Origin of the sequence: Spirosoma validum (assembly GCF_014699035.1) — a bacterium.
Lineage (GTDB): Bacteria > Bacteroidota > Bacteroidia > Cytophagales > Spirosomataceae > Spirosoma > Spirosoma validum.
Genome location: NZ_JACXAA010000008.1, coordinates 230,686 through 346,028 on the forward strand (window position 1 = coordinate 230,686; position 115,343 = coordinate 346,028).

Consider the following 115,343-nt stretch of genomic DNA (forward strand, 5'->3'; position numbering starts at 1 on the left):
ACGGGTCGGCCGGAGTGTCACAGATCAGGTCACCGGCGATCTCGCAATTGGCCCCCGGCCCTCGCGTGACTAATTCATCGGTTATGACAGTCCCATTAGAGGGTCCGAGTGTATGGAACAGGCCAAAGTTGTGCCCCAACTCGTGGGGGATCGTGTAATTGCCAACAATGGTATCGCTGGCACTCTGCGCATAGGTTTGAATAAACGATCGGGTCGACTGCAGGTTGTTTGCCGGATAATAGGCGTAGCCGCCATATCCCCCCTGTATATTATTAACGTAATACTGGTTCATGGCCTGGTGACTGTCGTGGCTATCCACTAAAGGTCCTTCTCCAAATGGGAAGCTGTTATACAATCCGTCATCATCTACATAATCGGGGGTAGTACCAGCAAAATAAAACTGAATACCTATGTTGTTCAGCAGATAATATCGATTCGTAGCGGCCAGTACCTGATTGATGCTGGTCAATGTGTAGCCGTCTGTGCCGTTACTCCGGCGAATGATATGGGGACGAATCGGCACATACGTAATCGTTGTAAAAGCGGTCTGGGTGGCCATCTTTCTTTTTAGAGCCAGAATCGCCTGTTGCTTAAGCGCGTTGGCCTGTGCGGACGTCAGGTCCTTTATGCCGCAAAAGGGTTGATCGGGTCTGAAAGATTGTTGACCCTTTACCAGCAGGTAGTTACTCAGCAGAATAGCGAGGGTATAAAAAATCTTGTTCATTTTGGTGAATAGAAAATGTGAATCCAGTAGCGTATACTCATCAAAGCGTGAAGTCGTTTATTCGGCTTATTTTATTGCCGATAGAATTGACGTTTAAAAGAAGTTGTGGCTGAACGCATTCATCACGGGTCGGGAGATACAGGTAGTGTTTAAGCGTAAAAAGCAACAGGGTAATGAAATAAAAAAACCTGGCTTATTGAGCCAGGTTCCTAAGATAAAGTATCAAGTGAGGGTTTATGCAGATTTAAATTGCATTGTCTCAAAAGTGAAAGGAATAGTCCCCAATCTCATAAAAACGGGTTCCAAGATGACAAAAATGAATAAGAACTGGAGCGCTGAAGAATAGGTTTTGAAAAAGAAATAAGACCTCGAAGCAGTCTTATTTCTTAAATGCCAGTGCTTTCACAGGTTGAATCCGGCTAATGATGATTGTAGGAATCCAAAGAACCAACGCGATGATGAGCACCGTCGCTGCGTTCAGAATGAGAATCGTTGGCCAATCCCAGGTAATGGGCACGTAGTTCATGAAGTAGTTTTTAGGGTCGAGTGGAATCAGCTTGAACTTATCTTGAATGAAGCACACCCCTAAGCCCACTACGTTGCCAATGAGCAAGCCCCAGCCAACCATGTTCAACCCAACTACGACGAACAGACGTTGAATAAGCGGATTCGGACTGCCGATGGCTTTCAGTAAACCGATCATAGGCGTCCGTTCGATGATCAGCACCAGTAGCACGGAAACCATATTAAACGAGGCCACAAAACCAATCAGGCTGAGCAGAATCACCATGTTCCGATCAAGCAGCACCATCCAGTCGAACAGGGGTCGGTATTGATCGGTTACGCGGGTCAGCCGCATATCGGGCGACATGACATCGAACACCTTGTCTGCCGTTGTTTCAACCTTATTGAAATCTTTTACGAAAATTTCGTAGGTACCAACCGAATCGATACCCCAACGGTTCAGCCGCTGTATCAGGCGAATATCACCCAGGGCAATGGTCTTATCCACTTCTTCAAGTCCCGTATCGTAAATACCCACTACGGTCATTTTTCGGGCACGGGGTGGATTGCCCAGAAAATAAAGTGGGATGCTTTCGCCCACTTTTACCTTCAATTGATTCGCCATGTACTGACTCAGCAGCAGTTGGGTTGACCCATTCCCCGTATCGGCTCCTACGGTGGGCACCGTTCCAGCTACGAGCGATTCGCGTAGTAAATTCCAGTTATAATCCCGGCCAACGCCTTTTAGAATAACCCCCGTCAGTTCCTCATCGGTTTTCAGAATACCGGCCTTCAGCGCGACAGCCTGGATGTGTTGCACGCCCGGAATTCGAGTGCTATCGCGATAGAGAGCGGTGTTGAGCGGCAGCGTCGTTTCTTCGTAGGAAGCATTGTTACTGAACTTACTGACCTGTAAGTGCGCTCCGAACAAGAATATCTTCTGCTGAATGGTGTTCTTAAAGCCAAACAGCACCGCAAAGGCAACAATCAGAATAGCGAGCCCAAGGGCGATGCTGATAACGCCAATACGGGTAACAGTGGCCGAGAAACTACCATTAGGCGCATGGCGTACTTTGCGGGCCAGAAAAACAGGAACGTTCAAGATCGTATTCAGTTAGCCTTTTGCAGAAGGCAGTAACGCAAGTTAGGTAACTAACTAGGGTCGCAAGCTAGTAGTTTGAACAAATTAATTCAGTGACGTAGCAAAGATAGCCGGTTGATCAGTGGTTTTCGTATGCAGGACGATTTATGCTCTAGTAACGCTTTTGTTGAGATATATACTATCGGTCCTAGTCATTCACTTGCAAGGAATTATAGAAAATTGATACTGAATAAGTTGATAAATATACACTGGTAGTAGAAATGAATAATATTCAAATAAAGTCAGTTTACTTGGTAAAAGACCAATTATCCTTCTTCAAGCCCTATTCCATAGCTTACTTTTTACGAATAATGACACTATTTTAACATTAATTAGTTTTTAATGTTAATGCATTTTATATTTGATTAATAGGATAAAATTGGTATCAATAAGTGACTGTTTATTGCTACTAGTTATGATATTTTAGGGCTGCCTATGTAAAAAAATAACCTTAGTACGTACGAAAAAGGTCAACGATGGTACCAGCATCGTTGACCCGAAAATTCCCGATCTGCATTGCACCCTTTTGGGGTGTCAGGAACGCTTTTGTCTTTTTTTATTCAAACAAAAACATCCAAAGTTATGGAAAAATCAGTACCTGATGGGCTGGCGTGTACGATTATCAGAAATCTGGTAATTCCCCTCACGCTCAGTGCAAAACTTGCCGGTGCTATGGCCCTGTCGCCACCTGCCGGAAACACGATTGCCCGAGTGGCAATCGCTACATTAAACGTAGCCGACGTCTCTGTGCAGGGCACTGTATCTGACGAGAAAGGAGAAACGTTGCCCGGCGTTAACGTCGTGATCAAAGGGTCATCGCGTGGGGTCGTTACCGATGCGCAGGGACGCTTTACGATTACCGTACCCAATGAGGGAACCGTATTGGTTTTTTCGTTTGTCGGGTATAAAAGCCAGGAAATAACGGTTACCAACACGACGAAGCTGACTGTCAAGTTAATTGCCGAAGATCAGTCGCTGGACGAAGTGGTGGTGGTGGGTTATGGAACCCAGTCGCGCGGAACTGTAACGGGATCGGTTGCGTCGGTAAAATCCGATGATATTCTTCGTACCCCTGCCGTTACAACCTCCAGCGCGCTCGTGGGACGGGTAGCCGGAATTACAGCCCGCCAAACCGATGCCCGACCCGGTGGTGGAACGAACATTCAGATTCGGAATATGGGAACGCCCCTGTACGTCATTGATGGCATCGTAGCCGATCTGGGACAGTTCAACAACCTGGGTATTAACGACATTGAGAATATCTCGATTCTGAAAGACGGTTCGGCCGCGATTTACGGACTTCGGGCCGCGAACGGGGTTGTGCTCGTGACGACCAAACGGGGGAAAGCTGGTCAGAAACCTGCCATCAATTTGTCGGGGTACTATGGCTTACAGAATTTTACGCGCTATCCTCGTCCGGCCAACGCGTATCAGCACGTCCGGGCGTTGGCTGAATCGGATCAGAACCGGGGTATCCAGACAACCATCACGCCCGACGAACTGGCGAAATGGCAGGCCAACACCGAGAAAGGGTATCAGAGCTTCGACTATTACGATATGGTTATGCGCCCCAACGTACCACAGGCGTATGTGAACGGCAGCGTGTCGGGCGGGTCAGATAACGTAACGTATTACGTATCGGCGAGTCATCTGAATCAGGATGCGCTGATCAAGGATTATAATTTCAAACGAAGTAATTTTCAGGCGAACGTAGAAGCCGGACTGAGCAAAAAACTTCGGATTGGTACCCAGATCAGCGGACGTATTGAAGACCGTTTTCAGACGGGCGTACCGGGCCTTGATGATTACTTCAATCCGTTTCTGAGTATCTTCTCCATGTGGCCTATAGAGCGGCCTTATGCGAACGACAATCCGAACTATATCAACCAGACGCACAACGTAAATGTCAATCCCGCTACGTATAAAAAGGAAATAACAGGTACGATCAGTGAGCTCTGGCGGGCCGTTAAAGCCAACTTCACGGCGCAGTATGATTTTGATTTTGGCCTGAGCGTGAAAGGTACGTACTCGTATAACTTCACCAACTTCGATTTCGATGGATTCGAGTATACGTACGATGCTTACACCTACGACGCGAAAACCGATACCTACAACGTAGTGCCGGGCGGTGGTAATCAGAACCCCTGGCGCGAACGGCGCAAACGGAACGTAGCGGATCGCTTCATGCAGGTACAGTTGAACTACAACAAGCAGTTTGGTGATCACGGCATATCGGCCGTTGGTGCCTACGAACGCTACGATACCGATAATAAGTACCTGGTCGTTCATACCGTTCCGCCTAATAACTACATTCCGATCATGTCGTTCGCCAACCAGGATCTACTGATCGATGAATGGAACGTAACGGCGCGGGCGGGCTACATTGGCCGGGTTAATTACAACTACAAACAACGCTATCTGGTCGAAGCACTGGGTCGCTACGATGGGTCGTTCCTGTTCGCACCAGGCCGACGTTATGGCTTTTTTCCGGGAGCGTCGCTGGGCTGGCGTATCAGCGAAGAGCCTTTCTTTAAGGGAAGTGCGGGTAAGGTAGTCTCGGAACTGAAACTACGGGCCAGCTATGGCCGAACAGGTAGCGATCTGATCAATGATGCCTTTATCGTTGCGCCATTCAGCTACCTGCCCGGATACAACTTCCTGCAGGGTAGCGCCATCTTCAACGGAAACTACGTCATCGGTGTACAGCCACGCGGCCTGCCTATCACTACCCTTTCGTGGGTGAATAACGTATCGACCAACGTCGGGATTGACTTCGGCTTGTTCGGTGGCAAAATCTCGGGACAGTTCGATGCATTTGAGCGGAAACGGACGGGTCTGCCAGCTGCGCAGTACGACGTATTGCTTCCCAGCGAAGTGGGCTATACGTTACCCAACGCCAACCTAAACTCCGACGCGATTCGTGGTCTGGAAGGAGCTCTTTCGTATTCGGGGAAAGCGGGTCAGTTGAATTATACGATTGGGGCTAATGCTACCCTAGCCCGACAGAAAAGCCTGGAGATTTATAAGCCCCGCTTTGGTAATTCCTGGGACGAATACCGGAACTCGGGTGTGAACCGCTGGTCGAATATCAACTGGGGGTATCAGGTGGTTGGACGATTCCAGTCGCAGCAGGAAATTGATGCCTATAATGTCGATAATGACGGACAGGGTAACCGTACTCAGCTTCCCGGCGATTTCGTCTACAAAGACGTAAATGGTGACGGTATTATCAGTGGCCTCGACGAACGACCGATTGGGTACGCAGAGGGCTCTACGCCGTATTTTAACTACGCCTTCAACGGTACGCTGGGCTACAAAGGGTTTACGCTGCAAATTGACGTAGTAGGAGCGGGCTTACAAACCTACCGCCGGGAGGTTGAGCAGCGCATTCCATTCCAGAACAACGGTACGTCACCGAACTACATTTTTGAAGATCGCTGGCACCACGCCGATCCGTTCAATGCCGACAGTCCCTGGATTCCGGGAACCTATCCGGCCGTTCGGAAGGATAGTCCCAGCCATGCCAATTACAACAAGCGGAGTGATTTCTGGGTAACGAACGTTCGTTACCTGCGGCTTCGCAACCTGGAACTGGGCTATAATCTACCAAAGCCCTTCCTGAGCAAATTTGGTGTATCGGCCATGCGCGTCTATATGAACGGTACGAACCTGGGTTCGCTCGACAACCTGAAATCCATTGGTGTAGACCCCGAAATCTCCTCGAACGGCGCGTTGGTATATCCTCCTCAACGCTTGTATAACGCAGGTTTCTCCGTCACTTTTTAACCGACAAGCAACATGATTCGTACATATAAATTGCTGACAGCGAGCCTTATGCTCTGGATGCTGTCGGCCTGTCAAAAAGATTTTCTGGAACGTCAGCCGCCCAATATAATCCTCGAAAGCCAAGTTTGGAACGACAGTAAGCTGATTACGAGCCTGCTGGCCAACTACTACGATCGGCTACCGGCTCACACGCAGATCGATATTGGATGGGCTGATTTTACAGCCTACGATGAAGCCATGTGGTCAGGCAATAATGATGGCAACAACAACCTGATTTCGTATGGCTTCGACCGGTGGCGCTTGTGGGATTACGGCCTGATTCGTGACATTAATCTCGCCATCGAAAACATCGAGAAGGTCAGCACGGGGCTCAATGCCGCTCAGAAAGCTCAATTTACCGCTGAATTCCGGTTTCTTCGGGCCTACATGTATTTCGAGCTGGTGAAGCGGATGGGGGGCGTACCGATCATTACGAAACAACTGATCTATGATTTCAGTGGTGATCCGTCGTCGCTTCAGTTTCCGCGGAATAAGGAGTCGGAAGTATACGACTTCATTGCCACGGAGTTGGATGCCATCAAAAACGACATCGGTAATTCGGGTAGCAACACCCGCGCGAATAAGTTTACCGCGATGGCGTTGAAAAGCCGGGCCATGCTGTATGCCGCTTCAATTGCCAAATACAACAACCGGCTGGGTGCACCGATTCAGACGACGGGTGGTGAGGTCGGGATTCCAGCCGCACGGGCAACGGAATATTATACCAAAGCGCTGGAAGCTGCCAAAGAAGTCATTGCCGGGCCGTATTCATTGTATCGGGCCAACCCAAATCTGGGTGAGAATTTCTTTGAAGCCGTAACCAAGAAGCTCAATAATTCGGAAGTGATTCTGGCAAAAGACTTCCTAACAGCCAAAGACAAGCGGCATTCCTTTAGTTATGACAACATTGCCCGGAATATTCGGGAAGATAACCTGTCGTCGTCCAACATTGCTCCTGCACTGAACCTGGTCGAAGATTACGAATATCTGGACGGTACGTCGGGTGAATTGAAAACCCGCACCGCCGACGATAAAGATTACGTCTATTATGATAACCTCAGCGGTCCCTTTGCTAACAAAGACGCTCGTCTGTACGGCACCGTCATCTATCCCGGAACCAGTTTTAAGGGGCAGGAAGTACAGATTCAGGCGGGCGTAGCGGTCTGGAATGCGACCAGTGCCGGTTACCAATTTATTGAAGGCAATACGTTAGGATCACTTCATACGGACGGAAAATTGCTAACGGGAAGCTCCGGACCACAGCGTTCGCAAACGGAGGTATCGAATACCGGCTTCTATCTGCGGAAATACATCGATCCAGCCCCACTGTCGAGTACGCGGGGGATTCGGAGCGATATGTGGTGGGTTCGGTTCCGGTTGGGTGAGGTGTTACTCAATGCTGCCGAAGCCGCTTTCGAACTGGGCCAGAGCGCCGATGCACTCACCTACGTGAACCGGGTTCGTGAGCGGGCGGGTTTTCCCGCCAACAGCCTGACTACGCTGACGCTGGCCAGGCTCCAGAACGAACGTCGGGTTGAGCTGGCATTCGAAGATCACCGCGTATGGGACCTGAAACGCTGGCGTATTGCGCACGAGGTCTGGAATGGCAGTTCCAGCAATCCCGACGCCATGATGTACGCGCTGTATCCGTACCGCGTGATACGTCCTGGTAGTGCCCAGGATGGCAAGTACATCTTTGTGAAGCTGGTAGCTCCCCGCTTCCGGGCGCCCCGCTTGTTTCAGTTGGGTAACTATTATTCATCCATCGACCAGGCGGTTATTAACAACAATCCCAAAATTGTTCGTAACCCCTTCCATTAATCTCCGATCATGAAAACGATAGTATTTAGCTTACTGGCCGCAACCGTTATGCTGACCAGTTGCGAAAAAGATAATTTTGCGGAGCCTACTTCAATGCTGAAAGGGCGGGTTATTTACGAAAACCAGCCAGTGGGCGTTCGCACCAACGGTGTTCAACTGGAACTTTGGCAGCCCGGTTATCAGCTCTTTACCAAAATTCCCGTACAGATTGCGCAGGACGGTTCTTTCTCGGCATCGCTCTTTAACGGAAACTACAAGCTGGTTCGACTACGGGGAAATGGTCCCTGGGTCGATAACACCGACACAATTAACGTGTCGGTACAGGGCGCGGCTACGATCGATGTACCGGTGCAGCCGTATTTCGTTATCAAGAACGAGAAAATGCAGAAAAGCGGTACCAACCTGACGGCGAGCTGTCTGGTCAGTCAGGCAACCACGGGCCGGGCCATTGAGCGGGTGACGTTCTATGTAAGCACGACCCAATACGTTGACATCAATAACAACGTAGCGAAAGTTGATAAAACAGGATCAGACTTGACTGATCTGACGAAGGAAATGGCGTTTTCGCTGGCCGTTCCTGCCTCGGTGACCTCAAAAGGTTATTGTTACGGTCGGGTCGGCGTTAAAACCGTCGGGGTTGCGGAAATGCTTTACACGCCGGTGCAGAAAATTACGCTGTAATCTCTGCAATAAGTCAGGTACCACGGACTTCAGTCCGTACAACCGCAAGTTAAGTTGTAGCGATACATTATTTAGCCTGCGGTTGTACGGACTGAAGTCCGTGGTACCTGTTCGTTTTGTTCTGGCTCGTAAAAGTGTGAGTTTTGCAGTAGGCTATCCGTTTTTCTACTATGATCATCCGCTTGAAACTCTTCGTTATCGCTTTTAGTCTCTTCATCAATACGGTTTATGCGCAAACTATTCAGACTGGTGCTGATCAGATGGCCCAATACCTGCCTGCACTACAGGGAAAACGAGTAGGTATGGTCGTCAACCATACATCCCGGGTTGGTCGTGCGCATTTGGTTGATAGCCTGATCGCGCGGGGCATTACCATCAAAACCATTTTTGCCCCCGAACACGGTTTTCGTGGACAAGCTACCGATGGGGAGCACATCAGCAGCGGTCGTGATCCACGAACGGGCATCATGATTACGTCGCTATACGGGAAAAACTACAAACCAACGCCTAAACAGATGGATTCACTGGACGTAGTAGTGTTTGATATTCAAGATGTTGGTGTTCGTTTTTATACGTATACCAGCACCATGCACTACGTTATGGAAGCCTGCGCCGAAGCCAACAAACCTATGATCGTGCTCGATCGTCCAAATCCTAACGGCCACTACGTCGATGGACCCGTATTAGACCCTAAGTTCAAATCGTTCGTTGGACTGAACCCTATTCCGGTCGTGTATGGGCTGACGATCGGTGAACTGGCGCGGATGATCAACGGCGAAGGCTGGCTATCTGGAAGCAAGAACTGCTCACTGACGGTGATCCCGCTGAAAAACTACACGCACCAAACACCCTACGTATTGCCCGTGCCGCCGTCGCCAAATCTACCCAATCAACAGGCTGTTCTGCTGTATCCGTCACTCTGTTTTTTTGAGGGAACAGTAGTCAGCGTTGGCCGGGGGACAGACAAGCAGTTTCAGGTAATTGGGTCGCCTTACACGAAATATGGTCCGTATACGTTCACGCCCGTCGATCGGCCCGGCGCGGTGAATCCACCATTGGAAGGACAACTCTGCTACGGTCTGGATCTGACTAAAGCAACAATTTCGAAACAAGGGCTAATGCTCAATTACTTTTTCGACTTTTTCAAACAAGCGTCTGATAAAAGCAAGTTCTTTTTAGCCAACAACGGCATTGACCGACTCGCGGGCACCGATCAGCTTCGACTTCAACTGCTGGCTGGCGTTCCAGAAACAAAAATTCGGGAAAGCTGGCAACCAGCGCTGGATGCGTATAAAGTGATGCGGAAGAAGTATCTGTTGTATCAATGACAGAATGAGTGCATGATCGAATAATTGAATAAATCTTGCGGCAACGATTCAGGTATTCGATCATGCACTCATTCTGTTATTATGATTTGCCGCGCGGCTAAAATGCCCTAACTTTGCATTTTAGAGACCCATTCATGGCCACCGAACAAATTCTGATTCTGGATTTTGGTTCGCAATACACCCAACTCATTGCCCGCCGGGTGCGCGAACTAAATGTTTACTGCGAAATCCATCCCTATAATCACCTGCCTGTCATTACGTCCGATGTAAAAGGCATCATTCTCTCGGGCAGTCCATCGTCCGTTCGTGACGTGGATGCGCCCGAAATCCATTTAGCGGCTTTCCGGCATAAATTGCCTATCCTGGGCGTCTGCTACGGTGCGCAATTACTGGCGCATACCAGTGGGGGCGAGGTGAAAGCATCAGCTATCCGTGAATACGGCCGGGCCAAACTTGGTACGGTCAATGCCGAAAGCCCGCTGATGAAAGGCATTGACCAGCATTCGCAGGTATGGATGTCGCACGCGGATACGATTACAGGCGTTCCCGAGAATTTCAAGATCATCGCTTCAACCGACACAGTTCGGGTAGCAGCTTTTCAGGTAGACGGCGAGCCCACCTACGGCATTCAGTTTCACCCCGAAGTAACACACTCGCTCCAGGGCAAAACCCTGCTGCACAACTTTGTGGTCGACATCTGCGGCTGTGCTCAGGATTGGACGGCTGAATCATTTGTTGAAACGACCGTTGATCAACTGAAGAAAAAAATTGGTGAGGATAAAGTCGTGCTGGGCTTATCGGGTGGGGTCGATTCGTCGGTAGCTGCCATGCTGATACACCAGGCGATTGGCAAAAATCTGTACTGCATTTTTGTCGATAACGGCGTTTTGCGGAAAGATGAGTTTTCGGGCGTACTGGAATCTTACAAAACGCTGGGTCTGAACGTAAAAGGTGTTGATGCAAAAGAGCAGTTCTATACGGCACTCGCTGGTCTGACTGATCCGGAAGCCAAACGGAAAGCGATCGGTAAAACCTTTATCGACGTATTTGATCACGAAGCGCATTTAATCGACGGTGTATCGTGGTTAGGGCAGGGGACAATTTATCCGGACGTAATCGAATCGGTATCCGTAAAAGGACCGTCGGCTACGATCAAATCACACCATAACGTAGGTGGACTTCCCGACTTCATGAAGCTGAAGATTGTGGAACCGCTCAATACGTTGTTCAAGGATGAAGTTCGGGCTGTAGGTCGTACGCTTGGCTTACCCGAAGCAATTTTAGGCCGCCATCCGTTCCCCGGTCCGGGATTAGCTATTCGGATTCTGGGTGATGTTACGCCTGAAAAAGTCGAGATTCTGCAACAGGTCGATGCGCTCTTTATTGACGGACTGAAACGCGAAGGGTTATATGATAAAGTCTGGCAGGCGGGCGCTATGCTGCTCCCCGTACAGTCCGTCGGCGTGATGGGCGATGAACGCACGTACGAACGGGTTGTGGCGTTACGTGCTGTAACGAGTGTCGATGGGATGACCGCTGACTGGGCGCATTTACCTTACGAGTTTCTAGCCAACATATCGAACGAAATCATTAACCGCGTTAAGGGCGTCAACCGGGTTGTGTACGATATATCGTCGAAACCGCCCGCTACAATTGAGTGGGAATAGACATTCGTTTTCTCAAAACAGAAAGCCGCTCCAAGTCTTGGAGCGGCTTTCTGTTTTGAGAAAACTACCAAAAGCTAGTTTAGCTTTAACGCATTCTCAGCACTATTGATGCCAGATTTAGTAGCATCGGCCATGTCATCTACTTTGTTGTTATATGCTGTTTTCGCCTGATCTTGTTTGTAACCAGCTTCGTTCTTAAACTGATCAGCTTTGTTTTCAGCCTTGTCTTTGAACTGTTCGTATTTGTTCTCAGCCTTGTCTTTAAGCTGATCGACTTTATTCTCAGCTTTGTTAGCAAACTGATCGGCTTTGGCCTGAGCGTTACCAACCAGCTTATCGACCTGCGCTTTCACCTGGTCAACGCCTTCTTCCCACTGGCTCTGTAAGTCATCGACTGTTTTCGTCAGTTTCTCACGGGTTTCTTTACCGCTACGGGGTGCTGTCAAATAACCAATCGCCAATCCTGCTAATACTCCTCTTAAAAAGCTCATCGTTTTGTTTCGTTTTTAAATTTTAACTGTGTCTGGCTATCCTTAATTAAAAAGTATGCCAGACTGAAACGTGTTATCCTTACAACCCTGATTTCTAATTATTTGTTATGAAATGATGTGTCAAGGCCGCTAATTTAAAGGAAGTCTCTGAGGATTTTATTCCACAGGATAGGGGTCATTGATAGGCACATAGTGCTGAATTTCAGGACACAAAAAAAGGCCACTATGTTGTAGCGGCCTGATAATGAAACGAGAATGATTACGATAAACTATTGGGGTACCGCTTTTCGGCGATTACTTCCCGAATGTCGTTAATGATTTTTCCGGCGAGATGATCTGCGGTTGCCAACGTATCGGATTCGGAATAGATGCGAATGATCGGCTCGGTATTTGACTTGCGCAGATGAACCCACTCCTTATCAAATTCAATCTTAACGCCATCAATCGTATTGATCGGATTGCGCGCATACTTAGCCTGAATCCGGTCCAGTACAGCATCGACGTTGATATCGGGTGTTAGCTCAATCTTATTTTTGGAAATGTAGTAGTTCGGGTAGGTCCGACGTAGCATGGAAGCCGATTTGCCGAATTTGGCCAAATGGCTCAGAAACAGGGCAATGCCGACCAGCGCGTCACGTCCGTGGTGCAGATCAGGATAGATGATGCCTCCGTTGCCCTCTCCACCGATAACGGCGTTCTGTTCTTTCATCATTTCCACTACGTTCACTTCCCCGACGGCTGAAGCAAAATGTTGACCGCCGTATTTTCGGGTTACGTCGCGCAGGGCTACGGTACTCGACATGTTCGACACCGTATTACCGGCTGGTTCGCCGGCTGCCGCTCTATTTTTTAGTACATAATCAGCGACGGAAACCAGCGTATATTCTTCGCCAAACGGAGTGCCGTCTTCGCAAATCAGCGCCAGCCGGTCCACATCGGGATCGACAACAATACCCAGATCGGCATTGCCTTTAGTCATCTCCTTGATGATATCACGCAGATTTTCCGGTAGTGGCTCGGGATTATGCGCAAAGTGGCCTGTTGGCTCACAGTGAAGTTTGGTAATCTGTTCAACGCCCAAGGCTTCCAGCAGCATCGGCACGGCCAGCCCACCGGTTGAGTTAACGGCATCGACAACTAAACGAAAATTTCGGGCAGCAATGGCATCGCGATCAACCAAAGGCAAGGCCAGAATCTGGTCGATGTGTTTTTGTAGCCAACTGGTATCGGCACGGTATTGACCTAGTTTACGAACTTCAGCAAAATCAAATGATTCGGCTTCGGCAATGGCCAGCACCTCTGCACCATCGTCCCCAGAAATGAATTCACCATTTTCATTAAGGAGTTTTAGCGCATTCCATTGAATAGGATTATGGCTGGCCGTCAGGATAATACCACCTGATGCGCCCTCGCCCGGCACAGCCAGTTCAACGGTTGGGGTTGTCGACAAGCGTAGATCGAGAACATCCAGACCGAGGCCCTGCAACGTAGCAGCTACTAGTTTTGATACCATCTCGCCCGATATTCGTCCATCGCGGCCAATGACCACCGTTTTTCGATCAGGATTGCGCTGCCGCAACCACTGCCCGAACGCGGCTGTAAACTTCACTACGTCCAAAGGCGTCAGTCCGTCTCCGCTGCGCCCGCCAATCGTTCCTCTAATCCCGGAAATAGACTTAATTAATGCCACTGTAATGGGTCAGGTAAGTATTCTTTAAGGTCCACAAAGATAGCGAGATGGGGGCAAGGGGCAAAGGACAGGAGACATATAAAAACAAGACCTTCGTAATGCCCCTGCTCATCGCTCTATGCTGCTTAGATCATACAAAGGTCAACTCCGATCGAAGTACGGAAGTGGCCCGTCCGATAAACGTACCGCTTATGGGGGCTGCCAGTTCAGGTTTAGCAGTTGATGTCAGAAAAATGTGTCGATTGACGACCAGTGACCCTTCGGTCGGATCGAAGCCTCGCCAGCCCGCACCGGGCAGGTATACCTCAACCCAGGCGTGGAGCTGGTGTTCCTGCTGCGGATTACCGAACAGATAGCCACTCACGAAACGGGCCGCGATCCCCAAACTTCGGCAGGCGGCCATAAACAGCGTAGTATAATCCCGGCAGGACCCTTTACGCATGGTTAGCGTCTGTTCAGGCGGGAAGGGAGCGCCTACCTCACGTATCTCGTACGTGAATTGACGAATCGCCAGGTTTAGATTGATCAGAAAAGCGGTGGTTTGCCCATTGGAGTTAGCCGCTATCTGACGGGCCCAGTCTTCAACGTGTTCGGATACGCCAACACGCTCTAAATAAGGCTGGAGTAAGTCCTGTTCAGCTCTCGAGTAGTGAAACGGGACCCGCTGCGTGTCAAACGGAAACAGGACAAAGTCGAATGAATTAAATTCTTCCGACTGAACGTGCATATCGACCGTAACGCTCAAATGATCGGTCGGGTGGTTAAAATAGACCACCTGCTGAACATTGCTTTCAACGTCAATATTCCGAACGATTCGAGCGGGTTTCGGGTCAATTACCAGCTCATAGTCCAGTAGTCGTTGATACGGATACGTTCGTGGATACAGGTAAAGCGTTTGCGGGCCAAGTGCGACAGGAATATCGTACGTATAGTCAGATTCGTGCCGAACGTGGAGATGCATTGGGAATGATGGGTGATGAATGATAAGTGATGAATGATACAGGCAGGATGCTCAACTTATTCATCACTCACCATTTTATAACTTAACGGAGCGGACTTTCTCGAAAATAGGGTCCATCCAGTATGATGGCAATTTTCGGACCGAATTACTGAGAAGGGCACTCCATTGGTGCGAAACCTCGTCCATATCTTCTTTCTCAAGCCGGTATTCGGTCATGTGAAAACTATCCTTTGGATAAATAACGACATCCAGTGGATAATCGACGTCGTTGGCGCTTACCCGGGTAGCATCGAAGGCCAGAAAGCCAATTTTCAGGGCGTCGGGTAGAGAGGTTTCGTAGGATAAGTTTCTAAATAATAAGGGCTTGCCATAGCCGGAATTGCCAATAATCTTAAAGGGAGAGCCCTGGTCAACTTCTACCCAGTTACCTTCTGGATAGAGCATGAAAAGTTTGTGCTCCTCATCGTCTTCCAATTGACCGCCCACAATGGCATTTAAATTGAAATTTAATCCGCTGGCAATAATCGATGCTTTGTCTTCCTGCGCTACGCGCTTCACTTGCTCCCCAAAAGCGTTGACCGCTTTATACAGTTTATTAAAGGATCGGTCACGCTCCGAAAGAACTTCTTTAAAATAGGTAATGGCCTTGTCGCGCACGGAACGCAGCCCCGAAGTCATGATAAATAACGAGTGGTTTTCGACTTCATGAACCGAAATCTTGCGATTCGATGAAACTTCAGTGCCCGAGGTCAATCGCCGGTCGGCAATGGCCACTAAACCTGATGCGACCTTAATTCCTAAACAATACGTCATTCTATACAGTGGGTAAAATCGAGCGTATTCCCTTCAGGAGTATCTAATCCAGAAGTTTTCGCTCCAGGTAGTAAAGCGGACAAATATACAGGTTACCCCTATTTGGTTCGACTTGTTAGCTGGTTTTCTCTAAAAATACTACAGGTTGGTGTTGTTTTTAACGGCTGTAGTACTTTGTTAAACGCTGCTAACCGGTTTTAGTTAGATGGCAGGATGGCTGGTAAACAATTATATACCTCATTTTGCACGTAAAACGTACAGGTTTCGGGTAACGAAATTGGAGAAGAATTTGCGTCAGTATCCCAAACGAGGGAATGCGCCTTGTTCACAATCGTAACGGCTGGTGGAAATAGCGTTTCCTGGCGAACTGAACGAACCCGGGTTGAATACGTTCCAGTGCCGACTAGTAGGCTTTGAGACGTATTACCCGTATTCCAGCTATAGTCAGAGCCGGTAGGGGGCAGGAGTTGGAGCTGGCGATTCGTTGCGCAGTCAATACGTACCAGCGGCTGCTGTTGCGCTTCGTAGGGCGTAATTTTCTTCAATATATCGTCGGTAATCGCATTGGCCCAGCGTTCGCCCGCCTTAGCCTGCCCTAACGGTGAGTAATGAGCCCCATCGGGTCGGTCGGCCACAGACGAGATGCTGTCAAGGTCGGGGCCGAGAAAGGTCTGATAACCTGGCCGGTTGATGGTTTGCAACTGAGCCAAGCGAACGTTCTCGAAAGGTTTCCCAGTAAATGAAGAAAGCGCAATGATCCACGCCAGATCAGGTTTGTTAAACTCCTGACGAGCTTTGTCGATAACCCCGTAATGGTGTTTTAGGATCAGGTCGGCTGGGTTTTCCCGATCATTTTCGCCGTGGTTCAATAGTATGGCCCGGATGCCGGTCGACGGTACGTACAGATTCATCAGATTACGCAGGTTGACATACGGCATTCGCTGTTCATACCGAACAAAACTGTGCGTGAACGGAATGTCGTAAGCGGCTTTGTAGTTGTGTTCCATGTTGGTGCCGCCAAAACCGGCATTGTAGATCAGCACCGGTACGTTAATACGTTGCACCAGTACGTCGCCCATATGTCCCCAGAACCACGCCATTTTAGCGAAGGGAGCCATCCCGTTAAACGTCTGCAACTGACTGAATACCAAACCGGGCAAATAGCGTGTGTCGGCTGTGTTCAGATACTGCTGAAAGTCGGGACTGGTCTGGTCAAGGGCAACGACCGTCACCCGATCGTCGGTCGCACCGGGCATCGAAGGGCAGAGATTGACGCCGTTAACCGTGCAGCCGGAACCCTGCGCGTTCGAATGACCAACAATCGCAAACACTTCACCGACGCCAAACCGATCGACGGAGTCTGTGACTACCACCTTTCCATTACGTAGACCACGAACCTCCACCCGATACCAGCCGCCCCGAACGCTGAGGTTACCGTTAAACTGACCCTTTATGGGTTTTTCCTGAAGAATTGCCCAGTCCGTGGAAACGCCCTGTCCAGTTGCGCGAGCTACCACGCGCGCTTCAACCACATCGAGCGGTTGCGCGTAGCTGCCCGCGATCTGCACGGTTGCTGTGTTGGCATTCGAGCGCTGGATGACCATCCGGTTGACTGGATACGTAACATCAATCTGAGCGATCGCCTGAAGGTTGCATAAATAGACTAAGAGAGATGTGACTAAACTCGTTACGTTCTTTTGGCTAAATTCAAGCATAGTATATAATGGAAACCTATCAGTTATCATTAACGCTTCGCGAAGCCTGATGGATTTATAGAAGAACGATTAATCGGAGTCCGATTGAGATAGAGCGGCATACGCTTTGGACCAATTATACCGCAGAATGGCTATTTTTCGGCCAAAATGGTTTGTTTTTGAGAATCGTTTGTGTTACTTTGGCAACCAGAAGATAGTCAACCCCTCTGCCCATTCTGCAATGAACTTTGACGACGAAGACGACGACGACAGCTTTATGGACTGGGACGGTTTCGATGAGGACTATGATCCTGAAGAAGCGCGTGCTGAGATGGAGGCTGAAAACCGGCGTATCAAGAACCTGCCCATTCTGCGGAAAGCAAATGAGCTCATGGAACTGACGCAGGCCATTGTCGAGACCATCAATAAAGAAGACGACGTGCTGATGATGCACGAGCAGATGCTGGCTAATGCCATGATGCTGGCGCCGAAAATTGTTGGTGCAGAAGGAGGAGATCTCTATACGCTACGGATGGAAAATGCGGTCATTATCAAAATGCACGCCCGCGAGCTTTTAGCCCAAACGTCGTATTGTAAAGCCGAAAAATTGGCTACGCCCGCTTATCTGAACGTATTACGCGACGAAATCGAACAGTTCAGGCTACTCTTCGTGGAGTGGGTAAATGGATTCGATAAAGACAATGACGCTCCAGACGACTGGGGATTGTTTTATTAGCGAGCCCCAGAACCCTTGTACACTGCCTCAATTCTTAGTAACCTGTAGTAGCTCGTAACACGCTGTTATCGAGTGTACATCGCTCCCTTGGCAATCGTCGATTCGTACTCGTAATTGATCGTCTCCAGGAATTTACCCGTCACCCAGCCGATATTGGCATTTCGAATAAAGACGAACCGTTTTGGGCTTGAACCGGCATTGTAAGCGCTCATGACCGCGTCGAGCCACAGAGCTCCCGCAATGAGTTGCTTTTCCGAGAGCTGACTCTGAACCGTACTCACATCCTTCTCAGCCTGCTTCCGTGTTTCTGCATTCGCAATTGATCTCAGGTCGGGCTGGGTCAAGGCTTTGTAGTCATTAAGCGCCAGTTGCTTAAACCGCTCTACATCAGCTTCCAGAATTGGTACCGCCGTAACGCCCGCTTTCTCTGGGTACAGATAGCTTACTAATGCCTGAGCAATATCGCCACCAACACCAATCGTTCGACGTTGCTTTAGTCCTGGATCTCTTAAGCGAGGTGCCAAAGTCGAGTCGGCAATCGCTTTAACAACTCGCTGAGCTTCCCGTTTAAACGCGTCGGTATTCAGGGATCGTTTAGCTTCGATACGTTCGACCAATGTGGTAAGGCCAATGGGTATTGTGAGTTCGTGAAACGATTTATCGGCATGGGTGAAATTCCGACGGCTGGCATCCTGATCAAAATAACCGCCTGTTGTGCTATTGTTCCCCAGATTCAGCGACGACGTAGTGGGCCAGACTTTACGGGGAATAGCCCCGATGGTAAAAAGCTGAGCCTCCCGGGTAGAGTTGAGTGTCGCATCGATTTTCAGGTTGGTACTGGGCAATACCCGCGTCAACTGTTCGTAGAACGCCTGCCGATTCTGGGGAGTTCTGGCTAGTTCTTTGTCTAGATCACTACTGAAAACGATGAATGTTCGTTCAGCCGGAATGTTATACCGCTTAATGGAGTCTAAGCCGATTCGTAGCGCATCCTGCCCACCTTTAGCCGATTTCGATGCGTCGGCAAGAAGGCCACTATTGGGGATATCAAAGACGGTTTTGATGTCTTTTTCGTAAAAGTCGGTTTCATAGCTGGTTTTGAAAATAGCCACTTTTACACCAGCTGTACCGATCTGAATGCCTGCGTAAACATTCTTACTGGAAATATCGCGGATGATTTCATTGACGGCCCAGCCACTGGCTACGTATTTGAGCTTCGTGTACTGCGTTCGGGCTTGTTCCAGATAACGCAGGGCTGTGGTCGAATCGCGAAGATCTTTGTAAGAAAGCCCCAGTAGTTCATTCGTGACAGCTTCCCAATACAGGTTTTTGTTCTGAACGGCAGGCATGGCCCGCTGCAACAGATTAATCGATTCCTGTGATTTATCGACTTCGCGTAACGTATTGGCCAGTTTAATGTAGCGAATGGCTTGGGTAAGGCTAGCAGCATTTTGAGCCAGCACTGGCGATAACAACAGGCTTAGCCACACCGTTAGTGCACAGATACGTTTCATAGTAGTAAAGTTTGCAAGACCAACCAAGATATACGGATAGGCTGACGTAACGGATTTGTTACCCTAACAAAAAACGCTACGTACTGGAAATCGTGAATTAAGCCCGGTAAATATGCCTGTTTGTTTGATAGGGTTATGTTCCTGAAAGGTGGTATCTTGCCAAACAAAATTCAGACAGTTGCATGCGCTACGTTATTCATGCCTATGACCACACGGATGCCGACGCGCTTGACCGGCGTATGCGTGTACGGTCTGCCCACCTCGACTATGTTCGTCAGTTAAAAAGTATTGGTCAATTCATACTGGGCGGGGCCTTACTGGACCCAGATGGCAACATGATCGGCTCGATGCTTTTGCTCGATCTGGAAACAGAGGAGCAGTTAGCCGCTTATCTACAGGCTGATCCTTATATTGTCCAGGGCGTTTGGGATAGGGTTGATGTAAAACCGTTTCGTCAGGCGGATGTCTGAAACAAGCTGGTTGGTGAATTCGCTGAGTAATCACAACGCTGATTCGGGTAGACGGCTACTTATACTTATTGACTAAAGATACCTTTGATACACGCTGCAATTTTTGATATGGATGGGCTGCTGGTGGACTCTGAACCTCACTGGCGGGCAATGGAACGAGACGTATTTGCCACCGTTGGCCTTTATCTGACCGATGACCAATGTAAATTAACAACAGGTTTGCCCATTCTGGACGTAGTGCGCTACTGGTTTGTCCGGGAGCCCTGGACCCCGGAGGCCGCAGCAGGTCGCACCCATGAAGATCTTGCCGACGCCATTACGGAAGGCGTTCACGAGCGAATTGCGAACCTTGCCGAGCCCATGCCGGGTGCGTTATCGACTTTAAACTTTTTTGTGAATCGGGGGATTCCAACCGCCATTGCGTCGGCCTCGCCGATGAGTTTGATCGAGGTAGTTGTAACACGACTAGGCATTCGTGATGCGCTGACACTCTGGCATTCGGCTACCTTGGAGGCACGTAATAAGCCAGCACCGGATGTTTATTTAGGGACGGCCCGTAAACTGAACGTGCAGCCTGCCGATTGTCTGGCGTTTGAGGATTCGGGCAACGGTCTGAAATCGGCTTATGCCGCTGGTATGCGAACCATAGCCGTTCCGGGTGCTTTTGAATACGACGACTCTAAATTTTCCATTGCCACTATTAAATTGCCGGCGTTAACGGAGTTTTCGCTGGCTACGTTCGACAGTATACAGTTGAAAGAATACTATTCCTAACCTCATAATTGTGCGTTGCACGTTTTATTAACCATGCGTATTTATCAACTCGATGCGTTTACGGATCGGCTGTTTGCTGGAAATCCGGCGGCTGTTATTCCGTTAACAGAATGGTTGCCGGACGAACAAATGCAGCTGATCGCATCTGAAAACAACCTTGCTGAAACGGCTTTTTACGTCAAAACCGACGGTGACGCCAATTATCACATTCGCTGGTTTACGCCCACTATGGAGGTGGATCTGTGTGGCCATGCTACGTTGGCAACTGCCTACGTCGTGTTTTTTCTGGAAGATAAAGTTGCCGATGATACGTCGGTCGATCAGATTTTTTTCGACTCCCGTAGTGGCCAGTTGAAGGTCTGTCGGGATGATAACGGTTGGCTAACACTCGACTTCCCCGCTGACGTTGTGCAAAAGCCTAATTTACAACCTCCCGCTCTACTTACCAGTGTACGGGAGAAACCTATAGCCATATTCAAGGGCAAAACCGACTACATGCTGGTTTATGAAAATCAGGCGCAGATCGAAGCGCTAACCCCTGATTTTCGGGAAATGAATACGGTTCCCGCTCGGGGAGTAATCGTAACGGCACCTGGTGATACTGAATCGGGCGTTGACTTTGTATCCAGATTCTTTGGGCCGCAGGCAGGCATTGACGAAGACCCGGTTACGGGATCGGCGCACACGACGCTGGTGCCGTATTGGGCCGAGAAACTGGGCAAGAACGAGCTGACAGCCAAGCAACTATCGAAACGGGGCGGGTATCTCCGATGTAAACTTAACGACGATGGCACAAAGCCTGCCCGGGTCGATATTTCAGGTCAGGTGCAGTTGTATCTGACGGGTGAAATCAATCCGTAGCGTACTTATGTAGAAGTTTTAAGGAAATGAGACGAATGCCATAGCTCCAGTTATAGCATTCGTCGTTTTAAACAGGAACCTTATCGACAGCCGAAGGTCAGGCTGCCCCAGTAGCTATGCCAATCGGCCGCGTTGGTATCTTTCTCCGGGATCATATGGACTAGACTGACCATGTTACTGCCTGCCCGAAGTCGAAACTGAATAAGACCCTGTACGTTGGAGTGATGCTTTTCTTCATTCAGTCGATTCGCGGCATCCCGGTTCCAGTAACGTACCAAAGCACCCGACAAGGGTTTATCTTCGAATAGAATGCGGAATTCTGCTATCTGTCCGGGATGCTGATTATATGGATTTTGGGTTGGAATAATTTCGAGCGTCATACCCGTGTTTTTAACAAACGTATTGTCGGTAATCGGCGTGCCGACCTGCACCAGCGTTTTCACACACCGCTCATAAAGTTCGCGGCTAGGCTTGTCCGTTTCGCCCTGCTGCTTACGAGCCGCTATTACGTTGTCGAGACCATCTTCTTCCAGATACAGCAGGAAGCTGTCAGCCTTCATCGCCAAAAACTTTGGGGTATTGGCGAAACTGAATAAGTGCGTGCCGGGGGGTGTTAGTGACACCGCTACGTCGCCGTATGTGTCGGCCGTTATCGTAGGCGTGAGGTCTGTCATACCACGAGCCGTGTGGTGGCGATATTGACTGATACGGTTCTTTTTTCCCTCCGAACGCTCGCCCACAAAACCTTCACCAACTAATACCTGTAGATTGATTTTTTCACCAACGCTGGCAAAAAAACGGCTTGGCTGCAGCCAGAATTCATGCCCAAAAGCCAAACCGGCACAAACAGTGATGAGTAGGCCGACAAGCAGTAAGAATTTTTTCATCTATTTTAATTTGTAATCAATCTAAACAAGCGTACCTTTGCTGCGTAAAGTACAGGAAATTAATGACAGCCGAGTTCATCACATCTGAATATACTGCTTTACTGGACGATTCTAAGCAAATTGTCCAGTCCAACGCGTTTATGGGACACGAGTGTGTCCTGAAAAAGTGCTGTAAGAAGTACAAAAAGGGGAAGCGCTGCAAGAAGTGCCCCGATTGATCTTCATTATCCCTTAGGTCAGTCCTTATTTCCCTACTTTCGCTAGCTGGAAGTACGTTACATTCTGGCACTAACCTCGCCCAGGAGACTCTCTTGACGCCATTACCTGAGCTACTCACGGACGTCGTTCCGAAGCAATCTCATCCTGAATCTCTAAATAGATACCTGTAATCGTTGGTGTCAAAGGCTCATTCTGAATCTGCACTTCGGAATATGGACTACTACTACTTTTTAGAAGAAATTGTAGTCAGGAACCCATCGTTTGGCTTTGTTGTCATAAGTGTAGATGCACCTTTATCTGCACATACCGTTCTGCAAGCAGGCCTGTCACTACTGCGACTTTCATTTTAGCACGAGTCTCAGCCAGAAATCGGCTTTAGTCGATGCACTCTGCACCGAAATAGGCCTACAAAAAAATTACCTGCCTAATCAGCCATTAGAAACCATTTATTTTGGGGGAGGAACACCTTCATTGCTGACTGAGAGCGAATTAGAGCAATTGCTTGCGACGATTCACGCCCAGTTTACGGTTTCATCTACAGCCGAAATTACCCTCGAAGCCAATCCTGACGATCTGTCGGCCGAAAAGCTCCAAATGCTACGTCGCTACGTTAACCGCCTGAGTATTGGCATCCAAACGTTCGATGAGGCTACATTACGTTGGATGAACCGCGCCCACACGGCTACCGAAGCCGAAGCCTGCGTTGGGCTGGCTCGAGAAGCTGGTTTGGAGAATATGAGCGTGGATTTGATTTATGGCATTCCCAACCGCGACTCGCTACGTTGGCAGGCAGATTTACAGAACGTTCTCTCGCTCAACGTACCACACATCTCTGCCTATGCTCTTACGATCGAACCCGACACAGCTTTCGGACGGTGGCAGAAAAAAGGCAAATTTCCGCCCGCCGATGAAGCCCTGGCAGCCGAGCAATTTGAAGAACTGACGAAAGCGCTGACCGAGGCAGGTTATGAGCATTACGAAATCTCGAATTTTGCCCGACCAGCGCATTACGCCCGGCACAACACGGCCTATTGGCAACGCCGTGCCTATCTCGGGATCGGTCCAAGTGCGCACTCGTATAATGGCCATTCGCGACAATACAATATTGCGAACAATGCTCGTTATATCGCTGATATTCAACAAGGGAAATTACCTGCTACGGTAGAAGAACTGACGACCGCCGATCAGGTAAACGAATACCTGCTAACGGGGTTACGTACCCAATGGGGCTGTTCACTTGCTGAATTGAATACGCTGCTTGGAAAAGACTTTGCGCAGGCGCAGGAGCAAGATCTCAAAGCGATGTACGCATCGGGTTGGCTCATAAACGATGGCGATCAATTATGGTTATCGCAAGCGGGTAAACTTTTCGCCGATCGGGTGGCCGCTACGTTGTTTGTAGAAGAGTAGTACCGTAAATAGTTCGCTGCAATGCAAAGACGCCTGTGTGGTGGAAATCTGTACGTTACAACCTTCATTGCTTAAATCAGAATTTGTAAGCGGTTTTCCTGCCGCTTTACGCTTATTTTCGCGGAATACTTCTGCTTTTATGAGTTCGCAACGCCCTGGCAATACGTTTCGCAATATGTCTCAGCAACCCCGTCCAAAGGCCTCTAACGCATCGACACCGCGGGACTCGAAAACCGAACGTACCGCCGGGCAGTCCCGGTCGTCGCGCGGAACGGGAGCGCAAAAGTACGCTGGATCATCAGCCTGGGATCGGACGCGCCGGTTCATGCGCGAGCGGCCCATGCTGGAACGTGTCTATCGGATTTGTCTGAAGGCGTTTTTATGGCTTTTCTTTGGGTCGATTGGATACGTTATTGTCTTGAAATACGTACCGGTCTGGGTGACACCCTTGGTTGTTTCGCGCTGGATCGACACGATTGGAACAAACGAAAGTAGCCATGTTTATAAAAAATGGCGGTCGTATGATGTTATCAGTAAAGAGGCTGCACTAGCGGTCGTAGCGTCAGAAGATCAGGCTTTCCCGACGCACTGGGGGTTCGATTTCAATGAGATTCAGGACGCAATCAAAGAAAATGAGAAACGGGAACGACCACGCGGAGCCAGTACGATTTCGCAGCAGGTGGCCAAAAACGTGTTTCTCTGGAACGGTCGCAGTTACGTTCGTAAGGGATTGGAAGTGTATTTCACTGTCCTGATTGAGTTAGTGTGGGGCAAAAAGCGCATTCTGGAAGTCTACCTGAACGTAGCGGAAACCGGTCCTATGACCTTTGGTATGGAGGCCGCATCACAACGGTATTACGGCCACTCGGCCGAAACACTTTCCCGTAATGAAGCTGCCCGAATGGCGGCCGTGTTGCCGAATCCCCGCTTGTTTTCAATCAGCAATCCATCAAATTACATTCAGCGCCGGACACGCCAAATTGCCCGGCAAATGCGCTATCTGGGCGGGCAGAGATACATTCGCAATTTGTAAAGCCTTACTAATGAACACACTCGTTGCTTTAATCAATAAAGCTGACCTAGTGAACCACGGTCGATTTATAGATGATTAGCAAACATATTGGTTTGACTTTGTATCATACTCAGCTGGTTAATAAAATGAAAGAGTTTATTGTAAGAAAACAGGTCCGTATCAAAGCAGAACCTTCGGAAGTTTGGAATGCATTGACCAATCCAGAAAAAACGAAGAAGTATTTTTTCAACTGCGAAGTTTACTCAGATTGGGAAGTGGGCAGCACGATATTGTTTACAGGAACAGTCTTTCTGATCAGGAAAATCGAAATGAAGGGTATCATCCTGAAGATCGAGCCCAATAAGCTTCTGCAATATTCTCTGACGAACGAAGACGATAAGGACGATTCCAATTTTTCAACCGTCACGGACGAACTGTCTTATAAAAATGGCGAAACGATTCTATCCATTACCGACAATGTAGGCCAGGGCGAAGGTGCCGAAGATCGCTATAAACGGTCGGAAGAAGGTTGGGATAAGATACTGGAAGGACTGAAAGAAGTTGTGGAAGAAGATAAGTGAAAAGGGGTGATGATTCGAAACCGTCACCGTCCTAAAAAACCTTCCAGCGAGACGGGTTCGTTATTCAGGATGAAGAAATAAACTAATCCGGCTAATACTAAATAGCTGACAGCCAGCCACTTTTTCTTCTGGGCAAACTCTGTCGGATGATGATAGTAATCGTAAATCATTGATGCCGATAAGCCCATAACCATCAGGAAGAACGAGAATATCCCAAAATCTGTTCGGTATATACGTACTGACTCCATAAAGCGCGCGCCCGACACAATGTAGAGCAGCCAGGCAGCGAAACCTGCCCGATACAGGTACACGCTCAGCCGCCGGTCGTTTTTAAGATCGAAGAGGTCGTCAGTGAATTTTTCGGACATGATTTATTTACTTTGAGTTGGTGAAACTAATTATTTTACCTGATAAACGCAAAAAACACAATGCTTGATTCACAACCAGTTGACGTAGCGGAGGAATTTAATACGATGCGAATCGAACTTGCGCGCGTTGATGATGCCTTTCATTTCGAAGCCATTGGCACCTCGGGCGTAGCGCAACATATGGATGCGGCCACTGACATTGGTGGCCATAACGCTGGAGCCCGCCCAATGGAAATGCTGCTGATGGGTCTGGCAGGTTGCACGGCCATCGATATCATTCTGATCTTGCAGAAACAGAAGCAGGTGATCGACGATTTTCGGCTGAAAGTTGACGGTCTCCGCGTAAAAGGGGCTACGCCCGCGCCCTTCAAAAAAATTCATATTACGTACCTTCTGAAAGGACAGATCAACCCGGATAAACTACAGCGGGCGATTGATCTTTCAATGGATAAATATTGCTCTGCAACGGCCCAGCTACGTCCATCGGCTGAGATTACGTCTTCGTTTGAGTTAAATCTATAAGCTGGGTCGCCGTCGCGAATTCAAAAACCGCGACGGCGGCTCGGCTTATAGGGTGATGAATACCTATGCCTCACTTCTTCACCGGAAGTGGGGCTATTTTTTGTGTTCAGGTTTGTCATATCCCTCGCGTCTTCCGACTTTTGTTTATGCAACAGTATCACGACTTACTCCGCCACATTCTTCAGAACGGCACACGCAAAACTGATCGTACCGGTACCGGCACCATTAGTGTATTTGGCTATCAGATGCGTTTCGATTTACAGGAAGGATTTCCGCTACTGACGACCAAAAAAGTACATACGAAGTCGATTATTCACGAATTACTGTGGTTTATCAAAGGCGACACGAATATCAAATACCTGAAGGACAACGGTGTAAGTATCTGGGATGAATGGGCCGATGAGAACGGTGATCTGGGTCCTGTGTATGGCAGGCAGTGGCGCAGTTGGGCCGCCCCCGACGGTCGGGTGATCGATCAACTGAGCGACGTATTACGCCAGCTTAAAAATTCACCGGATTCTCGCCGGATGATTATTTCGGCCTGGAACCCGGCTGATGTGCCCAGTATGGCGTTGCCGCCCTGCCATTTGTTGATGCAGTTTTACGTAGCAGACGGGAAGCTTTCCTGCCAGCTTTACCAACGTAGTGCCGACGTATTTCTGGGCGTGCCTTTCAACATTGCCAGCTACGCCCTGTTAACAATGATGATTGCGCAGGAATGTGGTTATACGGCGCACGAATTTATCTGGACGGGCGGTGATACGCATCTGTATCTGAACCACTTGGAGCAGGTTAAAACGCAACTGTCCCGCGAGCCACGTCCGTTACCAACCATGCGTCTGAATCCGAACGTAACGTCGGTTTTTGATTTTACCTACGGCGATTTTACCCTCGAAAATTACAACCCGTATCCAGCCATTAAAGCGCCGGTGGCCGTTTAAATAACGATAATGGAGTATTACAAGCAAGTCTTTGATCAGCCTGACAACGTAGTGGATCGTTGGGTTGGTCAGGAGTTTGAACAATGCCTGTTTAGAAAGCTGGATTTATCCCGCGTTGCGTTCACCGACTCGAACTTCATCAATTGCCGGTTTGAAGACTGTACACTAACGAGAGCGGAGTTGAAAAACACGAAGCTTTACGACGTCAGCTTTCTTAACTGCAAACTGGCGCATGTAGATTTTGGCCTTTGCAATGCGTTTGGGTTTCACGTCGATTTCCAGGAATGTCAACTCGATTACACTGTTTTTCTGAATCGGAAACTGAAAAAGGCTCGTTTTATAGAGTGCTCACTGAAAGAAGCGCATTTCGTAAAATGCGAGCTGACGGGGAGTGTGTTTAAAGACTGTAACCTTGAATTCGCCAGGTTTGAGGACAACAATCTGACGCAGGTCGATTTCTCCAGTTCGTACAATCTGGAGCTTGATCCGGATGATAATAAAGTGAAAAAAGCCCGGTTATCGCTGCATAACTTACCCGGGCTTTTGACAAAATATGATCTGGTAATCAGTAAATAAGACGTAGCGGTTTTCGAAACCTATTTCTCAGGCCCGCTGACTAAGCAACTTCTGGTATTCTTCTTCGATCATAGACCGTTCGTTACCGCCCCGGTAAACGTGGAAGTAATGCGACGCCAGCCCAATTCCCCAGCCAAGCATCGGGAAAATCGGCCAGGGGAAAATCCAGTGTCTATAACCGTCTGAATTGAATGCAAAAGTGGTAAAGGCCCAGATTAGCCATAATCCAGAATTGACAAGTAAATAACTCTGTAGATGCATCCGAAAGCCGACGCGGGCTTTGGCTTGTTTCCATAAATAAGCGTCGCGTTCAGGGGTGTTTTGTGTCGGTTCCATAGAAAGTTAATGAGCGTTTTAGGATTAATTCGGTCGATTAAGCCGCCGATGAAGTAAAGGTAGTTTACCCGGCTATCGAAGTTCTCTAAAATCTGACCGATTCCCTAACTTGCGGAGTAAATGACCATTTTCCGATGACCAATTCCGAAATCGTTGACCTGCTCGAACTAACCGGCCGGTTGATGGAACTTCACGACCGGGACGCATTTAAGACCCGATCGTTCCAGACAGCCGCCTTTAATTTAGATAAATCCACCGCCGACCTCGCCAATTTACCGGTTGAGGAACTGGTGAAATTACCAGGCATTGGAAAATCCGTCGCTCAGAAAATTCGGGAGATCGCCGAGACGGGCCGTTTGACCGATCTCGATGAATTGCTTGCGCAAACACCCGAAGGTGTCCTGGATATGTTTCGCATCAAAGGATTGGGCGTCAAGAAAGTGCGTACCCTCTGGCACGAACTGGGCATCGATAATCTCCGCGATTTACAACAGGCAGGCGAAAATGGTGAAATTGCCAAAATCAAAGGATTTGGGGCCAGTACGCAGGAGAAGATTCTGGCAGCTCTGGAATTTTTACAGGAGCAACAGGGTAAAGTCAGAATGGATAAAGCGGCTCTGATAGCCAATCTGTTACGTGATGAACTAACGAAACATTTCGATCGGGTTGAAATCAGCGGGCAAGTTCGCCGAAAAGCACAGGAAGTCGATACGGTGCAATTGCTGATACAAACCAGCGATCCTGTATCAGCTATGCTAACGCTTAGCCAATTGCCTAACCTGACGCAAAACGAACTTGACTCGTCGCCATTTGTCTGGCGGGGTAAACTCAACGGCTTTGATGTGCTGGTCGAGTTGCTGCTGTATCCCGCCGAACAGATTGACCGTCAGTTATTTATTCAAACGGCCGGTGAACCGCATCTTCAGCAGGTCGGAGTAGGGGGCGTAACGTTACTGCAGGTGGCTTATGCCTCGCCTGACGTAACAGAGCCCGCTATCTACGAGCGAGCGGGTTTACCGTATATCGTGCCTGAAATGCGGGAGGATGACTTTGCTTTTCGCTGGGCCAGTCGCCATCAGAACGATGAACTCGTTACGTGGGACGACCTGCGCGGTACGCTTCACAATCATAGCACCTGGTCGGATGGTAAGCAGTCGATAGCCGCTATGGCTGCTTATTGTCGTGAGCTGGGTCTAACCTATTTTGGTATTGCTGATCACTCGAAAACCGCTACGTATGCCCACGGCCTGAGTGTTGAACAGATTCAGGTCCAGCAGGCTGAAGTTGATCAGCTTAACCAGAGTTTCGGTACGGACTTTCGCATTTTCAAAGGGATTGAATCCGATATTTTGGGTGATGGTTCGCTGGATTACGACGACGCTACGTTAGCTACGTTCGATTATGTAGTGGCTTCGGTGCATCAAACTCTGACCATGTCGCTCGAAAAAGCGACGACGCGGTTATTGCGGGCCATCGAAAACCCGTACACGACCATTCTTGGGCACCCAACAGGTCGGTTATTACTCGCTCGTGAAGGCTATCCCATCGACCACCGCGCCATCATCGATGCCTGCGCCGAGCACAACGTAGTGATTGAAATCAACGCCAGTCCTTACCGGCTCGACATCGACTGGCGCTGGATCGATTACGCGATCCAACAAGGCGTCATGCTAAGCATCAACCCCGACGCACACGATCTGGCTGGTTTATTGGACATGCATTACGGCGTCGCCATCGGGCGTAAAGGCGGTCTAACCAAAGCCATGACGTTTAATACGTTAACACTGGAAGAGATGAACGAATATCTGCAACAAAGGCGGGCACAGATAGGTAAGTAGAGGACAACAATAAAAAAACGACGTAACTATGAGAATTTTTCTCATAGTTACGTCGTTTTTCAGTTAAGACGTAGATTTTATAATCTTTTACGTTTTGAATCTTATGCTTATTGAATTCAGCGTCGGCAATTTTCTTTCCATCAAAGACCGACAAACTCTTCGTTTGGATGCCTCGTCAATTACAGAACACCGTGACCAGTTGATTGATGCCGGACGCTACAAGCTGCTACGTAGTGCTGTTATTTATGGAGCCAACGCAAGTGGTAAGTCAAATATTCTGAGAGCCATTGAAACGTTAAATCGCATTGTAGTTACTTCAGCAGCAAGTTCCTCTACAACTGAAATTGAGGTCGAACCATTTCTACTTAGTACTGAAACCGAAGGAAAACCGAGTGCTTTTGAAATACTGTTTTTGCTTGACGGAATTCGATATCGCTATGGTTTTGAGATTGATAGAAAAGCAGTAAAAGCGGAATGGCTGTTTATGGCCCGTAAAGAAAAAGAAAAGCCGCTTTTTCTTCGGGAGGCAAATGGGATTGAAGTGTTTAAAGATTTTAAAGAGGGCAACGGGTTAGAAGAAAGAACCCGTGATAATGCATTATTTCTGGCTATTTGCGACCAATTTAATGGTGTGATAGCGAAGCGAGTAATAGCTTGGTTCAATAAATGGTTACCCATATCTGGTTTAGGCCACGACAGGTACAGAAAATTTCTATTTAATTTATTAGATGAACCAGTAGCGAGAGAAGATTTAGTTGGTTTGGTAAAGCAGCTTAATTTAGGATTTTCCAATATTCTGCTTCAAAAAGAAAAGATAGACATCGACAATGAATTCTTGTCAAGATTTTCGGAGGAAAATAAACATAAGTTTTTTGATTTAGTCGAAGGGGAGCTTACTTCAGGTATAAAGACGATTCATAAGAAATATAATTTTGATTATGAACCTGTTGAGAATGTAATCTTTGATTTGGGTATGCATGAATCTGCAGGCACTAACAAATTTTTCGACTTATTAGCTCCTATTTATTTAATCTTAACCAAGGGCGGAATTTTAATAGTTGATGAACTTGATGCTAAACTACATCCATTGATGACGCAAGCTATTATTCGACTGTTTAACAATCCTGAACTAAATCCTAATAACGCTCAATTAATTTTTGCTACACACGATACGAATCTATTATCTGCAAAACTGTTTCGGCGCGACCAGATTTACTTTACTGAAAAAGACCGGTACGGTGCGACCAGTTTGTACTCGTTAGTTGAATATCAAGAAGAAGACGGAACGAAAGTACGTAAAGACCGGTCCTTTGAGGAGGATTACATTCGGGGACGTTACGGCGCTATCCCCTTCATTGGCGATCTATCGAAAATGGCATCTTGATGGCTCGGAAAGCGAAAATTGATAATTCCAAACTGAAACGGTTTGCTCGCAAAGAGACGAGCCGTAAACAGGATTTTCGAGCTAAACGACGTTTTTTTCTAATTGTGTGCGAGGGTGCTAAAACGGAGCCTAACTACTTCCGAGGCCTTGAAAAGAATTTGCCGCCAGGCGTTGTCAATACAATTGAATTAGCCATTGAAGGCGAAGGTCACAACACGTTAACCGTCATACAGGATGCAATCAATGCCAAAAAACGACTGGAGAATCAGGGAAGGATAATAGACGAAGTTTGGACTGTATTCGACCGGGATAGTTTCCCTGATCAAAATTTTAATAACGCGATTTTTAAAGGGCAAGCTCTCGGCGTTCATTGCGCCTGGACAAACGAAGCTTTTGAATTATGGTATCTACTTCACTTCCAGTTCTTCCAAAATGGAATGTCTCGTACTGATTATAAAGCAGTTATTGAGCGAGAACTGTCACAAAGAATAGGACAGCCTTATAATTACGAGAAGAACAACAAGGATATGTTTACGCTTCTTCAGAAGTACGGCGATATAAAGCAAGCTATGGCACGAGCTAAAAATCTGGAAGCTGTCTTTGCTGGACGAACCGATTATGCGAATCACAACCCGTGTACGAAAGTATATGAGCTACTAGAGAAATTAGGCTTTTAACAGTAAAGCACCTTCAACAGCATCAAGCACAGATAGGTAAGTAGATTCTCAACTATAAATTAATTGTCAGTTAAGAATCTGGAAAAATAGGGTAAATCAGGCGGATTAACCCTTTAGCTTATTGACAGGTAGCTCCGTTAAGTAAGAGCGGCTTCCGCAGTTTCTTAATCCGGCTATATGCGCCTTATCGGCTTACTGTGGCTATCGTTTTTTCTACTCAACGGAACGATGGCCCAACAACGAACAACCTCAAACGGACCGTCGCCAACATTTTCGGCGACGGGTTATGTGCGGGATGCCAAAACGGGTAAACCGATTCAGAGCGTCAATATCGTTGTGTTGAATGTATCGAAAGGCTACGTAACGGCAAAAGATGGGTTTTACATCGTTCAGCTTCCTCCTGGTAAATATATTTTGCGTTTCTCGCACGTAGGCTACCGGCCCCGCCAGGATACAATCTCACTGCAACAAACGCTCTTCCGTGAAATTACGATGGAAGATGATGCGAAGGATCTGGAGGAGGTAGTCGTCACGAGCGAGACGCCCGACCGTAACGTACGAAAGGTTGAAATCGGCGTGTCGCAATTGACGATACGTAGCATCCGGCGGATTCCGCCGTTAATGGGCGAAGTCGACATTGTTCGGAGTTTGCTGCTGCTTCCAGGCGTGACGACGGTAGGAGAGGGGGCACCCGGATTTAACGTTCGGGGCGGCAGTGCTGATCAGAACCTGATCCTGTTCGATGATGCGCCCGTATTCAATTCGAGTCACCTGATGGGTTTTTTCTCGGTGTTCAATCCCGACGTTGTACGCGACGTAACGCTGAACCGGGGGGGCATAGCGGCTGCATATGGCGGGCGGGCGTCTTCGGTGCTGGATGTGAAAATTAAGGAGCCTGATGCCGAAAAATGGGGTATCAATGGTGGAATTGGGCTGATTTCGAGCCGGTTGGGTGTAGAAGGGCCAATCATTAAAAATAAACTTTCGTTTCTGGCGGCAGCACGGGCGTCGTTCAGTGATTTTCTGTTCAAACTGGCTCCTCCGAACCTGATTGGCACGAAAGCCAATTTCTACGACGTAACGACCAAACTTAAATATCAACCCAGCGAGAAACACACGATCACCCTGACGGGCTATCTGAGTAAAGATGTTTTCAAACTGGCGTCCGATTCGCTGTCAGGGCAGGAGATCAATGCCTCGTCGACGGAATTCAATTACCAGACGATGAATGCGGTTCTCCGCTGGAATTACTTCATGAGCAAGCAGGTGAATCTGGCTACGTCAGTTATTCTGAGTCGTTACCGGGCCGATCTGTCTTCTGCTGACTCGGCCAATGCTTTTCAGCTTGAATCAGGAATATTGCATCGACAAGTCAAATCCGATTTGACCTACACGCCAAACGAAAATCATCAATGGCAGGCAGGAGTAAGCGCCATCGATTATCTGGTTCAACCTAACACTAGAACGCCCGGTCTGTTCTCCAACGTACTGCCAATTGACCTTGCCCGCGAACGAGCCTATGAACTGGCAGCCTACATCCAGGACGAGTGGAATCTCAATGCCGACGTTTCGGTAATTGCCGGACTACGCTATTCAGCGCTATTGAATCGGGGGCCAGCCACAGTACGAACGTATCAGGAAAACGGACCCCGGCAGGACGAAACCGTTACGTCGGTGCAGAACTACGAAGCCAGTAAAACGTACCACTCGGCGGGTGGGTTGGAACCCCGACTGGCCGTACGCTGGTCAGTCGGCGAGGGAAAGGCCATTAAGGTAGGTTACAGCCGACTGCGTCAGTACATTCAGCAGGTGACGAACACAACAGCTGCGTTACCGACCTCGCGCTGGCACCTAAGTGATACGCATACGAAACCAACGATTGCTGATCAATGGTCCTTAGGGTACTTCCATAATACGTCTGACAATGCCATCGAAGCCTCGGGGGAGGTGTATTACAAAACCCTGATGAATGCCATTGATTATAGGGATGGGGCTGAGCTGCAACTGACGCAAGCAGTTGAAACGCAGATCGTACAGGGCCATGGCCGGGCGTACGGAGTTGAAGGTTTGCTACGTAAAAACAAGGGTCGCTGGACGGGTTTCATGAGCTATACCTACGCCCGTACGTTCCTGACCATGAACAGCCCCTACATCAGTGAGCAGGTAAACAACGGAAATCCATATCCGGCTAATTACGATAAACCGCATACTCTGAACGTACTGGCGACCCATCGACCTACAACCTGGTTCAGTATGTCACTGAATTTTACCTATAGCACAGGCCGCCCAACGACACAGCCATCCGCCATTGCCAGAGTAGCGGGTGTACTTGTACCGATTTACCTGGATCGGAATCAGCAGCGGGTGCCTGCTTATCATCGGCTCGATTTTTCGATGACATTTGAGCAAAATCCACTCAAGAAAAAACGGAACCAAAGCAGCTGGGTTTTCTCCATTTATAATGTTTATGCCCACAAAAACGCCTATTCAGTCTTTTATAAATTGAGTCCGGCTTCGTCCGCGGATGCGTATAAACTGTCCATTTTTGGAACGGCCTTTCCGTCGCTCACCTACAATTTTAAATTCTAATGAAACTACGGGGTTTAGTGTACGCGCATTTTTTGCTGGCTGGCCTGCTCGCGGTTTCGTGCGTGACAGAGTTTCAGCCGGATTCGGTTAGTATTCCTCCCTCGCTCATTGTTGAGGGTGAAATCACTGACCAGCCAGGGCCTTACAGAATTCGGTTAACCCGCACGGCCGACTATTCATATAAAAGCCTGAACCTGCTCGAAACAGGAGCCACGATCACTATTTCCGATAATTTGGGTAACCAGGAAATCCTGCAGGAAAATACAGGCGTGTATTCAACTAAGGCAACGGGATTACAGGGCGTGGCCGGTAGGACCTACAAAGTGAGCATAAAAACTAAAGATGGAAAAGTTTATGAATCAACGCCGGAGTTATTAAAAGCGGCCCCACCTATTCAGAAACTTTACTACAAATACACGGTCGAACCGACCGGTATTCTGTTTTCCCGCCGACAGGGTTGGGATGTATACCTGGATACAAAAGATCCCGAACCGTTGGACAATTACTACCGCTGGAACTGGACACATTATGAGCCACTTGAGGCTTGTTATAAAGCAGAAATACCGGGTGGCGGTGGGGTATACACGGGCCTGGTTTGCTGTGAGCCCTGTTGGGACATCACGCGTTGTTATAATTGCATCAATGTCAATTCGGACGCGAACACGAATGGTCAGGTCATTAGTGGCCAGTTCATTATGCGCGTACCGTATAAATCGACCGGGCGTTATTACCTCGAAGTACAGCAGCAGGCCATTAGCGAGGGGGCTTATACATTCTGGAAAAGTGTTCGCCAGTTGGTAAGCAATACGGGTGGGCTATTCGATGCGGCACCGTCTTTGGTACAAGGTAATATGCGGTGTATAAGCGATCCAGCAACAAGAGCTTACGGCTTTTTTGGCGCAACGGGTGTGTCTGAGCAATACATCTACGTAGACCGTAGTACCGGTCAGGGTACGCCCGACCTCGATCAAGAGATAATAATTCCGCAGCCTTCGGCCTGTTATCCCTGCGAGAACAGTATCTACCGAACGTCTACCAAACCCCGCTGGTGGACGTATTGAATTCGATGCGATCAGTAAAGTAAAACCAGGAGCTATTTATTCTTTTAGAGAAACGGCAACTAAATGACCATAGGATCAATAGAATCCAAATAAATACTTGAATTTGCTCATAGTTCGCCTGATTACGTAGTTTTGCAAAAATGATTGGGATATGGCTCCGCCGGTAAAAATATTGGTTCTTCAGTTTGCTTCTATTGGCAACGTCGTGTTGACAACGCCCGTTGTTCGCTGTCTGAAGAAGCAACTGCCGAATGTCGAGGTGCATTACTGTACCAAAGATGCCTATCGGTCAATCATTGCCTATAATCCCCACATCGCCAAATCGCATTATCTTACCGGCAGTGTCTATACACTTATTCGCCAGCTTCGTGCAGAACGCTTTGACTACGTAATCGATCTGCAAAATAACGTAGCAACAAATGTGATTAAGCTGGCCCTGGGCGCTCGGTCGTATAGTATCGAGCGGCAGTCGGTACGTCAATGGCTCTATGTCCGCTGGAAGGTGAATGCGTTGCCCGATCAGCACATTGTTGACCGCTATATGGCTACGGTGCAGTCGTTAGGCGTTGAGAACGATGGGCGCGGACTGGATTATTTTATTCCGTATAAAGACGAAGTTGAACTCGACTGGCTGCCCCTCACACACCAGCCTAACTTTGTGGCTTATGCCATTGGTGGGCAAAGCCTGACCCGGCGTTTACCCGTTCGGCGCATGATTGAATTGTGCCGCAAGATCAATTATCCGATCGTACTCCTGGGTGATAAGGCTGATCGGAAGGCGGGCGAGGAAATCGTGCGGGCGATTGGCGGGAAACAGATTTACAATGCTTGTGGCCATTTCAACCTCAATCAGTCGGCGTCGTTGCTACAACGGGCGCGGGTCGTGTTCAGTCACGATACGGGGCTGATGCATATTGCGGCCGCGTTTGGCAAGAAAGTCTACTCAATCTGGGGCAGCACTACTCCGCAATTCGGATTTTACCCGTATAAAACGCCACACACCCGGCTCGAAAACTCGGGTTTAGGTTGCCGCCCCTGCTCAGCGACGGGCCCCGATAACTGCCCCATGAAGCACTTTAAGTGCATGAACAACCTCTCCTTCGACTTCGACGTAAAAGAATTGCGCACGCGGAAAAAGAATTTCGAATAAACCGAGATTCACCGTAATAATTGTCGGATACGGTCGGCCACAGCCTCTACCGAGATGTCATATAGGCAAGCCAGATCGCCCCGCCAGCAGGGTTTGTTGCCAAAAACGGAACAGGGGCGGCAGGTCAATACGTCGGTTGAGATTTGCAGGATAGCTTCATCGCCCTGCCCCCACGGACCAAAACCGGCGTCAGGATGGGTAGCTCCCCAGATTGACAGGACTGGTACACCACTCAACGCGGCCAGGTGCATATTGCCCGAGTCCATGCAGAGCATACCCTTCAGTCGGCGAATGAGCGCTAATTCAGTGGCTAAAGAAAGCTGACCCGCTACTAAAACAACTTGCGGAAAACGTTGACGTAACGTTTCGAGTTGTCTAATTTCCTCAGAACCACCACCGAATAAGAAAATGGTGACTGGCTGATTAGCGTAGAGTTTTTCCAGTAAGGGTGCAAACCGCTCGAAGGGCCACATCTTTTGTTGGTGCTGAGCAAAGGGCGCGATACCCAGCCAGGGGGCGTTAGGAGCAATGGGTTGGTGGGCGAGAAACGTAGTAAGTTCCGCTTCAGCAGACGTAACGGGCGGAAACTGAAAGGATCGGGACGGCTCAAGCGTAAACCCGGCCTGGTCGAAGGCTCGGGCGTAGCGCTCCACACTATGCGCCAGTCGTCGGCGAACCTTATTTTCCTTGCGTGTCAGCGCTTTTTTCTCGGCCCGTCCTTTATCGATCGTAACCGACGAAACACCTACCAGCCGAAACAAACTTTTCAGAACCGCTGACCGCAAGTTTTGATGGGCATCAACCACTACCCGGAACGGCCCCAGTTGACGAAGCTCACTGAACAGACGTACTAAGCCATTGAAACCCTTATGTCGCCCCTCGAAGTCGGCACCAACAACACGGACATTTGGAAACTGCTCAAAAAAAACGGCGAATTTCTGACGGGTTACCAACGTAACGCTCACCTCCGGATAACGCACCGTGAACGCCTGCACGACGGGTGCCAGCAGGGCCACGTCGCCCATGGCCGAAAAACGGAGAAGGAGCAGCTGCTTCATTCGCTAGTAGTCATTGGTGGTTAGAGATTGTCAGTTGATTTTTCTATGACGTTACAACCAATGACCAATAAGAGTTAATGACCACTAAATAACTATTTCCCCGACTCTCCATAAAGTACCGGGTTCAGTGTAGGGTCGTTGTACATTTTCATCTGCCGATACACTTTCATAAACCGGTTGCCAGTCTGGATATCTTCGATCAGCTCGTTAAAGCAGCGGGCTAAATCGGTCTCCTGTTCGAGTAATACGTCCAGTTTCTGCCGCGCTTTCTGCCGGTGCTCATCCGAAACCGATTCCCGATCAACCTGCTCCCGGAAGTGATAGATCTTGAGCTGTAAAATCGACATTCGGTCGAGCAGCCAAGCCGGCGTTTCGGAGTTCATGCGTGCCCCGTCTTTTGGCGTAATAGCTTGAAAAAGGTCTGAAAACCAACTGTCTATCAGCTCGACCGTATCTGTCCGATCCTGGTTCGACTGGTCGATCCGGCGCTTAATCGCTACCAGCTCGTCGGGCCGGATGGTTGGGCTACGAATGATGTCTTCCAGATGCCATTGGACCGTATCGATCCAGTTTTTCTGGTACAACAGAAAACCAATGTCGTTCGAAGAATACGGGTTTTGACTGGGGGCGTCGACGTGATCGGTCAGATGGTAATGCTGAATACTCTGACGGAAAATGTCGTTGGCAAGTAAGGCGTTCATAGGCAGTTAATCGACTGCAAAGATACGGGTTTTCGCGGGTGTCAGGAAGAGAGCGCGTAACAGAGACTATGAAAACCCGGCTGGCGAAAGTGGGGGTTTTTTATTATAATGCGATTTATGCGTCCATTCTAATTGTATTTATATGGAATTATATTATTCATTTTCAGTACTGATCGTTCTTACTGCTGTATTCGCCTATGTCAACGAGCGCTTCTTAAAATTGCCATCTACCATTGGTATTATGCTGATGGCCATGCTGGTTTCTATTGCATTGGTTGTTACGGGTAATCTATTTCCGAACCAGTTCGATTTCGACGGGTTTTCGCGGTTCATTGCCAACCTTGATTTTACGGAAATATTGATGGGCGCGATGCTTAATTTCCTGTTGTTTGCCGGAGCCATTCATGTGCGTCTGAAAGATTTGCGGGAGCAACGGGCTCCAATTATTGTTTTCTCAACGATCAGCGTCATGATTTCCACTTTCATTGTCGGCTTTCTGATCTATTATCTTCTGCCCCTCTTCCGATTGAATGTTCCCTTAATCCAATGCCTTGTTTTTGGCGCATTGATCTCGCCAACGGACCCGATTGCTGTGTTGGGTATTCTGAAAAAAGCGGGTGTCCGTAAATCGTTAGAAACGAAAGTGGCGGGTGAATCACTGTTCAACGATGGGGTAGCCGTCGTCGTTTTTGCCGTTCTGCTTCAATTGGCACAGGGCTCGGATGTCGACGTATCGTTTAGCAACATATCCTGGCTACTCATCAAAGAAGCGGTCGGTGGGTTTGGCATGGGTGTTCTGATCGGGTTTATTGGCTCACGGGCGATGCAACGTATCGACAATCCCAACGTATCGGCGCTGATTACGCTGGCCATCGTAATGGGGGGCTATCTGATTGCCCGAGCTGCGCATATCTCGGGACCGCTAACGATGGTAGCGGCCGGGCTGGTAGTGGGAAACGTTGGGAAAGCCAGCCGGATTTCGGAGACGACTCAGGATTATTTAGACAAGTTCTGGGAGTTAATTGACGAGATCATGAACGCTATCCTGTTCCTGATTATGGGGTTTGAGCTCTTGCTGATTCCGCACATCATGGACTACTGGGCCCTGGGTCTGATTAGCATTGGTCTGGTGCTTTTTGCCCGATTCATTTCAATCTGGGTACCAACGCTGATCATACCCTTCAAAGCCAGATTTGACAAGCGAACCATCACCATTTTGGTATGGGGTGGTTTGCGGGGGGGCGTTTCTGTTGCCTTAGCGCTCTCTATTGACGAGCACCTGAACAAAAACCTGTTTCTGGCCATGACGTATTTCATTGTGGTGTTTTCGATTCTGGTCCAGGGCCTTACCGTTAGTAAGCTTACCAAGAATCAGAAACCGTCAGAGCTGGTTGAGGCTGACGACTTGGATTAGTATGACACGCCTTAGCTGATATTCGCTGATACGTTTATTCGGTGACAAACCAGGTTTTTTGATGAAACAACGTATTTTTCTTGGGGAGAAATACTTAATTTGGGGCAGCAAAATTTTAGCCTATGGGTTTGGTGGATCATATTGGCCATACACCCTATTTACACTCCGCAAAGTGCTGCCCCATCTGAAAACCAAGTCCCCATTGGCTTATTAGCTGGTTTGCCTGATTTATGCATCGGTACTAGGTGTTGTGTCTGATTTTTGTGTCTGCGTATTCATAGTGCGTATTTTTTTTACTCTTTTTTACCTTAATTCTATTTACCAATGACCAATTTTTACGCTTTTTTTTCGTCTTCGCTCCGCTTCATCTTGCTGGGGTTATGGCCGTTATTGACTGGTTTGCCGATCAATAGTCAGGCCCAGAATAAAGCAGATCAGTCTATTTACGGACAGTATATTGTGGTCTACAAAAAGGATGCATCCGTGCTGGGAGAAGTTAAATCAATCCAAACTTACCAGCAGCGACAGCAGGTAATGCAGCAAGTAGCCGCTGCTACTTTACTTCGTAACGGGCTCGCCGGCAAGCCCGTGCTTCATGTCTACGATAAGGCTTTACTGGGTTTTGCGGTTAGTAGCCTGACCCCAGCCGAGGTTAGACAGCTTCGTCAGGACGATCAGGTAGCTTACATTGTTGCTGACCAGCCCGTTTTTCTCGACAACCACGGTGCTCCTTCGATGCTGGCCAGCAGTTGCAATGGCCCTAGCATTACGCTTAACGGGGTAACCAATTACAATGTAGGGCTGGCCTCTTTCGGATCGGCTACTATTGTCACCGGCCAGGTAGTACTAGTGAACGATGGCATATCGCCCACAACGGATGGCTGTAGTGCCATCCAGAACAATATTTCGGGTAAGATTGCTCTAATCGACCGCGGTACCTGCGGATTTAGTGAGAAAGCCTATTCGGCTCAACAGGCGGGGGCTATTGGCGTTATTATTGCGAACAATGTGGCTGGTACTGCGCCTAGTATGAGTGGCAGCACTAATGCTAATCTGGTAACCATCCCGGTCATGTCGCTTTCTTTGCCGGACGGAAATGCGTTAAAAACGGCGTTGACCACTGGTACCGTAACGGCGACCCTTGACAAAATACTCCCTACCGCCAGTTCCCAATGTAAGCCCTGGGGCATTAGCCGGGTTGGCGGAGGCCTGTCAGGCGTGGGGAAGCGAGCCTGGATCATCGACACAGGTATTGACTTTACACACCCCGATCTGAACGTAAACACGGCTTTATCGGCCTATTTTATTGGAACCAGTCCGGTGGATGGGAACGGCCATGGTACGCACGTAGCGGGCACGATAGCGGCTAAAGACAACGGGATCGGGGTAATTGGCGTAGCAGCCGGGGCCGAGGTAGTAGCCGTACGGGTTTTTCCGGATCAGGGGGGATCAACTACGTCGGTTATAATAGCTGGGATCAACTACGTCACGGCCCATGCCGCCAGCGGTGACGTGGTGAACATGAGCCTGGGGGGCGACCCTGATCCGGCCAAGGAAGAGGCCGTTCTGGCTCTGTCGGGGGTTTGTAACGTTGTGCTTTCAGCAGGGAACGATGCTAAGAATGCCAACTTTTCCAGCCCCGCCCGGGTCAATGGACCCAACATCTTCACCGTGTCAGCCATGGATATCAACGGTCAACTGGCCAGCTTCTCCAACTTTGGTAACGGGGCTGTCAACGGCCCTGTTGATTATAGCGCGCCTGGAGTGAATGTGGCCTCCTGTTGGCTCAACGGCGGCTACGCCTATCTAAATGGCACTTCCATGGCGGCTCCCCATGTAGCGGGCCTGTTGTTGCTGGGCCGAATTTGTGCGACCTCAAAAGTTACGGGCGACCCGGATGGTAATCCCGATCTCATCGCTACTCTCTACAATCCGGCCAGTGATATCGATAACGACCGTGACGGGGTAACCGCCTGTGGGGGTGACTGTGACGACAATGACCCAGCGGTTCATCCGGGGGCAGTCGAGATTTGTGATGGCAAAGACAATAACTGCAATGGGCAAATTGATGAAGGAAACGTCTGTTGCCCAGCTGGTAACGCGGGTAAACTGTACGTAAACGCCAGCGCTACGGGGGCCAATAATGGTCTTTCCTGGGCGAATGCTTTTACCTCGCTACAGGCCGCCATTACCTCAGCCAAACGCTGTAGCCAGATCACACAGATATGGGTAGCCAAAGGAACCTATTACCCGACTGTCGATGCTTTGGGCAATGCCTCTCCACTCGATGTACGTACCAAAGCATTTAGTTTGAAAAATGGCCTGGCCATCTACGGGGGATTTGTTGGGAATGAGGCCCCGAACTACAACGTATCGCAGCGCAATCTGGTTGCTAATCAGACGACTCTCAGCGGTAATATTCAGCAGGACAATGTGGCCACCAACAACGCGTACAATGTTATTCTGAACATGCCGGTTTTTGGTGATTCTTTGAATAATACGGCTGTACTAGATGGTTTTACCGTTCGGGGTGGATACGGCAACCTGCTGGTTAGTAACTATCTTTCCTTTCCGGCGGCCTATGGGGGTGGCATGTTCAATTATACCTCAGCCCCTACCATCAGAAATAATCAATTTGTCGAGAACGTTGCGTATGTCGGCGGGGGGGTAGCAAATATATTATCAGACCCCATTGTAACGAACTGTTCCTTTATGGGTAATGGCGGTACTATTTGTAGTAGCGGAGGTGGAATAGACAACACGTCGTCATCGCCGGTGCTGATCAACTGCTCGTTTTCTGGCAACCGGGCGACTTCTGCAGGCGGTATGTACATCAGTGACGGACCGTCGACCATTATTAGAAATGTCATCTTCTGGGGAAATAGTACAGAGTTGGATGGTGATCTGGCCAATGCGACCATCAATTACAGCATCATTCAGGGAGGCTGGTCGGGCGCAGGCACGGGAAATCTGAGCCTCGATCCTAAATTCGTTAGTCAGCCAGCCGTCGGCCAATCTACGGGAAACCTCGCCCTTACAGCTTCTTCACCGGCTATTAACGGCGGTAGCCCTTCCACAACGTCGGCAACTGTTGGTATCACCGATTTGGCGAGTAATCCCCGGTTTTATAACAATGGCCAGATCGACATAGGAGCGTACGAATATCAGGGTATTTCGACGATACCTGATCTGACGATTACGACCTACGCCCGACCCACCACCCTGTACGGTACGAACAATATCAGTGTGGTAGTGGACGTGGTCGAACTAGTAGGAACGCCTACCAGCGGCACTGTGGTCGTTCGATTAACCAAAGATTCCAGAGTTAGGCTGGACTTCCCATCCACCGCCACTACCGTCAATAACCGGTCAGTGCAGAATAGTGTCTGGAGTTTTGATGGTACATCAAATGCCAGCTATTACATTCTGACTACGACAGCGGGTATTCCCGCTGGTGATAAGCTTTCGTTCGGCTTTACGGGAGTGTTAACGCCTGGAGCAACGACGGGAATCGTAACGCTGAGTTCGGTAATCGTTGGAGGTAGTGGGCAGGAAATTCGTCTCACCAATAATTCCGACGCCGATAAGCTCGATTACTTTCAGCAGTGAGGTAAATAAACAGGTTCAGTATTAAGCTATATAGAATCACCTGAATGCAGTTGCTATCTCTGCGCTGCATTCAGGTGATTCCAGTATAAGCGATAATCAGGTTCGATGGCAACTTATCGGACTGTCTCCCATACCTGAAAAGCCTCTCCTGCGCCAAATTTAGACCGCTCAACTGGAAGTTCCATGAAGGCGTCGGCGGCTAATAAGTTGGCAAAATCGGCGGAGCCGGAACCGGGTAGTGGATGAGCCAGGATTCGGCCGTCGGGTTCTGACGTAAGTCGAACAGGCAGAAAATACGTAACGGTGGGTTTGAACGTAGCATCTTCGGCCAATTGTGCATAACGTGTTGGGAGGGAAGTCAGCCCAAGCGACGCGCGCAGATAAGGCAATACGTAGCGATACGCACATAACACCGTCGAAACCGGGTTTCCGGGAAGACCAAAAACTGTTTTATTGGTAGCCGTACCGAACCAAAGGGGTTTGCCCGGCCGTTGCTCGATTTTATGGAAATGTTTCTGAACGCCTAACTGCGCCAGAACATCTGGGACAAAGTCTGCCTTGCCAGCGGATACGCCACCGCTCAGAATCAATACGTCGTTTTCGGAAAGTAGTGTTGCCAGACGATCCTTAAGAATCGCTTCGTTATCAACGATATGGTGCAACGTAGCCTGAATACCCAGCGATTTCAGCGCAGCTCGCAACATGTACGTATTGGAGCGCCGGATCTGGTAGGGCAGGGGTGCATCACCAACGTCAACTAATTCATCGCCGGTTGAAATGAGCGCTACATGGGGTAGCGTTGTTACGGTCAACTGGGTTTGCCCGACCGATGCCGCAACGGCCAATTCCGAGGGACCGAGACGCGTACCGACTGGTAGTAATTCGTCTCCTGCCCGACGATCTGTAGCGCGGGGGTGAAGATGCTGGCCTTTTTCTATATCGCCAATCGTGATCGTTGCTTGCCCCGCCGAAATATTGACGTCTTCATAGCGAATAACCGTATCAACGCCTACCGGTAACATCGCGCCGGTCATTACTTCCAGGCACGTATTGGCCTCACTTAGCGTCTGCTGCGGCTGACCGGCGAATTGCGTACCAACTATACGGAACTCACGCTGCCCCGCCTGGTAATCTGCGAAGCGAATGGCAATTCCATCCATCGCTACCCGATCGAATGGCGGAAAATCACGGTCAGCATAAACGGCGTTACGTAGTACGCGACCGTCAGCGTCTGCGAGCGAAACGATTTCAGTGGGTAATGTCAGCCGATGTTGTTGAGTAAGGGCAAAAGCTTCGAAAACGGAAAGCATGGGAAGAGTGATGATTTGTGTAGTAATATTCGGCATTTATTACTGGATTCGCCAGCCTATCCCTAATTCATTAATGAGTGGCTTTTTTTCTTATATTTGTTAATCACAATTAACAATAATTAAGTCATGGCTACAGAGATTGTCAGTAATTATAAAAATTTAGTTGCTCAAATCGGTATGCTTATTGACATCGCTGGCTACCGAAATGATTACGTAGCTAAAAAAATAGGCCTATCCTCTGCCAGCTTTGCTACGAAGAAAAAACGGCAAAGTTTCTCCGTTGACGAAGTTGAAAAAATAATACAAATTATTGAAAATGAGGATGTAGATGACTACCTAATGGTGAAAATCATGGAGTCTCGAAAAGACGAGCCAACCCTTTCCTTGGCAGAGTTTAAGACTCAGATGGGATGGAAATAACCGTACGTAAATCGTTCATCAAGGAACTGAAAAAACTGCCATCTAAAATTCAGCAATCTGTTAGAACTATTTTAGAAGAATTAGAAGAGGCTACCGATCTGGAAAATTCTGGCGTAGACTATAAATATATGGAAGGTCAGAAACAAGGTCAGAATTATTATCGCATTCGGGTTGGTAGTTGGCGGATGGGTGGTGAGTACACGCCACCAGTCAACGAGCAAACGGCTGCTTCTGTTATCATCACGATTTTGAGCAGAGGAGACATTTACAAGAAATTTCCCCCAAAATAGGCTTTTCTTCGACTAAAAATATGACAGTCGAGTGCCAGACTGTACACTATTCTCTCAATTATGAACTCATTTTCTCATCTCAACGCCGAAGAAAATCCCGCCATGGTGGACGTAGGTGCTAAAACCGTTACGCGCCGGACAGCCCGCGCCCGGAGCGTAGTGGCACTGAATTCCGAAATCATGCAACACCTGAATGGTACGGATATTACCACTAAAAAAGGTCCTGTCTTTCAGACCGCGATCATTGCCGGAACAATGGCGGCCAAACGTACCGACGACCTGATTCCACTTTGCCATTCACTGGGTTTGGATAATTGCCAGATAACCATTACGACTGAGGGGAACGATGCCATCGTAGATTGTCTGGTAGCTACCGAAGGAAAAACGGGAGTCGAAATGGAGGCCTTGGTTGGCGCATCGGTAGCCGCTTTGACGATCTACGACATGTGCAAAGCCTTCTCGCACGACATCGTTATTAAAGAAACCAAGCTCATGGAAAAAACGGGCGGCAAACGCGATTTTCGACGTGACTAAACTAAACGGACTCATCCTGACGGGCGGACGTAGTATGCGCATGGGGCAGGATAAATCGCAACTGGTTTATCACGAAAAGCCTCAGCGTGAACACCTGACCGACTTACTTAAGCCGTATTGCAGCGTTGTATATTGGTCGGTGAACGTAGCGCAGGCACATGAGCTAGCCGATTCCGAACAGCTACGTATCGTCGACGCCTTTGATCTACCCGGTCCATTGAATGGCATCCTCTCGGCGTTAACATACGATCCGGAAGCCGCCTGGTTCGTCGTCGCCTGCGACATGCCGTTGTTAACCGTTCTATCGCTCGATGCGCTTGTGAAGGGACGTAACGAAGCAAAAATGGCGACGGTGTTTTATGATTCGGATGGGCAGTTGCCGGAACCACTTCTGGGAATCTACGAACCTGCCTTCGGCCCAGTTATACAACAAGCCGTTAAAAATGGCGTTTACTCTCCTCGTCAGCTTCTCCAGCAAAACGATAGTCAATTATTGACTGCACCCGATTTGCGCGAACTGACAAACATCAACGACCCGTCGGCAAGAGCAAAACTGGATTCGTGAACATCAGGATAAAATGAGGGTTCATACGTAAAACGAATTCCTATGAATCCACTACGTCATCTGCTGTTGGGCGCTGGATCTTTTTTGCTCGGAAATATAGCCTCGGCGCAACGTGTGACTCCTTCCCCTGAACTCCGGGCGTTCAGCGAACAACGAATTAAACACCAGAAAACACTTGGGCTGACACTTGGCAGTTTTGCGCTGGCTAACATCGCCGTTGGTGCGATAGCTGCCGGGCAAACCTCAGGCGAGACGAAGTATTTTCACAAAATGAACGTCTACTGGAACCTGGTCAATCTGGGTATTGCCGGATTCGGTCTACTGGGATCTCGTAAAGGGAGCGCTGATTCAGAAACGCTGGCCGATGCAATCCGGAAACATGAGAACATGAAGCAGATTTTGCTTATCAACACAGGTTTGGACGTAGCCTACGTAGTGGGTGGTGCTTATTTGCGTGAGCGTGCCCGGTCTGGATTGGCCCAGCCTGGATTGGCCCGGCCTGGATTGGCGAATTCGCAGCCCGACAAGTCCGACCAATTAAACGGCTATGGCAAATCGATTATGGTACAGGGTGGTTTTTTGCTGGCCTTTGATCTGGTCAACTATTTCATTTTCAAAAAGCGGGGTGATAAACAAGAGCGTCTATTGCTCTCATCTGGGCTCAGCGGTGTGGGTGTTGCCTTCGCTATTCGATAGGCTACCGGACTGTTCAGGGCTGTTTGGAAAGTTAAGCTTTACATGAACTAATCAGAATTTTGCGCCGTTCTGCGATAATTTACTAATCGCACTGGACTGAGTGCAACGTAGCGATGCAACCTCATTTACAACCGTTTCGGACATTCATTACAAAAGCCATTGAGTCGATTCAGCAGGACCCCGATGCTGTCGGTTTGGCGGCAGGCGGCTCCTGGGCATCAGGCGACGTAGACGCATATTCGGACCTTGACTTGGTGCTGGTGACGAATCAAAAAATAGCACCTGAGCTGGAAAATATGCAGGTATACGCAGCAAAATTAGGGTCTTTGCTGGCGTCTTTTCAGGGCGATCATGTGGGCGAGCCCCGGTTGCTGATTGCGCTTTATGAATCATCACTGCTGCATGTGGATATCAAGTTCTTAACGCCCGGTGAATTTCATGATCGGGTTGAAGATCCGATTGTTCTCTGGGAGCGTGAGGAAATTTTGACGAACATTATTCAGCAATCGACGGCGCAATATCCACCCTTTGACTTCCAATATACCGAAGATCGTTTTTGGATTTGGGCACATTATGCCGCCCTGAAGATTGGTCGCGGGGAATATTTTGAAGCGATTGATTTTCTGGCTTTTGTGCGTAATGCGGTGATCGGGCCGATGCTGCACCTCAAAAATTCGAGTCTACCGCGCGGAGTTCGTCGGGCGGAAACGACGTTTGGCGTAACGGAACTCGCCCGACTTCGAAAGACCGTGGCCATGCCCGACCGCGATGTATTGGTGAGTAGTTTATGGGAGGTCATGTACCTTTACGAATCGTTGCGGGATGCACTGGCTCCGGAAACATTCCAGAAAAACACAGCTGCGCAATTAGCCGTTACACGATACGTGGCTGCTCTTTGAGACTTGACATACGCTTAAAACCAGCGACTTCGTTTCGCTAATACATAATGGCAAACCAGGATGAATATTTTTTGCGCGAGGCTATCCAATTGGCTCGCGAAGGCATGACAACCGGACAGGGTGGGCCATTTGGTTCGGTTGTTGTTCGTAATGGGGAAATCATAGGGCGCGGGTGCAATCAGGTCACGTCAACTAATGACCCAACGGCCCATGCGGAGGTCGTTGCCATTCGTGATGCTTGTCGAAATCTCGGTACGTTTCAACTGGAAGGCTGTACGCTTTATGCTTCCTGCGAGCCTTGCCCCATGTGTTTAGGCGCCATTTACTGGGCGCGACCCAGCCGGATTGTGTACGGAGCGTTTCACTCCGATGCCGCCGGAGCGGGTTTCGACGATCAGTTTATTTATGAAGAATTAGACAAAACGCGCGAACAGCGCCATATTCCGATGCACCAACTCCTGCGTGACGAAGCCGATAAGGTTTTTCAGGAATGGATAGCATTGGAAAAGCGAATTCCATATTGATATAGAGACGCAAGGTATTACATCTCTTGTGCATCCGCCGAAACCATCCGGATATGAAACGCGAGGGGTTGCGTCTCTACAAAAAGCTGTACTTTTGCAAAAAATAGGTTCGCTTGAAAAATCACATTGCCGAAGCGACCTTCTAAACTGATTTTGATATGCCAGGAATGGAATTTTTTGGAGCGGCCGAGCGCAAGGAAATCAACGATGTGCTTGAGACCGGCATCCTGTTTCGGTATAATCACGAAGCACAACGTAACAATATCTACAAAGCTCGCGAGTTCGAAGCTGAGGTCGCTAAAGTTGTTGGTGCCAAATACGCGCATGCTGTGTCGAGCGGATCGACCGCCGTTTTGTGCGCTTTAGCTGCTGCCGGGATCGGCGCGGGCGATGAGGTCATTGTGCCGCCTTTCACGTACATCGCTACAGTCGAAGCCGTACTGATGATTGGTGCTCTACCCGTTTTCGCTGATATTGACGATACGCTTTGTCTGAGCGCTGAAGGCATTCGCAAGGTCATTACGCCCAAAACCAAAGCCATTTGCCTGGTGCATATGTGTGGTCAAATGGCTGACATGGATGCGATTATGACTATTGTGAATGAGCATAATTTAGTCTTGGTGGAAGATGCTGGCCAGGCGATGGGCGCATCGTACAAAGGAACGTCAACAGGATTATGGGGTAAGACCGGCGCATACTCGTTCGATTTTTTCAAGATCGCAACGGCGGGCGAAGGTGGTATCATGGTTACGAATGACGAAACTGCGTATAAACACGCTGATTCGTATTCCGATCATGGGCACGACCACGTTGGCTCAAACCGGGGCATGGAACAACACCCGATTCTAGGCTTCAACTACCGGATCAGTGAACTTCATGCCGCGGTTGGCCTAGTGCAAACACGCCGGGTACCCGAGATTATCAAGAACAACAATGCGCACAAAACTCGGCTGATGTCGGCACTGGCGAACGTACCAGGTCTGTCATTTGCGCGAATTCCGGACGCGGACGGGGATTCCGCTACATTCCTGAATCTGCTACTAGCCGATACGGATTCTGCACAACGTACCGTCGCTGAACTGAACGCTGCGGGCGTGGGCGGGTTCAACTACTGGTTCACGAATATGTATCATTTCATCAACCAGTGGGATCACATCAAGCAAATGCGGACGGCTTCGGCGCTGGCCATACAAAAATTCGGTGTTCCACAGGACTATTCGACTCTCGATATTCCTAATGCACAAGCGACTATCGGTCGATTGATTTCGTTTGGTATTCGGGCGTCATGGTCAACGGAAGAAGTAGATAAACTAGCTTCTAACATCGAAGCGGCTGTTCGGAAAGCCACCCTGGTTGAAGCATAATTTCTCCGCCTTTATGGCTTAACAACAAAATGGTAGCTGCACAGACACAAACCACGCATAAAAACTTCAAGGGGATCGAGAAAACGGTTTTCGGTCGCGGATGCTTCTCTCAACTCGACGAAATTCTAGCCCCAAAACGAGCAGACAACGAAGGATATTTTGTCTTTCTGGTCGATAACTATTTCAAAGGTAAACCCCTCGAAGGTCGCGTTCCAGTTCATCCCGAAGATGTAACGTATTACATCAGCGTTGAAGAACACGAGCCAACCACCGATCAGATCGATCAACTTCGCGACGAAATTCTGGCGAAGAAAGGCCTGCCGTCGGGGATCGTCGGTATTGGTGGCGGCAGTATCATGGATATTGCGAAAGCACTGTCGCTAATGCTGACCAACGAAGGCTCATCGACGCTCTACCAGGGCTTGAACCTGATCAAAAAACCGGGTATTTATCACGTTGGCGTACCTACCATTTCCGGTACTGGAGCCGAAGTTTCGATGACCGCCGTACTGACTGGCCCCGTTAAAAAACTGGGTCTTAAATGTGAATGGACGGTGTTCAATCAGGTTGTTCTTGATCCTGAACTGATTGCCAGTGTACCGCGTAACTGGTGGTTCTATACCGGCATGGATACGTACATTCATTGCATTGAGTCGGAGAATGGCCGGATGAACAACGCGTATTCGCATGCTTACGCTGAGCAGGCCATGAAGCTCTGCCGCGAAGTATACCTGGGCGAAAACTCTGGCCAGACGCCTGAAAATGATGATAAACTGATGGTCGCTTCGCTGATGGGTGGGCTTAGTCTGACGTACTCCGAAGTAGGCGTTTGTCACGCGTTGAGCTACGGTCTGTCGAAGATTCTGGGAACGCGGCACTGTTACGCCAACTGCCTGATCATGAATCATCTGGAGGATTATTATCCGCAGGGTGTAGCTGAGTTCAAAGAAATGGTCGCGTATCACCAGATCGATTTACCGCAAGGTTTATCGAAAGACTGGAGTGACGATATCCTTACACAGATGGCGCACGTATCATACAATCTGCCGCATATGTGGCTACACGCTATTGGCGACAACTGGCAGGAGGTCATCACAATTGATCTGCTAAAAGATCTGTTTCGACGTTTGTAGTAAACTTTTGCCGATAGCTGATGAAGAACCTACTTAGAATTGCCTTCATTATCCTTACCGTATCGGTGAACATCGGATGCGACCAGGTGTCGAAAACTATCGTTAGAGAAAAGATGGGCTATGGCGGAAGCATCCAGCTTTTGAACAGCCATCTGACTATTACAAAGGTCGAAAATACAGGCGCTTTCTTAAGTTTGGGCGATTCATGGCCACCACTGCTTAAAAGTATACTGTTACTTGCTTTGCCCGTACTTGCTATCATTTTAGGATTTGCCTATTTGCTGTTCAAATTCAATACGCCCCGCCTATTTGTCATTGGTGCGTGTTTTATCATTGGTGGCGGCATTGGTAATATTATCGACCGGATGGCATACGGCTCGGTAACTGATTTCCTGCACATCAGTTTCGGTATTCTTCAAACCGGCATCTTCAATATGGCTGATGTATCAGTCATGGTTGGTGCCGGCCTTATTTTGCTTAATTCCTTTCTGAAACCTCAGGGGGATGACAGTCAACTTATTTAAAAACGACAAATCAATGTCTCAAAAAATCGTTCGCGTTGGCGACATCGAATGCGGATCGGATGAGTTATTTCTTATCAGCGGTCCGTGTGTTATTGAAGACGAAAAAATCATGATGACAGTGGCTGAGCAACTCCGTGAAATTCAGGAGCGGGTCGGCATTAAAATCATCTATAAATCATCGTTTCAGAAGGACAACCGCTCCAGCCTGAACTATTACAACGGTCCTGGCCTGGAAAAAGGGATGCAGATTCTGGCGAAAGTAAAAGAGCAATTTGGCTTCCCACTTCTGACCGACGTACACTATCCAGACCAGTGCGCACCCGCTGCAGAAGTCGTCGACGTACTGCAAATTCCGGCCTATCTGTGTATGCAAACGATGCTGGTTACAGCGGCTGCTAAAACAGGTCGAGTCGTGAACATCAAGCACGGGCAGTTTCTGGCGCCGGAAAATATGAAGCATCCGGTCAAGAAAGTCGAAGATTCGGGTAGCGATCAGATCATCCTGACCGAACGGGGATACACTTTTGGCTACAACGACTTAGTGGTTGATCCGCGTAGTTTCTATCACATGGCACGTACCAATTATCCGGTTGTGTTCGACGTAACGCATGCCATTCGTAAGTATGGTATCCCATCCGCCGACGCAAAAGGTGGTGCGCGCGAATACCTGCCGGTTCTGGCCCGTGCGGGCGTAGCAGCGGGTGTGGATGGTTTATTCGTAGAAACGCACACTTGTCCGTCTGAAGCGCTTTGCGATGCCGCCAGTCAACTAGATATTCGCTATCTGGAAGAATTCCTGAAGCCGCTGCTTGAACTGCACGCTGTGGAAGTAAAATACCGGAACACTCTGCCAGAGCTAGCGTAGTGAAAGAGAATGTAAAATGATTGTCGTGATGTCGGGTTTGAGAACCCGACATTTTTTCGCATTAGTAACAGTGTCAGGTTCAAAAACCCGACATCACGAAATGACTGAAATCGAACAAACCTTCACCGCGCTCGGTGGTCAATTTATCACACCCGTTGCTACGTTAACGGAAAAGCTTAAATCCATACGGGCTATTGTGTTCGATTGGGATGGCGTATTTAACGATGGTGTCAAAACCGGCTCGGGCAGTAGTTCGTTCAGTGAAGTGGATTCGATGGGTACGAATCTACTCCGTTTCGGGTTCTGGTTGCATCACAACCAGCAATTGCCCGTTGTCGCCATCGTAACGGGCGTAACGAACGTACTGGCCGACGGACTTGTGCAAAGGGAGCATTTTCATGCTTGCTACTCACAGGCGAAACATAAAGTAGAGGTACTGGCGCATTTTCTGGATGAGCATAAATTGCAGCCGCAGGAAGTCGCATTTTTCTTTGATGATGCGCTCGATTTGTCCGTAGCTGAAATAGCCGGTGTCCGGGTCATGATACGTCGAAATGCCAATCCACTCTTTACCAACTACGTTATCCAAAATGGGCTGGCTGATTACATAACAGGTAACCAGAGCGGCCAGTTTGCTGTACGGGAAGGTTGCGAACTTATATTAGGCCTACTCGGCCAATTTGATACGGTCATGGCTGAACGGTTGCGCTACCGCCCCGTCTACGATCAATATTACCAACAGCGGCAAGCCATCGAACCAACGTACTGGACCGTTGGTGCTGCTGGTCCAGAACCCAAATCACAGATACTTCCCGTATGATCATTGGTATTATTCCTGCCCGTTACGGGTCAACTCGTTTTCCTGGCAAACCGTTAGCGGACATTGGTGGCAAATCCATGATTCAGCGGGTACTGGAACAAGCCAGTCAAGCCAAATTATTAGCGAAAGTCGTAGTCGCAACCGATGACGATCGTATTGCCGAAGCTGTACATCGACTAGGGTATGAAGCCGTCATGACCCGTGTCGATCATCCTAGCGGTACTGATCGTTGCTGGGAGGCTTATAATTTACTAGTAGAGTCAGGTACTCTAGCTGCCGATACGTCGAATTACGTGATCAATATTCAGGGCGATGAGCCTTTTATCGATCCGGCACAGATTGATGAATTAGCTACCATTCTGGATGGAACAGTTGAACTGGCTACGCAAATGGCATCAGTTGATTCAGCGGAGATTCTACATGACCTGAAGGAAGCCAAAATCATCATTAATGCGCAGAACGAAGCACTTTACTTCAGTCGCGCGGCCATTCCCTATTTATGGGGTATAGAACCCGATCAGTGGCACGAACACCACGAATACCATCGCCATGTTGGATTATACGCCTACCGTGCCGACATACTGGAAGCGATTACTCAACTACCCCCATCTCCACTCGAGCAGGCCGAATCGTTAGAGCAATTACGCTGGCTGGAAGCAGGCTATCGGATTAAGTTGATTGAAACAAGCTATCAGACCCCGACCGTCGATAGCCCGGCTGATATTGAGAAAATTTTACGAGATGTGCTGTAACTGGATGCTGGTTGTTTTAGGCTGCATCCAGATTTGATACTGAATCCGAGCCCAAACCAGTAAGCAGGGAACGGCTTTAATATTATAGGGCTGGAAGAAATACTTTTGAACGGCGGGCGGGAAAATGTCGGTGGGCGATAGCGAGGTAAAGACAATGACCAGTGCTAATAAGATCCTGTCCAGAGCCGTCGGCGAATCGAGTGTTACCCACCATAAAGCCACGCCCGTTACGGCCATGACGTAGGTTGGTGATTCGGCCATTTTGTTGAACACGATCATGAACAGGAGAAAGTAAGCGATCATACGCCGTTGGAATAGCCAATCTTTCCAGAGCGTAAACCGCAGGAAAGGCAGCAGAAACAACGTAGCACCAATGGTTTCAATGATTCGATAATTCGCATCGGTTTTAGTCATGCCGAACCAGGCTTCAGCAATCCCCATGACCGATACCTGTAACCCTAATTTACTGTCAACTACAACCCGGAACCACTCCTTGTATTCGGCCATCAGATTATTGAATGGGATCAGCGTTAGGGGGGCAAACGCAAATAAAACGGTCCAGGTAATCATTGCCAGGATGAACTGCGGCTTTTTGGGATAGAAAAGAAAGAAACCAGCGGCCGCTGCACCGTAGAATTTAATGAAGCCGCACAACATAAAGAAGGAAGCCGCCTGCCAGACTCGTTCGTTACGTAAGTGATACAATCCCAGCAATATAGCACCCACGATGAGGTTGTTACTTTGCAGATTTTGTGCCGTAATAAGCGCTTCCAGAATGATAATCAGCAGAGCCTTGCGCCGTTGCTGATCTGCATCTTTTTCGTCGGACAGGTAAAACCAAACGCCCGCCAGTAAGACGAACGTATTGAGTAGATTCCAGAGAATAACGCCAAACCAGACGGGCATATAATAGAAAGGCCCCATCAGCCAGGCAAACGTTGGACTGTATTTGTAGTCGTCGAAGTACAGTTCAGGATGCAGTCCGTAGATGCTCTTGTTCAGAAGCAAGTTGTGAAACGGTTTGGCAAACATCAGGTAGTTGTTGTAGTTGCCAAAACCAAGTAATAAATTCTGAACCGCTGCCAGGCAGAAAAGAAAAATATACAGCCCCATCAGGCGGGGTAAAGTAAAAAATTGAAAAACGCGTTGCAACGTAGTGAGTCGTCTAAAAGCGTACAAAATTAAGCAGGATTGATCGACTTGCCCCTATATCTTTGCCCAACTATGTCATCTCATCATGTTATCCGCGATAAACAGGAGCCTGCACTGCTCATTGCTAATGGAGAAGCCTGTCAACCCGAGCTTCTGGGGCAGTTGCTGGAATGGAGTCCGACGGTCGTCGTGCTGGATAGTGCCATTTGGCGAGTGCTTGAATTAGGTATAAAAGTGGACGTGTTGCTCGGTGATTTCGATCGAAACCTGGACCTTGACGCCATTCGGGCACAGCAATATCCGCTGGACGTTGTGCATACTCCCGACCAGAACAAAACGGATCTCGATAAAGGAATTGAATTCCTGATTGAACGGGGTTTTCCGGCAGTGAACATTGTTTGGGCAACAGGCCGCCGGGCTGATCACAGTCTTACGAACATGACCAACATCGTTCGCTATAAAGACAAGATTCGGATTGTGATGATTGACGACCATTCCAAAATTTTTCCGCTGGTTGGTCGATTCGAGAAATGGTATGAAGCCGGAACACCGATCTCGCTGATTCCGGTTGGAACCGTAACTGGTTTTAGGTCGGAAGGATTAAAATATAACCTGCAGGATGCTACGTTAAAACTGGGTTATTTTACTAGTAGTAGTAATGAAGCAGCCACAGATGGGTTCGTACGTATCGAAGCCCAAACGGGCGATTTACTCATTATGGAATGCTGGGATTAACGTCGGTTTGCGTTAAATAATTTGTTAATTGTAGGAGGGTATCTGAGGAAAAAAGTGACAGCTTAAGTCACTTTTCGGGTGGCGAATTGACGAATAGTACGTCATAGGTAAACGAGTCCGAATCGTTTATGCTATGAGCGAATACACGTTGAACCAACTGACAACTTACCAGTTAGCTGAACTTGCGCTGAAGTCAGCTACGTTTTTAGCCGTTGTTACCCGATCGACAGCTAAAATGGAGCTTTATTACCTCAATGGGCACTTCATTGAGATAAATTACTGCCTAAACACACCCACTAAGCAGTCTGGCCAATGGCGACTTTATTCCGCTAATCACTTTCCCGACGACCCATCCAGTGCTAAGTATCTAACAATCTATCTAAAGCAGATTGAGTTAGTTATTGACCGAATCTAAAGTTGCGCAATAGGGGATTACGATTTTTACTTGACGGGGTTGCCGCAGTTAATGCGTTTCCAGCACTGCTTCGCTTTCTTCTGCCTCCATTAAACCGTTGGCGTTTATAGCCGTCAGGCGCACGGGTAAGGTTTCGTTTATGAGCAGCGGATCATATTGCGCGACAACACGAACATAGTTTTCAGTAAAGCCCTGCATACGTCCGGTCCGACGCTCGGCGTTCTCTACGTCTTCCTCAAAGAGCACTGTAGCTGTTCGGCCAACCTGCGAATCGTAGAAGGCACGACGTTTTTTGTCCGATAAGATGTGCAGCATTTTTGAGCGTTCAGCCCGGGTATGACCCGGCACAGTGGGTTTTATGGCCAAAGCCGTTGTGTTCGGGCGCTCGGAATATGTGAATACGTGTAGATACGAAATCGGCAGTTCGTTCAGGAATTGGTACGTTTCTTTAAACAACTCGCCCGTTTCTCCGGGATGGCCAACTATTACATCGACACCAATGCAGGCGTGGGGCATTAACTCCTTTATTTTCTGAACGCGATCAACATACAGTTCGCGCTTGTAGCGACGGCGCATCAGACCCAGTACGCGATTACTCCCTGATTGCAAAGGCACGTGAAAATGGGGAACAAACCGTTTCGACTGTGCTACGAAAGCGATAATCTCGTCGGTCAGGAGATTAGGTTCGATGCTTGAAATACGGAACCGCTCAATACCCTCGACCTCGTCCAGGGCACGTATCAGATCAAAAAAAGTAGCCTCCCGCTGGTCCGCCAGTCCGGGCCCACTACTCAAACCAAAGTCGCCAATATTTACGCCCGTCAGGACAATCTCTTTTACGCCACGTTCAGCGATTTCCTGAGCGGCTCGCACTACGTTCGCAACGGTATCGGAACGACTCTTTCCGCGCGCTAGTGGAATGGTGCAGTAAGCGCAGGGGTAATCGCAGCCATCCTGCACTTTCAGAAACGTACGGGTACGGTCGTTAAGCGAGTAGGAGGCATGATACTCGATAGCTTCTTCAATGGGTGAGTTGAATACCTGAGCCGGTTGACCAGTCGGTACTTTCTCGAACGTAGCCATAAGCTCATGCAACCGAAATTTTTCGGAAGCTCCCAGAACCGCATCAACACCCGGAATCTCGGCAATCTCTTTCGGCTTCAGCTGCGCGTAACAACCCAGAATCGCTACATAGCCATCGGGGTTAATTTTCTGAGCTTCGCGAACGATTTTTCGACATTTTTTATCGGCATTGTCTGTGACGGAACAAGTATTGATAACAAAGATGTCGGGGTTTTGATTGAACTCCACGCGCTCGTAGCCGTGCTGTTCCATCAGACGGGCGAGGGTTGAGGTTTCGGAGAAGTTTAGCTTGCAGCCAAGCGTATAAAAGGCAACTTTTTTCACAGCACGTAATGTATCCCGCAAAGTTACAAAAAAACGGCGGAGATGAGCGGTCCGACGTTTCGGTCCGTTACGTTAGGTAGAAGGTCGGTAGGTTTAGCTGATTAACCTCTTTATTTGGCATGAAAAACCTTTTGTTGATCTGTCTGATTAGTAGTACGATCACGCTACGTGCTGATGAAATATATGCCCAACAAACACCCGTTAGTGAAACCGTTACGTATGGTCCTGATTCGCAACGGCAAGCGGGTGTACCAAAAGGAGAAGTGACAAAGTACGTCTGGAAAAGTAAGGTGTTCCCGAATACAATTCGTGAGTACTACGTCTATGTACCTGCTCAATATAATGCGCAGAATCCGGCTGCGCTAATGGTCTTTCAGGATGGACATACGTATGTGAAAGAAGACGGAGATTTTCGGGTACCGATTGTGTTCGATAACCTGATTCATCAAAAAGCCATGCCCGTTACAATCGGTTTGTTTATTAATCCTGGTCAGCATGGTGAAGAACTGCCGAAGGAACCATTTCGGGCAGATAATCGCAGTTTCGAATATGACACACTTACCGATCAATACGCTCGTTTACTCCTAGATGAGCTAATTCCGGAAATAAGCAAAAAGTACAACCTATCGAATTCGTCAACGATGCGGGCGGTTTGTGGCCTTTCGTCGGGAGGGATTTGTGCGTTTACGGTAGCCTGGCAAAAACCGGATCAATTTCATAAAGTACTGAGTCACATTGGTAGTTTCACGAATATCAAAGGTGGCTATGTTTATCCGTCGCTGATTCGCAAGGCGCCGAAACGTAATATCAAAGTGTTTCTGCAGGATGGAAGCAGCGATCTTGACAATCAACACGGCAACTGGTGGCTGGCTAATCAGGAAATGGAGGCCGCTCTCAAATATAGCAAATACGATTACAAGTTTGTTGGCGGTACGGGAGGGCATACCGGGAAACATGGCGGCTCTATCTTACCCGAATCGCTACGTTGGTTATGGTCTGATGTTGTTAATAAATAGTGAAGTCAACTCGCTGAATACGTATTTTTGCTCTATATGCATTTATTCTATCAGCCCGGCGTGGATTCGGTGGGGTCAGTTGCTTTTCTAAGAGAAGATGATTCGCGCCATGCTATCAAAACGTTACGTCTGGGAATTGGAGACAAAATAGACGTTACGGACGGGCACGGAAACCGTTATTTAGCCGTTATTACGTCGGCCGATGCCCGGCGTTGTCAGTTTCGGATAATGGACACGCAAACGACGCCCCCGCGCCCGTTTTCTGTCCGAATTTGCGTAGCACCAACCAAAAATCTGGATCGTATTGAATGGTTTGTGGAAAAGGCTGTTGAGGTTGGCATCGAGCGAATTAGTTTCTTTTTCGGGCAACATTCCGAGCGTCGGGTACTCAAACTTGAACGTTTAGAGAAAATAGCAGTGGCAGCCATGAAGCAGTCGCTTCAGTCGTACCTACCCCAATTGGACGAAGCTGTGCCGTTTAGCGAATTAATAAAAACAGTAGATGAGGAGCAACGGTTTATAGCGCACTTGCCCAGCATGGATTTGCCTGATGATAATTCTCCGGTTAACTTAGCAAAAGTGGCGACTCCAACGGGGCAATACGTTGTTTTGATCGGACCAGAAGGTGATTTTGCCGAAAAAGAAATTCAGCAGGCGATTGCGGCTGGTTTTCAGATGGTAACGCTCGGTACGAATCGCTTACGTACCGAAACGGCTGCGCTAACGGCCTGCCAGTTATTAAACTTCCTGAACGTATGAAAAAACTATTGATTGCAGTATTCATTATCCACGCCACAGTATCTCTTGCTCAAGGTCCATACGCGTATAAAATTGCCAAGCTAAAATACAATGGTGGGGGCGACTGGTATGCCAACAAAACCTCCGTGTCCAACCTGATTAAGTTTGCCAACGCTAACCTGCGGATGAACATCTTCCCGGAAGAAGATATTGTAGAGCCAGGTAGTCCGGATATTTTTGGGTATCCGTTTATTCACATGACAGGTCATGGCAACGTAACGTTCAGCGATGCCGAAGTTCAGAATTTACGTCGCTATCTGTTGTCAGGCGGATTTCTGCATATCGACGACAATTATGGTCTGGACAAATTTATCCGGCGTGAGATGAAGAAAGTGTTTCCGGAACTATCGTTTGTAGAGTTACCGTTTACGCACCCGGTCTATCAGCAGAAGTTTAAATTTCCCAATGGTCTACCCAAAGTTCACGAGCATGACGGGAAATCTCCGCAAGGATTTGGACTAATTTATCAGGGACGATTGGTCTGTTTTTACAGCTATGAATGTGATTTAGGAAATGGCTGGGAAGACCAAAGCGTTTACAATGATCCGGAACCTGTGCGGCAGCAGGCGTTGCGTATGGGTGCTAATTTACTTCAGTATGCCACAACGGTAATTAACTAAAGTATTATTTGGGGAAACAGACCTAAATTCACTTTAATTTCGTTAGTTTTGTAGTACTATTCTTAGTCACTGTCGCGTTCACCTTCTTAATTAAAAATACTGTGATTTTTGTCTTGGCTGCGTTTATTGGGCACTGGTATCTGTCTTTGTTCTGCCAAACGTTCTTTTTACACCGTTATTCAGCCCACAAAATGTTCTCGATGAGCAAATTTTGGGAGCGGTTTTTTTATGCCCTAACGTACGTATCGCAAGGTTCATCGTATCTGAGCCCACGGGCATACGCTGTGTTACACCGGATGCACCACGCCTTTAGCGATACAGAAAGAGATCCTCATTCGCCCCATCATACGAAGAACATTTTTACGATGATGTGGAAGACTAAAGATATTTATAATGCTGTACTGCATCGTAAGCAGGCTATTGAAAAGCAGTTCGACCGGAATTATCCAGAATGGAATTTTATCGAAAAAATTGGCGATTCCTGGTTTTCCCGCGCTGGCTGGATGGTGCTTTACAGTGTATTCTACGTCTTTGCGTTCCTCTACCTGGATATGCACTGGGCATTCTTCTTCCTGTTACCCGTTCATTTTGTGATGGGACCGGTACACGGCGCTATCATCAACTGGAGTGGACACAAATATGGTTACTCGAACTTTGATAACCAGGATCAGTCGAAAAATTCGTTGATTTTGGATGTGGTCATGATGGGTGAATTGTTCCAGAACAATCACCACAAACGTCCAAATGCAGCCAACTTTGGTGCCAAGTGGTTCGAATTCGATCCAACGTATCCGGTTATCGGCCTATTGCACAAACTGCATATCGTCCGTTTACGACCGTCGGCTGAAGCGAAGAAGGCTCAGAATGAAGTCGGTCATGATCGGCGCGTTGAAATCAGAGATGAAGTAGACGCTTAGAATACACTATCTCTCACAAAGAAAAAGCCCCGAACGATAAGTTCGGGGCTTTTTCTTTGCAAGTAACCTGGACCGCTGGTCCGGGGGGTTACAGCAAAATTGTCGCTACGTCCTGCCAGGATTTGACGCGTTTAAATTGCTGATCTTCCCGATTGTGCAACGCATCGAAGAGTAACCCTTCTCCCTGGAAAGTGCGCAGGTTACGGGGCAAATCGTCAATCAGATAGGCTGTGCTCAATACGCTCTTGTCGCCCAGGAAAATATAGTTACGCCAGGGAATAGCCGGAAAATGTTCTTGTAACCAATCCCATTTCTCCCGTAATGAATTCGGAAATTCTTGCGCTGCCGAAGCGATAAAAACGTCATACTTTTTCATCAGGTCAGCAATGACGTCCTGAGCACCTTCCATCACGTCAATATCGCGAAAGAAGCCGGGTTCGTGTACTCGCTCCGAAATGGCTTTGTATTCGCGTTCATCAAACAGCTCGTGAAATGATTTTTCTTTTAACTCGTCAAACGTATATCGAGGCATTTCGCCTTCCAGATAGAGTTTGATAAACTTGGCATGGGTGTCGGCCATGACATCATCCATGTCAATTGCAATTCGTTGTTTCATAAGTTGGAACCGGGATTTAGCTGTAGTCTGGACCGCTGGTCCGTGTATAAAAGAACCAGCTCTAATTTAGCCTTCGGCTACTCGGACCAGCGGTCCAGGCTACAGTTAAATTCCGCCAGGCCGCCGGAGCGGTCAGATTTTTAAGGTTGTATCAAATTTTTCTAGATAATCGGCGACGCGCCGTACGAACTGCCCGCCCAGAGAACCATCGACAACGCGGTGATCGTAGGAGTGGGATAGGAACATCAATTGGCGGATACCAATAAAATCGCCCTGCGGTGTTTCAATGACGGCTGGTTTTTTGACGATAGCGCCAAACGCCATAATCGCTACCTGCGGCTGAACAATAATGGGCGTGCCCATCAGATTACCAAACATGCCAATGTTGGAGATGGTATACGTACCGCCCGCCAGATCGTCGGCAGTAAGTTTGTTTTCGCGGGCACGTCTGCTCAGGTCATTCACTTTATTGGTAAGGCCAATAAGATTGTACTGATCCGCATTGTGAATGACCGGCACGATTAAATTCCCACTGGGTAAAGCTACAGCCATCCCAATATTGATCGACTTTTTGACCAGAATTGTATCACCTTCCACCGATATGTTGATCATTGGAAAGTCTTTAATCGCCTTTACGACTGCTTCGATCATAATGGGCGTGAACGTCAGATTTTCGCCGGTTTGTTTCTTGAACTGGTCTTTACTCTGCGTACGCCATTGTGCAACCGGCGTCATATCGGCTTCAACGAACGAGCTGACGTGCGGAGAAATCTGCTTTGATTCTACCATCCGTTGCGCGATCATCTTCCGCATCCGATCCATCTGAATAATATCCGCCTGGCCGTTGACGGACGTGGCAGGGGGCAGAGGGCGTGGGGCAGAGGACAAAGGGTTCGGGGTTTGAGGCACTGAATTTTCTACCTCATGCCGTATGCCCCCTGCCTCCTGCGATTTTCCCTCCGCGCGATCCAGTACGTAAGCAAGAATATCTTTCTTCGTGACGCGATTCTCTGCTCCTGATCCGGAAATTCGGTCGAGTTCTTCACGGGAGACGTTTTCCTCTTTAGCAATATTCAGGACTAGCGGGGAATAGAACCGGTGTTCGGAGACCGGTACATCACTTGCCAAGGACGTAGCGGAGGTCGCCACTGCTTTCTCCGTTGGGGCTGGTCGAGTGCTCATTGCCAGAATGCTGGCTTCCAGTTCGTGAGCGGCCTGGGATGTAGTTGGTTCAGGAACGTCTGCATTGACCGAATCGACCGTAACGTTCGCTACGTCGCCAATACCTTTGGGAGTCTGATCGGCTTCCTCTGCTACGTGTTCAGCAGGCTTGGATGGTTCAGGATTCGTCTCTTTATCGACAGCCGCTTTTGTTTCGATACGGGCAATGGGGGCGCCAACTGCCACTACGTCGCCATCCTTTACCAAAACCTCCCTGAGTACACCACTAACGGGAGCAGGCACTTCAGTATCTACTTTGTCCGTAGCTACCTCCAATACGGACTCGTCAGCTTCAATACGATCGCCGGGCTGCTTAAGCCACGTAATGACCGTACATTCCATTATACTTTCGCCCATTTTGGGCATAACCATGTCAATGAGAGCCATGTTTTTAGTAGTGAAGAGTGAAGAATGAAGAGTGAAGAATAGAGTAATTGATACTCTTCATTTTTCACTCTTCATTCTTCACTAATAAAATCTCTTCCCGCAGCATATTCAGCAAATACGTTGTGGTCAGTTGAATGTTCTGGTCGCGGTATTGGCCGAGCTTGAGTAGGCGCGTCACGGTACGTTGGTCCGTAGCGCAGGCAATCCAGATGGTACCAACGGGTTTGTCAGGTGTGCCACCGTCGGGACCAGCAATGCCGCTGGTGGCAATACCAACGTTTGTTCCCAGTGCTTTACGGACACCCTCTGCCATCTGACGGATGGTTTCTTCACTAACCGCTCCTACTTGTTCCAGCGTTTCGGGCTGAACACCGAGTTGGGCTACTTTAACTGCGTTACTGTAGCTGACAATACTTCCCCAGAAATAAGCTGACGAACCCGGCACCTTGGTAATCTGAGCGGATACGTACCCGCCCGTGCAGCTTTCAGCAATGCCCAGTGTTAGCTTCTTCTCCTTTAATAACTTGCCAACAACGGTTTCAAGTTCATCATCGTCGAAGCCAAATACATTTTTCTCGATCATGGGCATAACAAGCTGAACCTGTTCCGCCAGTTCACGGTCAATCTGGTCGAGGTCAGTTCCCGTATCGGTCAAGCGTAGTCGCACTCCACCAAAACTAGGCAAATAAGCTAGTTTAATGTGCTCAGGCAGAGCATCTTCCCAGGCTTCGATACGTTCCGCCAGAAACGATTCGCCAATGCCGACTGTCCGAATCATTTTATGCTTAATAATCGGCGTCAGAAAGTGCTGAGTCAATTTCGGCAGAATCCGGTTCGTCATCAAATGCTTCATCTCGAACGGAACGCCGGGTAATGATACGTACACCCGACCTTCATACTCGAACCACATACCTGGTGCCGTTCCCCAGTCGTTCTGCATGTAAACAGCGTTGGCAGGTAAATCGGCCTGAGCTCGGTTCAGATCGGTCATTTCGCGACCGCGCTTCTCGAAGAAACTCGTTACTAACGCCAGCGCTGTTTCGTTACGTACCATGCCGACTCCGAAATACGTGCATAACGTTTTCTTGGTGATGTCGTCTTTCGTGGGACCAAGTCCTCCCGTTATGATGATGACGTCAGCCCGCTGGTGCGCTTCGTGCAAAACCTGAAGAATAACGTCGGCCTGATCGCCTACGGATGATTTACGAACGGTACGGATGCCAATATTGGTTAGTTCGGTGCCAATCCACTGCGTATTGGTGTCGGTAATTTGTCCGAACAAAATTTCGTCGCCGATCGTGATTACTTCGGCACGGATGGTATTAATCATGTTGATGGAAAACGGCTTATGAGCAGGGTGGTAAGTCTACTTAGCAGCCTGTAGAAATAATTAGTTATTATTCATTTGACATTACCCGCTCTTTGCTGTCAAAAGTACAAAAAAACGATTTAGCGCCATTAACCGTTATAAAATGGCAATCTGATTAACACCATGATGAATCAACATGTTTTTACCGCCGGTTTGCTGGCTCTAACAATCAGTACCACTAGTTTCGCTCAGGATTCGACTCGTCAGAAATCATCAAGTGGTGGTATTTTTGGAAAAATCCTGGATGCTGTGACGCAGCCTGCTGCTGGTACGTCGGGTAGTCTGACGAGTACGGATATTGCAACCGGCTTGAAAGAAGCGTTACGTATCGGTGTAAATAATGGGGCCACACAGGCATCGGCGTTGGATGGGTATTTTAAAAATCCATTATTGAAAATTGCTTTCCCGCCCGAAGCACAAAATGTAGCGATGAAGCTTCGGCAATTGGGTTTTACCAAGCAGGTTGATCAATTCGAATTATCACTCAATCGGGCTGCTGAGGATGCTGCCAAGAAAGCGGCACCTGTTTTTGTCAAAGCGATTACGTCAATGAGTATTCAGGATGCGGTAGGAATCCTGCGAGGGCAGAATGATGCGGCAACACAGTATCTCCGTCGAACGTCCGGTCAGCAGCTGGTTACGGAGTTTACACCCATTATCGATAGTACGTTGAGGAAAAATAACGCGACAAAATATTACACCGACCTGGTAAATATTTATAACAAGGTGCCGTTTGTGCAGAAGAAGGTAAATCCTAATCTAACTGAGTACGCGACTGGCAAAGCCGTTGACGGGTTGTTTGTTTTAGTCGCTCAGGAAGAACAGAAAATCCGCGAAAATCCAGCCGCACGGGTTACGGATCTGCTGAAACGGGTGTTTTCGAAACAGTAGCCGAATAGAACCCATACGCTTAACGCCCCAAGGCTTCATGCTTTCGGGGCGTTTTTTTATTCTTCCATGTACGAGTCATTGTTGATGTACTCCAATTTATGATTCCAGACCAGGGCAATCTGGGTTGCACGTTGACGTACTTGTTCTGCGTTTTCACCGATAAAATTCTCTGCGATTGTTTGCGAAAATAACTGAAGCCAGCGCTCAAAGTGATCGATGGTGAGCGTATGTTTCTGATTGACGATCAGATGTGGACGAAACGGATGACCATCGTAAGCGTTGTTCCCGAGGATGATGGATTCCCAGAACGCGTACATTTTGGGCAGGTGTTTCGACCAGTCGACCTGTGCTACGTCTGTAAACACAGGGCCAATGAATGAATCAGCCTGAACTTTCTCGTAAAATGAATCGACCAAAAGTCGGACAGCTTCGGGCGAATCCAGTGTTCTTTTTTGCATAACCTCTCAAACTTGAGTACGTAGCTGATATTTCTTTCCGGACTACGTGGTGAATGTTTTTTCGTACTCATCAGCTTTAAAGCCTAACGCGATAAGCTGCCCATTTGATTCAATCAGCGGCCTTCGAATAACCGACGGTTTGGCGATCATCAGCGCGATGGCTCCTTCCATATCCGCTGGTTTGTCAGCATCGGAAAGTTTCTTCCAGGTTGTTCCGGCGCGATTGACCAGTTCCTCCCAGGGCTTCTGCGTAAGCCAGTGTTCTATTCTGTTTCGGTCGATACCTTGTTTCTTATAATCATGAAATTGATAGTCGACTCCGTGCCCGGCGAGCCAGACGCGCGCTTTCTTGACGGTATCACAATTTGGAATGGCGTATAAGGTATACATGAGGCTAAGCTTCTTTTGCGCTAAAATTACCGGATTTTAGGTTTTTTAGGCTAGTATATGCCATTGTTCGGCACGTTCATTTGCTACGTAGCGTTCGGATTGCCATACATTTCCCGTCGATGTTCTGTAAATTTGTGGCTATGAAAAAATCAGATATTCACTTTTCGGTCGAGTTAGATAACCAGAATGTTCCCGAAAAAATATATTGGGAAGCTACAGATAACCCCAACGAAGGCTTAAGCGACACCAGAGCCATCGCCATTTCCCTATGGGATCATTACCACAATAGTACCCTCAAAATTGACCTCTGGACAAAAGATATGGAAGTGGTCGATATGAAACGTTTCCTGATCGAAATGATGAGCGGCATTGCCGATACAGCCGTAAACGCAACGGGTGATCAGCGCATGGCTACCGACATCGAAAATACGTGCCGCGTGTTGAGCAAACGACTCGAAGAAGAAATTAAGCAGCAGGAAAAACAGCCGTAATTTATAGTAGAGTAGACCTGTCGGGCGTTAGTAGGTTGGCACTTATTTACCTGATGCGACCCCATTTTTTATGAAAAATATTCTTCTGCTAGTTCTGGTAGCGACCAGTGCGCTTGCTCAAAAAGCTGGCATTCAGTTTCGTCAGGCCCCAATAGAAACGGTGTTTCAGGAAGCTCGGCGAGCTGGTAAACCCATTTTTGTTGAGATTTACTCACCAACCTGTCACGTTTGCGAAAGTTTTATTCCAACGCTGGCCGACAGTCGGGTTGGGAAATTCTACAATGCAAAGTTCATCAGCACGAAATTAGATATTGGGCAACCTGCCACGAGAAATTTTTTAGACAGTCGTCGGTTGCTGGTGCCCTCGTTGCCCATGTTCCTTTATTTCGACCCGCAGCAGAATCTGGTTCACTTTGCGTTGAGCAATAATTCGACGGATGAAGTGATCCGACACGGCACCAATGCGCTGGAACCGCAGGCACGTAGCCAGACGATGAAATCGCGGTATCAGCAGGGGGAACGGTCGCCCAATTTCCTGATCGATTACGCGATGTATAGCCGGATCACGAGAGATACGACGGCCAACATTGCGGCTATGAACGACTATGCCAAAAAGACGTCACCTGCTACGTATACCAACCAAACAAATTGGCTGGCCATGCAAAAACTTATACTGGATTCTGAGAATCCCATGTTTCAGTATATGCTGAGTCATCTGGACGCTTATCGTAAACCATATGGGGCTGAACAAACGCAAAAGGTTGCCGAAAATATCCTGATGTCGTCTTTGTTCAGCGGCCGGGGTGAGCAGTTTCCTATTGCCAAAATTTTGCAGATCCGGCAAGACCTGACCAAAATCGGCATTGATGCAAAGGTCGCGGCCAACCGAACCTTGCTGCCGGAAGTGAAAGCCTATTTCCGGGCTCATCAGACTGCCAAAGCGGTTGAGCGTATGGACAATCAGGTCAATTCCAACCAGATGTCGGTTCTGGAATACCTCTATATTTCCCGGCTCTTTAACCGAAACAGCCCCGATGCAGTAGCTGCCCCAACCGTAACGAAATGGGTCAATAAAGCACTGGCGCTGAAACCGGGACCGAAAGAGCAGGCTGACCTGTATTACGAATTAGCTGAAGCTTACCGGCAGGGCGGTAAAAATGGGGATGCGCAGAAGGCGGCTCAGAAATCGATGGAACTGGCGCAGTCCAGTCGGTTGGATACGCGCCGGAACGTTGAACAGATGGGGAAACTGAAATAAAGATTTTGCGAGAATAGCGTGCTCATAATTCTGTGAGCACGCTATTTTTTTGACAGGCATTTTAGCCGGCACATTGGTTACAGGATAACGTAGCAGCTTTATTTATGACACTAGTTTTACGTGCTATTTTCCATTGGGTTTTATTGATTATCACGACTCAATCCATTTTGTTGGCTCAGTCTGGTTCACTGCGTCTGCATGTTGAGGAGGCTGATAAGCGTGGGGTTTTCGGCGCTACATTACAACTGACCGATCGAGCCGATACAACCCGCAAGCTGTATGCCATCAGCGACACGGCGGGTAACGCGTTCTTTCGTCTGGCAACCAATCGAACGTATCGGCTCTTGGTTACGTCGGTTGGCTATAAACCGGTTCGGAAAGAAATCGCGAGTCAACAAATGCAGAATGTACTTACCGTGGTGATGACGCCCGACAATGTGCAGCTTCAGTCTGTATACGTAACGGCGGCTAAGCCACTGGTTAGGCAGGAAGATGATAAGACCATTGTTGACCCTGAGCCGATCGCTGCGACCAGCACGAGCGCCTACGAACTGCTGGAAAAAACGCCCGGCCTCTTTCTTGACCCGGACGGAAATGTGTATCTGAGCAGTACAACCCCGGCTACGATCTACATCAATGGTCGGGAACAGAAAATGAGTGCGTCCGACATCGCGTCTATTCTGAAAAGTTTGCCGCCCAATAGTATTGCCCGAATGGAAATTCTGCGGACGCCGTCGGCTCGTTATGATGCAAGCAGTAGTGGCGGTATTGTGAATATCATCCTGAAAAAAGGGGTTAGTCTCGGCTTAACGGGTTCGGTCAATGCGGGGTTTAATCAGGGTCGGTTTGGAAATCAGTACGTTGGACTCAATCTGAACAATACCCAAGGCCGACGTTCATCTTATCTGAATTTGAATTACACGCATCGTAATTCGTACGAACAGATTCAAACGAATCGAACGTTTTCACCGGATTCCATACTGCGGCAGGATGCCTACACGACATTTCCGGCCCATGTTTTTTACGCAGGGTATGGACTTGGTTTCGAAACGTCCCGGAAATGGGATTTGAATCTGGATGGGCGGTTTTCCTGGAATGAATCAGCCTCATCGGCAAGCAATAGTAATCAGATTAGCCAGGTCAGTACTGGTCGCCTGGTGTCTGATAACCTAAATCAGATTGATGGTACTAATCGACTAGTGTCGATCACCCAGGGAGCAACGGCTAAATACAAACTTGACACCCTCGGTTCTGAATGGATAACTGACCTTTCCTATACGTTCATGGGTAACCGGGGTACGCAGGATTTTTCGACGCAATACATCCAGCCCGAGCGGAACCGGACCGCTGGCGATGGCAATTTTGATTCGCAACGCCATCTGGTAGCGATTCAGACCGATTTAAAATACAAACTGACGAAAACCATTACGTTCGAAACCGGTGCGAAACTTACCTGGCAGCAGTTCAACAGTCGTCAGGATTATTTCAACCAACGTACGAATCAGCGGATAATCGATGTCGGGCGAACGAACTCATTTGAGTACCGCGAAAATATCAATTCCGCCTATGCACAGATGTCCAAGACATTTGGTCCATTCCTGTTAAAAGGGGGATTACGGCTGGAAAATACCAACATGAATGGGCATCAACGAATACCGACCGATACGACGTTTAAAATCAACCGAACCGACCTGTTTCCATATGTTTTCCTGAGTCGGAAAGTGGCGAAAATTGCAGGCTATGAGTTACGTAGTTATCTGGTATACCGGCGTTCTATTACAAGACCGGCTTATGATTACCTGAATCCGGCGGCCCGTTACGTTGATCAGTATCTGTATGAGCGTGGTAATCCGGCATTACGTCCTCAGTTCACCGAAAATTACGAAGTAAATATCAGCATGGAGGATCGCCCGCTGTTTGCGATTGGCCGGAATAATACGCGCGATATTTTTACGAACGTCGTTTATCAGGACCCCGCCAGACCAAGTGTTGCCTACCGTACGTACGACAATCTTGGTATCAACCGGGAAACGTATTTTCGGATACTAGCTGGTATTCCGCCGATCAACCGATATTTCTTTGTTGTCGGAGCACAATACAATTACAATGAATATTCGGGTATGTATGAAAACAAGCCACTGAATTTTGAGCGGGGAAGCTGGTCATTTTTTACGTATCACTCCCTGAAAATTGATAATCGCTCGACGCTGACAGTCAATGGTTTCATTCGAACCCGTGGCCAGCTTCAATTCTATGAACTAAGTAATTTTGGAGGAATGAATATAGGGCTGAATCGAAAGTTTATGAAGGATAAACTCATGATCACGCTGGCTGCCAACGACCTATTCTTTACCAACTACTATCAGTTTGTTCTTCAGCAGGGTTCTGTCTCGGCGGACGGATTACGACGTAACGACACCCGACGAGTGGGCTTAACGCTACGTTATAATTTCGGGGTACGTAAGAAAGAAGAGCGGACGAATCCGTTTACTATCGAACCACCCGTACAGAATTGATTTTACGAAGGGTTCAACAACTTTGTTGATCAGAAAACCTGAACGAAGGTATTATTCGCGTTGGTAGACTGGCCGGGTGAACGGCGGCTGACGAAGAAGATTAAACGAGTTTTCGTCGCCTAGTGATACTGCCCGGCGAAGATCATTTTCTGCCTGGGGCAACTGCCGAAATTGAATCCGGGCTAAAGCCCGCCAGCGATACGCATCCGGTTTTTCGTCCCGGAAGTGCCAGACGGCTTTATCGAACTCCCGGAACGCCTGTTGGAATTCGTCTGTTTTGTAATAAGCAATCCCCCGATCTAAATAACAGTCAGCGAGTGTATTATCCAGATTGATGGCCTGGGTTAGGTCGTATATGGCTGAATAGTAATTTTCCTGAATGAGTTGACATTTACCTCGGTAGGCGTAAGCGATTGCTGATTTAGGGTGTTGTCGAACAGCCTCGTCGAACAAGGAATAAGCCTCGTCTATTCGTCGGTTATCGACTAATTCGATGCCTGTACGAAAACGTTTCCGATCTTTGTCGGCCAGCGTATCGTGGTCCATCAGGAAATAGCGAATTGTCAAATAAAGCGTAAACAGCAGACCTAGCCCTACAACTTCCATATCTCTGTCTGGTTTTTCTTAATCCTGCGAATTTACTTTTTTTATACCTACTAAGGCAAGCAAGTAACTCAGTTTAGTTGTGCCTGCACAGCCTTAGGCAAGCTTTTTTTGACCAACTCGTATGAATGGTCGATCCATTCCTGAAGGTCAGCTGTGCGCACACGACCATCAACCGTGATGGTATTCCAATGCGTCTTATTCATGTGATAGCCTGGCGCAACAGCGCTGTGCTCGTCCCGCAATTGCACGGCTCGTTCGGGATCGCACTTAAGATTAATAGTGGTTGGCTGGCTTTCTGTAGCCAATAAGGCAAACATTTTTCCTCCAACTTTAAACACCAACGCATCTCCCCCGAATGGAAACGATTCCGTGACCCCCGGTTTGGCAATGCAATACTCACGTAACGATTCGGTATTCATCGGACACAGTGACGAACAGTATACACAATGATCGCAAATAAAAACATGACAATCGAAATCCGATTGATTCCATGCATCATTCGAAGATTTACACTGGTTGGGTGATTGGGATCAGGTTTACGAAATACCCGAAAGAAATAAGAAAAAACAGGGCCAATTTTGAAATAATCAATGAATCTGTTCACGAGAAAATTGATGTATGATGAAAACCGGATAAAGCCAGCAGTAGATAATCTGCTTATTTACCTAACAAATAGGGGAGCCAAAACATTACGGCTTTTCGCTATTATTCACAACTAATTACGCATGCTCCAACGTCGGCTCAATCCAGCGGTTATCTTCACGGATAAGCTCGATTAACTCATCGACAGCACGGTCGGCCGGGACCGATTTTTTAATCACTTGCTGACCCCGGTAAAGCGCAATCTTGTCGCGACCAATGCCTACGTATCCGTAATCCGCATCAGCCATTTCACCGGGCCCGTTGACGATACAGCCCATAATTCCGATTTTAACGCCTTTAAGATGGTCGGTACGTTGCCGGATATGCGCCGTTGTTTCCTGTAAATCGAACAGCGTCCGACCACAGGACGGACAGGAAATGTATTCCGTTTTGGTGATCCGGGTACGGGCCGCCTGCAAAATCCCGAAGGATAGGCTGTTGAGCGCTTTGAGCTGTCCAGCCTGTGGCGTCGAGTTGGATAGCATAATGCCATCACCCAGGCCGTCAATCAATAAACCACCTACATCAGTTGCCGCATAAAGTGGTACGTTCTCATCCAGTACGTCTGAGTAATTACGTTGTATGACAACGGGCGTACGAATTTCCTGATTGATCAATTCAACAAATAACCGACGCAGCTCAGGCATGGCATGAGCATTGTTAGTCTGAATGATCAACACAACCGTTGTGTCGATACGTAGTGCGGCCACTAATTCAGCTGATAATTCTGACAGCGACAGTTGCACAAAATTTAGGCGGCTATGCAACAGCTCTGGGACCGATTGAGCTGTCAAATAAGCACCGGCACTGAGTATCGGGAACGTATTAGTCTGATCGGAACTAGATTGCCAGACTGTATAATCCAGAATCTGTTTTAAGCCATTCGGTAACATAAATTGTGCTGGATGCGAACCTGTGTAGACGTAATCAGCACCCAGGTCGTTCATGCGCCATTTGTCGGGCTCTGGCAAATAAAAATGACCGATTGGCTTTAGGTTATCATGTTCCTGAACGGGTACCTGACTAAAATCAGCAATGACGCGCGGTACGTTCTGTCCCCCGAAATTGGCGACTTCATGGGTTGACCGGCGGGTGTACTGAAATGGATTGATGGGATACGTAGTGATTGCCGGAATCGCTATACTTTCTGATGCCCGGTGGGTATATCGGTTAATAAGAGCCTGGGCAACCGGCGCTTCGCGTTCGGGCTCTTCGGTAAGTGACACACGAACGGTATCGCCAATGCCATCTTCGAGCAACGTACCGATGCCCAGCGCCGATTTGATACGTCCGTCTTCGGCTTCGCCCGCTTCTGTTACGCCCAGGTGCAGCGGATAAGGCTTTAGTCCCTCCTCATCCAAGCGTTGTACCAGTAACCGATACGCCTGTACCATTACTTGTGGATTACTCGACTTCATCGACAACGTAATGTTGTAATAATTCTCGTCCTCGCAGATCCGTAAGAATTCCAGCGCCGACTCGACCATACCCACCGGCGTATCGCCGTACCGACTCAGAATCCGGTCAGAGAGAGAGCCATGGTTGGTTCCGATGCGCATAGCCGTACCGTATTCTTTACAGATGCGTACCAGCGGCAAAAATTTCGCCCGAATCCGCTCCAGTTCAGAAGCATAGGCTGCATCGGTATAATCAATGAATTCAAAACGTTTGCGGTCGGCGTAGTTGCCGGGGTTGATCCGTACTTTCTCCACTACCCGGGCGGCTAATTCAGCTGCGTTGGGTGTAAAGTGAATATCGGCTACCAACGGTGTCGTGTAACCACGCGCCCGAAGTTCTTTGCGGATGTTTTCCAGATTCTGGGCTTCTTTCACGCTCGGTGCCGTAATGCGCACATACTCGCATCCGGCCTCGATCATCCGTATACTTTGCTCCACGGAACCAAGCGTGTCCATCGTATCCACCGTGGTCATCGACTGCACCCGAATCGGATAATCTGAACCCATCGGTACGTCGCCAATATTGACCGTGATGGTTTTTCGGCGAATGTATTCAGTTAACGATGGTGTATAGAGAATAGAGGAATCAGTTTGCTTAACTGACTGAGGAGGAGTAAGCAGCGAATCGAACATACGAGTATCGGCGTAAGGCCGTTTGACCAGACAAAGGTACGGAAAAAGCAGTTTCCCGGTTTCCTGTTGGCTATGGGAACAACGTAGCGTAGATGGAAAGTGTTCGCGTGCCCGATCTTAATCCTCTAGCCTGTATAGCCTGTAATACGATATAGTGCTCATGGGAGAACGTAGCCGTTAACTTCACGTTATGTATTCAGAATTTTGGCTGTATTATCTTTAGTTAACGCATTATCGTGTTGAATAGATTGCCGGGGCATACGATCAGGAAAAACAAAAAAAACAGTCTGTCGTTCAATAAGCGTACTACTAGACGAACAACCCATACGTTTGGGGCAATAGCAACAACGGGTATTACAACCTGTTAATCAATTTAAAAACAGCATGAAGACCACGTTATTAAGCGTATTTGCATTTATTACAGTACTAACAACTGCTGTTTATGGGCAGGACAGTACAACCACAAAGACGAAGGAAAAACGTCAGCAAGAATGGGCTGAACGAAAAGCTCGCGTGAAAGAAGATCTGAACGAAACAGGTCAGGTGATTAAGCAAAAAGCGAAAGTCGCCAATGAAGCTGTTGGGAGGGGAGCTCAGAAAGTAGGGGAGACGGTAAATAAAGGATTAGATAAAGCCGAAAATGCGATTGTCACAGAAGCCGATAAGCTAAAAGCCAAACGGGATTCTTCAAAAGCCGAAAAAGCCCGCCGGGATACGTTGTAATTACGACGATAGTACGCTGAGTTAAACCCCTGTGTATTTACTCAGAAACTTTGCGCTGGGTTTAAATGGGTGTGGCATATTACTCCAGTTTCGCACCGACTTTTGGGTATTTGCCACGCCAGTGTTTCCATCGCTTGTGCGACCAGAGCCAGTCAGACGGGTTGTTGCGTATCGTGGTTTCGATCATGTCGCGATAACGTTCCATAATTGTACCCAGCGGCAAATCAGTATAGGGAGGTTCGGCAACGGTGCGGATCGTAATCTCATAATAGCCCCGGCGCACCCGTACCGTGTCTAAATAAAACACGGGAAAATTTCGACTGCGTGCCAGTCGTTCGGCGCCTGGATAAAACGGTGAATCGCGGTGCAGAAAATCCGTCCAGTAAGCTTGTTCCGGCACATCAGGAACCTGGTCAGACATCAAGCCAATCATTCTTGGAATGTCTTTGCGTGCTACCATCTGGCGAGGTAGCGTATTCATGGCCGTTGGTATAGCACCGAAACTGGACCGAACGTCGCGCATCAATCTGTCGAAAAATTCATTGGTTAGTGGTTTATAAATACTGTCGACAGGTACTCCATTAAGTACTAAAGATCCTGGAAGCCATTCCCAGTTACCCTGGTGAGAGGTCATGCCAATAATCGTCTGGCCAGCCTGAATGTTAGACCGAATCAAGTCCAGATTTACAAACCTGACCCGTTTCTGTATTTCCTCAGGAGACAGGGCGGGCAGTTTGATGATCTCAACAAATAAATCGGCCAGATTTCGATAAAAATTTCTCGTAATGCGATGACGCTCAGCGAGTGACTTCTCTGGGAATGATAGCCGAAGATTTTCATCAATTACTTGCCGACGATAACGGATTACATAGAGTAGCAGGAAATACAGGACATTGGAAATACCATATAATATACTAAGCGGTAAACGCGATAAAAAGCGAAAAAATGTCATTTGTTGAGCGTAGACCAACTAGGAAGAAAACCATTGTTTAGTCTTAAAATTAAAAATTTACAAAATTCGTTGTCGGTATTGTTTTTTTGCTTTATTTGTAAACGGATACGTTTGTTTTATTGGAAAAGTACCAGCTAACGCCAAATCCGGCCGAGTCTCATCCGACGCGCTTACTCATTGAGCTACATTATCTGCCTTGTTTAGATTATCTATCAGGTATGATGCAGTTCGGAGATGTTCGACTAGAGGCTCATGAGCATTACCAGAAGCAAAGTTACAGAAATCGTTGCTACGTTCTGACGGCAAACAAAGTGGATGTTCTTACGGTACCGGTACAAAAGGGAACCCATCACTTGCCAATCCGTGATCTTCGGATCGATAACGGTCAGCACTGGCAACTTCACCATTGGCGATGTTTACAGGCTGCTTACGGAAAGGCACCATTTTTTGAATACTACGCTCCTGACTTTGAATGGGTCTACCGTAAAAACTGGACGTATTTGTTTGATTTGAATTATGAACTGCTGACAATTTGTCTGAAATTAATGCAGGTACGCATAGCCTTAGACCTGACAGATTGGTATGATAAAACCGCACCAATCGGTCTATTTGACGCCCGGTCGAAGGTAAATCCGCGAAATGGATCAGAATCGTATGTATTCCATCAGCCGGTTGCCTATTCGCAAAATTTTGGCCAGAAGTTTGTACCAAATCTAAGTGTAATAGACCTGTTGTTCTGCCAGGGACCGGCCGCTACGGACGTGTTGAAGGCTGGCCTTCGGGAGTGAACAAATCCTTTAAACTCTTCGTTAGGCCAGTAAGAAGCTTACCTAAGGAGACCCTAAAACGAATGGAAGCAAAATTCTCAAATCGCGTTAAGGAAGTTATCACGCTGAGTCGGGAAGAAGCCTTGCGCTTAGGACACGATTATATCGGCACAGAGCATCTGCTGCTCGGTATGATTCGTGAGGGAGAGGGTGTGGCCGTCGGATTGCTGAAAAAACTTGGCATTTCGCTCGACGAACTCCGGGTTACGATTGAACAGGCTACGAAAGGAACAGCCACCAACAACGTGAAGAACTTAGCCAATATTCCACTGACCCGTCAGTCGGAGAAGACGCTGAAGATCACGTATCTGGAGGCTAAGATTTTCAAAAGTCCGCTGATTGGCACGGAACACCTTCTACTATCGATTCTGCGTGATGAAGACAATGTCGCCACGCAGATTCTCAATAAGTTTAATGTTAATTACGAAGTCATTAAGGAGATGTTGGAATACCAATCTTCAGGAAGCCGTCCGGTGATGGGCCCTGAAACCGACGACGACGACAATGACCGTGGGATGTTTGGTGGCAGTAGCTCCAGTTCAGGCAAAGATCCCAAAGGCACCGAGAAGTCCAGAACACCTGTACTGGATAATTTCGGTCGCGATCTAACTAAACTCGCTGAAGTTGGCAAACTCGACCCCATCGTCGGTCGTGAAAAAGAAATTGAACGCGTTGCTCAGATCCTGAGCCGCCGGAAGAAAAACAACCCGATTCTGATTGGTGAGCCGGGCGTTGGTAAAACAGCGATTGCTGAAGGACTGGCGCTACGTATTGTTCAGAAGAAAGTATCGCGGGTGTTGTTCGGCAAACGTGTGGTTACCCTCGACCTTGCGTCGCTCGTGGCTGGTACAAAATACCGGGGCCAGTTTGAAGAGCGCATGAAAGCCGTAATGAATGAACTGGAAAAATCGCCTGAGGTGATTCTGTTCATTGATGAGCTTCATACCATAGTGGGTGCAGGTGGCGCTTCTGGATCGCTTGACGCATCGAACATGTTCAAACCAGCACTGGCTCGGGGCGACATTCAATGCATCGGTGCCACAACGCTGGACGAATACCGTCAGTACATCGAGAAAGATGGCGCTCTGGCCCGTCGTTTCCAGATGGTTATGGTAGACGCTACGTCGATCGACGAAACCATCGAAATCCTGAATAACATCAAGGATAAATACGAGGATCACCACCACGTTAATTACACGAAAGAAGCGATTGAGGCTGCCGTGAAATTGTCAGAGCGTTATATTTCTGACCGGTTTCTGCCCGATAAAGCCATCGACGTAATGGATGAAGTGGGGGCTCGCGTACACATCTCGAACATCACGGTTCCTGAAGATATTCTGAAGCTTGAAGAGCAGATCGAGAACATCAAGAAGGAGAAAAATCAGGTTGTTAAGAGCCAGAAGTACGAAGAAGCTGCTCAACTTCGCGATAAGGAAAAACGTCTGATCGATCAGCTCGATCGCGCTAAACAGGCGTGGGAGGAAGATACCAAGAAACGTCGCTATACAGTGAACGAAGAAAGCGTTGCTGAAGTCGTAGCCATGATGACGGGTATTCCGGTCACGAGTGTATCGAACGACGAAGGCAAGAAACTGGTCAACATGGGCGAAGAACTGAAAGGCCGGGTTATTGGTCAGCAGTCGGCCATTGACAAGTTGGTGAAAGCCATTCAACGGACGCGCGTTGGTCTGAAAGATCCGAAAAAACCGATTGGTTCGTTTATTTTCCTTGGCCCAACGGGCGTCGGAAAAACCGAATTAGCTAAAGTACTCGCTACGTATCTGTTCGATAAAGATGATGCGCTGGTACGTATCGATATGTCGGAATACATGGAGAAATTCAGCGTTAGCCGTCTGGTTGGCGCCCCTCCGGGCTACGTTGGTTACGAAGAAGGTGGTCAGTTGACCGAGAAAATTCGCCGGAAGCCATATAGCGTTGTATTACTTGACGAAATCGAAAAAGCGCACCCGGATGTGTTCAACATCCTGCTGCAAGTGCTTGACGATGGTATCCTGACGGATGGCCTTGGTCGTCGGGTCGATTTCCGCAACACGATCATCATCATGACTTCGAACATCGGGGTTCGTGATCTGAAAGATTTCGGAGCGGGTATCGGTTTCTCGACGCGGAAGTCGGCTGAAACACAGGATGAGTTAATGAAGAGCACGATTCAGAGTGCGCTTCGTAAAGCCTTCTCGCCGGAATTCCTGAACCGTCTGGACGATGTGATTGTGTTTAACTCACTACAACGTGAAGACATTCACAAAATCATTGACCTGATGTTGGGTAAACTGCTCGGTCGTGTTACGAACCTTGGTTATACGGTTGAGCTAACGGAGAAAGCAAAAGACTTCCTGTCTGAGAAAGGGTATGATCCGCAGTATGGCGCTCGTCCGTTGAGTCGCGCCATCCAGCGTTACCTCGAAGATCCCGTTGCTGAAGAAATTCTGAAGGGAGAATTGAAAGAAGGTGATGTAATTCTGGCCGACTACAGTGGCGAGGGTGAAACCCTGACTATAACTGTCAAAAAACAGGAAGAAGTAATCGAATAAATAATCATAATTTTCTTAGTAGAAAGCCGCCTGACTTTAATGTTGGGCGGCTTTTTTGGTAGACAGGTTTGGATTCACAAATGCCAGGTTCCTTCTGCGATCAGTTGAGTTCTGCCGCCGACATTTAGTACGTAATGATTATTCGTTAACTCACCATCCAGATAGATGTACGATTTTCTGTTTATCTGAAAACCCTGTTCAACTACAGCTTTAATTATCGGCTGATCGTAGTTTAGCAGATAAGCTAACAAACAGCCATTAGCACTGCCTGTAGCGGCATCTTCCACTACTTTGTTGTTTTCGATCAAGATCATTCGGGCATTGTAATCATTCGCACGATCGTACGTCTCTCTGGTAAAGAAAAAGAGCGACGTCGAATGACCGGTTGGGCTATTGGTGCGGTACTTATTCTTTGAAATCAGAAAGTTTTTGAAGGGTTGATACGAAAGCTCAACCCTGTTAATAGCGTCTAAGCTATTGAGTGGAATGATTATATAGGGTAGCCCCGTGCTAATTTCCTGAATGGGTAACGTAGCGTCAAGATCATCAGGATTAGTACCTAGTGATTCTGCTACTTCTTTTTTGTCGAACGTTTCGCGAATTTCTGGTTGTGTCTGCCGCATGTAGAACAGGCTTTCATCGATGTTCTGGGGATCTAAAATCGAAATAGTTATGTCGCTATGGGTAAGTTCAAGTGTTAAGTTTTCTGGAGCCTGAGGCAGAAGGAATTTAGAGATTACGTAGCTCGTACCAAGTGAAGGATGACCCGCAAAAGGTACCTCATGTTCTGGGGTAAATATTTGAACCACAAATCGCTGGTTGTTTTTATTCGCTTTGATAAAGGTTGTTTCAGCAAAGTTTATTTCCCGGGCAATACGTTGCATTTTCTCGTCTGAAAGGCGATTGTCTAAATCCAGAAAAACAGCCAGTTGATTTCCTTCATATTTCGCATTGGCAAAAACGTCTACGATGTAATAGTTGATGGTTTTCATGAACGGACTGGATAATGGGCAAAATGAAAAGGTCGTAAAGGTAAGCTTACCTTTACGACCTTTTCAACGAGTGATTCTAACTATAAAAACAGATTAAATACTTTTCTGCTTCACCTGATCGATCAGGTATTCTGATGTTCGCATAGAAGCCGCCAGAATGGTCCAGGTAACGTTTTTATCACCCTGAGAGACGAACGGAGCTGCATCGACCACGAACAGGTTTTTTACATCATGGGCCTGCTGATATTTATTTAGGGCCGACGTGCGTGGGTCATTTCCCATCCGAACGGTACCAACTTCATGAATAATTCGACCGGGGGCCGCTAAACCGTACCCATGAGCCGTGTCAGGACCAGGTTTAGAACCAAGCGGGATGCCACCCATGGCATGAATAATTTCTTCGAAGGTGTCCTGCATGTGCTTAGCCTGTTTCACCTCGTAGTCCGACCATTTGTAATGGAAACGTAGCACCGGAATACCGTATTTATCTACCTTGTCCGGATCGATCTCGCAGTAATTGCTTTCGAGTGGCACCGGTTCGCCCCGACCAGACATACTGATGTAAGCCCCATAGAACCGTCGATAATCATCTTTCAGACTCGCACCGTAGCCGCCACCGGGTTTCTTCGTACCATCACGGCCCGGAATCGTACCGTTCAGTGCTTCAATGCCTCCGCCATAACCATAGCCGGGCATTCCCATTCCGCCACCGTATTCGATGTGGTAACCACGCGGGAAATCTAATTTTTTGTTATCCAGCCACCAGGGCGTGAAAACGTGCATCCCACCGACACCATCTTCATTGTACCGCTTACGATCCATTAACGCTGGAACGAATCCTGATCGGCTGGCTCCGGTTGAGTCGTTCAGGTATTTGCCGATAACCCCACTGGCATTGGCGAGTCCATTCGGAAAACGAGCTGATTTTGAGTTGAGCAGCAGACGGGCTGATTCACACGTACTGGCTGCAACCATGACGGCCTTCGCACGAACTGTAATTTCCTGCAACGTACGGGTATCTACGTAGCTTACGCCCGTAGCCAAGCCTGTTTGCGGATCGGTCGTGACTTCGCGGGCCATCGCTCCGTTGATCAGCGTTACATTGCCTGTTTTAACGGCCGGAATACAGAGTACCGACGATGCTGAAAAGTCGGCATAAGCCTGACAACCCCGATTACACTGGTGACAATAAAAACAGGAGCCCCGTTCGTTATTGATCGGCTTCGTTAAAATACTTAGCCGGGATGGAATAACGGGAATCCCGATGCTACGTGCCCCTTTCCGAATCATAAGTTCATGCAAACGAGGCTTCGGCGGAGGCAGAAAAATACCATCTGGTTCATTCGGGAAGTTCTCTACAGACCCAAAAACGCCGATGAGCCGATCTACACGGTCGTAGAAAGGTTTCATATCGTCATAAGTGATAGGCCAGTCGTCGCCAACACCGCTTAATGAACGGCGTCGGAAATCGTCAGGACCGAAACGCATGGAGATTCGTCCCCAGTGGTTGGTACGTCCGCCCAACATTCGTGATCGAAACCAATCAAATTCAGTACCGGGCTTAGACGAATACGGCTCCCCTTCGATATCCCAACCACCCCAGGCGGCATCGAAATCACCACCCGAACGTGCGGCCGTGCTGGCTCCGCGCCGGGGAGATTCCCAAGGCCATTTTAATTGGGTAATATACTTTGGATCAGCAGGGTCATAATACCCGCCGGCTTCGAGCAGAACGACTTTGGCGCCCGCTTTGGCTAACATATAAGCAGCCATCCCGCCCCCCGCGCCAGAACCAACAATGGCTACGTCATAGGTGATCGGCGCTTTTTTGATTTGTGGAATATCCATCTTATACGCAAAGAATTAGGTTAGTCAATGAATACGGAAATGATGTCGATACGTTGCCAAGAATGATACGTAATGGCTGACTTTTTTATAAGCCCGACACTAGCTGGGTTTACTGCCTGATAAACAAAGAATCACAAGGTCAGTCGCTGTTTATCGGCCAGTAGCACTGTGCTCAATTTTTGGTAAGGCAGCCGTTGGGGTGAAACCTTGTTGTCAATCGACAGAACGGCGGCTGTTGCGGCCGATTGCCCTAGGATCATAAAGACGGGTTCCATGCGGATTGAGCCATAGGCGATGTGTGAACTCGATAAGCAGACGGGCACCAGCAAGTTATTACACTCATTTTCTTTGGGCAGAATTGATCCGTATGCAATCGAGTAGGGTTTGTCGGGATGGACACCAATGTCGCCTTCGTTCTGTACAAATCCATCCGCTTTCACGTACCGTTGCGCGTTATGCGCGTCCAGCGCATACGAACCCATGCCAATGGGCTGCGGAACAGTCGTTTTGCCGAGGGCATCCGCTTCTTTCATAACGAACATACCCAGCATGCGCCGGGCCTCACGGATGTAAAGCTGGTGTGGCCAGTGCCCATTGTCAGTGAACTCATCTTTGGCCAGCCCCCATTGCTGCATTTGCTCGTGAACGTCCGCCGGAACGCGTGAATCGTTCGCCAGGAAATACATCAGACCTTTCTGATATAACTCGTGCTCTTTAATGATCTGCTTGCGCCGTTGGTACGTAGCGTCGGGGTAATCGTAGTTTTTACCAAGATAATCGGTGCTGAAAGGGCCGTGATTATTCGTGTCGGTTTTCCGGTTCGGAATTGCGTCGTATTTATCAAATGTTTCGCGCCAACCGCTCGCAAAGACTCGTGCCAGAAGTTCGTAACGGGCCGGGTCATAACCGTCAGGTTTAGGGAATGCAACACGGTTATCGGGGTGATTGCTCAGGCACATACGGAAGCAATACGCCTGTATTTTATTATCACCCGTCCCATTTTCCCCGAGCTTAGTGGTTGATACCTCAGGCAACAAACCGCTTTTAGGATCACCTGGAGTTTTGTAAGGACTAATGTTCGTTTTGAAATAATGCCCGTGCTGGAAAACGCCCGCCTGTACGCCGTTCCATTTTTCGTTATACACACTGTTGGCTTCGCGTCCGACATGATACTTAACACCCGCGGCTGCCATCAGATCACCTTCATACGTAGCGTCTATGAACATTTTGCCCTCGTATACCTGACCGCTCAGCGTACGAAACGAACGGATACTTCCCGACTGTTTCTGAATACCTTTCGCCGATCGGTCGAGCCATTCATTTCGGTAAATTGTCAATTTATAATCACCGACGAAATCTTCGAAAACCTGCTCAGCGGCATGCGGTTCAAAAATCCACATCGTTCGGTTCGTGCCGTCGATAGCTGGAGTGCCTTGCCCTTTGTTACCATACTCTTCCTGCTTTTGCCATTTCCAGGCCTCTTTTGTCTGGTAATGCCGATACAGTCGCTGGTAGAACTCGCGCGAAAGCCCACCGATCACTTCTTTATTACCTGTATCGGTAAAGCCCAATCCGCCTGCTGATAAGCCACCCAAATGCGTATCGGGCGAAACGATGATAACGGATTTCCCCATCTTTTTCACCTGAACGGCCGCAATTACCGCTGACGAGTTACCACCGTAAACAATAACGTCAGCCCGGCGAGTTGAGGATTGTTGGGCTACAGTTACCGGAGCGAATACCAGCAAAAAAAACAGAGCGGATACACCAGAAAAGAATGATACTTTAGAAAAAGTTAAGTGTTTGTTTGGGCAAATGAAGAGAGAGACTGTTTTCATAGAGTTCCGGTTCGAATCGCGGGATTGAGACTAAGGTATGCAATTCTGTAAAGAACCGATCGTATGCCAGTTACTTAAATTTGCTGGAAAAAAGCCCTGAATTCACTAGTTTGGGCTGTTCGTGACCGTTTAAAGGCTTATCGCATTGCCTGAACGCACTCCGCTACTTTGTCGGTATTGATTACATCGATTCCCAACTTTTTGAGCTGTTTCCAGCCCGTTGGATTATCAGGAATAGCCCAGAAACGGATGGGTTTGCTGTCGCTGTGAGCACGTTTGATAACGCGTTTCAGCTTATCGCGGTCCAAATCCGATAGCTCGCTTGTGCCATCCCATTGCGAATACGAACGAAAATTGTCGCTGATAAGCGCTACGCGCTGAAGTGTTTCCTGATCATATACTTCGCTGGGACGCCCATCGAATTGAAGCAGCGGATAATCGAGGAACGTATCAACTTTAGGCCGGTTACCGCTGATAATGACCTGCACGGCTTTTGTATTGGCAGCTCGGTTGAAATAAGGCAGGTTTTCCTGTAGCAATGTCAGCAATTTCGGCAGTACGTCCGCTGGGCTATCTTTTACATCAATCACCAAACCGAAGGTATAGTCCCGATCAGAACTTGGCTTGTCTTTATATTGCTGGAATAATTTAACGATGGGCTTTAGATACAATGAATCAAGCGTGGGGGCGTTAGCCTTTGGTTTCTCATGTGACACAACCAGTTTACCGTCCTGCAGCCAAACATCGGCCTCAATGAAGTCAGCACGTTGTTCATACGCATCCGCGAAAGGACGAGGTTTCTCGTAATCGTTATGCGCGTGGATCTTTTGAGCAAAGCTGGCTGATGTAGACAAAGTCAATATCACCAGGAGTATAGAAAGCAGGATACGTAGCATGATGGGGTCAGGTCAGTCGTGTCGAAGGATAGCATTCGTGGGCATTACGTTGCTAGTCGTTCGGCAAACTGAGATTAAGGGTGATAGGACAATTTTACGACAAATAAACAGGGCTCTACTGGCAATAGCAAACAAACTCTACGACCGGGGCCTTGTCCGAATTTAAACGCCATTGAGCAAACGGAAATACGTTCGTCTCTATCCGTCTGACCGAAAACATTACCGGTTGCTGCGTTCTTCATCTATAAGGAATTTTCTTGCCATTTGCCCCTAAAATGCTATTTTTGACAACATTTAATGTACAGTGAATTCGGTACAATGAGTAATTATGCTTCATTACGTTCATTATACATTAGTCGTTTTACATTATCCATTAAAAATGAGTTTACTGACAGGAAAAGTTGCTTTGATTACAGGCGCATCGCGCGGAATAGGGCGAGCCATGGCCCAGAAGTTTGCCCAGGAAGGGGCCGCCGTTGCCTTTACGTATTTATCAAGTGTCGAAAAAGGACAGGCTTTGGAGGAAGAACTTCGGGCATTCGGTGGGCAGGTAAAAGGCTATCGCTCCGATGCTTCTAATCACCAGGCTGCCGACGAATTGGTTACGCAGGTACTGGCCGACTTTGGCAAACTTGATATTCTCATCAATAATGCAGGAATTACCAAAGATGGTTTGTTAATGCGCATGTCGGAAGAACAATGGGATACCGTTATAAACGTTAATTTAAAGTCGGTGTTCAATCTCACGAAAGCGGCCATCAAACCAATGATGAAAGCCAAAGCGGGGTCGATCATTAACCTGACGTCGGTTGTCGGAATTCGGGGTAACGCAGGTCAGGCCAACTATGCAGCCTCAAAGGCTGGTATCATTGGTTTTACCAAGTCGGTTGCATTGGAAGTAGGGTCACGAAGTATCCGGTCCAACGCCATTGCACCGGGCTTTATTGAAACTGAAATGACCGGCGAAATAAATGAAAAGGCACTTGATGAGTGGAAGCAACAGATTCCGATGAAGCGCGGAGGGCAACCTGATGAGGTTGCTGATTGCGCGGTTTTCTTAGCTTCCGACCTCTCCCGTTACATCACTGGCCAAGTGTTACAAGTAGATGGGGGAATGTTAACTTAATTATAAATGATGAATGATGAGTTGTGAATGGAAAATAGCTGCATCAACGGATCATTCATCACTCATCATTCATCATTGACAACGTGCGCTCTGACGTTATTTTTCAATCCTCGCCCTGGTGGATTTTAGTGTGCCTGCTCGTTGGGGCAGTGTATGCCTTTGCTATGTATCAGCCGTTACCTCGCCTGACAGGGGGGGCAATGGTTGGAGGCTTCGATAAACGAACAACGTACGGATTGGCTGCTCTTCGCTTTGTGGTGGTCAGTTTCTTATGTTTTCTTTTATTGAACCCCCTGATTCGTAGTTTACGGACACTGACCGAAAAGCCTAAAGTGGTTCTGGCCATTGATAATTCTGAATCCGTGGCCGCAGCGGGTCGTCCTGCCCTCAACCAGACGCTAACGGCCTTACAAACGCTTCGCCAACAACTGATCGACAAGGGTTTAGACGTTTCGGTTCGTTCGCTGGGTGATAGCGTTACCGACAATGATCTGACGCAGATCCCTTTCACCCGACGCTCGACGGATTTGTCGGGACTGTTGTCGGGCATCCGCTCGGACTACGAAGGGCGTAACCTAAGCGACGTAGTGCTGATCTCGGATGGAATATTCAATCAGGGTTTGTCGCCTACGTTTGGGCAGTATCCATTTGCTGTACAGACCGTTGGACTAGGTGACACGATTCCGAAAAAAGACATTCAACTCAAAGGCATTATTGCCAACCGGATTGCTTACCTCGGCAACCAGTTTCCGGTTCAGGCTGAAATCATTAGCAGTGGCTTCCAGGGACGTAGCGCGACCGTAGTTCTACGGCAGAACGGAAAAGAACTGGGGCGTCAGTCGGTTAATTTTGGTAAAAATGATACGTTCAATCAGCTGACTTTCCAGACAACAGCTACGCAGAAGGGTGTTCAGCACTACGTTGTTGAAATAGTACCGCAACCGGGTGAGTTCAGCACGCGTAATAACCGTCAGGATGTGTATCTGGATGTGATTGACGGTAAAGAGAAAATCCTGATGCTGGCGCTGGCTCCCCATCCGGACGTGAAGGCAATCCGGAATATTCTGGAAAAGAACCAGAATTACGAGCTCGATATTCGGATTTTGACAGGAACTCCTGCCGAAGCCACCCCACCCGCCGACAAGACCTACGACTTGATTATTCTGCATCAGATTCCCGATAATGGTGGCGTGGGGAATGCACTGGTCCAGAGATATCTGGCCAAGAATACACCCGTGCTGTTTGTGTTGGGGAATCAATCGGCCCTGGGTCCATTCAATACGTCGAATGCAGTGATGCAGGTAGCGGCTCAGGCAAACCAGAGCGATAAAGTAACGGGCAATTTTAACTCTGAATTCAAGCAACTCAATTTTGATCCGGCACGACTTGAAATCCTGTCGAAATTCCCGCCGATGTCAGTGCCGTACGGGGAATTCAGATTACAGCCTGGCACTGAGGTGGTTTTATGGCAACAGGTTGGTAGTGTTCGCACGGCTAAGCCATTGCTGGCATTGAACGTAGCGAGCGGTACGGCCTCCCGGTCGCGTAAAACGGCCGTGCTGGCTGGTGAAGGACTTTGGGCCTGGCGACTCGAAGAATATGCGTTAACCGACAAGCAGGATGTGGTCGATGAGTTGATTCAAAAAGTTATTCAACTGATTTCGGTCAAAGAAGATCGACGTAAACTCCGAGTTTACCCGATACGTAACGAGTTTGTGTCGGGGGAGAAGGTTATTTTTGAGACAGAGCTGTATAATGATATTTATGAGCGACTGTTTGATAAACCCGTTCGGCTCGAAATAAGTGACGAAAAAGGATTGATTCGTTCGTTTAGCTACACACCCACAGCAGCCAATAGTCGTTTTGAAATTAGCCGCTTGCCCGAAGGAGCATATCGGTTTAAGGCAAGCGTGACTGTAAATAACCGTTCGGAGCAATCATCCGGGCAGTTTGTTGTCCGCGATTTACAGCTCGAAGCACTGAATACAACCGCTGACCATGGTATGCTTCGGCAACTCGCTCAGCAAACCGGCGGACAGTATTATACGGCCAGTCGCATCAACAGCCTGGTCCAAAACCTGACAAGTCGCCCCCATCCAGCTCGCCTGACCAGCACCGAAGAGATGAATGAGCTAATCAACTGGAGATGGTTGTTCTTCGTCGTGCTGATCTTAGCCTCAGTCGAGTGGGGGCTGCGAAAGTTTTATGGGGGATACTAAGCGTTAATTGGGTGTTTCAAAACTCGTTAAACTATTTCATCCAAAACAGATGTTTTCTGCCTGTAAGCAGAGACTTAAATTTGGTATGTTCGTCTAAAACCTAATGACTATCATGAAAACGCCACCCCAACCCATGACAGCCCGCGAAAAAATTCGCAAGCTTGTTGACGTAAAAGCACAGGTGCAACGGGAAGCGCGGGAACGATACCAGAACGATCCTGAGTATCGGGCTGTATTTGAGCGATTAGAGAAAAAAAATGCCGAAAGACGCGCCAGTAAATAAATACGAGTTTGCTGGTGGACAACAGAATTCTTATTCTTTTTCAACGTACGATAGAGTCCGATATGAAATTAAGTTCGTTCCATCGGCTTACCTGTTTGTCGATTACGTAGACCATCATGTCGATGCCTATGAAATGGTCATTGCTGTAGCCGATAATCCGAACGGTAAACGTATTCCCGCTGACCGGCTTACAGAACCCACTATCCGCGCTATTTTCTACGACTTTTTTCGTTCAAAGGAACACGTAATCATTTATATCTGCGATAGCTCCGACGGCCGACAGGAAGTCCGCTTTCGAAAATTCACGAGCTGGTATTATAAGAACATCGCCGTTGATCTGTTCAAAATGGATGCCCCCTTCCCGACGGTGACCGGTTTACGCTCTTATTCGGTATTTTAAGTAAGAAGAATCCTTATTTCAGCCAGTTTGTTGAGCTGTTTAAACGTTTGGTAGAGGCTGACAAATAAACGCTACGCTGCTTAATCAGAAGCTAAATACACTAAATTCTCATCAGGTATTTACTCCCCCGCTACGTCCTTCTCTGCTCGAATTGCATTGTATACGAACCGAACTTCGCTGTACGTTACGCTGCTGCCTAAGCCCTGCATTACTTCTCCCATAGTCGTGGGACGATACGTTTCCATATACGCTTGAATGGCTGCTAATTTGTCTACTGGTAACACATCCTCGATTGCCAGTTGACCAGCCGCTATACTCCTGGCAAGATGCCCTTCAATTGTCGAAATGGCTAACCCGCGTTCGGTGGAAATTTCAGTAATGGTTTTGCCGGAGCGGAAAAGGGTTAACGTAGCAGCATCGGAATCGCCTTTGGTGGCCTTCGGCTTCTTTTCTTTAGGCGAAGCTGAACGTGCGGTTCGCTCGGTATAATCGCGAATGACAGCTAATACGTCGTTACCGATCTGTTTTACTTTAGTTTTGCCAAATCCTTTGATAGCGAGAAGCTCGTCTTTGGTTGTCGGACGAAGGCGGGCCAACTCTACGATAGTTTTCTGGGGAAGTACCATATAGCCCGACGTATCGTGTTCGCCAGCCATGTCGTTTCGCCACTTCACCAACGCACCATATAAGCCCCCTTTTCCTGTATCATCAGCGCTTGCCGGGCGTTCGGTTTTCTTTCGATTTGGCTGGAAGTCCAGCTCGGCGCGGTTACGGGCCTGTAGGTAAGCCAGGGCGTCGAAGCCATCCCGACAGCTCTCAAAACTGCGTAGTTTACTGAACAGCTCTTTCTCTAGTTCGTCTGTGGCTTCCTGAATCGCTTCGCGCACTTGTTTATTGTCACAATCGGTTGGGCATTGGCGTAGTAACAAAAGCAACTCGTTACCGAGCACTGTCTGGAAATACGTAGCCGCTTTCTGGATTCGCTCCTGTAACAATTTGTTGCGTTCGGGAAGCTCCTCGCTGGTAAAGTAAGCCGGAAGTTGCTGCTGAAAACGCTCGGTAATGTCACGAACTTTTGTCCGTAGCAGTTCCGTCAGTTGCGTAATGATGGTGCTGCATTCGGCGTCCAGACTGCTGCCATGTTCGTTAACAATTCGGCGGCAGCGATAGAGTAAGGAGTTCGCTCGTTCGAACGAAAACAACTCCTGAAGTAGACTTTGTTGATTCGTTCGTTTGGCGTCGTGCAGATGCTCTTCGGTTGGTGTCTGCTGCTGAACCTGTTCATGGAAATCCTCTATTTCCGATTCCGTTTTGATACTACGCGACGGAATAGGGGCACGTAGTACCAGTCCATCGAGGGTTTTACAGCGACTGAGTGCTACGTATACCTGTCCGTGTGCGAAAGCGGCCGACGCGTCGATAATAGCCTTCTCGAACGTAAGACCCTGACTTTTATGAATCGTAATGGCCCAGGCGAGTTTCAACGGAAACTGCGTGAAGGTGCCAACAGCTTCGCTCTTAATTTCTTTTGTCGTCGGGTCGATGCTGTAGCGAACGTTTGTCCAGGCCGCTGGGTACACAGCAATTTCTTCGTCCTCCTGCTGACTCGTTACGTAGATGACATCATCGTCCATATCAGTTATCCGCCCGATTTTGCCGTTGTAATAGAGTTTATCACGGGAAATATCATTCTTAACGAACATCACCTGCGCCCCAACTTTCAGATCAAGACTAACTTCAGTCGGATAAGCGTGGGTTGGAAAATCGCCTTCAACAGTGGCTTCGAAGGTGTGCAGTTTCGTTTTAAGATTCTTAAGCTTGGTACTGTTGATTTGCTGAGCCGTTGTATTGTGCGTCGAGAGTGTAATATAGCCTTCCGTATCGTCGGGAGCGAAATCAGGAACGTAGCGTTGATTCAAATCCGCCAGTTGCGCTGACGTGACTGTTTTTTCACGGATGCTGTTTAGCAGACTAATGAATCGTTCGTCGGATTGCCGGTATATGTGCGTTAGCTCAATCGATACGTACGGAGTCTGACGCAACGCCCGACTACCGAAAAAATAGCCGGTTTCGTAATACGGTCTGAGCAATTCCCATTCGTCATCTTTAATGACCGGAGGCAGTTGCTGCATATCGCCGATGAGTAACAACTGAACACCTCCAAACGGCTGTGAACTGGAACGATACCGGCGAAGAATTTCATCGATGCCATCCAGTACGTCGGCTCGTACCATACTGATTTCGTCGATAACCAGCAGATCGAGGGTACGTAGCAGATTGATTTTATCACGATTGAATTTTCGGCCCTCGCGCTGGGTCGACCCCGGTACTAATGGGCCAAATGGAAGCTGAAATAGTGAATGAATCGTTACCCCACCCGCATTAATAGCTGCTACGCCCGTTGGGGCGACAACCGCAAGCCGCTTGGCGCTAAGTTGCTTGATCTGATGAAGAAAAGTTGTTTTTCCGGTTCCGGCTTTCCCGGTTAAAAAAATATTCCGGTTCGTATGGAGGACGAAATTGTGGGCAAGATCAAGTTTCTCGTTTACGGAAATAGCCATAAAAACACAGCAGTCTGAATCCGGCAAATGTACTCATTTATGGGATGAGCTTTTACTTGCCAAACGATTAGGTAAATGATTTTAAATCTAAAGGGAGGGTTTTTTGCTTATATCCGTTATACTTTTGACGAGGAATAACCGACGGGGTTAGATCGAAGTAAATAGTGACTATCGGCTAACTGAATTGGTGAACCATAACGATTGATTTGTATGAATATTGGTGATAAAGTCCGGCTATTGCGGGCGAAAGAGCAGGGAGTTGTGTCGCGGTTTCTGCCCGACGGTATGATTGAAATTGAGATTGAAGATGGCTTTCGAATACCGGTTGTCCGTTCAGAACTGGTGCTGGTCTCACCGCTGGAAGCTGAACGATTGCTGAAAACCAGTACCTATGCTCCCCAGAAAACGGTGACACCATCGGCACCAGCAATTCTGTCGAATCAGGGCGTCTATCTGGCGTTCGTACCTGTCAACGACCGTGAATATACCCTCCATTTAATTAACAATACCGACTGGGAAGTTCCTTACGTATTGGGTGAAGAATCGGCGGCCGTTGGGGGAGGAGTGCAGTTTCGAGGTCTGCATAGTGGCGTTCTGAAAGCCAAATCGCAGCAGAAAATGAACGATCTCTATACCCACGCTAAATTCGAAGAATGGCCAACGTTTGTTGTACAGGGATTATGGTTTCGGGCCGGAAAAGCGTCGTTACGGGCTCCATTAGTGAAGCGTTTTAAAGCCCGGGCTGCTACGTTCTTCAAGAATAAAACAACGGTGCCGGTTTTGCTGCAACCTGGGTTTCTAACGCAGCTGGATGCCGAAAATCAGGAGCTTTCACAACAAGATCCAGCCCCTGCCCGACCCAACCAGCCTAAGCCAACAACGATTCGGCCGGAGGACCTGAAAGCCGAAATGCTCAAACCTAAATCAGATACGAGCGCGGTTTCGGTGGAACGTCCGTCGTCGGTTGTCGATTTACATACGGAAGCGTTGTTGCCCAAAGGGCAGGAGGGACGTGGCCCGGCTGATTTGCTGAAACTTCAACTCGATACGTTCGAGAAAGCGCTGGAAAACGCCATTGCCAGTGGTATGAGCGACATTACGTTTATTCATGGTGTCGGGAGCGGTTCCCTGCGAACAGAATTGCACAAACGCTTAGGCAAGCATCCAAACGTTAAATTCTTTGAAGACGCTCAGAAACAGAAGTTTGGCTATGGTGCCACGAAGGTTACGATTAAGTAATAGTTTTTTGCCACAACGATACGCAGAGATGACACGGACATACACCAAGAAATCTCTGGGTATATCCAGGCGTCTTTGTGTATCTCTGTGTCTTAGCTTTTTTATTCTATCTTGTCAACCATCCGGTAGCCGCCTGAATCCGAAAGCCCCGAAAGAAGCCTATAACACCACCGAAATGGAAGTCCGTAACGAGCGTTTTTTGTCTACTGTTCACGTACCGGTTTCAATCGCCATGGCCGATGTCGAACGGCAAATCAATGGGCAGGTTAATGGACTTATTTATGAGGATAATAGCCTGGACGATAATAACCACGATCAGTTCATGGTGAAAGTCTGGAAGCGGGGCACAATTATCGTCAATGCACAGGACAGCCTGTTTCATTTTATTGTTCCGTTACGTATCTGGGCCAAGGCGGGCGTATCGGTACTGGGATTTACGCAATACAGGGAAACGGAATTCGAAATTGATTTACGGTTCAAAACAAAGTTTGATCTTGAGCGCGACTGGTCGGTTCATACCCAAACGCAGGCGGATGGCTACGGCTGGGTACGTCGTCCGACGGTAAGCGTTATTGGCGTAAATATTCCGATTACGAACATCGTTGGACGATTAATCGACAAAAATCTGGGTACGATTACCAAATCTCTCGACCAGCAGATTCACCGGAATATAGACTTACGAACCCCTGTGCTGAAAGCCTGGAATACGTTGCGTGAACCGTATCTTCTTTCCGAAAAATACCGAACGTATCTACAAGTGGTGCCCAAACGAATCTTGATCACGCCACTACGTTTCGAGAACCGGGTTATCCGTGCAACCATTGGTATTGAAGGCTTTACATTGACAACGACTGGGGCAAAACCCGATGTGCGTCCGGCCGTATCGTTGCCCGACTTAACGGTGGTTCCGCATGTGAAGGACGATTTTCAGATTGGCTTATTGAGCGAAGCCAGTTATGAAGAAGCCGCTAAACTGGTTGCAGAGGAGTTTGTCGGAAAGTCGTTTTCGTTCAGCGATAATCGCTACAACATTACCATCACCAGCATGGATATGTATGGTCAGAATGAAAACCTGATTATCAAAGCTGGACTCAAAGGGACCATCAACGGAGATATTTACATGAAAGGTCGTCCGTACTACGATGCCCACGATCAGACAATTTCGCTGAAAGATCTTCAGTATGATCTGGATACAAAAAACGTTCTGGCTAAATCGGCGAATTGGTTATTGAAAGGAACCTTTGCCCGAACGCTGGAAAAGCAGCTCACCATTCCGGTCGGTTCTCAGATCGCCGACATGCAAAAGCTGCTACAGGAGCGACTCAAAAATAACCAGTTAGCCAAAGGTGTCGTGATTAACGGCCATATCGACGAAATCAGGCCTGATCAGGTTTACTTAACTCCAACTGCGTTACTGGCTGTTGTGAACGCACGCGGTCGGATTGATGTGAAAGTAGAAGGCTTATAAACGACTATTGCTGATAAACTACGTATCTTTGTCCTGAGCCGAAGCGGTACGAGTCGTCTTATCGCGCCAGGTTAACCTGGTGAGGAAAGTCCGGGCAGCGTAGGGCACCCTACTTCCTAACGGGAAGGCAGATAACGGGCGACGGTTATCTGACAGCCAGTGTCACAGAAAATAAACCGCTCTGAGCAATCCGAGTAAGGGTGAAATGGTAGTGTAAGAGACTACCGCTTGCCAGGCGACTGGCGGGGCAGGATAAACCTTAGGGGCTGAAAGACCAAATAAGCGCTGAATGCGGGGCGGCTCGTCTCCGTTCCGAAGTAATTCGGACGTCAGCGCGGGTAGGTCGAACGAGGTGATCGGTGACGATCATCCCAGATAAATGATAAGACGCCGGACCGTAAGGCCCGGCGACAGAACCCGGCTTATAGACTCGTACCGTGTCGGCTTTTGGGCTATATGCCTAAATCAATGTACATGGAATAGCCTTCGCTATCAAGAACAAATAGTTTGCTTTTTTTGCAGTAGGCTACCTTCGCATCGCTGTACCAGACGTGCGTGCCGTTGGGATTCTTCAGATACATACGTACGTCACCTGTTTTATTACTGGTAACAAAAACAATGGCGTCGCGTTCGAGATCCAGAAATTGAACTTTTGAAAAGGTAGCATAGGCCAGCGCTTTATCGGGCACAGTAATGTTCCACTCAATCGCCTGGGCTTTTATGGCATTGTCTATCGCCTTAAACGTAGTAGCCGTCTCCTTTGAAATCGTTGTGTTATACTTGCTATCCAGATGTGGGAGTATGGTTATAGTAGCAGATAACGGCTTCGTTTTTACATCTTTGAAAGTAAGGCCAAACTGTACGCCACAGGTAAGCTTAAGCTCAGGAAAGTCGAATGGACCCCGACTCGCTGTCAAAGAGATTGTAGCTGCCTCATCGATAGCCTCACTCATTTTACCGACTTTGATCTCGCCGGTCTTTACTACTGTTGACATGATTGTGTAAGTTTTTGAAGGTTTGACGGATTCGTAGGACTGTCCCAATCAATAAGTTTTGACTAGAGCACCTATTCATAACCATTTGTCGTTATTTCTCAACCTATGGAAACAACCTTGTAAAATTTTTTGTACCTTTGCGGCCACGTTTTACAGGGGAGATGCGTCTCCCATCAAAACCAAGCAAGCACAAATGGCTGTTAAAATTCGTTTAGCGCGTCGCGGACGCAAGAAAATGGCGATGTATGACATCGTAGTGGCAGAATCAACATCGCCACGTGATGGCCGGTTTATCGAAAAAATCGGTTCGTACAACCCCAACACCGACCCTTCGACGGTCGTATTAAAGTCAGAACGGGCTATCCACTGGCTTATGGTAGGTGCTCAGCCGACCGATACCGCACGTTCGGTATTGTCGCATGAAGGCCTGATGTATCGCAAACACCTACAGGTAGGTGTCAACAAAGGAGCTATCTCTCAAGAGCAGGCTGACGAGAAATTCTCGACCTGGCAAGAAGATAAGTCGAATCGCAAAGCGAATGCTGCCGATACCAAAACTCAAACCAAGGAGCAAGCTCGTGCGGCTCGTCTGGAAGCGGAGAAAAAGGTTAACGATGCGCGTGCTGAAGCGATCGCCAAGAAAAACAAAGTTGAAGAGCCCGTAGCAGAGGTTGCTGAAGTAGAAACTCCAGCGGCCGAAGAAGCACCGGAAGTAGAAGCGGCTGCACCAGCAACGGAGGAACCAACTGCAGAAGCAACTCCAGCTCCGGAAGAAAAACCGGCTGCGGAATAGTTTCTATTCAGAATTTGTTAGTGAAGAGCCTGTTCTTTCCTGGACAGGCTCTTTTTATGAGTAACGCGGGTGGGAACCCGCATTCCAGGCGGCTTTCAACCGCGTTCCGTATGACTAAAGACGATTGTTATCAGGTAGGCCATATCACCAAAACCCACGGCGTAAGCGGTGAACTGGTCCTTTTTTTAGATGTTGACAACCCATCCGAATATGCCGACCTGGAGTCAGTGTTATTGGAGGTAAAAGGCGAGTTAATCCCGTACTTTATCGAGTCCATCGCTATCGTAAAGGGGAGCCGGGCAATTATTGCTTTCGAGGATATTGACACCATTGAGCAGGCTGAACGGCTAATCAACTGTGGCGCTTTTTTACCCCTGGAGGAATTAGAGCCCATTACGGACGAAACCCGATTCTACTTCCACGAAATTGTAGGTTATCAAGTTGTTGACGCGAATGAAGGCGAATTAGGGATCGTACGAGGTGTTTACGCTATGAACGCACAAGATCTGATCGCAATGGATTATCAGGGCAAAGAGGTTTTGATACCAATCAACAGCGACATTGTCAGGACTATAGACCGCGCTACTCAGAAATTGAACGTAGCACTACCCGACGGACTTTTGGCCATTTACATGGAAGACGACAGTAAGCAGAAGCCGGAGATAGACGGCGATACAGCTGAACTCAGCCCGGACGATACCGATGAGGATTGACATTATCACCTGTTTACCAAAGCTTCTGGATAGCTTTTTTGCGCATTCCATACTTCAACGGGCGCAACAGGGCGGTTACGTAGAGCTCATTGTGCATGACCTGCGCGACTTTACGCTCGACAAGCATCGGCGGGTGGACGATTATGCGTTCGGTGGGGGAGCGGGTATGGTGATGCAGATTGAACCGATCGCCCGTTGTATTCGGTCCTTGCAAGCCGAGCGTACGTACGATGAGATAATTTATATGACGCCCGATGGCGAACGGCTTAATCAGAAAACGACTAACTTACTATCGTTACGTCAGAATCTGATTATTCTCTGCGGTCATTACAAAGGGGTAGACGAGCGCGTTCGGGAACTGTTTATTACGAAAGAGATCAGTATTGGCGACTACGTACTAAGTGGCGGGGAACTGGCTGCCTGCGTACTTTCGGATGCAATTATTCGCCTGTTGCCGGGTGTGTTGAATGATGAAACCTCTGCTTTGACGGATTCTTTTCAGGACAATTTACTGGCTCCTCCCGTTTACACACGTCCGGCTGAGTATGAAGGCCATCGCGTACCCGATATTCTTTTATCAGGCCATGAAGCCAAAATAGACGATTGGCGATATGAACAGGCAATGGCCCGTACGAAGGCAAGACGTCCTGATTTATTAGAACCGTAGCCTATACGGTTTTTGAACCGAGTAGCTAATTTGGGGTTATATACCTATGCAAATTTTAGTCGTAGGAGCAACAGGTGGAACCGGGCAACAAGCCGTTGAACAGGCTCTTCAACGCGGACATTACGTGACGGCTTTCGTCCGTGATCCGGCGAAATTGACCATTCAACACCCAAATTTGACCGTTGAGATTGGTGATGTACTCAAACCAGAGACAATATTGCCCGCTGTTCGGCGCCAGGACGCTGTTTTCTGCGCGCTTGGTAGTAAACCTGGTCAGAAAGACGAAGCAGTGGCCAGAGGCACCATCAATCTGATGGATGCTATGAAACTATCGGGCGTTCGTCGATTGCTGGTTGTTTCATCGCTGGGCGTAGGGACGAGTTATGAAGAAGCACCGCTGCCTAGTAAACTTATCATTAAAACGCTCTTAAGCGGAGCAATTGATGAAAAAGAAAAACAGGAACAGGCTGTTCGGGAAAGTAATCTGGACTGGATTATTGCCCGACCCACTCGCCTGACTGATGGGCCTGCTACGGGAAAATATCGACTTGGCGAACATCTTCCTTTTTCTACCTTTTCTATGCCAAGCATCAGCCGTGCCGACGTAGCCGCTTTTCTGCTCGATCAACTCGAAAGCGATACGTATCTGCATAAATCCGTAACGATAACGGGTAAATAAGCCGTGTTACCACGGTGGTGTCAGGTTCGAAAACCTGACACCACCGTGGTAACACGGCTTATTTACCGGGCTGTGAGCTAACAATTTTGCAATCGCAGCGTTTGGTTTCAGCGGGCAACGTAACGGGTTTATCGAACTGACTATTCGGGAGTAATGTGCGGGAAAATGTCGTGTACTTTTCTTTTAACATAGTCCCGTTGTCATCAAACGCCCTGACCTGTACGGATATATCGCTGTGCGAACGGGAGGATAAATTCCTCACTTCCACATTGACTGTTGACGTGACCAGGACATTAGCCAGGTCTGAACAATCTACGGCCAGGTCGATGGTTTGGGGGGTAAACGATGTATTGTTTTGTCGGGAGACAACGTAGAGTACAATACCGCCCACAATAACAATGAGCAAAATTAGTCTTATGAGCGCTTTCATACGTAACGACTTTACTGCGAAGTTTCCAATGCTTTTTGTGCTTCCCGCTCCAGACGTTTGCGTTCACGTCGTTCCTGCCGAAGTTGTTTGCGTGTCTTGACGGTATCGGTCGGAGCAACTTCAGCGGGCGATGGGTTTGATGGATCGGGCTGCACGGTCTGGTCACCATCGGTACGTTTATCGTCGCTTTTCTTGCCTTTAAACAGTCGGCGAAAGAAACCACCAATACCCGTTCCTTCTTCTTCATTGTCAATTTCTTCACCATTGGGATCGGGTAAAAACAGACTATCCGATTGGAAGGAAGAATCCACGGGAGCGACTTCGCGACGAAGTCCTTCCCGCAAGCGAACGTCATAGAAGCCGTATGCACCGGAATCAGGGGTTGTCAGACCACGGCGCGCCATAATACGGCCAATTAATTTAAAATATCCTCTTACGTTTCGAATCTGAAGGTAGCCACCCGGCACAAACCAGTTCAACGCTGCTTTCGGGCGAGGTACGACGAAGGCTAGAAAGATGCTCTCACCCAGACTCAAATCGGACGGGCTTTTAGCAAAATAATAACGGGCAGCTTCACCGATGCCGTAAATGTTACGTCCCCACTCGATGATATTCAGGTACACTTCATACATCCGGGCTTTTGGAACGATGTGCTCATTTTCGATCAGCCAGACAATCAGGATCTCTTCTACTTTTCGGGAGAGCGTCTTGTTCCGGTTCAAGAAAACGTTTTTAACCAGCTGCATCGAAATCGTACTGGCACCACGTTTAAAGGATTTCTCCTTAAAATTCGTGGCAATTGATACCCGAAAGGCTTTTTCGTTAAACCCTTTGTGTGTGAAGAAGTTATAATCTTCCGACGTTAGGAGGGCGTTACGTAAATCGGGTGAAATCTGCTCCAGGGGAGTGTAGTCTGGATTGGCAGGGCCAACAACAATATCCCGTACAGGCTTTCCTTTTTCGTAAGGCGTATACACAAACGGGTGGTTGATCTCGCCCAAATCCGTCGGCCCCATTTTTAGTATCTTAAAGCCTTCAGATGTCAGGCCCGAGTTGAATTTGACCGAGTCGGGAATAGACGTATCGAGTTGAAACGCCATGTCGTATTTAAGCTTACCCGCTACCTGCATCCCTTCCAATGACTCGAATAAGCCCTGCGGGAATGAGTTGAACAACGCCTGAGCATCCAGCGCATCGGTATGCAACTGAGCTTCGTATATTTTCGTGGGCTTGAGGGTGTACTTCACAAACGGCCGTGCGCTGACCTGCCCCAGATGAAGGGTTGATGAACTATCGACCCCAACGTAATTTTCTCCAACAAACAGATTCGCATCGATGGCGGCCCGGCTGACCACTACGTCAGTACGGGCAACGGCAGGATGATTGATCCGTAGGTTTCGGACAGAACCAGCACCTTCCAGCCGGAATTCACCCCCCGAGCGATCAACATCCCGGAGTTCAGCTCGCAACGTATCGGCCTGTAATTTAAGCTTGTATTTCTTTTCGATGTAAGGCAACTCAATCGGTTTTGGACGTCCATCCTGGCCCTCCGCATACAGCGCCAGATTGTATTCGCGGTCGGCGGGGTCGGCTGTACCCGTTACGTGCCAGGTTGCCTGATTGCTATTGAGTTTGATTGTCGACGTAACGTCTTCGTCTTTAATTACCGCCGTTTGTGTCAGCAGGCTGAGGCTGTCTTTATCATCCATTGCCCGAAATTCCAGATTACTGATATTCAGATCGTCAGGAATTTTGGAAAGGATGTTATCAATCAGGTTCTCCGCTACGTCAGACAAGTCAGTACGTTGGGTTGTCTCGACAGGCCGGTCGGCAACGGCTGTTGAATCCCGTTTCCGATGGAGCAAAAAGTCAATGTTCGAGAGTGAATCGCGTTTAACAACCTGAATCAATCCATTCTCAAGCGTCATACCCGACAGCCCGATTTTACCCGCCAGCAGCGGCCAGAACCGCACTGCTACTTCGACCCGCTGAATTCGCGCCAGACTATCACGTTCTTCGGGAACGACCGATATATCCGTAAAAGCAAGCGAACTGAGGCCAGTAAATTTAGCCGATCCGATTCGAACGTCGAGGTGGTAGTCGCGTTTGGCCTTACGAATGGCTTTGGCGAGCGACGTCTTTAGGAGTGCTTCACGTTTGGAATAAGCAATACCAGCTCCGACACAGGCTACTAAAAAAATGCTTAAAAACACCCAACCTGCAATGCGGATGGCTTTCTGTTGACGATACGTCATGTTTAGTTACTATTCGCGATGCGCAAAGATACAGTTTTTGGGCGAAGGGGGTAAACGTAGAGGTGGGTGTGGAGATATACTTATTTTCCGCAAATCATGCCTGCAATCATGCAGTTGATACGGTCCATATCCCAATTCGTTAACGAGTGGGTTGAAATCGGGCATGATCAGCTACCATTTTTGTGCTGTTATCAAAACGAACTAATCCACACCATGTTACAATCTTTCCGGCCTTTTGCCATTGCTACGTTACTTTCGATAAGTGGTTTACTTACCACCACTGCCTGTAAACAAGAGCCTCCTGAGCCTAAGCAACCCGACTCGGGCGGATCAAACGGCCAATCCGGCTACGTGATTGGTAAAATCACTGATCCGCAGGGGAATACCCTGTCGCGGGCTACCGTTTACATCGACAATACTGTATTGAAAGGCCGGGGAGCGGAAGCCAATAGCAGCGCCGATGGAAATTATAAAATTCAGTTGGTCAAGGGCTTAGGCCAATGGATAGCCAAAGGGTATGTTCTCAAGCAATACAATAACCGGGTCTATAAAATCCAGCTTGAGCCGGAGAATCCAGACAGCTTTTCGGAAGAGGAAAATCCAGTACGTAATTTTCAGTGGAAGCTAACCGGCCATATCCCTGATCTAAGTCTGAACCTGTATTACGGGGGTTATGTCGAATTATACCGCGATTTGAATGCCGATGGCCTGTATGATACCGAAAATGTTGAACTGACATTCAAGCCAGTAGGTACGTTGATTGATGGATCGACGGGAAAAACGCTAAAATTAAAGGGTGGCGAAAAGTCGCTTGATAGTGATTTTATTATGGACATTCCAATTGGCCGCTACACCATTTCTGCGATTTACAAACCTACGGGCCAGGCACTACGTGTGCGAAACGCGCTGGCCAATGATGACAGCTATAACTACGCCAATTCGGTAACAGTTGATTTTAGCGGAACCGAAGTGCCCACTCGAGCTAACAGCATGGCCATCGGCATCACAAATCGGTAGGGTGGCATAGGGGTAAGGGCATGGGGCAGAGGGGTAGATTTTCACGTTTACCCTCTGCCCCATGCCCTTACCCCTATGCTCAAAAGTCTAAGTGGCAATTCGTCCAGCCGTCGTCGAAACGGGTTCCGAATTGGCGATAGAAGCCAATGGCGGGTTCGTTCCAGTCCAGAACCTGCCACATCATGCCTGTACAATTGGTTTCGTGCGCCATGTCGACGGTAGCGTCAAAGAGTAATTTGCCGATGCCGTAGCCACGAAAAGCTTCGGTTACGATGATATCTTCCAGATACAGGCGCTTGCCTTTCCAGGTCGAATACCGAAAAAAGTATAAAGCCATACCAACAATGTTCTTGGTATCGGAATCTTCGGCCATAATCATGCCGAAGAGTGGGTTGGGACCGAAGCCATCCAGAGCCATTTGTTCGACTGAGTTAGTGACCTGATCGGCAGCTCGTTCATAAACGGCCAGCTCCATAACTAACTCGAATGCTTCAGGTATATCTTCAAGAGTGCCAGGACGAATTGATATCATTTTTAGCGGAGAATGGTGAACAGATACGTATGAATAGTCTAAGAAAAAGACGTGGGTAAAGTTAATACAAGCTCATCAATTGTTTGTAGCCACTAGCTTCTGCCATTTCTCCAGAGCCGCCCGAAAATCATCCGGCAGTTCAGAATCGAATTGAAGCCATTTCTGGGTGCGTGGGTGCGTGAAGCCCAACGATTTAGCGTGTAGAGCCTGCCGGGGTAACAGTTTGAACGCGTTTTCGACGAAAGCTTTGAAGCTGCCAACCGGATTTCCGCGCAGAATCCGGTCGCCCCCATACATCGCATCGTTGAATAACGGATGCCCAATGTGCTTCATGTGCGCCCGAATCTGATGTGTACGACCGGTTTCCAGATTGCATTGCACGAGCGCTACGTACCGCAGTTCTTCCAGGGTTTTGTAATGCGTAACGGCCCATTTCCCTTTTGCTTCGTCTTCATAAATCGTCTGTACTTTTCGGTCACGTACCGACCGGCCAATATAACCGGTAATCGTGCCTTCGGATGGATTTGGTATGCCCCAGACGAGGGCGTTGTACGTTCGCTCGATGCTGTGCTCGAAGAATTGCCGCGCCAGGTGCGTCATGGCGTATTCGGTCTTGGCAATCACCATCAGGCCCGACGTATCTTTATCGATTCGGTGTACCAGGCCGGGTCGAATGCTGCCATTACGTGAGGTAGGTAAATGCTGAAAATGATAAACCAACGCATTAACTAACGTACCGTCCCAGTTGCCGTGAGCCGGGTGAACTACCATACCCGCGGGCTTATTCAGAACCAGCAGTTCATCGTCCTCGAAGACAATATTGAGTGGAATATTTTCAGGCTGAATATCCGTATCTCGGGGCGGATGCGGCAGCGAAATCGTAATGACATCCAGTGGCTTGATCTTGTAGCTGGCCTTCGTTGGTTTGTCATTCACATGAACTGACGTTACGTCGATAGCCGCCTGAATTTTAGTACGGGTAGCGTTGGGCAGCCGATCCATCAGAAACCGATCGATCCGTAGCAGACTTTGGCCTTTGTCGACCACAATGCGGTGGTGTTCGTATAATTCCTCCTCTTCCGAAAATTCTTCGACCGCTTCTGTCATACTACTATCTCAAAAAGTTTAGCGAATTTACGGGACGATGACTGATTTTAGTGAACAAATGCATACGTTTCCCGCCAATTCGCCCCTGCAATTGCTTGAGAATCCGTTTCCTGAGTTAGTAAATATCCGGTTATTTCTGAAGCGCGATGATCTGCTTCATCCGCTGGTATCGGGCAATAAGTGTCGTAAACTCAAGTACAATCTCCTCGCGGCTCGTGAACAGAAATTTACTACGTTGTTAACCTTCGGAGGTGCCTATTCCAATCACTTATATGCTACGGCTGCAGCCGGACAGGAATTTGGCTTCCGAACCATCGGCGTCGTTCGGGGCGAGGAACTGGCGAAGGTGGTACGTAACAAAACGTTACTGGCCTGTGAAGCCTACGGAATGCAGCTGCATTTTATCAGTCGAACCGAGTATCGACGCAAAGACGAACCGGATTTTCTGGCTGATCTGTTGCATCAATTTGGCCCCTGTTACGTACTGCCTGAAGGTGGAACCAACGCGCTGGCCATTCGAGGTACAGCGGAGATTCTTCCTGAAATTATTGATCAATTAGGCGATAAACCCGACTACGTTTGCTGTCCGGTTGGTACGGGCGGTACGTTAGCCGGTTTAGCGCAATCGACCGCAGATGGGATGAATGTATTGGGTTTTCTATCGTTGAATGCTACTGAATTTCACCTTCCCATCAGCGGTAATGACATAGCCCGTTGTCAGTTAGAAACGGCTTATTCGTTTGGTGGCTATGCGAAAACTACGCCCGAATTACTACGGTTCATTCAGTCGTTTGACCGTAAGACGGGTGTGTTGTTGGAGCAGGTGTATACGGGTAAGATGCTGTATGGTATTTATGATCTCGCCTTGAAAGGGTATTTTAAGACTGGCGCTACTGTGGTGGCGGTGCACACCGGGGGCTTACAGGGACGTAGTGAGGCATTGAATCTACAATCAAAGTCATGATTTATAGCCTCATAGCCTAGATGCTGTGCCGGATGGCGAACTGAATCAGATCGGTGACTTTGTTAATTCCCAGCTTAAAATGAATGTTTTTACGGTGAGTCTTCACGGTTTCGATGCTTAAATGGATCCGTCCGGCAATTTGCTCGTTGCTCAACCCTTCCCGAATCAGGGCGATGATTTCAACTTCCCGAAATGTCAGGTTAAGTCGGCGGGCGAAGTCGTCGCCGAACGGGTCGTTAGCGAGTGAAACTGGATCAGTAAGCGACGAATCGAAGTACGTATGTCCCGCTAGAACCGTTCGAATCGTTCGTAACAGATCGATACTACTGGCATCTTTGAGCAGATAGCCGTGCAAACCGGCTCGTCGAGCTTCGTCTAAAAGTTTAGGTTGATTATACATCGTCAGCATGAGTACCCGCACGCCAGGATAATTGCCAACAATGGTTTTTCCAAGGTCAATGCCATTTGTGCCTTGCAGATTTACATCCAGCAGGACCATATGGGGACTAGTAAGGTGGATCGTTGGTATGACCTCGCTTGCCTGAAAGACCTGCCCGCAGACCACTAGGTCGGGTTGTTCATTTAAGAGACTTTTCAGGCCATCATTAAAAAGCCGGTGGTCATCAATCAGGAGGAGCCGACTGGGTAATTCGGGGAGCATAAACCGACGTTGAGTACGGAATATTCAGAACGACGAGTGTACCCGCTTCACTTACGTCCCGCCACAGCGTCGCTCCGATATATTCAGCCCTTAAATTAGTATTTTTCAAACCAATTCCGGTATGTCCATATTCTGAAGAAGCCGACTGACTCCCCAGACCATCATCTTCAACGGTGATTGTCAACCGATCATCGTAGTAAAGAAGCTGAACAGCCGCTTGGTTGGCTTGGGCGTGCTTACTAATATTCTGAAGTAATTCCGAAACGATACGATACGCGTTTAGCTCAGTTTCTAAGGGGAGTTTTTGTTCAGGGCCGGACGTAATGAAGCTAAAGCGCGTTGGCTGCGCGGGCTGGCTCTGTACAAGTTGCCGAATCGTGTGGAGCAGACCGATGCGGGAAAATTCGGGGGGCATCAGGTTGTGTGCAATCCGCCGGAGATCATCGCTGCTTTTCTGAATCAGCGGTTGAAGTGCATCGAACGCCTGGGCGGCCTCTGGTTCGTGCAGATGCAGGCGAATGTCGTCTAAACGCCGTCGAAGCGTAGCGAGCGTACCACCCAGGTCGTCATGCAGATCGGCGGCCAGACGTCGGCGTTCAGCTTCCTGGGTATGGATGATCCGCGCATCCACTTCTTTCCGCTCTTCGGCCAGCCGCAGATCGGCTTCTGCTTTTCGTTTCCGTAGTCGGACCAGAAAAAGGAGTAGTATCAACACGCCCAGCAGCAGCAGCGACGAACTGGTACTGAATAGAATGAAGTTTTGCTGAAATCGGTTTTCCTGTTTCAAGGCCTGTTGCTCAAATGCCTGTTGTTGAAACCGTTGAGCTGTCTGCTGACGGTTCAGGAGGGTTTTTGCCCGTTCATTGTCGAGCAAACGTTGTTGTTCACTCAATCGGGTTTTTCGGGCGAAGGCGTCTGCTTCAGCACTGGCCCGCACCCGGTCCAGTTCGGCTTGTTTTTGCAGGGTCAATAGCCGTTGAGCCTGTAACTGTTGCTGCTGTTGGCTCTGCAAGGCCAAGCGATCATATTCGGCCTGCTTTTCAATAGATACTAATTCCAGACTGTGCTGACTCTCGGCTATGGAGTCACGAACGACGATGTATTTTTTATAATGCAAGGCCAGATTTTTCCAGTCCTTCTGATGCTCGGCAACCTGATAAAGGGCCATGTAAGCTTGTTCACGAATAAACTTATTGGGTTGTGGTAGTCCGAGTACCTGTTGAGCATAGTGGACCGCCTGTTCATCCTGTCCTAAACCCGCATAGACGCAGGCCAGTGTACCCCAGCTATGCGATTCGGCTGGCGTTTTGATGTGGTCCCAGATCGCTTCTGCTTTTTTAGCGTAGTGAAGGGCCTGCTCATACCGCTTGTATTTCAGGTAGAGTTCGCCCAGATCATCGTAAACAAATGCCCGACTCGACTCAGACGCATAGTCTCCCAAAAGCTTCTCCGCTGCTACGTAGTGTTTCTCGCTCTCAACGAAATTGTCCTGTTGTTTATATACGGCTCCTATATGCTGTTCAATCGCTCCGCGAAGCGCAGTTATACCGTTCGCTCCGACATTTGGTAAGCCATGCAGCAGTAATTGATGCGCCTGATCGAGGTAATGGAGCGCATTGGTGTAATCTTTTGTGATGCTGTATAAATCACCCAGGTTCATGTTTATCCGATACCGTAAACCATCATACAGATTAGTCTTCGGGAGTAGGGAAAGCATCTCAAAATTAAGTCGAAGCGCCTGTGGCGTATTCAAAGCGCCATTGCGATAGTATTCTTCCTGAAGAAGCTTGCCATTCACGATAAAATAAATGTTTCGGCTTTGGCGCGCCTGATTAATTAACTCATTGCTAAAATGTAACGTACTGTCCCGGCGGCTATACCACCATTTATACAGCCCGCCCAGATAATAAAGTGCCTGAAAGCGAAGGGTGTCATGCTGAACCGTATGGGGCATTTTTGACAGGGCGTGATACTGCCGTTTCGCCAATTGCGCCAGACTATCCATGTAAGCCCCATCGGCCCGTCGATTAATGGATAGTTTAGGAAGCGGCTGAAATTGCGCCTGACTGCTGAATGGCCACCAGCCCAGCGCTACCAGAGGCAGTAGAAATCGTATCAATCTCACAAAATTCGGACAGTCTTAAGGTGGATATTGACAAAGTACGCTGATTTGTCCAGTCTAAAAAATACCCTTTTCGCGGTATGGCGTTGGGTCTTCAGATCACCCAACTTTGTTGCGTTATCCGCTCATCCACACCTTTCTCAACCATGAACCTACACCGATTTGCCTGGCGGCTCTTCGCTACTCGTTGCCGCCCTCGCCATGGTCCGGTCTTCACATACCGTCGTATAGCCAGCTGACCCTGAAAGAACGTAGCCAACGATCCTCTGCGCTTCTTATCCACCTGAGAGAATATGGGAAAATCCCCTGTTGAGGTGGGCAAATATCCCATTGCCTCCGGATGTAAGGCAGCCGAAGTTTGCCACGTAATGCAGGAGCACTAGGCTTCTAACCTTACTTCTTATTTAATTTCTCTTTTTTCTATTTCTCTGTTAACTAAGTAAAAACTATGAAACCACGTTTCTCATCTCTTTTTCAGATTACCCTGGGATTATTCACACTATTACTCACACTGGTTATTTCGTGTAAAGGGCCCGACGGACCGCAGGGACCAGCTGGACCTACGGGAGCAACCGGGGCTACCGGAGCCGCTGGAACAGCGGGCGCTACTGGCCCAGCCGGGGCTAGTGGCGTAGCAGGAGCCACGGGGGCGCAGGGACCAATGGGAAATGCCAACATTGTTTATAGCGAATGGAAACCCGTTGATGTCAGCACAAACTTTTACGCTTACCCCGACAATTCGTCTGTTTACCTCGGCAATGACACTAAAACCGACAATGCCCTGCTTACCCAGGACGCTATCGACAAAGGCATTATTTATATATACTACAAAACCGGACAGAAGACATTCGATCCCGCTACGGGCGAAATGAAATTAGCTGAACGAATTCTCACTACGAATGGATTCGGCTGGCTCAAAATTCCGGGTCGGACTACGAACAAAGACGAGGACTACATAAATTATTACATAGGCAATGAACTCATTAGTGCAAACTATCTGAAATTCAGTGCTTTCATCTATACGAATCAGAATGGTACCATTGTGCCCGACCTGGCGGGGAAAACGGCACAGTTTTACCGGGATATGATTAAAACCATGCCTCAGTATCGAATCATTGTCGCCTATGGGAGCGTAAAAGGAAGCCGTACCGGAGCCGTTGATTTCACCGATTACGCATCGGTCAAACAGACGTTCAATCTGCCGGATTAATTCAGTAGGTCGTCTTCCTCTCCAAAACCATTGTTGCACTGGGTTCTGGGGAAGGCCACTGCTTTATTCACACGTCTACTCTTTTTCGATTCACTCTTATATCGGTAAACTTATGAAAACGCGTTTTGCGTATTTTGGTCAGCCTGGGCTTGGCTTAATGGCTCTTTTGCTAATGCTGGTTATTTCGTGTAAAGGGCCCGAAGGGCCACAAGGCCCCGTTGGCCCCGCCGGAGCAACCGGGGCTGTCGGAGCCACGGGAGCAGCAGGAACCACCGGCCCCGCTGGCGTCAGTGGCGTAGCGGGAGCCACAGGGGCTCAAGGGGCTGCGGGCAATCCCAATGTTGTTTATAGCGACTGGAAACCCGTTGATGTAAGCGGGACTTTTTTCCTGTTTACGGATGGTACGGTTTACCTCGGCAATGATAACAAAACCGACAATGCTTATCTTACGCAGGAGGCCATTGATAAAGGTCTTATCTACATCTATTACAAACTTGGCCAGAAAACATTCGATGCGGCCACGGGCGAAACAAAGCTAGTGGAGCGGGTAGTGGCCGATAGTGGTTTTGGTTACGTTAAAATTCCAGGCCGCACCACCAGCAAGGACGAAGATTTTACGAGCTATTACGTAGCCAATCAACTCTTTGGGGTGAATTTTCTAAGGATTAGTACGAATTTAATGACAACCCGGAGCAACGTAGCGATCCCTGAACTGACAGGCAAAAGCGCTCAGTTTTACCGCGACATGGTTAAAACACTGCCACAATATCGGATCGTTGTTGCTTACGGAAGTACGAAAGGAGGCCGTTCCGGAGCTGTCGATTTTAAGAATTACGCGTCGGTCAAACAGGCTTATAATCTGCAAGATTGAGTTTAGCCGCTTTTTAAATCGGGTGTATGATCAGCTATAGGTCATACACCCGATTTATGGTTTATCGGTAGCTCTATTTTAGGTGAGAATAATACCATAATTTGCCTGTCGTTAGGTATGTTAACTATGGAAACAATTTTCACTACAGAACGCGTCAGACCACTGCTGGCCAAGGTTCGCGACTTTGTTCAGTCAGAACTCATTCCACTCGAAGACGGCTTTTCTCATAACAAACTTGGTACGCTGATTCCAATTCTTGACCAGAAACGAAAACTGGTTAAAGCTGCCGGGTTGTGGGGGCTGCATCTTTCCAAAGAGGAGGGCCGTGACGACGGACCGGGGCACGGTTTGACACTCTGCGAGTTTGGGCAGATAAGCGAGGTCCTGGCGCACGCTCCGTTTTTCGGTCACTACGTATTTGGCTGTCAGGCACCCGACATTGGTAATACAGAGTTGCTTCACAAATTCGCATCGCCCGAACTGAAAGAACGGTATTTGAAACCGCTGATGGCGGGTGAAATTCGCTCCTGCTTTTCTATGACCGAACCTGACTTCGCCGGATCAAACCCAACGCGTATGGCTACCCTTGCCGTGCGAAATGGCGATGAATACATCATTAACGGGCGTAAATGGTTCACGTCTTCCGCCGATGGGGCCGCGTTTGCGGTGGTAATGGCGGTTACGAATCCTGAAGCAGCGCCCCACGAACGAGCCAGTATGATCATCGTTCCGACCGATACACCAGGCTTTACTATCGAACGTAACATCCCTGTTTTTGGCGAAGCAGGCGAAGGCTGGTTCAGTCATGCTGAAGTGACCTATACGGATTGCCGTGTACCCGTTTCGAACCTGATTGGTGGAGAGGGGATGGGGTTTCGGCTCGCGCAGGAACGACTTGGACCCGGTCGCGTTCACCATTGCATGCGCTGGATTGGTAATGCCGAAAAAGCATTGGATTTGCTTTGTAAACGAGCGGCTACGCGTGAGATTGAAGAGGGTGTTATGCTGGGCGAGAAGCAATTTATTCAGGATTTCATTGCCGAAAGCCGCGCTGAGATCGATGCGTCCCGACTCTACGTACTGAACACGGCTCACATGATTGATACTGTTGGGGTGAGTAATGTACGCGACGCTGTTTCTGCCATCAAATTCTACGTAGCGAATGCGTTTCTACGCGTACTTGACCGGGCCATTCAGGTGCATGGTGCGCTGGGTGTTACGGATGATACGGTCCTGTCGGCGATGTATCGGCACGAGCGGGGCGCCCGTATCTGGGATGGCGCTGATGAAGTTCACAAACAAAATTTAGCTATCAGTATTCTCAAAAAATATGGCCTGGACATTAAGCAGAAAGCGCGCGAACTGCGACAGTTCCGCCAGATGATGAGTAATCAGGTAGTATGAAGTAACACAAGAGCCCGAACGTTCAAAACGTTCGGGCTCTTGTGTTATGCTCCGCGTAGGCTTTACTACGTCAAATTACTATTCACTTTTTGTGTTTGATTCGACCGCGCTTTTGGGTAATGTACTTTCGTAAAGCGCGTTGAAGATCAGCTTATACGTACCTCTGGGTTGTCCGCGGAACTGGGGGCTAAAGCCAAACATAACGATGTTACCTTTGCCCTGGTGTACGCGGACGACAGCCGGTTTTCCGGCAATGTATTTGTCTTCATTCAACGCCCAGCCACTCATAAGCAGCTCTTTTTTGGCGTAGCTGGCAACCACCTCGACAGTAGGATTAGGTGCCATTTTGGTGTCTTCTCGTCCACCTTCGCCTTCCCGCGATTGACGGATAACGTCAAACGCCCGACTGTTCGAGAAAGCAGCCGCTACCTCGGGCTGCATGCCATACGCCAGCGAATGTTTCGTATTAATAACCGTGCGGATCAGTGAGCCGGGAATGTAAAACTGCTGGCTCGACAAACCTTCCGTAGCATTTTTAACAGGTAAGCCAAACAACTCAATCGCGAAATCGCTGGCACCGTCGAAGGCAACCAACGTGCCGCCATTCGTTACGTACTGTTGCAACGCCATCGTACCGCCTAGACCCAAACCGCCTACGTAAGGAACAGGCATGGTATTCGGTGCATGGCCGTTCAGAATCCGTTTCGACTCCTGATCAGGAATGATGATCGCGCTATAGGTTGAGAGGTCTTTCTTCGCAATGTCGGCATCGTGTAACGTATCGACGGGGAAACTGTATTGTTCCATCAGCCAGCGCGTCCAGCCTTCGTCCATGTTGGCTACCCAGGATTTATAGAGGCCAATTTTGGGCAGTTTCAGGGGTTTGCTCGTTGTTGCTGGTTTGCTGGCAACTGCCGTAAAGCTTACGCCTAATTCTTTCGCCAGCGCCTGAATACGTGCATCGGTTGACGCGCCTTTTTCGATCAGGAAACTACCTGATTCGGAGGGCATGAACGAAACGATTTCGCCGTCTTTCAATAACCGGTTAACGGCTTTTACGCTGGCATTCTGGTTGCGCGAAAGGGCGTAGCCATACCCGGCACCTGACGCAACCTGACCCGCCACGAAAGGCGCGAATCCTTTTACCAATTCGGCATCCGCTTTAAACGTAGCACTGGTTTTGGCGACCGTTACGCCCATTTGCATTGGTAACGTCCATCCGGCCAGATCGTAGGGAGGAATCGGCGGGCCACCGGGATACAGGCGCTGATTGGGGTGAACCTGCTTTTCCATTAAATCCACTACGTAGGGGCTAAATGCCTGAGCGCCGTAAATGATGTACGAACCCGCTGGATACGTAGTGTTATTCGCCTGAAATGGCTGCGTAGCCCGGTGAATTTCGACTCCGCTCTGGCGGAACATATTTACCAGATTGACCGCTTCGCTTTTGTCCCACTGCTCGGTTGGGATGATGTAGGCATACGGTCTGCTTTTTCCGGCCGATTCAATCGCATCGCGACCCATTACGTAGATGTTGTACAGGAATTCTTCGCGTTTGTCGGCTGCCAGGACCAATGTCGCCATCGAGGCTTCTTCCATGTAATTGACAGCATCACGGAAGCGCGACTGACCACCTTTCCAGGGATCGGCGTAAAAAATATCCGTACCCGTCGTTAAAGCCGTTACGCCCACACCCACGGTTTTGGGTAACGAATCGGGGGGGTAAAAACGTGGCGATGGCGTAGCGTGAGCCGTTTCGGTCAGAATGCCAATCTGGTTATGGTAATACGGCACGGTCCGCATACCGCCATTCCACCACATGCTAAAGCGCAACTGCGAAACAACTCCCGGCATTTTTTTCATAGCAAACCTACTGGCCATAGCCGTACCAACCATATTGACACCAGCCGTTACGCCAGGGTGAATCTGTGGATTGACGGGATTGGCGAAGGGCGGAATGAAAATACGGGTCCAGGCTGGAGAAGTCTGGTGGTGATTGTAGACGATTTGCGGGTACCACTGATTGTATAAAACCTCCGAGACAGCCTTTGTCTCGGGCATGTTGTTCGTGAACCAGTCGCGGTTGTTGTCGTGACCAACGTAGTGATGATACAGCCAGGGTGGTTGGGTGGTTTCGAAAGGCGTACCGAGGTTGGCTTTGTACCAGTCAGCTACGATATCCAAACCATCGGGATTCATTTCGACCATCAGCAGAGCCACCACCTGATCTCGGATTTTCTTCATTTCCGGTGATTCTTCGGTGGCCATCCGGTAAGCCAGTTCAGGCAGCATCTGCGCCGAGGCTACTTCAGAAGCGTGCATACCTGCATCGATCCAGATAATCGCTTTACCAGACGCGGCCAGACTACGGGCCATTTTATCGTCGATTTTAGCGCGGGAAAGCTGTTCGCTGATGTTACGCCATTTATCGAGCTGCTTCATGTTGGCTTCACTGGATACCATCATGAGGTACATCGGCTTACCCAGCACGGATTTACCGATAGTCACCATCTGCACCCGATTACTGGCCTTGTCCAGACGCTGGTAGTAGTCCATCAGCATTTTGTAATTCGCCAGTTTGTAGTCGGCGCCCGGTTCAAAACCAAATACGTCGGCCGGTTTCGGCACCTGCGCAATCGCGAGTACGCCAGCCAGCAGAACCGCCAACAGTAAGAGTCCTACCCGATAAAGGGTAATTTTTTGAATAGATAGCTTCATAGTAGAGAGGTAGATTATATTGATGAGTCAGTAGAATAAACTTTCTTTTCTTGGAGTCAGATACTTCTTTGACACCACATCAACAATGCAATCAGTTTGCCATGCCGGCTTCAGCCAGTAAGACGAGTAAAATACGCTGCATACCCAGAACACCTTTGTCGTTCAGCCACCATTCTTTCAGCGAATGCGCTCCTCCACCCGTACCGCCACTACCGATGGTAACCGCTGGAATTCCTTTAGCAATGGGCGTATTGGCATTCGTAGAGCCTACCCGTAATTTAGGTTCGGCCTGGAAGTATTTAGACGCTGCCATGGCCCGCTGTACCAGCGGAATAGTGGGTTCTATACGACCCGATGGACGATCACCAACCAGTTTCACCTCAACCGTAAGGTCGGGACCACTCCGTTTCATGGCGTTTTCTTCTTTAAGCGCCCGTTGAACGGCGGCTTGCAGAAGCTTATCAACACCCGCCAGTTTTTCTTTGCTTTCCGACCGCATGTCGACTTCCATCCATGACTCGTACGGAATGGCATTCACTGACGTACCACCGCCAATCACGCTGACACTGTAGGTCGTTTTGACGCCTTCCCGCGTGAATTTGTCGGCATCGGTAGTGAAATAATAAACCGCTTTGCCTAACGCTCCGTGCGGATTGACAATACCGAAGGCCCCGTATGAGTGTCCACCCGGACCTTTATACGTAATGCGGTAGCGATGTGAGCCCAAGCCCCGGTGCGTAATGCTTTCGATACCGTGTCCGTCGACAGCGATGTATGAATCTACTTTAGGGCCACCCTGACGTAGTAAATGCTTAACGCCCCGCAGATCGCCCAGGCCTTCTTCGCCCACGGCACCCACAAACAGTACGTCGGCATCGGTTTCGATTTTGGCTTTTTCCATTCCTTTCAGAACAGCCAGAACAGCCGCTAAGCCGCGAGTATCATCGCCAACGCCGGGCGCATAAAGCGTATCACCTTTCGCCTTTATTTTTACGTCCGTTCCTGCCGGGAAAACCGTATCCAGATGCGCTTCGACGACCACTGTTTTCTTGCCGGATTTTCCTTTGCGTTTGGCGATTACGTTATTGACTTCATCGATCCAGACTGAATCTGCCCCTGCTTCTTTCATCATAGCCGCATACTTTTTAGAGCGTTCGGCTTCTTTGAAAGGGGGAGATGGAATTTCGGTTAACGTAATAAGATCCTGCTTGGTCTGGGGTTCCAGCTCCGTAAAGATTTTAAAAGCCGATTGTACCGCTGGCCGTTTCGCTAACGTACTGACTTCGGTTTCGTACTTCTTGTCGATCGGAACGACCTTTTTCGATTCTTCGTCGTCCTCTTCTTCCTGAGCAAACAGGCATGGGGCTGTGCTTACCAGCAATACGGAAGCAATGAACGATAATTTGAAAAGTTGATGCATGGTTAAGAAAAATGAGGTTGAGCAAAGTCTGGAGACTACCACACCGGTGGATCAGCCGAACAAAAAAAAGCCCCTCTCTTTTTCAGGGAGAGGGGCTGGTATGCATTAATCTTCGCTTACAACATCGTTGCCTTGCGAGCCG

The 115,343-nt window shown here is 48.5% G+C and carries 105 protein-coding genes and 1 other RNA gene (2 of these 106 only partly in view); 65 read left to right on the forward strand and 41 right to left on the reverse strand.

The features are described from left to right. Positions 1 to 724: the start of a fibronectin type III domain-containing protein gene (locus IC230_RS21330; RefSeq protein ID WP_191041076.1), read on the reverse strand. It extends 1,766 nt beyond the left edge of the window; 724 of the gene's 2,490 nt are visible here — the first part of the coding sequence; the start codon lies at positions 722 to 724; the stop codon falls past the left edge of the window. Between the two features lie 379 nt (positions 725 to 1,103). Continuing rightward, complete coding sequence (locus IC230_RS21335; RefSeq protein ID WP_191041077.1) at positions 1,104 to 2,330, reverse strand: ABC transporter permease; 1,227 nt, start codon at positions 2,328 to 2,330, stop codon at positions 1,104 to 1,106. 621 nt (positions 2,331 to 2,951) lie between these two features. Here IC230_RS21335 and IC230_RS21340 point away from each other — a divergent pair. From IC230_RS21340 to guaA, 5 genes are all read left to right on the forward strand, one after another. Then, positions 2,952 to 6,155: a SusC/RagA family TonB-linked outer membrane protein gene (locus IC230_RS21340; protein WP_223860753.1), complete on the forward strand. Its 3,204-nt coding sequence runs from the start codon at positions 2,952 to 2,954 to the stop codon at positions 6,153 to 6,155. Positions 6,156 to 6,167: 12 nt separating this feature from the next. Next, positions 6,168 to 8,015 carry a RagB/SusD family nutrient uptake outer membrane protein gene (locus IC230_RS21345; RefSeq protein ID WP_191041078.1) on the forward strand — a complete coding sequence of 616 codons (1,848 nt, stop codon included), beginning with the start codon at positions 6,168 to 6,170 and terminating at the stop codon, positions 8,013 to 8,015. Positions 8,016 to 8,024: 9 nt separating this feature from the next. Then, a complete protein-coding gene (locus IC230_RS21350) occupies positions 8,025 to 8,696 on the forward strand; it encodes a DUF3823 domain-containing protein (RefSeq protein ID WP_191041079.1) in 672 nt (223 codons plus the stop codon). Between the two features lie 170 nt (positions 8,697 to 8,866). Further along, on the forward strand, positions 8,867 to 10,024 hold the full coding sequence (locus IC230_RS21355; RefSeq protein ID WP_191041080.1) for an exo-beta-N-acetylmuramidase NamZ family protein: 1,158 nt from the start codon (positions 8,867 to 8,869) through the stop codon (positions 10,022 to 10,024). Positions 10,025 to 10,158: 134 nt separating this feature from the next. Beyond that, positions 10,159 to 11,691: a glutamine-hydrolyzing GMP synthase gene (guaA, locus tag IC230_RS21360; protein WP_191041081.1), complete on the forward strand. Its 1,533-nt coding sequence runs from the start codon at positions 10,159 to 10,161 to the stop codon at positions 11,689 to 11,691. A 74-nt stretch (positions 11,692 to 11,765) separates the two neighbouring features. On the opposite strand, the gene IC230_RS21365 is transcribed toward guaA, so the two are convergent. From IC230_RS21365 to IC230_RS21385, 5 genes are all read right to left on the reverse strand, one after another. After that, complete coding sequence (locus IC230_RS21365; RefSeq protein ID WP_191041082.1) at positions 11,766 to 12,182, reverse strand: YtxH domain-containing protein; 417 nt, start codon at positions 12,180 to 12,182, stop codon at positions 11,766 to 11,768. Between the two features lie 259 nt (positions 12,183 to 12,441). Continuing rightward, positions 12,442 to 13,872 (reverse strand): phosphoglucosamine mutase, encoded by a 1,431-nt coding sequence (gene glmM, locus IC230_RS21370; protein ID WP_191041083.1) that lies wholly within the window; start codon positions 13,870 to 13,872, stop codon positions 12,442 to 12,444. A 130-nt stretch (positions 13,873 to 14,002) separates the two neighbouring features. Beyond that, positions 14,003 to 14,833 carry a transglutaminase family protein gene (locus IC230_RS21375; RefSeq protein WP_191041084.1) on the reverse strand — a complete coding sequence of 277 codons (831 nt, stop codon included), beginning with the start codon at positions 14,831 to 14,833 and terminating at the stop codon, positions 14,003 to 14,005. Positions 14,834 to 14,908: 75 nt separating this feature from the next. Further along, the gene (locus IC230_RS21380; RefSeq protein WP_191041085.1) at positions 14,909 to 15,646 is read right to left on the reverse strand and encodes a peptidase; all 738 of its coding nucleotides are present in this window, start codon (positions 15,644 to 15,646) and stop codon (positions 14,909 to 14,911) included. 197 nt (positions 15,647 to 15,843) lie between these two features. Further along, positions 15,844 to 17,361, reverse strand: a complete 1,518-nt coding sequence (locus IC230_RS21385; RefSeq protein WP_191041086.1) for a sialate O-acetylesterase — start codon at positions 17,359 to 17,361, stop codon at positions 15,844 to 15,846. 220 nt (positions 17,362 to 17,581) lie between these two features. Here IC230_RS21385 and IC230_RS21390 point away from each other — a divergent pair, with 220 nt between their 5' ends. Beyond that, a complete protein-coding gene (locus IC230_RS21390; protein WP_077920058.1) occupies positions 17,582 to 18,076 on the forward strand; it encodes a hypothetical protein in 495 nt (164 codons plus the stop codon). Between the two features lie 65 nt (positions 18,077 to 18,141). Here the strand turns inward: IC230_RS21390 and IC230_RS21395 are convergent, their stop codons facing one another. Beyond that, a complete protein-coding gene (locus IC230_RS21395) occupies positions 18,142 to 19,590 on the reverse strand; it encodes a tetratricopeptide repeat protein (RefSeq protein ID WP_191041087.1) in 1,449 nt (482 codons plus the stop codon). Positions 19,591 to 19,772: 182 nt separating this feature from the next. On the opposite strand from IC230_RS21395, the gene IC230_RS21400 reads away from it, so the two are divergent. The 3 genes from IC230_RS21400 (at position 19,773) to IC230_RS21410 (ending at position 21,695) form a co-directional block, all read left to right on the forward strand. Beyond that, a complete protein-coding gene (locus IC230_RS21400; RefSeq protein WP_191041088.1) occupies positions 19,773 to 20,060 on the forward strand; it encodes a YciI family protein in 288 nt (95 codons plus the stop codon). 84 nt (positions 20,061 to 20,144) lie between these two features. Continuing rightward, on the forward strand, positions 20,145 to 20,834 hold the full coding sequence (gene hxpB, locus IC230_RS21405) for a hexitol phosphatase HxpB (protein ID WP_191041089.1): 690 nt from the start codon (positions 20,145 to 20,147) through the stop codon (positions 20,832 to 20,834). A gap of 33 nt (positions 20,835 to 20,867) precedes the next feature. Continuing rightward, entirely contained in the window at positions 20,868 to 21,695 is an 828-nt protein-coding gene (locus IC230_RS21410) for a PhzF family phenazine biosynthesis protein (protein ID WP_191041090.1), read from the forward strand. Positions 21,696 to 21,775: 80 nt separating this feature from the next. Here the strand turns inward: IC230_RS21410 and IC230_RS21415 are convergent, their stop codons facing one another. After that, on the reverse strand, positions 21,776 to 22,582 hold the full coding sequence (locus IC230_RS21415) for a DUF4198 domain-containing protein (protein ID WP_191041091.1): 807 nt from the start codon (positions 22,580 to 22,582) through the stop codon (positions 21,776 to 21,778). Positions 22,583 to 23,086: 504 nt separating this feature from the next. Here IC230_RS21415 and hemW point away from each other — a divergent pair. The 3 genes from hemW (at position 23,087) to IC230_RS21430 (ending at position 25,804) form a co-directional block, all read left to right on the forward strand. Further along, positions 23,087 to 24,211, forward strand: coding sequence for a radical SAM family heme chaperone HemW (hemW, locus tag IC230_RS21420; protein ID WP_191041092.1), 1,125 nt, complete (start codon positions 23,087 to 23,089; stop codon positions 24,209 to 24,211). Between the two features lie 139 nt (positions 24,212 to 24,350). After that, positions 24,351 to 25,244 carry a monofunctional biosynthetic peptidoglycan transglycosylase gene (gene mtgA, locus IC230_RS21425; RefSeq protein ID WP_191041093.1) on the forward strand — a complete coding sequence of 298 codons (894 nt, stop codon included), beginning with the start codon at positions 24,351 to 24,353 and terminating at the stop codon, positions 25,242 to 25,244. A gap of 125 nt (positions 25,245 to 25,369) precedes the next feature. Continuing rightward, the gene (locus tag IC230_RS21430) at positions 25,370 to 25,804 is read left to right on the forward strand and encodes an SRPBCC family protein (protein WP_191041094.1); all 435 of its coding nucleotides are present in this window, start codon (positions 25,370 to 25,372) and stop codon (positions 25,802 to 25,804) included. Positions 25,805 to 25,827: 23 nt separating this feature from the next. Here IC230_RS21430 and IC230_RS21435 read toward each other — a convergent pair whose 3' ends face one another. Continuing rightward, entirely contained in the window at positions 25,828 to 26,172 is a 345-nt protein-coding gene (locus tag IC230_RS21435; protein WP_191041095.1) for a hypothetical protein, read from the reverse strand. Positions 26,173 to 26,232: 60 nt separating this feature from the next. Here IC230_RS21435 and IC230_RS21440 point away from each other — a divergent pair, with 60 nt between their 5' ends. The 3 genes from IC230_RS21440 (at position 26,233) to IC230_RS21450 (ending at position 28,211) form a co-directional block, all read left to right on the forward strand. Continuing rightward, complete coding sequence (locus IC230_RS21440; RefSeq protein WP_191041096.1) at positions 26,233 to 26,694, forward strand: OsmC family protein; 462 nt, start codon at positions 26,233 to 26,235, stop codon at positions 26,692 to 26,694. 146 nt (positions 26,695 to 26,840) lie between these two features. After that, positions 26,841 to 27,635, forward strand: a complete 795-nt coding sequence (locus tag IC230_RS21445; RefSeq protein ID WP_191041097.1) for a thymidylate synthase — start codon at positions 26,841 to 26,843, stop codon at positions 27,633 to 27,635. Between the two features lie 9 nt (positions 27,636 to 27,644). After that, positions 27,645 to 28,211 (forward strand): pentapeptide repeat-containing protein, encoded by a 567-nt coding sequence (locus IC230_RS21450; RefSeq protein ID WP_191041098.1) that lies wholly within the window; start codon positions 27,645 to 27,647, stop codon positions 28,209 to 28,211. A gap of 27 nt (positions 28,212 to 28,238) precedes the next feature. On the opposite strand, the gene IC230_RS21455 is transcribed toward IC230_RS21450, so the two are convergent. Next, the gene (locus IC230_RS21455) at positions 28,239 to 28,547 is read right to left on the reverse strand and encodes a 2TM domain-containing protein (protein ID WP_191041099.1); all 309 of its coding nucleotides are present in this window, start codon (positions 28,545 to 28,547) and stop codon (positions 28,239 to 28,241) included. A gap of 134 nt (positions 28,548 to 28,681) precedes the next feature. Between IC230_RS21455 and IC230_RS21460 the strand changes: the two genes are divergently transcribed. The 6 genes from IC230_RS21460 (at position 28,682) to IC230_RS21485 (ending at position 37,246) form a co-directional block, all read left to right on the forward strand. Beyond that, complete coding sequence (locus IC230_RS21460; protein WP_191041100.1) at positions 28,682 to 30,385, forward strand: helix-hairpin-helix domain-containing protein; 1,704 nt, start codon at positions 28,682 to 28,684, stop codon at positions 30,383 to 30,385. 103 nt (positions 30,386 to 30,488) lie between these two features. Next, positions 30,489 to 31,769 (forward strand): AAA family ATPase, encoded by a 1,281-nt coding sequence (locus IC230_RS21465; protein WP_191041101.1) that lies wholly within the window; start codon positions 30,489 to 30,491, stop codon positions 31,767 to 31,769. Further along, the gene (locus IC230_RS21470) at positions 31,769 to 32,446 is read left to right on the forward strand and encodes an RloB family protein (protein WP_191041102.1); all 678 of its coding nucleotides are present in this window, start codon (positions 31,769 to 31,771) and stop codon (positions 32,444 to 32,446) included. Before IC230_RS21465 ends, IC230_RS21470 begins: the two co-directional genes overlap by 1 nt. Before the next feature lie 177 nt (positions 32,447 to 32,623). Continuing rightward, entirely contained in the window at positions 32,624 to 35,035 is a 2,412-nt protein-coding gene (locus tag IC230_RS21475; RefSeq protein ID WP_191041103.1) for a TonB-dependent receptor, read from the forward strand. Beyond that, positions 35,035 to 36,096 (forward strand): DUF4249 domain-containing protein, encoded by a 1,062-nt coding sequence (locus IC230_RS21480; protein WP_191041104.1) that lies wholly within the window; start codon positions 35,035 to 35,037, stop codon positions 36,094 to 36,096. The genes IC230_RS21475 and IC230_RS21480 overlap by 1 nt, the downstream gene beginning before the upstream one ends. A 151-nt stretch (positions 36,097 to 36,247) precedes the next feature. Beyond that, entirely contained in the window at positions 36,248 to 37,246 is a 999-nt protein-coding gene (locus tag IC230_RS21485; RefSeq protein ID WP_191041105.1) for a glycosyltransferase family 9 protein, read from the forward strand. A gap of 8 nt (positions 37,247 to 37,254) precedes the next feature. On the opposite strand, the gene IC230_RS21490 is transcribed toward IC230_RS21485, so the two are convergent. Together IC230_RS21490 and IC230_RS21495 are read right to left on the reverse strand one after the other, a co-directional pair. After that, positions 37,255 to 38,304, reverse strand: coding sequence for a glycosyltransferase family 9 protein (locus IC230_RS21490; protein ID WP_191041106.1), 1,050 nt, complete (start codon positions 38,302 to 38,304; stop codon positions 37,255 to 37,257). Between the two features lie 92 nt (positions 38,305 to 38,396). Next, positions 38,397 to 39,005, reverse strand: a complete 609-nt coding sequence (locus IC230_RS21495) for a DUF4254 domain-containing protein (RefSeq protein ID WP_191041107.1) — start codon at positions 39,003 to 39,005, stop codon at positions 38,397 to 38,399. Between the two features lie 142 nt (positions 39,006 to 39,147). On the opposite strand from IC230_RS21495, the gene IC230_RS21500 reads away from it, so the two are divergent. Further along, positions 39,148 to 40,419 (forward strand): cation:proton antiporter, encoded by a 1,272-nt coding sequence (locus tag IC230_RS21500; RefSeq protein WP_191041108.1) that lies wholly within the window; start codon positions 39,148 to 39,150, stop codon positions 40,417 to 40,419. 324 nt (positions 40,420 to 40,743) lie between these two features. Next, the gene (locus IC230_RS21505) at positions 40,744 to 44,028 is read left to right on the forward strand and encodes a S8 family serine peptidase (protein WP_191041109.1); all 3,285 of its coding nucleotides are present in this window, start codon (positions 40,744 to 40,746) and stop codon (positions 44,026 to 44,028) included. Between the two features lie 113 nt (positions 44,029 to 44,141). Here the strand turns inward: IC230_RS21505 and IC230_RS21510 are convergent, their stop codons facing one another. Continuing rightward, entirely contained in the window at positions 44,142 to 45,338 is a 1,197-nt protein-coding gene (locus IC230_RS21510; protein ID WP_191041110.1) for a molybdopterin molybdotransferase MoeA, read from the reverse strand. Positions 45,339 to 45,464: 126 nt separating this feature from the next. On the opposite strand from IC230_RS21510, the gene IC230_RS21515 reads away from it, so the two are divergent. From IC230_RS21515 to kdsB, 13 genes are all read left to right on the forward strand, one after another. Next, positions 45,465 to 45,758: a hypothetical protein gene (locus IC230_RS21515; protein WP_191041111.1), complete on the forward strand. Its 294-nt coding sequence runs from the start codon at positions 45,465 to 45,467 to the stop codon at positions 45,756 to 45,758. After that, positions 45,749 to 46,048, forward strand: coding sequence for a type II toxin-antitoxin system RelE family toxin (locus IC230_RS21520; RefSeq protein WP_191041112.1), 300 nt, complete (start codon positions 45,749 to 45,751; stop codon positions 46,046 to 46,048). Before IC230_RS21515 ends, IC230_RS21520 begins: the two co-directional genes overlap by 10 nt. 60 nt (positions 46,049 to 46,108) lie before the next feature. Then, positions 46,109 to 46,582, forward strand: a complete 474-nt coding sequence (gene moaC / locus IC230_RS21525; protein ID WP_191041113.1) for a cyclic pyranopterin monophosphate synthase MoaC — start codon at positions 46,109 to 46,111, stop codon at positions 46,580 to 46,582. Continuing rightward, the gene (locus tag IC230_RS21530; RefSeq protein WP_191041114.1) at positions 46,575 to 47,147 is read left to right on the forward strand and encodes an NTP transferase domain-containing protein; all 573 of its coding nucleotides are present in this window, start codon (positions 46,575 to 46,577) and stop codon (positions 47,145 to 47,147) included. The genes moaC and IC230_RS21530 overlap by 8 nt, the downstream gene beginning before the upstream one ends. Before the next feature lie 42 nt (positions 47,148 to 47,189). After that, on the forward strand, positions 47,190 to 47,843 hold the full coding sequence (locus IC230_RS21535; protein ID WP_191041115.1) for a DUF6992 family protein: 654 nt from the start codon (positions 47,190 to 47,192) through the stop codon (positions 47,841 to 47,843). 113 nt (positions 47,844 to 47,956) lie between these two features. Continuing rightward, positions 47,957 to 48,742 (forward strand): nucleotidyltransferase domain-containing protein, encoded by a 786-nt coding sequence (locus tag IC230_RS21540; RefSeq protein ID WP_191041116.1) that lies wholly within the window; start codon positions 47,957 to 47,959, stop codon positions 48,740 to 48,742. A gap of 47 nt (positions 48,743 to 48,789) precedes the next feature. After that, positions 48,790 to 49,266, forward strand: a complete 477-nt coding sequence (locus IC230_RS21545; RefSeq protein WP_191041117.1) for a nucleoside deaminase — start codon at positions 48,790 to 48,792, stop codon at positions 49,264 to 49,266. A gap of 158 nt (positions 49,267 to 49,424) precedes the next feature. Next, positions 49,425 to 50,630, forward strand: coding sequence for a DegT/DnrJ/EryC1/StrS family aminotransferase (locus tag IC230_RS21550; RefSeq protein ID WP_223860754.1), 1,206 nt, complete (start codon positions 49,425 to 49,427; stop codon positions 50,628 to 50,630). A gap of 29 nt (positions 50,631 to 50,659) precedes the next feature. Then, positions 50,660 to 51,763, forward strand: a complete 1,104-nt coding sequence (locus IC230_RS21555) for an iron-containing alcohol dehydrogenase family protein (protein ID WP_191041118.1) — start codon at positions 50,660 to 50,662, stop codon at positions 51,761 to 51,763. Between the two features lie 20 nt (positions 51,764 to 51,783). Then, entirely contained in the window at positions 51,784 to 52,287 is a 504-nt protein-coding gene (gene lspA, locus IC230_RS21560; protein WP_191041119.1) for a signal peptidase II, read from the forward strand. Between the two features lie 13 nt (positions 52,288 to 52,300). Then, entirely contained in the window at positions 52,301 to 53,152 is an 852-nt protein-coding gene (kdsA, locus tag IC230_RS21565) for a 3-deoxy-8-phosphooctulonate synthase (RefSeq protein ID WP_191041120.1), read from the forward strand. A 100-nt stretch (positions 53,153 to 53,252) separates the two neighbouring features. Then, positions 53,253 to 53,972 (forward strand): phosphatase, encoded by a 720-nt coding sequence (locus IC230_RS21570; RefSeq protein WP_191041121.1) that lies wholly within the window; start codon positions 53,253 to 53,255, stop codon positions 53,970 to 53,972. Further along, the gene (kdsB, locus tag IC230_RS21575) at positions 53,969 to 54,724 is read left to right on the forward strand and encodes a 3-deoxy-manno-octulosonate cytidylyltransferase (RefSeq protein WP_191041122.1); all 756 of its coding nucleotides are present in this window, start codon (positions 53,969 to 53,971) and stop codon (positions 54,722 to 54,724) included. Before IC230_RS21570 ends, kdsB begins: the two co-directional genes overlap by 4 nt. Here kdsB and IC230_RS21580 read toward each other — a convergent pair. Continuing rightward, positions 54,707 to 55,903 (reverse strand): glycosyltransferase family 87 protein, encoded by a 1,197-nt coding sequence (locus IC230_RS21580; protein ID WP_223860755.1) that lies wholly within the window; start codon positions 55,901 to 55,903, stop codon positions 54,707 to 54,709. The two genes, kdsB and IC230_RS21580, sit on opposite strands and share 18 nt — an antisense overlap. A gap of 45 nt (positions 55,904 to 55,948) precedes the next feature. Here IC230_RS21580 and IC230_RS21585 point away from each other — a divergent pair, with 45 nt between their 5' ends. Both IC230_RS21585 and IC230_RS21590 read left to right on the forward strand, forming a co-directional pair. Next, the gene (locus tag IC230_RS21585) at positions 55,949 to 56,611 is read left to right on the forward strand and encodes a thiamine diphosphokinase (RefSeq protein ID WP_191041123.1); all 663 of its coding nucleotides are present in this window, start codon (positions 55,949 to 55,951) and stop codon (positions 56,609 to 56,611) included. 133 nt (positions 56,612 to 56,744) lie between these two features. After that, positions 56,745 to 57,026 (forward strand): hypothetical protein, encoded by a 282-nt coding sequence (locus IC230_RS21590; RefSeq protein ID WP_191041124.1) that lies wholly within the window; start codon positions 56,745 to 56,747, stop codon positions 57,024 to 57,026. Between the two features lie 48 nt (positions 57,027 to 57,074). Here IC230_RS21590 and mtaB read toward each other — a convergent pair whose 3' ends face one another. Further along, the gene (gene mtaB / locus IC230_RS21595) at positions 57,075 to 58,433 is read right to left on the reverse strand and encodes a tRNA (N(6)-L-threonylcarbamoyladenosine(37)-C(2))-methylthiotransferase MtaB (protein ID WP_191041125.1); all 1,359 of its coding nucleotides are present in this window, start codon (positions 58,431 to 58,433) and stop codon (positions 57,075 to 57,077) included. A 119-nt stretch (positions 58,434 to 58,552) separates the two neighbouring features. Here mtaB and IC230_RS21600 point away from each other — a divergent pair, with 119 nt between their 5' ends. From IC230_RS21600 to IC230_RS21615, 4 genes are all read left to right on the forward strand, one after another. After that, positions 58,553 to 59,449 carry an alpha/beta hydrolase gene (locus IC230_RS21600; RefSeq protein WP_191041126.1) on the forward strand — a complete coding sequence of 299 codons (897 nt, stop codon included), beginning with the start codon at positions 58,553 to 58,555 and terminating at the stop codon, positions 59,447 to 59,449. Positions 59,450 to 59,485: 36 nt separating this feature from the next. Further along, positions 59,486 to 60,208: a 16S rRNA (uracil(1498)-N(3))-methyltransferase gene (locus tag IC230_RS21605; RefSeq protein ID WP_191041127.1), complete on the forward strand. Its 723-nt coding sequence runs from the start codon at positions 59,486 to 59,488 to the stop codon at positions 60,206 to 60,208. Then, positions 60,205 to 60,867, forward strand: coding sequence for a DUF4159 domain-containing protein (locus IC230_RS21610; RefSeq protein WP_191041128.1), 663 nt, complete (start codon positions 60,205 to 60,207; stop codon positions 60,865 to 60,867). Before IC230_RS21605 ends, IC230_RS21610 begins: the two co-directional genes overlap by 4 nt. A gap of 104 nt (positions 60,868 to 60,971) precedes the next feature. Further along, positions 60,972 to 61,784: an acyl-CoA desaturase gene (locus IC230_RS21615; protein ID WP_191041218.1), complete on the forward strand. Its 813-nt coding sequence runs from the start codon at positions 60,972 to 60,974 to the stop codon at positions 61,782 to 61,784. Between the two features lie 88 nt (positions 61,785 to 61,872). Here IC230_RS21615 and IC230_RS21620 read toward each other — a convergent pair whose 3' ends face one another. The 3 genes from IC230_RS21620 to IC230_RS21630 form a co-directional block, all read right to left on the reverse strand. After that, a complete protein-coding gene (locus tag IC230_RS21620) occupies positions 61,873 to 62,400 on the reverse strand; it encodes a 5' nucleotidase, NT5C type (RefSeq protein WP_191041129.1) in 528 nt (175 codons plus the stop codon). A 132-nt stretch (positions 62,401 to 62,532) separates the two neighbouring features. Next, positions 62,533 to 64,008 carry a dihydrolipoamide acetyltransferase family protein gene (locus IC230_RS21625; protein WP_191041130.1) on the reverse strand — a complete coding sequence of 492 codons (1,476 nt, stop codon included), beginning with the start codon at positions 64,006 to 64,008 and terminating at the stop codon, positions 62,533 to 62,535. Between the two features lie 64 nt (positions 64,009 to 64,072). Continuing rightward, positions 64,073 to 65,338 (reverse strand): competence/damage-inducible protein A, encoded by a 1,266-nt coding sequence (locus IC230_RS21630; protein ID WP_191041131.1) that lies wholly within the window; start codon positions 65,336 to 65,338, stop codon positions 64,073 to 64,075. Between the two features lie 162 nt (positions 65,339 to 65,500). Between IC230_RS21630 and IC230_RS21635 the strand changes: the two genes are divergently transcribed. Next, positions 65,501 to 66,268: a DUF4197 domain-containing protein gene (locus IC230_RS21635; RefSeq protein ID WP_191041132.1), complete on the forward strand. Its 768-nt coding sequence runs from the start codon at positions 65,501 to 65,503 to the stop codon at positions 66,266 to 66,268. Positions 66,269 to 66,324: 56 nt separating this feature from the next. Here IC230_RS21635 and IC230_RS21640 read toward each other — a convergent pair whose 3' ends face one another. Then, positions 66,325 to 66,726, reverse strand: coding sequence for a group III truncated hemoglobin (locus IC230_RS21640; RefSeq protein WP_191041133.1), 402 nt, complete (start codon positions 66,724 to 66,726; stop codon positions 66,325 to 66,327). A gap of 42 nt (positions 66,727 to 66,768) precedes the next feature. Beyond that, complete coding sequence (locus tag IC230_RS21645; protein ID WP_191041134.1) at positions 66,769 to 67,116, reverse strand: ArsC family reductase; 348 nt, start codon at positions 67,114 to 67,116, stop codon at positions 66,769 to 66,771. 140 nt (positions 67,117 to 67,256) lie between these two features. Here IC230_RS21645 and gldC point away from each other — a divergent pair, with 140 nt between their 5' ends. The 3 genes from gldC (at position 67,257) to IC230_RS21660 (ending at position 71,381) form a co-directional block, all read left to right on the forward strand. Beyond that, positions 67,257 to 67,607: a gliding motility protein GldC gene (gene gldC, locus IC230_RS21650; protein WP_191041135.1), complete on the forward strand. Its 351-nt coding sequence runs from the start codon at positions 67,257 to 67,259 to the stop codon at positions 67,605 to 67,607. 70 nt (positions 67,608 to 67,677) lie between these two features. Continuing rightward, positions 67,678 to 68,865, forward strand: a complete 1,188-nt coding sequence (locus tag IC230_RS21655; RefSeq protein ID WP_191041136.1) for a DUF255 domain-containing protein — start codon at positions 67,678 to 67,680, stop codon at positions 68,863 to 68,865. Positions 68,866 to 68,969: 104 nt separating this feature from the next. Continuing rightward, positions 68,970 to 71,381, forward strand: coding sequence for an outer membrane beta-barrel protein (locus IC230_RS21660; protein ID WP_191041137.1), 2,412 nt, complete (start codon positions 68,970 to 68,972; stop codon positions 71,379 to 71,381). Positions 71,382 to 71,432: 51 nt separating this feature from the next. Here the strand turns inward: IC230_RS21660 and IC230_RS21665 are convergent, their stop codons facing one another. The 4 genes from IC230_RS21665 to ispG form a co-directional block, all read right to left on the reverse strand. Next, a complete protein-coding gene (locus IC230_RS21665) occupies positions 71,433 to 71,987 on the reverse strand; it encodes a tetratricopeptide repeat protein (RefSeq protein WP_191041138.1) in 555 nt (184 codons plus the stop codon). A gap of 68 nt (positions 71,988 to 72,055) precedes the next feature. Then, positions 72,056 to 72,406, reverse strand: a complete 351-nt coding sequence (locus IC230_RS21670) for an MmcQ/YjbR family DNA-binding protein (RefSeq protein WP_191041139.1) — start codon at positions 72,404 to 72,406, stop codon at positions 72,056 to 72,058. Beyond that, on the reverse strand, positions 72,403 to 72,591 hold the full coding sequence (locus IC230_RS34090; RefSeq protein WP_317171814.1) for a DUF6728 family protein: 189 nt from the start codon (positions 72,589 to 72,591) through the stop codon (positions 72,403 to 72,405). Before IC230_RS34090 ends, IC230_RS21670 begins: the two co-directional genes overlap by 4 nt. Positions 72,592 to 72,706: 115 nt before the next feature. Next, on the reverse strand, positions 72,707 to 74,719 hold the full coding sequence (gene ispG, locus IC230_RS21675; protein WP_191041140.1) for a (E)-4-hydroxy-3-methylbut-2-enyl-diphosphate synthase: 2,013 nt from the start codon (positions 74,717 to 74,719) through the stop codon (positions 72,707 to 72,709). 384 nt (positions 74,720 to 75,103) lie between these two features. Here ispG and IC230_RS21680 point away from each other — a divergent pair, with 384 nt between their 5' ends. After that, on the forward strand, positions 75,104 to 75,442 hold the full coding sequence (locus IC230_RS21680; RefSeq protein WP_191041141.1) for a hypothetical protein: 339 nt from the start codon (positions 75,104 to 75,106) through the stop codon (positions 75,440 to 75,442). 79 nt (positions 75,443 to 75,521) lie between these two features. Here IC230_RS21680 and IC230_RS21685 read toward each other — a convergent pair whose 3' ends face one another. Next, positions 75,522 to 76,394 (reverse strand): lysophospholipid acyltransferase family protein, encoded by an 873-nt coding sequence (locus tag IC230_RS21685; protein ID WP_191041142.1) that lies wholly within the window; start codon positions 76,392 to 76,394, stop codon positions 75,522 to 75,524. Positions 76,395 to 76,513: 119 nt separating this feature from the next. Here IC230_RS21685 and IC230_RS21690 point away from each other — a divergent pair, with 119 nt between their 5' ends. Together IC230_RS21690 and IC230_RS21695 are read left to right on the forward strand one after the other, a co-directional pair. Continuing rightward, positions 76,514 to 77,182, forward strand: coding sequence for a WbqC family protein (locus IC230_RS21690; protein WP_191041143.1), 669 nt, complete (start codon positions 76,514 to 76,516; stop codon positions 77,180 to 77,182). Between the two features lie 62 nt (positions 77,183 to 77,244). Continuing rightward, positions 77,245 to 79,773, forward strand: a complete 2,529-nt coding sequence (locus IC230_RS21695) for an ATP-dependent Clp protease ATP-binding subunit (RefSeq protein ID WP_191041144.1) — start codon at positions 77,245 to 77,247, stop codon at positions 79,771 to 79,773. 74 nt (positions 79,774 to 79,847) lie between these two features. Here the strand turns inward: IC230_RS21695 and IC230_RS21700 are convergent, their stop codons facing one another. From IC230_RS21700 to IC230_RS21715, 4 genes are all read right to left on the reverse strand, one after another. Beyond that, positions 79,848 to 80,765: a PhzF family phenazine biosynthesis protein gene (locus tag IC230_RS21700; protein WP_191041145.1), complete on the reverse strand. Its 918-nt coding sequence runs from the start codon at positions 80,763 to 80,765 to the stop codon at positions 79,848 to 79,850. 93 nt (positions 80,766 to 80,858) lie between these two features. After that, positions 80,859 to 82,613, reverse strand: a complete 1,755-nt coding sequence (locus tag IC230_RS21705; protein WP_191041146.1) for a GMC oxidoreductase — start codon at positions 82,611 to 82,613, stop codon at positions 80,859 to 80,861. A gap of 131 nt (positions 82,614 to 82,744) precedes the next feature. Continuing rightward, positions 82,745 to 84,451: an FAD-dependent oxidoreductase gene (locus IC230_RS21710; protein ID WP_191041147.1), complete on the reverse strand. Its 1,707-nt coding sequence runs from the start codon at positions 84,449 to 84,451 to the stop codon at positions 82,745 to 82,747. A 137-nt stretch (positions 84,452 to 84,588) separates the two neighbouring features. Next, positions 84,589 to 85,347, reverse strand: coding sequence for a PI-PLC domain-containing protein (locus IC230_RS21715; RefSeq protein WP_191041148.1), 759 nt, complete (start codon positions 85,345 to 85,347; stop codon positions 84,589 to 84,591). A 379-nt stretch (positions 85,348 to 85,726) separates the two neighbouring features. Here IC230_RS21715 and fabG point away from each other — a divergent pair, with 379 nt between their 5' ends. From fabG to IC230_RS21735, 4 genes are all read left to right on the forward strand, one after another. Continuing rightward, a complete protein-coding gene (gene fabG / locus IC230_RS21720; RefSeq protein WP_191041149.1) occupies positions 85,727 to 86,473 on the forward strand; it encodes a 3-oxoacyl-[acyl-carrier-protein] reductase in 747 nt (248 codons plus the stop codon). Positions 86,474 to 86,637: 164 nt separating this feature from the next. After that, positions 86,638 to 88,692 (forward strand): VWA domain-containing protein, encoded by a 2,055-nt coding sequence (locus tag IC230_RS21725; RefSeq protein ID WP_223860772.1) that lies wholly within the window; start codon positions 86,638 to 86,640, stop codon positions 88,690 to 88,692. Positions 88,693 to 88,804: 112 nt separating this feature from the next. Then, on the forward strand, positions 88,805 to 88,975 hold the full coding sequence (locus tag IC230_RS21730) for a hypothetical protein (RefSeq protein WP_191041150.1): 171 nt from the start codon (positions 88,805 to 88,807) through the stop codon (positions 88,973 to 88,975). Then, positions 88,950 to 89,375 (forward strand): DUF6169 family protein, encoded by a 426-nt coding sequence (locus IC230_RS21735; RefSeq protein WP_191041151.1) that lies wholly within the window; start codon positions 88,950 to 88,952, stop codon positions 89,373 to 89,375. Before IC230_RS21730 ends, IC230_RS21735 begins: the two co-directional genes overlap by 26 nt. A 119-nt stretch (positions 89,376 to 89,494) precedes the next feature. On the opposite strand, the gene IC230_RS21740 is transcribed toward IC230_RS21735, so the two are convergent. After that, positions 89,495 to 91,936, reverse strand: a complete 2,442-nt coding sequence (locus IC230_RS21740) for an HRDC domain-containing protein (protein WP_191041152.1) — start codon at positions 91,934 to 91,936, stop codon at positions 89,495 to 89,497. Positions 91,937 to 92,146: 210 nt separating this feature from the next. Here IC230_RS21740 and IC230_RS21745 point away from each other — a divergent pair, with 210 nt between their 5' ends. The 3 genes from IC230_RS21745 (at position 92,147) to rnpB (ending at position 95,084) form a co-directional block, all read left to right on the forward strand. Further along, positions 92,147 to 93,175, forward strand: coding sequence for a Smr/MutS family protein (locus tag IC230_RS21745; RefSeq protein WP_191041153.1), 1,029 nt, complete (start codon positions 92,147 to 92,149; stop codon positions 93,173 to 93,175). A gap of 28 nt (positions 93,176 to 93,203) precedes the next feature. After that, on the forward strand, positions 93,204 to 94,643 hold the full coding sequence (locus IC230_RS21750; RefSeq protein ID WP_191041154.1) for a DUF4403 family protein: 1,440 nt from the start codon (positions 93,204 to 93,206) through the stop codon (positions 94,641 to 94,643). Positions 94,644 to 94,688: 45 nt separating this feature from the next. After that, an RNA gene (gene rnpB / locus IC230_RS21755) (RNase P RNA component class A) lies at positions 94,689 to 95,084 on the forward strand. 11 nt (positions 95,085 to 95,095) lie between these two features. Here the strand turns inward: rnpB and IC230_RS21760 are convergent. Next, positions 95,096 to 95,638: a hypothetical protein gene (locus IC230_RS21760; RefSeq protein ID WP_191041155.1), complete on the reverse strand. Its 543-nt coding sequence runs from the start codon at positions 95,636 to 95,638 to the stop codon at positions 95,096 to 95,098. A 193-nt stretch (positions 95,639 to 95,831) separates the two neighbouring features. On the opposite strand from IC230_RS21760, the gene IC230_RS21765 reads away from it, so the two are divergent. The 4 genes from IC230_RS21765 to IC230_RS21780 all read left to right on the forward strand — a co-directional run bounded on the left by IC230_RS21765 (position 95,832) and on the right by IC230_RS21780 (position 98,490). Continuing rightward, positions 95,832 to 96,431: a 30S ribosomal protein S16 gene (locus tag IC230_RS21765; protein WP_191041156.1), complete on the forward strand. Its 600-nt coding sequence runs from the start codon at positions 95,832 to 95,834 to the stop codon at positions 96,429 to 96,431. Between the two features lie 110 nt (positions 96,432 to 96,541). Continuing rightward, positions 96,542 to 97,144 carry a ribosome maturation factor RimM gene (gene rimM, locus IC230_RS21770; protein WP_191041157.1) on the forward strand — a complete coding sequence of 201 codons (603 nt, stop codon included), beginning with the start codon at positions 96,542 to 96,544 and terminating at the stop codon, positions 97,142 to 97,144. Further along, positions 97,134 to 97,811 carry a tRNA (guanosine(37)-N1)-methyltransferase TrmD gene (gene trmD / locus IC230_RS21775; protein WP_191041158.1) on the forward strand — a complete coding sequence of 226 codons (678 nt, stop codon included), beginning with the start codon at positions 97,134 to 97,136 and terminating at the stop codon, positions 97,809 to 97,811. Before rimM ends, trmD begins: the two co-directional genes overlap by 11 nt. Positions 97,812 to 97,857: 46 nt before the next feature. Further along, positions 97,858 to 98,490, forward strand: a complete 633-nt coding sequence (locus IC230_RS21780) for an NAD(P)-dependent oxidoreductase (RefSeq protein WP_191041159.1) — start codon at positions 97,858 to 97,860, stop codon at positions 98,488 to 98,490. Positions 98,491 to 98,548: 58 nt separating this feature from the next. On the opposite strand, the gene IC230_RS21785 is transcribed toward IC230_RS21780, so the two are convergent. Further along, positions 98,549 to 98,920: a hypothetical protein gene (locus tag IC230_RS21785; RefSeq protein WP_191041160.1), complete on the reverse strand. Its 372-nt coding sequence runs from the start codon at positions 98,918 to 98,920 to the stop codon at positions 98,549 to 98,551. Positions 98,921 to 98,931: 11 nt separating this feature from the next. Beyond that, positions 98,932 to 101,175 (reverse strand): transglycosylase domain-containing protein, encoded by a 2,244-nt coding sequence (locus IC230_RS21790; RefSeq protein ID WP_191041161.1) that lies wholly within the window; start codon positions 101,173 to 101,175, stop codon positions 98,932 to 98,934. A gap of 213 nt (positions 101,176 to 101,388) precedes the next feature. Between IC230_RS21790 and IC230_RS21795 the strand changes: the two genes are divergently transcribed. Further along, a complete protein-coding gene (locus IC230_RS21795) occupies positions 101,389 to 102,192 on the forward strand; it encodes a carboxypeptidase-like regulatory domain-containing protein (RefSeq protein WP_191041162.1) in 804 nt (267 codons plus the stop codon). 79 nt (positions 102,193 to 102,271) lie between these two features. Here the strand turns inward: IC230_RS21795 and IC230_RS21800 are convergent, their stop codons facing one another. Both IC230_RS21800 and IC230_RS21805 read right to left on the reverse strand, forming a co-directional pair. Beyond that, positions 102,272 to 102,724, reverse strand: a complete 453-nt coding sequence (locus IC230_RS21800; protein WP_191041163.1) for a GNAT family N-acetyltransferase — start codon at positions 102,722 to 102,724, stop codon at positions 102,272 to 102,274. 75 nt (positions 102,725 to 102,799) lie between these two features. Continuing rightward, positions 102,800 to 103,831 carry an RluA family pseudouridine synthase gene (locus tag IC230_RS21805; RefSeq protein ID WP_191041164.1) on the reverse strand — a complete coding sequence of 344 codons (1,032 nt, stop codon included), beginning with the start codon at positions 103,829 to 103,831 and terminating at the stop codon, positions 102,800 to 102,802. A gap of 58 nt (positions 103,832 to 103,889) precedes the next feature. Between IC230_RS21805 and IC230_RS21810 the strand changes: the two genes are divergently transcribed. Beyond that, on the forward strand, positions 103,890 to 104,795 hold the full coding sequence (locus IC230_RS21810) for a 1-aminocyclopropane-1-carboxylate deaminase/D-cysteine desulfhydrase (RefSeq protein ID WP_223860757.1): 906 nt from the start codon (positions 103,890 to 103,892) through the stop codon (positions 104,793 to 104,795). Between the two features lie 16 nt (positions 104,796 to 104,811). Here IC230_RS21810 and IC230_RS21815 read toward each other — a convergent pair whose 3' ends face one another. Both IC230_RS21815 and IC230_RS21820 read right to left on the reverse strand, forming a co-directional pair. Further along, positions 104,812 to 105,456 carry a response regulator gene (locus tag IC230_RS21815; protein WP_191041166.1) on the reverse strand — a complete coding sequence of 215 codons (645 nt, stop codon included), beginning with the start codon at positions 105,454 to 105,456 and terminating at the stop codon, positions 104,812 to 104,814. Then, a complete protein-coding gene (locus IC230_RS21820; protein ID WP_394355501.1) occupies positions 105,419 to 107,581 on the reverse strand; it encodes a tetratricopeptide repeat-containing sensor histidine kinase in 2,163 nt (720 codons plus the stop codon). The genes IC230_RS21815 and IC230_RS21820 overlap by 38 nt, the downstream gene beginning before the upstream one ends. Positions 107,582 to 108,026: 445 nt before the next feature. Between IC230_RS21820 and IC230_RS21825 the strand changes: the two genes are divergently transcribed. The 3 genes from IC230_RS21825 to IC230_RS21835 all read left to right on the forward strand — a co-directional run bounded on the left by IC230_RS21825 (position 108,027) and on the right by IC230_RS21835 (position 111,063). Beyond that, positions 108,027 to 108,788, forward strand: a complete 762-nt coding sequence (locus IC230_RS21825; RefSeq protein WP_191041167.1) for a hypothetical protein — start codon at positions 108,027 to 108,029, stop codon at positions 108,786 to 108,788. A 112-nt stretch (positions 108,789 to 108,900) separates the two neighbouring features. Then, positions 108,901 to 109,659 (forward strand): hypothetical protein, encoded by a 759-nt coding sequence (locus IC230_RS21830; protein ID WP_191041168.1) that lies wholly within the window; start codon positions 108,901 to 108,903, stop codon positions 109,657 to 109,659. Positions 109,660 to 109,785: 126 nt separating this feature from the next. Further along, the gene (locus IC230_RS21835; protein WP_191041169.1) at positions 109,786 to 111,063 is read left to right on the forward strand and encodes an acyl-CoA dehydrogenase family protein; all 1,278 of its coding nucleotides are present in this window, start codon (positions 109,786 to 109,788) and stop codon (positions 111,061 to 111,063) included. A 78-nt stretch (positions 111,064 to 111,141) separates the two neighbouring features. Here IC230_RS21835 and IC230_RS21840 read toward each other — a convergent pair whose 3' ends face one another. The 3 genes from IC230_RS21840 to IC230_RS21850 form a co-directional block, all read right to left on the reverse strand. Beyond that, positions 111,142 to 113,781 carry a M14 family metallopeptidase gene (locus IC230_RS21840; RefSeq protein WP_191041170.1) on the reverse strand — a complete coding sequence of 880 codons (2,640 nt, stop codon included), beginning with the start codon at positions 113,779 to 113,781 and terminating at the stop codon, positions 111,142 to 111,144. 91 nt (positions 113,782 to 113,872) lie between these two features. Next, positions 113,873 to 115,201, reverse strand: a complete 1,329-nt coding sequence (locus IC230_RS21845) for a M20/M25/M40 family metallo-hydrolase (protein ID WP_191041171.1) — start codon at positions 115,199 to 115,201, stop codon at positions 113,873 to 113,875. 105 nt (positions 115,202 to 115,306) lie between these two features. Beyond that, positions 115,307 to 115,343 carry the end of a M14 family metallopeptidase gene (locus tag IC230_RS21850; RefSeq protein ID WP_191041172.1) on the reverse strand. It continues 2,804 nt past the right edge of the window, so the window shows 37 of its 2,841 coding nt (coding positions 2,805-2,841); its start codon lies beyond the right edge, outside the window — the gene reads right to left on this strand; its stop codon occupies positions 115,307 to 115,309.

Excerpts from the sequence above, each read along its gene's own strand:
- IC230_RS21785 (WP_191041160.1), bottom strand. The coding sequence starts at position 98,920 with ATGAAAGCGCTCATAAGACTAATTTTGCTCATTGTTATTGTGGGCGGT.
- IC230_RS21660 (WP_191041137.1), top strand. The coding sequence starts at position 68,970 with ATGACACTAGTTTTACGTGCTATTTTCCATTGGGTTTTATTGATTATC.
- IC230_RS21715 (WP_191041148.1), bottom strand. The coding sequence starts at position 85,347 with ATGCTACGTATCCTGCTTTCTATACTCCTGGTGATATTGACTTTGTCT.
- IC230_RS21760 (WP_191041155.1), bottom strand. The coding sequence starts at position 95,638 with ATGTCAACAGTAGTAAAGACCGGCGAGATCAAAGTCGGTAAAATGAGT.
- IC230_RS21625 (WP_191041130.1), bottom strand. The coding sequence starts at position 64,008 with ATGGCTCTCATTGACATGGTTATGCCCAAAATGGGCGAAAGTATAATG.
- IC230_RS21515 (WP_191041111.1), top strand. The coding sequence starts at position 45,465 with ATGGCTACAGAGATTGTCAGTAATTATAAAAATTTAGTTGCTCAAATC.
- IC230_RS21795 (WP_191041162.1), top strand. The coding sequence starts at position 101,389 with ATGTTACAATCTTTCCGGCCTTTTGCCATTGCTACGTTACTTTCGATA.
- IC230_RS21750 (WP_191041154.1), top strand. The coding sequence starts at position 93,204 with ATGACACGGACATACACCAAGAAATCTCTGGGTATATCCAGGCGTCTT.
- IC230_RS21685 (WP_191041142.1), bottom strand. The coding sequence starts at position 76,394 with ATGACATTTTTTCGCTTTTTATCGCGTTTACCGCTTAGTATATTATAT.
- IC230_RS21390 (WP_077920058.1), top strand. The coding sequence starts at position 17,582 with ATGAACTTTGACGACGAAGACGACGACGACAGCTTTATGGACTGGGAC.
- IC230_RS21345 (WP_191041078.1), top strand. The coding sequence starts at position 6,168 with ATGATTCGTACATATAAATTGCTGACAGCGAGCCTTATGCTCTGGATG.
- IC230_RS21765 (WP_191041156.1), top strand. The coding sequence starts at position 95,832 with ATGGCTGTTAAAATTCGTTTAGCGCGTCGCGGACGCAAGAAAATGGCG.
- IC230_RS21780 (WP_191041159.1), top strand. The coding sequence starts at position 97,858 with ATGCAAATTTTAGTCGTAGGAGCAACAGGTGGAACCGGGCAACAAGCC.
- IC230_RS21840 (WP_191041170.1), bottom strand. The coding sequence starts at position 113,781 with ATGAAGCTATCTATTCAAAAAATTACCCTTTATCGGGTAGGACTCTTA.
- IC230_RS21375 (WP_191041084.1), bottom strand. The coding sequence starts at position 14,833 with ATGCATCTCCACGTTCGGCACGAATCTGACTATACGTACGATATTCCT.
- IC230_RS21495 (WP_191041107.1), bottom strand. The coding sequence starts at position 39,005 with ATGAACGCCTTACTTGCCAACGACATTTTCCGTCAGAGTATTCAGCAT.
- IC230_RS21705 (WP_191041146.1), bottom strand. The coding sequence starts at position 82,613 with ATGGATATTCCACAAATCAAAAAAGCGCCGATCACCTATGACGTAGCC.
- IC230_RS21395 (WP_191041087.1), bottom strand. The coding sequence starts at position 19,590 with ATGAAACGTATCTGTGCACTAACGGTGTGGCTAAGCCTGTTGTTATCG.
- IC230_RS21620 (WP_191041129.1), bottom strand. The coding sequence starts at position 62,400 with ATGAAACAACGAATTGCAATTGACATGGATGATGTCATGGCCGACACC.
- IC230_RS21655 (WP_191041136.1), top strand. The coding sequence starts at position 67,678 with ATGAAAAATATTCTTCTGCTAGTTCTGGTAGCGACCAGTGCGCTTGCT.
- IC230_RS21790 (WP_191041161.1), bottom strand. The coding sequence starts at position 101,175 with ATGACGTATCGTCAACAGAAAGCCATCCGCATTGCAGGTTGGGTGTTT.
- IC230_RS21485 (WP_191041105.1), top strand. The coding sequence starts at position 36,248 with ATGGCTCCGCCGGTAAAAATATTGGTTCTTCAGTTTGCTTCTATTGGC.
- IC230_RS21380 (WP_191041085.1), bottom strand. The coding sequence starts at position 15,646 with ATGACGTATTGTTTAGGAATTAAGGTCGCATCAGGTTTAGTGGCCATT.
- IC230_RS21440 (WP_191041096.1), top strand. The coding sequence starts at position 26,233 with ATGCTTGATTCACAACCAGTTGACGTAGCGGAGGAATTTAATACGATG.
- ispG (WP_191041140.1), bottom strand. The coding sequence starts at position 74,719 with ATGTTCGATTCGCTGCTTACTCCTCCTCAGTCAGTTAAGCAAACTGAT.
- IC230_RS21365 (WP_191041082.1), bottom strand. The coding sequence starts at position 12,182 with ATGAGCTTTTTAAGAGGAGTATTAGCAGGATTGGCGATTGGTTATTTG.
- IC230_RS21500 (WP_191041108.1), top strand. The coding sequence starts at position 39,148 with ATGGAATTATATTATTCATTTTCAGTACTGATCGTTCTTACTGCTGTA.
- IC230_RS21725 (WP_223860772.1), top strand. The coding sequence starts at position 86,638 with ATGTATCAGCCGTTACCTCGCCTGACAGGGGGGGCAATGGTTGGAGGC.
- trmD (WP_191041158.1), top strand. The coding sequence starts at position 97,134 with ATGAGGATTGACATTATCACCTGTTTACCAAAGCTTCTGGATAGCTTT.
- IC230_RS21400 (WP_191041088.1), top strand. The coding sequence starts at position 19,773 with ATGCGCTACGTTATTCATGCCTATGACCACACGGATGCCGACGCGCTT.
- IC230_RS21830 (WP_191041168.1), top strand. The coding sequence starts at position 108,901 with ATGAAAACGCGTTTTGCGTATTTTGGTCAGCCTGGGCTTGGCTTAATG.
- IC230_RS21665 (WP_191041138.1), bottom strand. The coding sequence starts at position 71,987 with ATGGAAGTTGTAGGGCTAGGTCTGCTGTTTACGCTTTATTTGACAATT.
- IC230_RS21835 (WP_191041169.1), top strand. The coding sequence starts at position 109,786 with ATGGAAACAATTTTCACTACAGAACGCGTCAGACCACTGCTGGCCAAG.
- hemW (WP_191041092.1), top strand. The coding sequence starts at position 23,087 with ATGCACCTTTATCTGCACATACCGTTCTGCAAGCAGGCCTGTCACTAC.
- IC230_RS21520 (WP_191041112.1), top strand. The coding sequence starts at position 45,749 with ATGGAAATAACCGTACGTAAATCGTTCATCAAGGAACTGAAAAAACTG.
- IC230_RS21450 (WP_191041098.1), top strand. The coding sequence starts at position 27,645 with ATGGAGTATTACAAGCAAGTCTTTGATCAGCCTGACAACGTAGTGGAT.
- IC230_RS21605 (WP_191041127.1), top strand. The coding sequence starts at position 59,486 with ATGCATTTATTCTATCAGCCCGGCGTGGATTCGGTGGGGTCAGTTGCT.
- IC230_RS21465 (WP_191041101.1), top strand. The coding sequence starts at position 30,489 with ATGCTTATTGAATTCAGCGTCGGCAATTTTCTTTCCATCAAAGACCGA.
- gldC (WP_191041135.1), top strand. The coding sequence starts at position 67,257 with ATGAAAAAATCAGATATTCACTTTTCGGTCGAGTTAGATAACCAGAAT.
- IC230_RS21700 (WP_191041145.1), bottom strand. The coding sequence starts at position 80,765 with ATGAAAACCATCAACTATTACATCGTAGACGTTTTTGCCAATGCGAAA.
- IC230_RS21680 (WP_191041141.1), top strand. The coding sequence starts at position 75,104 with ATGAAGACCACGTTATTAAGCGTATTTGCATTTATTACAGTACTAACA.
- IC230_RS21355 (WP_191041080.1), top strand. The coding sequence starts at position 8,867 with ATGATCATCCGCTTGAAACTCTTCGTTATCGCTTTTAGTCTCTTCATC.
- IC230_RS21340 (WP_223860753.1), top strand. The coding sequence starts at position 2,952 with ATGGAAAAATCAGTACCTGATGGGCTGGCGTGTACGATTATCAGAAAT.
- IC230_RS21590 (WP_191041124.1), top strand. The coding sequence starts at position 56,745 with ATGAGCGAATACACGTTGAACCAACTGACAACTTACCAGTTAGCTGAA.
- IC230_RS21825 (WP_191041167.1), top strand. The coding sequence starts at position 108,027 with ATGAAACCACGTTTCTCATCTCTTTTTCAGATTACCCTGGGATTATTC.
- IC230_RS21585 (WP_191041123.1), top strand. The coding sequence starts at position 55,949 with ATGTCATCTCATCATGTTATCCGCGATAAACAGGAGCCTGCACTGCTC.
- IC230_RS21640 (WP_191041133.1), bottom strand. The coding sequence starts at position 66,726 with ATGCAAAAAAGAACACTGGATTCGCCCGAAGCTGTCCGACTTTTGGTC.
- IC230_RS21805 (WP_191041164.1), bottom strand. The coding sequence starts at position 103,831 with ATGACAGAAGCGGTCGAAGAATTTTCGGAAGAGGAGGAATTATACGAA.
- fabG (WP_191041149.1), top strand. The coding sequence starts at position 85,727 with ATGAGTTTACTGACAGGAAAAGTTGCTTTGATTACAGGCGCATCGCGC.
- IC230_RS21445 (WP_191041097.1), top strand. The coding sequence starts at position 26,841 with ATGCAACAGTATCACGACTTACTCCGCCACATTCTTCAGAACGGCACA.
- IC230_RS21455 (WP_191041099.1), bottom strand. The coding sequence starts at position 28,547 with ATGGAACCGACACAAAACACCCCTGAACGCGACGCTTATTTATGGAAA.
- IC230_RS21505 (WP_191041109.1), top strand. The coding sequence starts at position 40,744 with ATGACCAATTTTTACGCTTTTTTTTCGTCTTCGCTCCGCTTCATCTTG.
- moaC (WP_191041113.1), top strand. The coding sequence starts at position 46,109 with ATGAACTCATTTTCTCATCTCAACGCCGAAGAAAATCCCGCCATGGTG.
- rimM (WP_191041157.1), top strand. The coding sequence starts at position 96,542 with ATGACTAAAGACGATTGTTATCAGGTAGGCCATATCACCAAAACCCAC.
- IC230_RS21410 (WP_191041090.1), top strand. The coding sequence starts at position 20,868 with ATGCGTATTTATCAACTCGATGCGTTTACGGATCGGCTGTTTGCTGGA.
- IC230_RS21490 (WP_191041106.1), bottom strand. The coding sequence starts at position 38,304 with ATGAAGCAGCTGCTCCTTCTCCGTTTTTCGGCCATGGGCGACGTGGCC.
- IC230_RS21535 (WP_191041115.1), top strand. The coding sequence starts at position 47,190 with ATGAATCCACTACGTCATCTGCTGTTGGGCGCTGGATCTTTTTTGCTC.
- IC230_RS21735 (WP_191041151.1), top strand. The coding sequence starts at position 88,950 with ATGCCGAAAGACGCGCCAGTAAATAAATACGAGTTTGCTGGTGGACAA.
- IC230_RS21540 (WP_191041116.1), top strand. The coding sequence starts at position 47,957 with ATGCAACCTCATTTACAACCGTTTCGGACATTCATTACAAAAGCCATT.
- IC230_RS21430 (WP_191041094.1), top strand. The coding sequence starts at position 25,370 with ATGAAAGAGTTTATTGTAAGAAAACAGGTCCGTATCAAAGCAGAACCT.
- IC230_RS21740 (WP_191041152.1), bottom strand. The coding sequence starts at position 91,936 with ATGGCTATTTCCGTAAACGAGAAACTTGATCTTGCCCACAATTTCGTC.
- IC230_RS21810 (WP_223860757.1), top strand. The coding sequence starts at position 103,890 with ATGCATACGTTTCCCGCCAATTCGCCCCTGCAATTGCTTGAGAATCCG.
- IC230_RS21415 (WP_191041091.1), bottom strand. The coding sequence starts at position 22,582 with ATGAAAAAATTCTTACTGCTTGTCGGCCTACTCATCACTGTTTGTGCC.
- IC230_RS21645 (WP_191041134.1), bottom strand. The coding sequence starts at position 67,116 with ATGTATACCTTATACGCCATTCCAAATTGTGATACCGTCAAGAAAGCG.
- IC230_RS21815 (WP_191041166.1), bottom strand. The coding sequence starts at position 105,456 with ATGCTCCCCGAATTACCCAGTCGGCTCCTCCTGATTGATGACCACCGG.
- IC230_RS21550 (WP_223860754.1), top strand. The coding sequence starts at position 49,425 with ATGCCAGGAATGGAATTTTTTGGAGCGGCCGAGCGCAAGGAAATCAAC.
- lspA (WP_191041119.1), top strand. The coding sequence starts at position 51,784 with ATGAAGAACCTACTTAGAATTGCCTTCATTATCCTTACCGTATCGGTG.
- guaA (WP_191041081.1), top strand. The coding sequence starts at position 10,159 with ATGGCCACCGAACAAATTCTGATTCTGGATTTTGGTTCGCAATACACC.
- IC230_RS21845 (WP_191041171.1), bottom strand. The coding sequence starts at position 115,201 with ATGCATCAACTTTTCAAATTATCGTTCATTGCTTCCGTATTGCTGGTA.
- IC230_RS21470 (WP_191041102.1), top strand. The coding sequence starts at position 31,769 with ATGGCTCGGAAAGCGAAAATTGATAATTCCAAACTGAAACGGTTTGCT.
- IC230_RS21745 (WP_191041153.1), top strand. The coding sequence starts at position 92,147 with ATGAATATTGGTGATAAAGTCCGGCTATTGCGGGCGAAAGAGCAGGGA.
- IC230_RS21800 (WP_191041163.1), bottom strand. The coding sequence starts at position 102,724 with ATGATATCAATTCGTCCTGGCACTCTTGAAGATATACCTGAAGCATTC.
- IC230_RS21385 (WP_191041086.1), bottom strand. The coding sequence starts at position 17,361 with ATGCTTGAATTTAGCCAAAAGAACGTAACGAGTTTAGTCACATCTCTC.
- IC230_RS21710 (WP_191041147.1), bottom strand. The coding sequence starts at position 84,451 with ATGAAAACAGTCTCTCTCTTCATTTGCCCAAACAAACACTTAACTTTT.
- IC230_RS21510 (WP_191041110.1), bottom strand. The coding sequence starts at position 45,338 with ATGCTTTCCGTTTTCGAAGCTTTTGCCCTTACTCAACAACATCGGCTG.
- IC230_RS21730 (WP_191041150.1), top strand. The coding sequence starts at position 88,805 with ATGAAAACGCCACCCCAACCCATGACAGCCCGCGAAAAAATTCGCAAG.
- mtgA (WP_191041093.1), top strand. The coding sequence starts at position 24,351 with ATGAGTTCGCAACGCCCTGGCAATACGTTTCGCAATATGTCTCAGCAA.
- kdsA (WP_191041120.1), top strand. The coding sequence starts at position 52,301 with ATGTCTCAAAAAATCGTTCGCGTTGGCGACATCGAATGCGGATCGGAT.
- IC230_RS21350 (WP_191041079.1), top strand. The coding sequence starts at position 8,025 with ATGAAAACGATAGTATTTAGCTTACTGGCCGCAACCGTTATGCTGACC.
- IC230_RS21460 (WP_191041100.1), top strand. The coding sequence starts at position 28,682 with ATGACCAATTCCGAAATCGTTGACCTGCTCGAACTAACCGGCCGGTTG.
- IC230_RS21695 (WP_191041144.1), top strand. The coding sequence starts at position 77,245 with ATGGAAGCAAAATTCTCAAATCGCGTTAAGGAAGTTATCACGCTGAGT.
- IC230_RS21555 (WP_191041118.1), top strand. The coding sequence starts at position 50,660 with ATGGTAGCTGCACAGACACAAACCACGCATAAAAACTTCAAGGGGATC.
- kdsB (WP_191041122.1), top strand. The coding sequence starts at position 53,969 with ATGATCATTGGTATTATTCCTGCCCGTTACGGGTCAACTCGTTTTCCT.
- IC230_RS21635 (WP_191041132.1), top strand. The coding sequence starts at position 65,501 with ATGATGAATCAACATGTTTTTACCGCCGGTTTGCTGGCTCTAACAATC.
- IC230_RS21630 (WP_191041131.1), bottom strand. The coding sequence starts at position 65,338 with ATGATTAATACCATCCGTGCCGAAGTAATCACGATCGGCGACGAAATT.
- IC230_RS21610 (WP_191041128.1), top strand. The coding sequence starts at position 60,205 with ATGAAAAAACTATTGATTGCAGTATTCATTATCCACGCCACAGTATCT.
- IC230_RS21600 (WP_191041126.1), top strand. The coding sequence starts at position 58,553 with ATGAAAAACCTTTTGTTGATCTGTCTGATTAGTAGTACGATCACGCTA.
- IC230_RS21570 (WP_191041121.1), top strand. The coding sequence starts at position 53,253 with ATGACTGAAATCGAACAAACCTTCACCGCGCTCGGTGGTCAATTTATC.
- IC230_RS21475 (WP_191041103.1), top strand. The coding sequence starts at position 32,624 with ATGCGCCTTATCGGCTTACTGTGGCTATCGTTTTTTCTACTCAACGGA.
- IC230_RS21545 (WP_191041117.1), top strand. The coding sequence starts at position 48,790 with ATGGCAAACCAGGATGAATATTTTTTGCGCGAGGCTATCCAATTGGCT.
- IC230_RS21670 (WP_191041139.1), bottom strand. The coding sequence starts at position 72,406 with ATGAATACCGAATCGTTACGTGAGTATTGCATTGCCAAACCGGGGGTC.
- IC230_RS21480 (WP_191041104.1), top strand. The coding sequence starts at position 35,035 with ATGAAACTACGGGGTTTAGTGTACGCGCATTTTTTGCTGGCTGGCCTG.
- IC230_RS21435 (WP_191041095.1), bottom strand. The coding sequence starts at position 26,172 with ATGTCCGAAAAATTCACTGACGACCTCTTCGATCTTAAAAACGACCGG.